The sequence below is a fragment of the Clostridium muellerianum genome (assembly GCF_012926525.1).
Lineage (GTDB): Bacteria > Bacillota > Clostridia > Clostridiales > Clostridiaceae > Clostridium_AM > Clostridium_AM muellerianum.
Genome location: NZ_JABBNI010000067.1, coordinates 1 through 115343, shown reverse-complemented (window position 1 = coordinate 115343; position 115343 = coordinate 1). Strand labels below are relative to the sequence as shown.

The 115343-nt window shown below is 31.1% G+C and carries 118 protein-coding genes, 2 pseudogenes and 2 other annotated features (1 of these 122 running past the window's edge); of the genes and pseudogenes, 32 read left to right on the top strand and 88 right to left on the bottom strand.

All coding sequences use genetic code 11. From position 1 onward, the window contains the following. The 4 genes from HBE96_RS25430 to HBE96_RS25415 form a co-directional block, all read right to left on the bottom strand. Window positions 1-1261, bottom strand: the 5' portion of a protein-coding gene (locus tag HBE96_RS25430) for an FtsX-like permease family protein (protein ID WP_169300508.1). Its footprint begins 722 nt before the window's first position; the window shows 1261 of its 1983 coding nt (coding positions 1-1261); its start codon is at window positions 1259-1261; the stop codon falls past the left edge of the window. 128 nt (window positions 1262-1389) lie between these two features. After that, window positions 1390-3354, bottom strand: coding sequence for an FtsX-like permease family protein (locus tag HBE96_RS25425; protein ID WP_169300507.1), 1965 nt, complete (start codon window positions 3352-3354; stop codon window positions 1390-1392). After that, window positions 3341-4108: an ABC transporter ATP-binding protein gene (locus HBE96_RS25420; protein WP_169300506.1), complete on the bottom strand. Its 768-nt coding sequence runs from the start codon at window positions 4106-4108 to the stop codon at window positions 3341-3343. The genes HBE96_RS25425 and HBE96_RS25420 overlap by 14 nt, the downstream gene beginning before the upstream one ends. Window positions 4109-4434: 326 nt before the next feature. Beyond that, window positions 4435-5163 carry a DUF554 family protein gene (locus tag HBE96_RS25415; protein ID WP_169300505.1) on the bottom strand — a complete coding sequence of 243 codons (729 nt, stop codon included), beginning with the start codon at window positions 5161-5163 and terminating at the stop codon, window positions 4435-4437. Between the two features lie 165 nt (window positions 5164-5328). On the opposite strand from HBE96_RS25415, the gene HBE96_RS25410 reads away from it, so the two are divergent. Beyond that, window positions 5329-6216 (top strand): LysR family transcriptional regulator, encoded by an 888-nt coding sequence (locus HBE96_RS25410; protein ID WP_342590231.1) that lies wholly within the window; start codon window positions 5329-5331, stop codon window positions 6214-6216. A gap of 138 nt (window positions 6217-6354) precedes the next feature. On the opposite strand, the gene HBE96_RS25405 is transcribed toward HBE96_RS25410, so the two are convergent. Further along, window positions 6355-7407, bottom strand: coding sequence for a uroporphyrinogen decarboxylase family protein (locus tag HBE96_RS25405; RefSeq protein ID WP_169300503.1), 1053 nt, complete (start codon window positions 7405-7407; stop codon window positions 6355-6357). 169 nt (window positions 7408-7576) lie between these two features. Continuing rightward, window positions 7577-9010, bottom strand: a complete 1434-nt coding sequence (locus tag HBE96_RS25400) for an esterase/lipase family protein (RefSeq protein ID WP_169300502.1) — start codon at window positions 9008-9010, stop codon at window positions 7577-7579. A 419-nt stretch (window positions 9011-9429) separates the two neighbouring features. Between HBE96_RS25400 and HBE96_RS25395 the strand changes: the two genes are divergently transcribed. Beyond that, window positions 9430-9711 carry a cupin domain-containing protein gene (locus tag HBE96_RS25395; RefSeq protein WP_169300501.1) on the top strand — a complete coding sequence of 94 codons (282 nt, stop codon included), beginning with the start codon at window positions 9430-9432 and terminating at the stop codon, window positions 9709-9711. An 88-nt stretch (window positions 9712-9799) separates the two neighbouring features. On the opposite strand, the gene HBE96_RS25390 is transcribed toward HBE96_RS25395, so the two are convergent. The 7 genes from HBE96_RS25390 to HBE96_RS25360 form a co-directional block, all read right to left on the bottom strand. Next, window positions 9800-10990 (bottom strand): anaerobic nitric oxide reductase flavorubredoxin, encoded by a 1191-nt coding sequence (locus tag HBE96_RS25390; protein WP_169300615.1) that lies wholly within the window; start codon window positions 10988-10990, stop codon window positions 9800-9802. Between the two features lie 106 nt (window positions 10991-11096). Continuing rightward, the gene (locus HBE96_RS25385) at window positions 11097-11258 is read right to left on the bottom strand and encodes a hypothetical protein (RefSeq protein WP_169300500.1); all 162 of its coding nucleotides are present in this window, start codon (window positions 11256-11258) and stop codon (window positions 11097-11099) included. Window positions 11259-11318: 60 nt separating this feature from the next. Further along, window positions 11319-13277 (bottom strand): BglG family transcription antiterminator, encoded by a 1959-nt coding sequence (locus HBE96_RS25380; protein WP_169300499.1) that lies wholly within the window; start codon window positions 13275-13277, stop codon window positions 11319-11321. A 51-nt stretch (window positions 13278-13328) separates the two neighbouring features. Then, a complete protein-coding gene (gene manA, locus HBE96_RS25375; protein ID WP_243187070.1) occupies window positions 13329-14318 on the bottom strand; it encodes a mannose-6-phosphate isomerase, class I in 990 nt (329 codons plus the stop codon). 116 nt (window positions 14319-14434) lie between these two features. After that, on the bottom strand, window positions 14435-14752 hold the full coding sequence (locus tag HBE96_RS25370) for a PTS fructose-like transporter subunit IIB (RefSeq protein WP_169300498.1): 318 nt from the start codon (window positions 14750-14752) through the stop codon (window positions 14435-14437). A 29-nt stretch (window positions 14753-14781) separates the two neighbouring features. Next, window positions 14782-15843 (bottom strand): PTS fructose transporter subunit IIC, encoded by a 1062-nt coding sequence (locus HBE96_RS25365; protein WP_169300497.1) that lies wholly within the window; start codon window positions 15841-15843, stop codon window positions 14782-14784. A gap of 21 nt (window positions 15844-15864) precedes the next feature. Then, complete coding sequence (locus tag HBE96_RS25360) at window positions 15865-16320, bottom strand: PTS sugar transporter subunit IIA (RefSeq protein ID WP_169300496.1); 456 nt, start codon at window positions 16318-16320, stop codon at window positions 15865-15867. 428 nt (window positions 16321-16748) lie between these two features. Between HBE96_RS25360 and HBE96_RS25355 the strand changes: the two genes are divergently transcribed. Continuing rightward, window positions 16749-17099 (top strand): hypothetical protein, encoded by a 351-nt coding sequence (locus HBE96_RS25355; protein ID WP_169300495.1) that lies wholly within the window; start codon window positions 16749-16751, stop codon window positions 17097-17099. 29 nt (window positions 17100-17128) lie between these two features. Here the strand turns inward: HBE96_RS25355 and HBE96_RS25350 are convergent, their stop codons facing one another. The 4 genes from HBE96_RS25350 to HBE96_RS25335 all read right to left on the bottom strand — a co-directional run bounded on the left by HBE96_RS25350 (window position 17129) and on the right by HBE96_RS25335 (window position 19472). Next, on the bottom strand, window positions 17129-17500 hold the full coding sequence (locus HBE96_RS25350) for a hypothetical protein (protein ID WP_169300494.1): 372 nt from the start codon (window positions 17498-17500) through the stop codon (window positions 17129-17131). Between the two features lie 147 nt (window positions 17501-17647). Continuing rightward, window positions 17648-18553 carry a hypothetical protein gene (locus HBE96_RS25345; protein ID WP_169300493.1) on the bottom strand — a complete coding sequence of 302 codons (906 nt, stop codon included), beginning with the start codon at window positions 18551-18553 and terminating at the stop codon, window positions 17648-17650. A gap of 57 nt (window positions 18554-18610) precedes the next feature. Next, entirely contained in the window at window positions 18611-19027 is a 417-nt protein-coding gene (locus HBE96_RS25340; RefSeq protein WP_169300492.1) for a pyridoxamine 5'-phosphate oxidase family protein, read from the bottom strand. A gap of 88 nt (window positions 19028-19115) precedes the next feature. Then, entirely contained in the window at window positions 19116-19472 is a 357-nt protein-coding gene (locus tag HBE96_RS25335; protein ID WP_169300491.1) for a winged helix-turn-helix transcriptional regulator, read from the bottom strand. A gap of 321 nt (window positions 19473-19793) precedes the next feature. Here HBE96_RS25335 and HBE96_RS25330 point away from each other — a divergent pair, with 321 nt between their 5' ends. After that, entirely contained in the window at window positions 19794-20516 is a 723-nt protein-coding gene (locus tag HBE96_RS25330) for an alpha/beta hydrolase (protein ID WP_169300490.1), read from the top strand. Between the two features lie 185 nt (window positions 20517-20701). Here HBE96_RS25330 and HBE96_RS25325 read toward each other — a convergent pair. The 9 genes and pseudogenes from HBE96_RS25325 to HBE96_RS25285 all read right to left on the bottom strand — a co-directional run. Continuing rightward, window positions 20702-21199, bottom strand: a pseudogene (locus HBE96_RS25325) (DUF6179 domain-containing protein); the annotation flags it as partial. A gap of 11 nt (window positions 21200-21210) precedes the next feature. Further along, on the bottom strand, window positions 21211-21963 hold the full coding sequence (locus HBE96_RS25320) for an MBL fold metallo-hydrolase (protein ID WP_169300488.1): 753 nt from the start codon (window positions 21961-21963) through the stop codon (window positions 21211-21213). Window positions 21964-22514: 551 nt separating this feature from the next. Then, window positions 22515-22688 carry an NAD(P)H-dependent oxidoreductase gene (locus tag HBE96_RS25315; RefSeq protein ID WP_169300487.1) on the bottom strand — a complete coding sequence of 58 codons (174 nt, stop codon included), beginning with the start codon at window positions 22686-22688 and terminating at the stop codon, window positions 22515-22517. Between the two features lie 27 nt (window positions 22689-22715). After that, window positions 22716-22925: pseudogene (locus HBE96_RS25310) on the bottom strand (cysteine hydrolase); the annotation flags it as partial. 152 nt (window positions 22926-23077) lie between these two features. Then, on the bottom strand, window positions 23078-23737 hold the full coding sequence (gene queC, locus HBE96_RS25305; RefSeq protein WP_169300486.1) for a 7-cyano-7-deazaguanine synthase QueC: 660 nt from the start codon (window positions 23735-23737) through the stop codon (window positions 23078-23080). An 11-nt stretch (window positions 23738-23748) separates the two neighbouring features. Continuing rightward, complete coding sequence (gene queE, locus HBE96_RS25300) at window positions 23749-24414, bottom strand: putative 7-carboxy-7-deazaguanine synthase QueE (RefSeq protein ID WP_169300485.1); 666 nt, start codon at window positions 24412-24414, stop codon at window positions 23749-23751. Between the two features lie 13 nt (window positions 24415-24427). Continuing rightward, window positions 24428-24844 (bottom strand): 6-carboxytetrahydropterin synthase QueD, encoded by a 417-nt coding sequence (gene queD, locus HBE96_RS25295; RefSeq protein WP_169300484.1) that lies wholly within the window; start codon window positions 24842-24844, stop codon window positions 24428-24430. Window positions 24845-24861: 17 nt separating this feature from the next. Next, window positions 24862-25623, bottom strand: coding sequence for an acyl-CoA dehydratase activase (locus HBE96_RS25290; RefSeq protein ID WP_169300483.1), 762 nt, complete (start codon window positions 25621-25623; stop codon window positions 24862-24864). Window positions 25624-25761: 138 nt separating this feature from the next. After that, a complete protein-coding gene (locus tag HBE96_RS25285; RefSeq protein ID WP_169300482.1) occupies window positions 25762-26781 on the bottom strand; it encodes a 2-hydroxyacyl-CoA dehydratase in 1020 nt (339 codons plus the stop codon). Between the two features lie 1108 nt (window positions 26782-27889). On the opposite strand from HBE96_RS25285, the gene HBE96_RS25280 reads away from it, so the two are divergent. Further along, window positions 27890-29284: an amino acid permease gene (locus HBE96_RS25280; protein ID WP_169300481.1), complete on the top strand. Its 1395-nt coding sequence runs from the start codon at window positions 27890-27892 to the stop codon at window positions 29282-29284. A 180-nt stretch (window positions 29285-29464) separates the two neighbouring features. Here HBE96_RS25280 and splB read toward each other — a convergent pair whose 3' ends face one another. The 6 genes from splB to HBE96_RS25250 form a co-directional block, all read right to left on the bottom strand. Next, window positions 29465-30487, bottom strand: a complete 1023-nt coding sequence (gene splB, locus HBE96_RS25275) for a spore photoproduct lyase (RefSeq protein ID WP_169300613.1) — start codon at window positions 30485-30487, stop codon at window positions 29465-29467. A gap of 377 nt (window positions 30488-30864) precedes the next feature. Next, window positions 30865-33360: an ABC transporter permease gene (locus HBE96_RS25270; protein ID WP_169300480.1), complete on the bottom strand. Its 2496-nt coding sequence runs from the start codon at window positions 33358-33360 to the stop codon at window positions 30865-30867. Next, entirely contained in the window at window positions 33357-34034 is a 678-nt protein-coding gene (locus tag HBE96_RS25265; RefSeq protein ID WP_169300612.1) for an ABC transporter ATP-binding protein, read from the bottom strand. Before HBE96_RS25265 ends, HBE96_RS25270 begins: the two co-directional genes overlap by 4 nt. A gap of 222 nt (window positions 34035-34256) precedes the next feature. Further along, window positions 34257-35168 (bottom strand): sensor histidine kinase, encoded by a 912-nt coding sequence (locus HBE96_RS25260; protein WP_169300479.1) that lies wholly within the window; start codon window positions 35166-35168, stop codon window positions 34257-34259. Further along, window positions 35168-35845: a response regulator gene (locus tag HBE96_RS25255; RefSeq protein ID WP_169300478.1), complete on the bottom strand. Its 678-nt coding sequence runs from the start codon at window positions 35843-35845 to the stop codon at window positions 35168-35170. Before HBE96_RS25255 ends, HBE96_RS25260 begins: the two co-directional genes overlap by 1 nt. A 45-nt stretch (window positions 35846-35890) precedes the next feature. After that, on the bottom strand, window positions 35891-36028 hold the full coding sequence (locus tag HBE96_RS25250) for a hypothetical protein (protein WP_169300477.1): 138 nt from the start codon (window positions 36026-36028) through the stop codon (window positions 35891-35893). Between the two features lie 484 nt (window positions 36029-36512). Here HBE96_RS25250 and HBE96_RS25245 point away from each other — a divergent pair, with 484 nt between their 5' ends. Beyond that, window positions 36513-37214 (top strand): hypothetical protein, encoded by a 702-nt coding sequence (locus HBE96_RS25245; RefSeq protein ID WP_169300476.1) that lies wholly within the window; start codon window positions 36513-36515, stop codon window positions 37212-37214. A gap of 364 nt (window positions 37215-37578) precedes the next feature. Here HBE96_RS25245 and HBE96_RS25240 read toward each other — a convergent pair whose 3' ends face one another. Both HBE96_RS25240 and HBE96_RS25235 read right to left on the bottom strand, forming a co-directional pair. Further along, the gene (locus HBE96_RS25240) at window positions 37579-38895 is read right to left on the bottom strand and encodes a sensor histidine kinase (protein WP_169300475.1); all 1317 of its coding nucleotides are present in this window, start codon (window positions 38893-38895) and stop codon (window positions 37579-37581) included. Continuing rightward, window positions 38888-39577: a response regulator transcription factor gene (locus HBE96_RS25235; protein WP_169300474.1), complete on the bottom strand. Its 690-nt coding sequence runs from the start codon at window positions 39575-39577 to the stop codon at window positions 38888-38890. Before HBE96_RS25235 ends, HBE96_RS25240 begins: the two co-directional genes overlap by 8 nt. A 161-nt stretch (window positions 39578-39738) precedes the next feature. Here HBE96_RS25235 and HBE96_RS25230 point away from each other — a divergent pair, with 161 nt between their 5' ends. Continuing rightward, on the top strand, window positions 39739-40449 hold the full coding sequence (locus tag HBE96_RS25230) for a TVP38/TMEM64 family protein (protein ID WP_169300473.1): 711 nt from the start codon (window positions 39739-39741) through the stop codon (window positions 40447-40449). Window positions 40450-40461: 12 nt separating this feature from the next. Next, window positions 40462-40983 carry a CDP-alcohol phosphatidyltransferase family protein gene (locus HBE96_RS25225; protein WP_169300472.1) on the top strand — a complete coding sequence of 174 codons (522 nt, stop codon included), beginning with the start codon at window positions 40462-40464 and terminating at the stop codon, window positions 40981-40983. Between the two features lie 237 nt (window positions 40984-41220). Here HBE96_RS25225 and HBE96_RS25220 read toward each other — a convergent pair whose 3' ends face one another. The 9 genes from HBE96_RS25220 to HBE96_RS25180 form a co-directional block, all read right to left on the bottom strand. Further along, window positions 41221-42345: a radical SAM protein gene (locus HBE96_RS25220; protein ID WP_169300471.1), complete on the bottom strand. Its 1125-nt coding sequence runs from the start codon at window positions 42343-42345 to the stop codon at window positions 41221-41223. 531 nt (window positions 42346-42876) lie between these two features. Next, window positions 42877-43485, bottom strand: a complete 609-nt coding sequence (locus HBE96_RS25215; RefSeq protein ID WP_169300470.1) for an Rpn family recombination-promoting nuclease/putative transposase — start codon at window positions 43483-43485, stop codon at window positions 42877-42879. An 824-nt stretch (window positions 43486-44309) separates the two neighbouring features. Next, window positions 44310-45626 (bottom strand): argininosuccinate lyase, encoded by a 1317-nt coding sequence (gene argH / locus HBE96_RS25210; protein ID WP_169300469.1) that lies wholly within the window; start codon window positions 45624-45626, stop codon window positions 44310-44312. 2 nt (window positions 45627-45628) lie between these two features. Next, window positions 45629-46834, bottom strand: coding sequence for an argininosuccinate synthase (locus HBE96_RS25205; protein WP_169300468.1), 1206 nt, complete (start codon window positions 46832-46834; stop codon window positions 45629-45631). Between the two features lie 220 nt (window positions 46835-47054). Further along, window positions 47055-47291 (bottom strand) — a binding site (T-box leader). A gap of 43 nt (window positions 47292-47334) precedes the next feature. Further along, window positions 47335-47579 (bottom strand) — a binding site (T-box leader). A 268-nt stretch (window positions 47580-47847) separates the two neighbouring features. Then, window positions 47848-48819: an alpha/beta fold hydrolase gene (locus HBE96_RS25200; protein ID WP_169300467.1), complete on the bottom strand. Its 972-nt coding sequence runs from the start codon at window positions 48817-48819 to the stop codon at window positions 47848-47850. Further along, complete coding sequence (locus HBE96_RS25195; protein ID WP_169300466.1) at window positions 48812-50719, bottom strand: ABC transporter permease; 1908 nt, start codon at window positions 50717-50719, stop codon at window positions 48812-48814. Before HBE96_RS25195 ends, HBE96_RS25200 begins: the two co-directional genes overlap by 8 nt. Next, on the bottom strand, window positions 50706-51470 hold the full coding sequence (locus HBE96_RS25190) for an ABC transporter ATP-binding protein (RefSeq protein ID WP_169300465.1): 765 nt from the start codon (window positions 51468-51470) through the stop codon (window positions 50706-50708). Before HBE96_RS25190 ends, HBE96_RS25195 begins: the two co-directional genes overlap by 14 nt. 74 nt (window positions 51471-51544) lie before the next feature. Then, on the bottom strand, window positions 51545-52552 hold the full coding sequence (locus tag HBE96_RS25185; protein WP_169300464.1) for a sensor histidine kinase: 1008 nt from the start codon (window positions 52550-52552) through the stop codon (window positions 51545-51547). Between the two features lie 215 nt (window positions 52553-52767). Beyond that, on the bottom strand, window positions 52768-53451 hold the full coding sequence (locus HBE96_RS25180; RefSeq protein ID WP_169300463.1) for a response regulator transcription factor: 684 nt from the start codon (window positions 53449-53451) through the stop codon (window positions 52768-52770). A 184-nt stretch (window positions 53452-53635) separates the two neighbouring features. Between HBE96_RS25180 and HBE96_RS25175 the strand changes: the two genes are divergently transcribed. The 7 genes from HBE96_RS25175 (at window position 53636) to HBE96_RS25145 (ending at window position 60503) form a co-directional block, all read left to right on the top strand. After that, complete coding sequence (locus tag HBE96_RS25175) at window positions 53636-53947, top strand: cupin domain-containing protein (protein ID WP_169300462.1); 312 nt, start codon at window positions 53636-53638, stop codon at window positions 53945-53947. Window positions 53948-54216: 269 nt separating this feature from the next. Further along, window positions 54217-54411, top strand: coding sequence for a DNA-binding protein (locus tag HBE96_RS25170; RefSeq protein ID WP_169300461.1), 195 nt, complete (start codon window positions 54217-54219; stop codon window positions 54409-54411). Beyond that, on the top strand, window positions 54408-55094 hold the full coding sequence (locus HBE96_RS25165; protein ID WP_169300460.1) for a response regulator transcription factor: 687 nt from the start codon (window positions 54408-54410) through the stop codon (window positions 55092-55094). Before HBE96_RS25170 ends, HBE96_RS25165 begins: the two co-directional genes overlap by 4 nt. Then, window positions 55081-56070: a sensor histidine kinase gene (locus HBE96_RS25160; protein WP_169300459.1), complete on the top strand. Its 990-nt coding sequence runs from the start codon at window positions 55081-55083 to the stop codon at window positions 56068-56070. The genes HBE96_RS25165 and HBE96_RS25160 overlap by 14 nt, the downstream gene beginning before the upstream one ends. Before the next feature lie 82 nt (window positions 56071-56152). Next, window positions 56153-56836, top strand: coding sequence for an ABC transporter ATP-binding protein (locus HBE96_RS25155; protein WP_169300458.1), 684 nt, complete (start codon window positions 56153-56155; stop codon window positions 56834-56836). Then, window positions 56833-59409, top strand: a complete 2577-nt coding sequence (locus HBE96_RS25150; RefSeq protein ID WP_169300457.1) for an ABC transporter permease — start codon at window positions 56833-56835, stop codon at window positions 59407-59409. The genes HBE96_RS25155 and HBE96_RS25150 overlap by 4 nt, the downstream gene beginning before the upstream one ends. A 110-nt stretch (window positions 59410-59519) precedes the next feature. Continuing rightward, a complete protein-coding gene (locus HBE96_RS25145) occupies window positions 59520-60503 on the top strand; it encodes a YdcF family protein (protein WP_169300456.1) in 984 nt (327 codons plus the stop codon). A gap of 286 nt (window positions 60504-60789) precedes the next feature. Here the strand turns inward: HBE96_RS25145 and HBE96_RS25140 are convergent, their stop codons facing one another. Then, window positions 60790-61401 carry a hypothetical protein gene (locus tag HBE96_RS25140; protein ID WP_169300455.1) on the bottom strand — a complete coding sequence of 204 codons (612 nt, stop codon included), beginning with the start codon at window positions 61399-61401 and terminating at the stop codon, window positions 60790-60792. A 392-nt stretch (window positions 61402-61793) separates the two neighbouring features. Between HBE96_RS25140 and HBE96_RS25135 the strand changes: the two genes are divergently transcribed. The 3 genes from HBE96_RS25135 to HBE96_RS25125 are packed head-to-tail and all read left to right on the top strand — an operon-like array spanning window position 61794 to window position 65645. Then, window positions 61794-62672, top strand: coding sequence for an ATP-binding cassette domain-containing protein (locus HBE96_RS25135; protein ID WP_169300454.1), 879 nt, complete (start codon window positions 61794-61796; stop codon window positions 62670-62672). Further along, window positions 62673-64904, top strand: coding sequence for a hypothetical protein (locus HBE96_RS25130; protein ID WP_169300453.1), 2232 nt, complete (start codon window positions 62673-62675; stop codon window positions 64902-64904). A gap of 6 nt (window positions 64905-64910) precedes the next feature. Continuing rightward, entirely contained in the window at window positions 64911-65645 is a 735-nt protein-coding gene (locus HBE96_RS25125) for a hypothetical protein (RefSeq protein WP_169300452.1), read from the top strand. Window positions 65646-65911: 266 nt separating this feature from the next. On the opposite strand, the gene HBE96_RS25120 is transcribed toward HBE96_RS25125, so the two are convergent. The 4 genes from HBE96_RS25120 to HBE96_RS26910 all read right to left on the bottom strand — a co-directional run bounded on the left by HBE96_RS25120 (window position 65912) and on the right by HBE96_RS26910 (window position 68223). Further along, window positions 65912-66196, bottom strand: coding sequence for a hypothetical protein (locus HBE96_RS25120; RefSeq protein ID WP_169300451.1), 285 nt, complete (start codon window positions 66194-66196; stop codon window positions 65912-65914). A 446-nt stretch (window positions 66197-66642) separates the two neighbouring features. Then, entirely contained in the window at window positions 66643-67299 is a 657-nt protein-coding gene (locus tag HBE96_RS25115) for a hypothetical protein (protein ID WP_169300450.1), read from the bottom strand. 165 nt (window positions 67300-67464) lie between these two features. Continuing rightward, a complete protein-coding gene (locus tag HBE96_RS26915; RefSeq protein WP_342590230.1) occupies window positions 67465-67890 on the bottom strand; it encodes a PD-(D/E)XK nuclease domain-containing protein in 426 nt (141 codons plus the stop codon). Between the two features lie 30 nt (window positions 67891-67920). Next, on the bottom strand, window positions 67921-68223 hold the full coding sequence (locus tag HBE96_RS26910; protein ID WP_342590229.1) for a hypothetical protein: 303 nt from the start codon (window positions 68221-68223) through the stop codon (window positions 67921-67923). A 31-nt stretch (window positions 68224-68254) separates the two neighbouring features. On the opposite strand from HBE96_RS26910, the gene HBE96_RS25105 reads away from it, so the two are divergent. The 3 genes from HBE96_RS25105 to HBE96_RS25095 all read left to right on the top strand — a co-directional run bounded on the left by HBE96_RS25105 (window position 68255) and on the right by HBE96_RS25095 (window position 70633). Then, window positions 68255-68689 (top strand): sigma-70 family RNA polymerase sigma factor, encoded by a 435-nt coding sequence (locus HBE96_RS25105; protein ID WP_169300611.1) that lies wholly within the window; start codon window positions 68255-68257, stop codon window positions 68687-68689. 163 nt (window positions 68690-68852) lie between these two features. After that, a complete protein-coding gene (locus tag HBE96_RS25100; RefSeq protein WP_342590233.1) occupies window positions 68853-69638 on the top strand; it encodes a UPF0236 family transposase-like protein in 786 nt (261 codons plus the stop codon). Window positions 69639-70333: 695 nt separating this feature from the next. Next, the gene (locus HBE96_RS25095; RefSeq protein WP_169300610.1) at window positions 70334-70633 is read left to right on the top strand and encodes an ISAs1 family transposase; all 300 of its coding nucleotides are present in this window, start codon (window positions 70334-70336) and stop codon (window positions 70631-70633) included. Window positions 70634-71028: 395 nt separating this feature from the next. Here the strand turns inward: HBE96_RS25095 and HBE96_RS25090 are convergent, their stop codons facing one another. The 21 genes from HBE96_RS25090 to HBE96_RS24990 form a co-directional block, all read right to left on the bottom strand. Then, window positions 71029-71439 (bottom strand): peptide deformylase, encoded by a 411-nt coding sequence (locus HBE96_RS25090; protein WP_169300449.1) that lies wholly within the window; start codon window positions 71437-71439, stop codon window positions 71029-71031. Between the two features lie 74 nt (window positions 71440-71513). After that, complete coding sequence (locus tag HBE96_RS25085) at window positions 71514-71831, bottom strand: hypothetical protein (protein ID WP_169300448.1); 318 nt, start codon at window positions 71829-71831, stop codon at window positions 71514-71516. A gap of 145 nt (window positions 71832-71976) precedes the next feature. Next, window positions 71977-72291, bottom strand: a complete 315-nt coding sequence (locus HBE96_RS25080; protein WP_169300447.1) for a hypothetical protein — start codon at window positions 72289-72291, stop codon at window positions 71977-71979. A 120-nt stretch (window positions 72292-72411) separates the two neighbouring features. Beyond that, a complete protein-coding gene (locus tag HBE96_RS25075; protein WP_169300446.1) occupies window positions 72412-72891 on the bottom strand; it encodes a DUF6557 family protein in 480 nt (159 codons plus the stop codon). Between the two features lie 94 nt (window positions 72892-72985). Continuing rightward, window positions 72986-73276, bottom strand: coding sequence for a DUF6881 domain-containing protein (locus HBE96_RS25070; RefSeq protein ID WP_342590228.1), 291 nt, complete (start codon window positions 73274-73276; stop codon window positions 72986-72988). Window positions 73277-73415: 139 nt separating this feature from the next. After that, window positions 73416-73961, bottom strand: coding sequence for a polymorphic toxin-type HINT domain-containing protein (locus HBE96_RS25065; protein ID WP_342590232.1), 546 nt, complete (start codon window positions 73959-73961; stop codon window positions 73416-73418). 545 nt (window positions 73962-74506) lie between these two features. Further along, window positions 74507-74959, bottom strand: a complete 453-nt coding sequence (locus HBE96_RS25060; RefSeq protein ID WP_169300445.1) for a hypothetical protein — start codon at window positions 74957-74959, stop codon at window positions 74507-74509. A 12-nt stretch (window positions 74960-74971) separates the two neighbouring features. Continuing rightward, the gene (locus HBE96_RS25055) at window positions 74972-77053 is read right to left on the bottom strand and encodes a pre-toxin TG domain-containing protein (protein ID WP_169300444.1); all 2082 of its coding nucleotides are present in this window, start codon (window positions 77051-77053) and stop codon (window positions 74972-74974) included. Then, window positions 77053-77367, bottom strand: coding sequence for a hypothetical protein (locus HBE96_RS25050; RefSeq protein WP_169300443.1), 315 nt, complete (start codon window positions 77365-77367; stop codon window positions 77053-77055). Before HBE96_RS25050 ends, HBE96_RS25055 begins: the two co-directional genes overlap by 1 nt. Then, window positions 77360-77998: a DUF5081 family protein gene (locus HBE96_RS25045; RefSeq protein WP_169300442.1), complete on the bottom strand. Its 639-nt coding sequence runs from the start codon at window positions 77996-77998 to the stop codon at window positions 77360-77362. Before HBE96_RS25045 ends, HBE96_RS25050 begins: the two co-directional genes overlap by 8 nt. Before the next feature lie 21 nt (window positions 77999-78019). Then, complete coding sequence (locus HBE96_RS25040) at window positions 78020-78514, bottom strand: hypothetical protein (protein WP_169300441.1); 495 nt, start codon at window positions 78512-78514, stop codon at window positions 78020-78022. 58 nt (window positions 78515-78572) lie between these two features. Further along, window positions 78573-78908, bottom strand: coding sequence for a hypothetical protein (locus tag HBE96_RS25035; RefSeq protein WP_169300440.1), 336 nt, complete (start codon window positions 78906-78908; stop codon window positions 78573-78575). 345 nt (window positions 78909-79253) lie between these two features. Continuing rightward, on the bottom strand, window positions 79254-79829 hold the full coding sequence (locus HBE96_RS25030) for a Uma2 family endonuclease (RefSeq protein ID WP_243187067.1): 576 nt from the start codon (window positions 79827-79829) through the stop codon (window positions 79254-79256). Between the two features lie 730 nt (window positions 79830-80559). Further along, window positions 80560-80751, bottom strand: coding sequence for a PspC domain-containing protein (locus HBE96_RS25025; RefSeq protein WP_169300438.1), 192 nt, complete (start codon window positions 80749-80751; stop codon window positions 80560-80562). 207 nt (window positions 80752-80958) lie between these two features. Then, window positions 80959-81693: an ABC transporter permease gene (locus HBE96_RS25020; protein ID WP_169300437.1), complete on the bottom strand. Its 735-nt coding sequence runs from the start codon at window positions 81691-81693 to the stop codon at window positions 80959-80961. Window positions 81694-81703: 10 nt separating this feature from the next. Beyond that, window positions 81704-82441: an ABC transporter permease gene (locus tag HBE96_RS25015; RefSeq protein ID WP_425350800.1), complete on the bottom strand. Its 738-nt coding sequence runs from the start codon at window positions 82439-82441 to the stop codon at window positions 81704-81706. After that, window positions 82428-83351 (bottom strand): ABC transporter ATP-binding protein, encoded by a 924-nt coding sequence (locus HBE96_RS25010; RefSeq protein WP_169300436.1) that lies wholly within the window; start codon window positions 83349-83351, stop codon window positions 82428-82430. The genes HBE96_RS25015 and HBE96_RS25010 overlap by 14 nt, the downstream gene beginning before the upstream one ends. Window positions 83352-83511: 160 nt before the next feature. After that, entirely contained in the window at window positions 83512-84429 is a 918-nt protein-coding gene (locus tag HBE96_RS25005) for a sensor histidine kinase (RefSeq protein WP_169300435.1), read from the bottom strand. Window positions 84430-84436: 7 nt separating this feature from the next. After that, complete coding sequence (locus HBE96_RS25000) at window positions 84437-85144, bottom strand: response regulator transcription factor (protein WP_169300434.1); 708 nt, start codon at window positions 85142-85144, stop codon at window positions 84437-84439. Further along, window positions 85137-85325, bottom strand: a complete 189-nt coding sequence (locus HBE96_RS24995; RefSeq protein ID WP_169300433.1) for a helix-turn-helix domain-containing protein — start codon at window positions 85323-85325, stop codon at window positions 85137-85139. Before HBE96_RS24995 ends, HBE96_RS25000 begins: the two co-directional genes overlap by 8 nt. 335 nt (window positions 85326-85660) lie before the next feature. Continuing rightward, entirely contained in the window at window positions 85661-86932 is a 1272-nt protein-coding gene (locus HBE96_RS24990) for a RidA family protein (protein WP_169300432.1), read from the bottom strand. 240 nt (window positions 86933-87172) lie between these two features. On the opposite strand from HBE96_RS24990, the gene HBE96_RS24985 reads away from it, so the two are divergent. Continuing rightward, on the top strand, window positions 87173-87994 hold the full coding sequence (locus HBE96_RS24985) for a MerR family transcriptional regulator (protein ID WP_169300431.1): 822 nt from the start codon (window positions 87173-87175) through the stop codon (window positions 87992-87994). Window positions 87995-88369: 375 nt separating this feature from the next. Here HBE96_RS24985 and HBE96_RS24980 read toward each other — a convergent pair whose 3' ends face one another. From HBE96_RS24980 to HBE96_RS24920, 13 genes are all read right to left on the bottom strand, one after another. Continuing rightward, a complete protein-coding gene (locus HBE96_RS24980) occupies window positions 88370-90229 on the bottom strand; it encodes an FtsX-like permease family protein (protein WP_169300430.1) in 1860 nt (619 codons plus the stop codon). Then, on the bottom strand, window positions 90229-90975 hold the full coding sequence (locus tag HBE96_RS24975; protein WP_169300429.1) for an ABC transporter ATP-binding protein: 747 nt from the start codon (window positions 90973-90975) through the stop codon (window positions 90229-90231). The genes HBE96_RS24980 and HBE96_RS24975 overlap by 1 nt, the downstream gene beginning before the upstream one ends. Window positions 90976-90990: 15 nt before the next feature. After that, a complete protein-coding gene (locus HBE96_RS24970) occupies window positions 90991-91842 on the bottom strand; it encodes an undecaprenyl-diphosphate phosphatase (RefSeq protein ID WP_169300428.1) in 852 nt (283 codons plus the stop codon). 162 nt (window positions 91843-92004) lie between these two features. Next, window positions 92005-92985, bottom strand: a complete 981-nt coding sequence (locus tag HBE96_RS24965; RefSeq protein WP_169300427.1) for a sensor histidine kinase — start codon at window positions 92983-92985, stop codon at window positions 92005-92007. Window positions 92986-92995: 10 nt separating this feature from the next. Further along, a complete protein-coding gene (locus tag HBE96_RS24960; protein WP_169300426.1) occupies window positions 92996-93688 on the bottom strand; it encodes a response regulator transcription factor in 693 nt (230 codons plus the stop codon). A 265-nt stretch (window positions 93689-93953) separates the two neighbouring features. Then, a complete protein-coding gene (locus HBE96_RS24955; RefSeq protein ID WP_243187066.1) occupies window positions 93954-95153 on the bottom strand; it encodes an alpha/beta hydrolase in 1200 nt (399 codons plus the stop codon). A gap of 184 nt (window positions 95154-95337) precedes the next feature. Further along, window positions 95338-95778: a DUF4345 domain-containing protein gene (locus HBE96_RS24950; RefSeq protein ID WP_243187065.1), complete on the bottom strand. Its 441-nt coding sequence runs from the start codon at window positions 95776-95778 to the stop codon at window positions 95338-95340. Window positions 95779-95903: 125 nt separating this feature from the next. After that, window positions 95904-96473, bottom strand: a complete 570-nt coding sequence (locus HBE96_RS24945) for a flavodoxin family protein (RefSeq protein WP_169300425.1) — start codon at window positions 96471-96473, stop codon at window positions 95904-95906. Next, window positions 96470-96988: a PadR family transcriptional regulator gene (locus HBE96_RS24940; protein WP_169300424.1), complete on the bottom strand. Its 519-nt coding sequence runs from the start codon at window positions 96986-96988 to the stop codon at window positions 96470-96472. The genes HBE96_RS24945 and HBE96_RS24940 overlap by 4 nt, the downstream gene beginning before the upstream one ends. Before the next feature lie 829 nt (window positions 96989-97817). Then, complete coding sequence (locus HBE96_RS24935; RefSeq protein WP_169300407.1) at window positions 97818-98015, bottom strand: hypothetical protein; 198 nt, start codon at window positions 98013-98015, stop codon at window positions 97818-97820. A gap of 416 nt (window positions 98016-98431) precedes the next feature. Further along, the gene (gene mutM, locus HBE96_RS24930) at window positions 98432-99265 is read right to left on the bottom strand and encodes a DNA-formamidopyrimidine glycosylase (RefSeq protein WP_169300423.1); all 834 of its coding nucleotides are present in this window, start codon (window positions 99263-99265) and stop codon (window positions 98432-98434) included. Window position 99266: 1 nt separating this feature from the next. Continuing rightward, window positions 99267-100163, bottom strand: a complete 897-nt coding sequence (locus tag HBE96_RS24925; protein ID WP_169300422.1) for a radical SAM mobile pair protein B — start codon at window positions 100161-100163, stop codon at window positions 99267-99269. Continuing rightward, window positions 100144-101118: a DUF1848 domain-containing protein gene (locus tag HBE96_RS24920; RefSeq protein ID WP_169300421.1), complete on the bottom strand. Its 975-nt coding sequence runs from the start codon at window positions 101116-101118 to the stop codon at window positions 100144-100146. Before HBE96_RS24920 ends, HBE96_RS24925 begins: the two co-directional genes overlap by 20 nt. A gap of 264 nt (window positions 101119-101382) precedes the next feature. Here HBE96_RS24920 and HBE96_RS24915 point away from each other — a divergent pair, with 264 nt between their 5' ends. From HBE96_RS24915 to HBE96_RS24905, 3 genes are all read left to right on the top strand, one after another. Next, window positions 101383-101721 (top strand): winged helix-turn-helix transcriptional regulator, encoded by a 339-nt coding sequence (locus tag HBE96_RS24915; RefSeq protein ID WP_169300420.1) that lies wholly within the window; start codon window positions 101383-101385, stop codon window positions 101719-101721. A gap of 4 nt (window positions 101722-101725) precedes the next feature. Then, window positions 101726-102268, top strand: a complete 543-nt coding sequence (locus HBE96_RS24910; protein WP_206155070.1) for a flavodoxin family protein — start codon at window positions 101726-101728, stop codon at window positions 102266-102268. Window positions 102269-102431: 163 nt separating this feature from the next. Then, window positions 102432-102581 carry a hypothetical protein gene (locus tag HBE96_RS24905; protein ID WP_169300419.1) on the top strand — a complete coding sequence of 50 codons (150 nt, stop codon included), beginning with the start codon at window positions 102432-102434 and terminating at the stop codon, window positions 102579-102581. A 201-nt stretch (window positions 102582-102782) separates the two neighbouring features. Here the strand turns inward: HBE96_RS24905 and HBE96_RS24900 are convergent, their stop codons facing one another. The 6 genes from HBE96_RS24900 to HBE96_RS24875 all read right to left on the bottom strand — a co-directional run bounded on the left by HBE96_RS24900 (window position 102783) and on the right by HBE96_RS24875 (window position 110806). Beyond that, window positions 102783-103730 carry an HNH endonuclease gene (locus tag HBE96_RS24900; protein ID WP_169300418.1) on the bottom strand — a complete coding sequence of 316 codons (948 nt, stop codon included), beginning with the start codon at window positions 103728-103730 and terminating at the stop codon, window positions 102783-102785. Between the two features lie 16 nt (window positions 103731-103746). Then, on the bottom strand, window positions 103747-104244 hold the full coding sequence (locus HBE96_RS24895; RefSeq protein ID WP_206155069.1) for an LM5578_1851 family response regulator: 498 nt from the start codon (window positions 104242-104244) through the stop codon (window positions 103747-103749). Further along, window positions 104241-106709: a sensor histidine kinase gene (locus HBE96_RS24890; protein WP_169300417.1), complete on the bottom strand. Its 2469-nt coding sequence runs from the start codon at window positions 106707-106709 to the stop codon at window positions 104241-104243. Before HBE96_RS24890 ends, HBE96_RS24895 begins: the two co-directional genes overlap by 4 nt. A gap of 10 nt (window positions 106710-106719) precedes the next feature. Beyond that, window positions 106720-108630 (bottom strand): Eco57I restriction-modification methylase domain-containing protein, encoded by a 1911-nt coding sequence (locus HBE96_RS24885; protein ID WP_169300416.1) that lies wholly within the window; start codon window positions 108628-108630, stop codon window positions 106720-106722. Window positions 108631-108674: 44 nt separating this feature from the next. Beyond that, window positions 108675-109262: a type IV toxin-antitoxin system AbiEi family antitoxin domain-containing protein gene (locus HBE96_RS24880; RefSeq protein WP_169300415.1), complete on the bottom strand. Its 588-nt coding sequence runs from the start codon at window positions 109260-109262 to the stop codon at window positions 108675-108677. A 971-nt stretch (window positions 109263-110233) separates the two neighbouring features. After that, window positions 110234-110806, bottom strand: a complete 573-nt coding sequence (locus HBE96_RS24875) for a flavodoxin family protein (protein ID WP_169300414.1) — start codon at window positions 110804-110806, stop codon at window positions 110234-110236. A gap of 143 nt (window positions 110807-110949) precedes the next feature. Between HBE96_RS24875 and HBE96_RS24870 the strand changes: the two genes are divergently transcribed. From HBE96_RS24870 to HBE96_RS24840, 7 genes are all read left to right on the top strand, one after another. Continuing rightward, a complete protein-coding gene (locus HBE96_RS24870) occupies window positions 110950-111462 on the top strand; it encodes a MarR family winged helix-turn-helix transcriptional regulator (protein ID WP_206155068.1) in 513 nt (170 codons plus the stop codon). Window positions 111463-111792: 330 nt separating this feature from the next. Next, a complete protein-coding gene (locus HBE96_RS24865) occupies window positions 111793-112017 on the top strand; it encodes a DUF1659 domain-containing protein (protein WP_169300413.1) in 225 nt (74 codons plus the stop codon). Between the two features lie 155 nt (window positions 112018-112172). Continuing rightward, window positions 112173-112391 carry a DUF2922 domain-containing protein gene (locus HBE96_RS24860; protein ID WP_169300412.1) on the top strand — a complete coding sequence of 73 codons (219 nt, stop codon included), beginning with the start codon at window positions 112173-112175 and terminating at the stop codon, window positions 112389-112391. A 144-nt stretch (window positions 112392-112535) separates the two neighbouring features. Then, window positions 112536-112709 (top strand): YvrJ family protein, encoded by a 174-nt coding sequence (locus HBE96_RS24855; protein ID WP_169300411.1) that lies wholly within the window; start codon window positions 112536-112538, stop codon window positions 112707-112709. A 454-nt stretch (window positions 112710-113163) separates the two neighbouring features. Further along, window positions 113164-113757 carry a sigma-70 family RNA polymerase sigma factor gene (locus HBE96_RS24850; RefSeq protein ID WP_169300410.1) on the top strand — a complete coding sequence of 198 codons (594 nt, stop codon included), beginning with the start codon at window positions 113164-113166 and terminating at the stop codon, window positions 113755-113757. A gap of 155 nt (window positions 113758-113912) precedes the next feature. After that, the gene (locus HBE96_RS24845; RefSeq protein ID WP_169300409.1) at window positions 113913-114905 is read left to right on the top strand and encodes a DnaD domain-containing protein; all 993 of its coding nucleotides are present in this window, start codon (window positions 113913-113915) and stop codon (window positions 114903-114905) included. Next, window positions 114859-115233 (top strand): hypothetical protein, encoded by a 375-nt coding sequence (locus tag HBE96_RS24840; RefSeq protein ID WP_206155067.1) that lies wholly within the window; start codon window positions 114859-114861, stop codon window positions 115231-115233. The genes HBE96_RS24845 and HBE96_RS24840 overlap by 47 nt, the downstream gene beginning before the upstream one ends. Window positions 115234-115343: the final 110 nt, after the last annotated feature.

Below are 115343 nucleotides of genomic sequence, written 5' to 3'. Positions count from 1 at the left end.
AAAAGCATTGATTTTCTTTATTAATTTTAATGTCCTTAGCTCTATCAACAACATCTGTACCATCATTAAAACCTGAATTATTTACAATATCCTTGTATTCAGAGGCTGATATTACAAACATATCAAAAGGAGCCTTTAAATCTTTTCCAAAGGGACCCTTATATTTTTGTGTAAGTCCACTTCCATTTATCATTACAATATCTGTTTTATAAGTTGTTTTAATCTCTTTATGATTATTAATAGCAGCTTCAACTTTTTTATTTAATTCCTCATTGCCACTTTGATACATTATTGAAAAAGGACATCCATTGGGTGCAATTTTATCAAGGGTCATATTAAGACTAAAGGTAAAACATAATGCTGTAATGGCAACACCAGAAATAACTGCTATGGTTGCCAGGAGATTAGAATTTCCTTTAATTCTATAGACTATTTGAGATACTCCTATTAGATTTTCTCCTTTATAATAAGCTTTTTTATTCTTCTCAAATAGCTTAAAGATATAAATTATTAGATTGTCAAACAATATATAAGTTCCTGCAACAACGAGCAGCGTTATAAGAAAACCCTTATACGTCATTTGGACTCCTCCAGACTCCAAATTCATTTTTAATACACCAATATATCCGCTAATCACCATTATTAATGATAATAATGCTAGAATCTTAGAAAATTTAGGCTTCTTCTCTCCTTCTTTAGCCGCGTGTATAAGCTCTATAAGCCTGAACTTATATATTATTCCATAAGCTTTTATGGAGTTTAACAAAAATATAATCATAAAAACAAGAATTGTCATTAGTATAGATCTAATATCAAAGGTATACTGTATAGGCTTGTTTGATTTCATACATACATTAAGCATTTTTAAGAAGAACCTGGAGGTAAATGCTCCTAAGGGTACACCAACAATTAAGGCTAATATCCCTAGAAAGATATTTTCAAAGAACATCAATGTGCCTATTTCCTTCTTCTTCATACCAAGCAGTGAGTATATAGCAACTTCTTTCTTTTTATTTTTTATAAAAAAGCTGTTGGCATACCATATAAAAATAGCTGAAAATATTATAACTACAAAAGCTGCAGCTTTAAAAATAGCTCCAACCTTAACCCTATCTGAACTAAATGAATGTATTTGTTTACTATAATACATAGAATAAAATATCATGAGAATGAAAATTGAAGTTAATGTACTTATAAAATAAGAAACATAATTTTTAAAATTGTGTTTAACATTGTTTATTCCAAGATTAAATAGTGTCACTTTCAGTACCTCCTATTATATTTAAAAATATGGTGTTTAGTTACCTTCTGCTTTTAAGCACTTTTTATCCGCCATCTACATTGATAACCACACCATTCTTTGTATGAAACTCCATATGAATCTAAGAATCACTTGATGATTTTCATATATGATTTAACCGAAATCATATAATAGCATAAATAAATTGCAATATAAACTAATACTATTCCACCAACACATTCTACGATAATTTTAGCTTCGCTGGCAAAGGCAATAAATATATATAAAGCTGCAATACTATGAAACAAACTCACTAAAACAGGCAATCCAAATATTAGTGCAAGTTGCTTAAGAACAGTATGTCTTTTTTCCTTCTTACTAACACCTATTTTCTTCAATATACCGTATCTTTCCTTATCCTCATATGCTTCCATAAGTTGTTTATAGTAAAGTATACTACCTGTTGAAAGTATAAATAAAATTCCAAGAAACGCACCAATAAACACATAACATCCATATACTCTATAAGAAATACTATAGGCATCATAAAATGAATCAAAGTATCTATCCTTAGTAATTACATGACTTAATTCAGAAACAAGCTTCTCAGAATTTAGAGAATTATCTAGCATATATCCTCTTATTTTAGTAGTATTATCTTTATTACTATTAAGTAATTTATTAAAAGTATCATCTGTAACAACAAGCATGGTTTTTGCAAAATTTTTTCCCACAACACCCTTACCATCAGAATCTATAATATTTAAATTAAATTTATTACTAGAGTCTTGAACACTGACCTTCTCTCCTTTGAGCCTTCCATGTTGACTTTCATTAGTAACCTCAATAAAAAAGCACTGATTATCATTTGTAAAGTTTAAGCCTTTAACTACCTGAAAGCCATCAACAGAGTTAGTCCTACTCATTTCCGAATTATTCATAATTTCGTTATATTCACTTTTAGACATTATATATGCATCAAAAGGTGCCTTTAAATCCACACCATAAGGTCCCTTATACTTTGATGTAAGTGCTTTCACATTAATCAGCTCTATATCTGACTTATGAGTAACCTTTACTTCACCATGCTTATTTATTATTTGTTCTACTTTATTGTTTAAATCTACATCTCCACCTTTATACATTAATGAAAAAGGCGATATATACGAAGGCATTTTTTGCAAAGCTACATAAAAACTAAATGTAAAACCTATTGCAGTAAGTGCAACCGCTGACACTATTGCTATAGTAGCAAGAGTATTGGAATTTGCTTTTATCCTATATAGTATTTGAGAAATGCTTATAAGATTTTCTCCTTTATAATACAATTTTTTATTTTTTTTAAGCTTATTAAGCATTACTATAATAAAATTATTAAACAAAATATAGGTTCCTGAAATTACCAATATCAATACAATAAGTGCAAAATACATCATTTTGCTTCCACCTTGAAGAATTTTAGTAGAAGCAATAAAATATCCAAGCAAAATCATAATGATAGATATTAGTGCCTTTACTTTTGAACCTTCAGGCACCTTTTCAGCTTCCTTATCTGCATGTAAAAGTTCAATAAGGCTAAATTTGTATATTACCCTATACGCCTTAATTGAATTAAATACGAATAAAGCCATAAATATTATAGTTGTAGCAATTACTGCCCTTATGTCTAAAGTAAAGTATGCAACAACACTAGCCTTCATCATATTTACAAGAAGCTGAAAAAGAAATTTTGAAGCTATAACACCTAATGGTACTCCTATAATTATTGCTAATACTCCAAGAAACATATTTTCACAAAATAATAGAACTCCTATTTCTCTTTTTTTCATGCCTACAATGGAATATATAGCTATTTCTTTTTTTCTGCTTTTTATAAAAAAACCGTTAGCATACCAAATAAAAAGAGCTGAAAAAATTATTACTATAATTGAAGCAACTTTAAACACAGTATATAACTTTAGTCTTCCACTACTATAACTTTCCATTTGCCTATTGAAATAAATAGAAAAAAATACAAAAAGTATGAAAACAGAAAATGCAGTACTAATAAAATAAGAAACATAACTTTTAAAATTGTGTTTAACATTGTTTATTCCAAGATTAAGCAAGCTCACTTTCAGTACCTCCTATAGTAGAAAGAGTGCTTAGTATTTTATTATAGAAATCTTTTCTACTGCCTGTTTTCTCAATCTCAGTATCGAGTATTCCATCCTTTATAAATATAATTCTGTCACAGTAGCTTGCTGCAAATGCATCATGAGTTACCATAACAATTGTTGCTTCATTATCCTTATTTAATAAAGAAAGATTGTTTAAAAGCTCTGTTGAAGATTTTGAATCCAGTGCTCCTGTAGGCTCATCTGCAAAGACTATTTCTGGATCAGTTATTATAGCTCTTGCAGCTGCAGCCCTTTGCTTTTGACCTCCTGAAACTTCATAAGGATATTTTCCTAGTATATCTTCAATATTCAAAATGCCGCTGATTTTTTTTAATTTTTCTTCCATAGCTACCACATCTACCTTAGATAAAGAAAGTGGCAAAATAATATTCTCTTTTAAGGTTAAAGTATCAAGAAGATTATAGTCTTGAAAAATAAATCCAAGCTGCTTCCTTCTAAACATTGATAGTTCATCTTCATTAAGATTTAAAAAACTTTTTCCTCCAAGTGTAATTGTTCCTGAGGTTGGACTATCAATGGTGGATATTACATTTAATAATGTGGACTTACCTGCTCCTGAAGGTCCCATAATTCCAAGAAATTCACCCTTCTGAACAGAAAAACTCACCCCATTTAATGCATTTGATTTACTTCCTCCATTTTTTGAACCATACTCTTTTTTTACATCTCTAACTTCCATTATATTCATAGAAATTTCCTCCTGTATTCCTCATATTGTACTAAAAGATTATCAATCCTCTAGTTCCTTGAATTTGACTTCTATTAGATTGTATATGTACGAGTTTAAGGTGGATTTAAAATGATCTTAATTTCATCTTAAGTTTATTTGACTTAAGTGGAAATTACTCAGCTTGAATTATTGTCATAAGAAAAAACTGAGTAATCATTTTATTTATAGTGAAAGCTTTATTAATGTAATAAAAAAATTCTTACATATTGATAAATGTAAGAATTTTTTATCTTTAATTAGATATTTTTAGAAAATTTATTCTCAATTTTAATTGTGCAATTTCCTCATTTAATAAGATTCAAAATTAATTCGTATACACCTGGAACTAAAAGCGCTGGCAGCATATTTCCTACATTAAATTTCTTTCCAAATGCAATATTTACACCAACACAAAAAATAAGTGCTGCTCCTACAAAAGACATATTTTCAATTAGTGTATTTCCTAAAAAAGGACCAATAAAAACAGTAAGAAGTGTAATACCTCCTTCATACACAAAAATTGCAGCAGCAGAAAACATAACACCAAGTCCATGAGTGGAAGCAAAAACCAAAACTATGACAAAATCTAAAATAGATTTTGCAAGCAGCATTGAATAATCGCCATTAAGTCCATCCTGTATGGAACCAACTATGGCCATAGCTCCTACACAAATAATAAGCGATGTATTAACAAAGCCTTCTACAAACTGATTGTCCTCTTTTGCTTTTGCAATAGTTTTAATTTTTTCACCTAAAGCATCCAGCCATTTTTCAATATCTAATACCTGTCCAATAAATCCTCCTATTACCAATGAAAAAATCAAAAGCATAGTTCCTTTTGTTTCTATCTTTCCGCCATGTATAGTAATCATACCCTGCAAAGTTCCTGCAATGCCGATAAAAATTACTGCTACACCACAAGCCTGCATCAAAATATTTTGCATTTTTTGTTTCATTCCATTTTTAAGAAACAAACCAATACCACTTCCAATGATTACAGCTATAGTATTTATAATTGTACCTAATCCTTTCACAATATCCTCCTTTTATCCTTCGTATATCAACAGCCTTCTATTAAGTTACTATTTAACTCTTGCCATCGGTATTGACTTTATTCATTTTAGATTATATCATTAATGCTATGATATGAAAATTTAATATATTTAATATTATCATTAAAAATTTTTTATGGATGGTGAATGATGGAATTAAGGGAGATCAATACATTTCTTGTGGCTGCTGAAAAAATGAACTTTTCCAAAGCAGCACAGCAACTAGGTTATACCCAAGCAGCCGTCACAATACAGATTAAGCACTTAGAAAAGGATTTAGGAGTTCTTTTATTTGATAGAATTGGAAAGAGCGTATATCTGACAGATAAGGGAAAAGAATTTCTTACATATGCCCGAAAAATTTTATTTTATACAGAAGAAGCAAAAGCAGGACTTAATAATGAAAAGTTATATTCAGGAGTTATTAAAATAGGTACTTCTGAATCTATTTTATCTACTTCATTTCCAAAGATAATTAAGAAGTTTCATCAGATACATCCTAACATGCATATTTGTATAAAAACAGGAACTCGAGACTTTATCTTTGATTCAATGATTCATAATGAATTAGATTTAGCTTATATTATTGATCAAAATGTGATTGACCATGAATGGATTGGAAAAAACATTCAGGAAGATAAAGTATATTTTGTTGCTTCTCCAAAAAACTATTTAACTCAAAAAAAAGAAGTCTCCATTGAGGAAATTTTAGAACAGGAACTTATTATGACAGAATGCAATGTTGGTTATAGTTACGAGCTTTCTAAGCAACTAGCTCAAAAAGGTCTTTACTTTCATCCTTATTTGGAAATTGGTAATACAGATCTCATACGCTCTTTTATAGTGGAAAACAGAGGAGTTTCATATTTGCCGCTTTTTATTATAAAAAAAGAGATAAAAAATGGCACTATTGCTCCAATAAGAATACCAGAATTTGAAGTTAGTGTTTACCGTCAGTTATTTTGGCATAAGGATAAATATATTACCAAGCCAATGAATGATTTACTTGAATTAATTAAAAATATAAAATCATAACTTTATATAAAGCTAAAGGTCCGAAACTTAAGTTATCTGGCAATATAAAAAGAGAAGGTATATTTTTACCTCCTCTTTAAAATTTAAAACATATTAAATTTTCTTTCATGGTATAACTAAAACATACCTAATCTTAATTTATAATTTCAAAGGATATTTTCCATAGGTTCTTCCAGCTTCCATAAACATTTCAACCTTTTCTATTGGGGTATTCATTGGAATTTGACAACCTGTGCTCAAAACATATCCTTTTTTAGAATCGTGTCCTTTTCTAATACATTCTTTAACTGAGTTAAAAATGTCTTCTTTTGTTCCTGCATATACAACATCCACTGGCGGAACATTTCCGGTAATAACCACTCTATCTCCCATAATTTCTTTAGCTTCTTCTAAATCCTCATAATTATCAATACTGAAATTAGAAATACCTGCACTTACAACATCTTCCCAAATGCCTTTGCTCTTACCACAGATATGTATTGCAGGAGAACTTCCTGTTTTTTCTTTTATTCTATTAATATTTTTCTTAAGAGCAGGTAATGAAAACTCTCTAAATTGTTTTGGGCTTATAAGGCTATTAGATGAAACTGGATCTGCAAATCCAATAGATACACCTAACTTAGACACTTCATCTATATATCTATTATTACATTCTGCTACTATATCCATTAAAGTATGAACCTTTTCAGGGCACTTAATCATCCATTTCAATAGGTTTTCTGTTCCTACTACAGAAGCCGCAACACTAAAAGGTCCTGACATAGCAGCACCAACATCTACTTCATCTATAAGTGCACTCTTAGTAAGTCTTATAGCTTCAATTAAAACTGGCAAGTTACCATCCTTTAGAGGATCAATAATTTTAAGAGACTCTATTTCCTCTACAGATTTGATTGCTGGTTCTATTAAATAAGAGATACCATAATCTGGATAACCCACTTTGGCTCCCATAGCCTCTGCAATTCCCCTAAGACTAGTGGATATACTTGCACCATCATGGCGAAGTGTTTTAAATAAAGCTATTTCTAAATCCGCCATAAGTTGTGCTGAATGATAGTATTCTCTAGCTGTAACTCCAATAAAAGGTACCATAGTAACTCCCATATCAGGAATACATATTATTCTATCAATTTCTTCTCCTTTAGAAAAAGCTTGTACTCTTTCTTTTGGTGTCATTTCTTCCTTAATCAATTAGATCAACTCCTTATCTTATATCCATATCTGAATTCTATCATTACAGCGATAAACTTTCTATAATCATATTAAATATTAATAGATTAAACCTTTTATATAAGATTTTAATATAATGATTATTGTTTAAGCCACCCTTTTTAGGGGTGGCTATAAGTATTTCATCTATTTATTTTGGTAATTTACTTAAAAGATTTGCATAATCAATATACCAATCTTTAACGTTACCAAATGTACCTACTATGTCCATATGGTCTGCATTTATAATTCTAGGCATTTCATTCCATTGCCCCATTTTAGCACTACCATTATATTTCTCAATAACGTCATTAGAACCTAATTTAGGTCCATTTTGACTAATACAGTTTACCACACCATCACTTGGAAACCATTTCTTATCAATTGTAGGAAGATCTTTTTCATTACGTGAATATCTACCCATTAAGTTTGCAGTTACATAAAATAAAGGATTCATTGGACCAATTTGAGCTAAGGAATGACCTGTAAGTATAGATTCTGTAGTTGCTTGTGTTGTCCAGGAAAAATAATATACATCTGGTTGAGCCTTTACCCATGTATTAAGTTCCTGTGCACCTTTTGTTGATAAATCATAAGTTGATATATCCTTTGTACTATTCCAAATATCGCTTTCTAAAACCTTTTCAATGTAATCATATTGAGATTCTCCCTGTTGCTTTTTTAATCCCCATTGGTCTAGTTTAAAGTCATATAATGAGCTGAACAAATCGTTTTTACCAGTTATTGTTCCTAATATACCAAATGTAGAACTTAATAAATCTTTTGCTGGCATTAAATCTGATAAGGTTGTACCATCATTAGGTGTGGAAATAGTAGTAACACTATGAACCCAATGCTTTTCACCTTTAAATAATGGTGAAATATTTTCTTGACCACAGTTCATTTCATCTTTACTACCCTCACTTAGCAATTGTGTAAGTGTACGTACAGTTTGTCCACCCATACTATGACCTATTAAATGTATTTTATTTCCATTGCTTATATTTTTATATATACCTGGATATGTTCTTCCATATCTATTATGCTTAAATTTTTTTGAATGAGCTTCTCCATAATCTACTGTTCCTCCTGCTATGTAGGCATAAAGTTCACAAGCTCTATCCCAATTACTAGCTACTGGACCTACTGTTGCTGTATAAGTGTTATGGCCTGAAGCATTTAACTTTTCTTGAAGATCAACTATTCCACCCCAATATTTATATCCTAATAATTCATCTCTTCCAAACCCCATAAAACCATGAACTAAGATAATTGGATAATTATTTCCCTGTAAAACATTTTTAGCAGTAATTTCCGGAAACTTTAATGGAGGCATTTTATCCACATCTTCTTCTTGTTTAACTTCTTTTTCCCCCAAGTCTATTGAATTGTTTATTTCTTCTGATGTGTGTAAACTTATTGTATCTTTTGTATCCTTTACTTCCCCTTTAACGGTAGCTATTTCTACACCATGTGTTTCTTGTCCCTTTGGTTCAGCTGCTCTTACAGTCATTGAAAAGTTTATTAGTGTCATAGAAAATGCTAACAAAATAACAGTTGATATTTTGGTTAAAATTTTTTTCATCCTACATTCCCCCTTAATTTAATTTTTAAGTAAATGTTAATAATGAACAAATCATTCTTTTCTCCGCCTCCTTTTATTTTATGAAACTGTTACCAAATATATGCAATTATATATTAATTTTGTAATTTAATCAATACTTTACTAACATTATTTTTAATTTTATTGACACTAAGTATGCAAAAAACATTTAAAATAAATTCTTGCTTACATTTTATTAAAGATACATTAGCTTTATTTAAATTCAAAGAATCAAGCAAGGAATCGTTAATTTCACTTACATTAAAAGCAATAAATCGTCAATATTATGCATTTTTTCTTGACAAATGTCGAAAAGTATGGCAAATTTAACTGTATATTAATTTTTCCAGATATAGATTTATTTAAAATTCACAATTGTATTTAAGAAAGGATTTGATTAAATGAACAAAATAGTAATGAAGGAAATGTCTATTCAGGAAGCAAAAAACATTGGAATAGATAACTGGGATATATGGGAATGTGAAGCTAGTGTTTTTGATTGGGAATTTGAAGAATTAGAAACATGTTATATTTTTGAGGGAGATGTAGTTGTAACTTCTGGAGATGAATCAGCTCATATCAAAGAAGGAATGTTAGTATCTTTCCCAGCTGGCATGAAATGCACATGGAATGTAAGTAAAAAAATTCGTAAAGCCTATACTTACAATTATAAAATAGACTAAGTTCAAATATCCATAAAATAAATAAAAAAAACCTCCTTTGATTAGATATACTTTGATAAAGAATTATCTAATCAAAGAAAGTTTTTTATTATTCTACTTTTTCTAAAATACTCCTTCCCAAATCTCTGCATCTATTTAATCCATCTTCATCTGGATTCCACAATTCTCTGATTCCTTCGTTTGCTATATCAAACCCAGCCTTACTTAATTCTTCAGTAATTATTTTTGTACATTCGCCACTCCATCCATAACTGCCAAAAGCCACTGCTTTCTTTCCCTTAAATTCAAGTCCTTTAATTATTTCTAATATGGCAGCTGTTGAAGATAATATTCCTTTATTTATTGTTGATGAGCCAATAAACACTATCTTTGATTTAAATACTTCCGTGATAATATCATTTTTATCATTTTTAGATGAATTAAAAATCTTTATTGTAATATCTTTATTTGAACTTTTTATACCTTCTGCTATGGCTTCAGCCATCCTTCTTGTGTCGTTCCACATTGTATCATAAATTATTGTGATTTGATTCTCCTTATAATCCTTTGCCCACTCCATATACTTATTTACTATTTGTAATGGGTTATCCCTCCATATTATACCGTGACTGGGACAAATCATATTAACCGATAAATTAAAGCTCAATACCTCTTCTATCTTCTTTACAACAAATTTGCTAAATGGAGTTAAAATATTAGCATAATATTTTATTGCCTCCTGAAATAACTCTGCCTGATCAACTTTGTCATTATACATAAGCTCTGAGGCATAATGCTGTCCAAAAGCATCATTACTAAATAGAATATTTTCACCAGATAAATATGTAAACATAGTATCAGGCCAATGAAGCATCTTTGCTTCTACAAATGTTAGTTTATTTTTACCTATATCTAATGTATCTCCAGTCTTTACCTCTACAAAGTTCCAATTCTTATGATAATGTCCCTTTAATATTTTAGCCCCACTTTTTGTGCAGTAAATTGGAGTATTAGGTATCTCCTTCATTAGTTCTATAAGTGCACCACTATGATCGCTTTCAGAGTGGTTCATGATTATATAATCAATTTTGTTTAGATCAACTTCCTTTTTTAGATTAGTTACAAATTCTTTAGAGAATGGCTGCCAAACAGTATCAATTAGTACTGTTTTTTTATCCTTAATTAAATATGAATTGTATGAAGAACCTTTGTGTGTAGAGTATTCTTCACCATGAAAAGTTCTTAGTTCCCAATCTATTTTTCCAACCCATGTAACTGTATCACTAATCTTAAATGGCACGAATATCATCCTTTCTATTATATATTTTTGAGCAAGTTCATTTATTTTATGTAATTCTCCTTTCAAATATGTATGGTGTGCGCCTACAATATATCTCTTTAAATCTTCAAAAGAATGCTAATTTAAAAATAGGTATACTATAAATGTTACCTTTTGAAATGATAAAAATACCTGCTAAATTCGTGTAATTTCTGTACCATACTAATCTGGTTTGTTTCTCTTTATCTATAAAATCCCCAATTTCTAAATCTTCTAATTCAACATTCAAAAAAATAAGCCTCCCGTATTGGAAGGCAATATAAAATAAGCTATAGAACTACAAACCTTTTTAAAGCTCCAGCTTATTTAAAATATTCACACCATTTTGTTTGTTACTTTTTAATGCTTGAAAAAAATTAGAATCATCCATATTCTCATATAACTTTTTTATTATGCCTTTCATTTTTCCTCTATCTTTTTCACTTATACAAAGCATAAAGATAAATTGTACATATTCTGTATGCCATTTCATAGGATACTCCAGTACTGTTAAAGCAATGCAGGATTCTTTTACATTTGCTATCTCTCCATGGGGGATTGCAATTCCTTTTCCAACTTCTGTTGACATCATATTTTCTCTTGATATTGCATCCTGTTCGAAGTGTTTATTTATATATTGTTTTTCACTTAAGATTTTACACATATCATGAATAATTTCTTCTCTTTTATTAAACTTTTTACTTCTATAAAAAATTTCTTTTTTTATAAATTTCTTTTCTTTTGTTTTTGCCTTATTAAAATTATTTTCAATATATTTTTCTATCTTTTTGGTATCTTCTCTTGTCATAAGTGGAGTTACAAGTAACACAGGTTTACTTATATCTATAGGTACTGTGGATATTATCATTTCTGCCTTGTCTAATAACTCCTTTTTTATATCCACATAGGATACAATACCTATAGTTTCTATCTCTTTAAAAGATCTTTCTAGTCTAGCTGAAACTAATTGTGACGTCCCTATACCACTATGACATATAACTAAAGTTTTTATTGTTTTTCTATTTCTTTCAGCTGCTGCACCTATATGGATGGCAATATATCCTATCTCTGACTCTGGAATTTTTAAATCCAGGTATTTTTCAAATATAGAACTACATATCCAGGCCACTCCAAAAACTTCTGGATAATTGCTCTTTATTTCTTCTAACATAGGATTTTTTAAATTCAATCCATACTTTAATCTATTGATAGTTGGTCTTAAATGTAATATTAATCCATTTAAAAAGGCTTTATCTTCTGAAAAATCTATACCTAAAGATTTACCTGATAATTCTATAATGTCTCTGGCTATTTGTTCTTCTAGCTTTAATTCATCAACTTTATTTAACGAAAAATATTCTAAATCCTTTTCCTGCATCTTACTTCCCAATATATGAAGAGTTATGTAACCTGTTTCAGATTCAGGAATCCTTATATTAAAATGAGACTCCAGTTCCCTGCTGAGCTCTTTCGCACACTTAAAAGCTTTTGTAGTATATATATTGTCAAAAATTTTTTGTGACAGGGTAATATCATTTCCTTCCTTAATTCTCTTAATGCATATAGCAATATGCATTAATAAGCTTATATAAGCTTCTTGAGAAAATGAAAATTCCATATCTATTTCTATTTTTGATATTAGTTCTTCTAATTTTTTATAATCTATATTAATTATTGATTTAAGCTGCTCTTTAGTTTTGTAATCTAATCTTCCTTCATAGTTTATATAATCTGCTTCCTGTAATCTTTCCATATTGTCAATTTGAAAAACTAACTCTGAAATAGCTCTTCTATAATTACTTTCTTCCCCTTCAATCTCAATACCCTGATTCCTTTTCTTAATGAGAAACAAATTAAAATTTTTAAGCCATTTTTGCACTTCTTCCAAATCCTTATGAATAGTGGTATTTGACACATATAATTCCTCTGATATTTCATTAACAACAACCTTTTTCTTACTCATAAATAGTCTTCTTAATATAGTAAATTTTCTTTCATCTGAATAATATGGCTCTATATAATTAGTCCTGTTTTTAATTGTTTGTAACAAATTGATCTTATTTTCCTCAAGTCCGTTAACACTTATTCCAACTCCTGCTTTTTTTAAAAGGGTTAAACCATTTTCCTCTAAAATTTCCTGCACTTTTTTCAAATCATTCCTAATAGTTTTATTTGATACATTAATCTTTTCTGCTATTTTATTAATGGTTATGTGTTCTTGGCTTTTTAATAATACCTTCACAATTTCCATAACCCTATCTCTATCCAATTAAGACTCCTCCTTTCTCTTAGATTATTAAAATAGTGCACTTTACTTTCATTATATACTAGAAACAATAAATGATACCTTTCCTTTGATTTGAAACTTACTGTATCCATAAGGTATTATAAAATTATCACCTTTTTTAATTTCTTCTCCATCCAATGTTCCTTTTCCTTCTACTACAGTAACTAGTGCAAATTTAGCCTTATTTTCTAAATTAGCACATTCATCTATATCAAACTTTTCAGTCTTAAAATATTTTGAATTTACATATTCTGTTTTTATATAGCCATCTCCTTTTTTCTTTACTGACATCATATTATTTTCATCGCTATAAGGTACTTTTATTACATCTACAGCTTTTTCTATATGGAGCTCTCTTTTTTCTCCTGTATTTTTATCTACCCTGTCGTAATCATAAACACGATATGTTACATCTGACGACTGCTGTATTTCATATATTAATGTATTTTTGCATATTGCATGTACTGTTCCAGAAGGAATGTAGAAAAAATCTCCTTCTTTTATATTTTTAAATTTTAATAACTCATTCCATCTTCCTTCATTAATATAATCTATCAATTCCTTCTTTGATTTTGCATTATGTCCATATTCCAACACTGCATCTTCATTACAGGCTATAATATACCATGCTTCTGTTTTTCCTAATTGGCCATTTTCCATTGAATCCGCATATTGATCATCTGGATGAACCTGTATTGATAAATCATTAGATGCATCTATTAGTTTAACTAACAAAGGAAATTCCTTATATTGTACATTACCAAAATATTCTCTATGATTTTCATACAACCATGATAATGTTTTTCCTTTAAACTCTTCATTTTTTATAAAACAATCTCCATTTTTATGTGCAGAAATAGCCCAAGCTTCACCTGTTTTATCTGTAGGTATATCATAATTAAAGTACTCTTTTAATTTTGTACCACCCCAAACTCTATATTTAAAAACAGGTTCTAATTTAATAATTTTATTCATAATTGTGTTCATTCCTTTCACTGAAGGCATAAAATGTGACGAAAGCATTTCTTTCAATCTCTGCCTCCTATAACTTAATATTAACTACTATAATATAATACTTTTCCTAAAAATGAAACTAACTTCCCAATATTTTAAGTTTGCAATTGGGAAGCTAGAATAATTTATTTGTTTTTCTTTAAGTGTTCTTCAATTTTATCAAGTAATGCTGATGTTTTTTTTATTAAATCTGTTATTGCAACGTTTACTGTTGGTATGCCTTGAAATCTTTCTTTATTTTTTATTGCTATATCTTTTGTCAATATAACCACATCTGCGCCTTTTAAATCTTCTTCAGTTATTTCATTTTCAATCCCTATTGAGCCTTGTGTTTCAACTTTTACTTCATATCCTCTAGCTTTTGCTTCCTTCTCTAAAGCTTCTGCTGACATATAAGTATGTGCTACTCCTGTTGGACAAGCTGTTACTCCTAATATTTTCATTTTATTTCTCTCCTCTTCATTACATTTATTTAAAATTCTATATCAAGTTCTTCTATATTATTGTCTTCATTTTTGTCCTTTTGTACTACATCTTTTTTTAATATATTTACTAATGTTGCTGATACTGCAACACCAACTACTATAGCTAAAATAAACATCAATTTATTATCTACTACTGGTAATACTATAGGCCCGCCATGTGGAGCATGGTCTGCTACTTTACCTATTGCTGCTATAGCCGATCCAACAGCTGAACCTGCTACTAGTGAAGGTATTACCTTAACTGGATCTGCTGCTGCAAAAGGTATAGCTCCTTCTGTTATTCCTATAAGTCCCATTGCTAAAGCTCCTTTACCAGCTTCTTTTTCTTCCATTGTGTATTTCTTTGGTTTTAACAAAGTAGCTACTCCCATAGCTATTGGTGGTATACATATTGCTACTGCTACTGGTCCCATAACTGTTGCTACACCTTCTGCTATCATTGAAGATCCAAACATAAATGCAACTTTATTTATTGGACCACCCATATCAAATGCTATCATAGATCCCATTATTACTGCAAGTAATACTGAATTAGCTGATCCCATGCCCTTTAGTCCAGCTGTCATAGCTTTCATAAGGTTACTTATAGGGGCTCCAACTATATACATAACTGTACCTACTACTAAAGCACTTAGAAGAGGAATTACAAATATAGGCATTATTGCTCTTATTTGTGATGGAACTTTCCATGATTTTATCCACTTTGCTGTATAACCTGCTACAAAACCTGCTACAATACCTCCTAAAAATCCTGCTCCTATTTCACTTGCAAGTGCTCCACCTACAAGACCTGGTGCAAGTCCCGGTCTGTCTGCTATACCAAAAGCAATATAACCAGCTAAAACAGGAACCATTAACCCAAAAGCCTTAACTCCAATATTCATCATTTTTACCAATATAGGATTTGTAACGTTTGCACCTGTTCCCGCTTTTACTCCACTTAGGGCAATAGATAAAGCTATCAACACTCCGCCTATTACAATAATTGGTATCATATAAGATACACCTGTCATCAAGTATCCTCTTAAATCACTTAATTTACTTTTCATGAGTACCCCTCCTAATTTTTATTAATTATTTAAAAGTTCATCTAGTAATTTTATAATTTGTTCCTTATCCTGAATTCTAGAAAGTTCTTCTCTAAATTCTTCACTCATAAGTTTTCTTGCTAAAGCTGCTAATATCCTTAAATGCTCATCCTTTGCAGCTTCTTCTGGTACTGCAATTAAAAATATTGATTCTACAGAATTTTCATCTAAGGACTGCCAGTCTAATTTTTCCGTACATCTTCCAAAACATAAGCTTGGTACCTTTACAGCATCCGTTTTTCCATGGGGAATAGCTACTCCAAAACCTATTCCTGTAGTAGATAGCTCTTCTCTTGCAAGAACACACTTTACATATTCTTCTTTATCATTTAGTCTATCAGCCTTCTCTAAATGTTCAGCCAAAGCTACTATAGCTTCATTCTTATTTTTAGCCTTAAGATTTAGATCTACCAAATCAATTTCAATTAATTTTTTCATAATAAAGTTCTCCCTCTTCATTTGATATTTTTTTATATCTTCTGTTCTGTAATGCTATACTATCATATTTTTCTCCAACTCATTTAAAGTATTAATGCCACAATAATGTGGCAAAGATTTTTTAACATAACTAACCAAAGAGGAAGAACTGTAGAAGTTCCTAATGGAGTAAACTTTAAGGAAATTACCCTTCACAATGTGCCATAGGAAAAGATAAAAATGACACCACATGGAAGTATGCATGCCCTAATACAACAGATCCCATATTAAAGGCAAAATTGCCCTATTCACCATAGGTTTTAAAGATGGATGATCATACTCATTTACCCACCAAATATAATAATGGTAAATACCTCGCTACAAAGACAGCTGGATTATAAGGAACTGAGACAGACGTTATTAGAGCAGTGCAGAACCAGAATGTGTTTATGCTTCATGTAATTGATGCTATAAATATAATAAATATTAGTCATAACAATTATGATGAAGTTTCTGCTAGAGTTCCAGAAGGCTGTATTTGGGCATCCTTAGATTGTGTAGCTCTAGATCTTTTCTGTGTTAGATACTGTTTCAAAACTATTCCAATATCTCAAGCACTGAAACTTAAGAAGAAAAATAACTGGACTACTAGATTCGTTCATCACGTACTTGTAACAAAAATTAATGAAAAAAATATATCCACAATAACTGGCTTTGATTCTCTCTTATTCAGATATGACTTGTATCGTTATGTTGAAGAAAGAAGTGTTGGACAACAAAAGCTCAAGTCTCAAATTTAGTGAGACTTGAGCTTTTAACAAATTATATCTTATTTAAAGTTTTCCCACTGTTTTCTGCAATAAATAAAGAATAATACAGGTATGATTAATGTAATGATGTAAAAAATAAAATAAAGTAATCCGACTCCTGTTAGGATACTGCTTCTAGATTCAAAGATACAGGATATGATAAATATGAAATGAGCTGCTACTACTCCGTAAACACCGATTTTTTTCCAACGGATAGCCAAAATCAAAAAGATAAGCAATAAAGTAATTACAACAATATTCTCAACAAGATCTATACTCATTGCATTTTTTAAACCAAATAAAATTGCGCTAAATCCTATTACTAAAGAAATTATAAAATATATCCCGATAATAATATTCAGCATTATGCTTCTTTTTGGTGATACAGGCATAATATACACTTCCTTTCTAACTCTAGATATTATATAAGTATTATAGATCTTTTCAAACCATACCACCACTTTAATAATTTAACTAAACTTATCATTATTCTAGTTTTATTCAATGGGACTAATTGGAATTTGCTGCTAAATTTAAATTTATATTGATGATTCTAATTTATCCATAACAGTTCCTTGCCAAGTGGCAATAATTATTTCTTTATTATTACCTACAAATTCTACATCTGATATATAATCCATCTCATATTCTTTTATTAACTCCTCTGTCTCACAATTGTATAATAAACCTTTATCTTTTAATTTAAATTCATCAATCTCATCAGAAACTTTTATGAACATATATTTTTCATTTTCAGATAACCTCATCATTTTTATTCCATCATATTTTTTCTTACTCTTCATCCTAAAATTCTTATCAAGTACAACCATATAGTAACCATCCTTAGGTATCACACCATATTGTAAATAACAAGTTGAACAAATAACTAACTCACATATCTGACTAAACTTAACCACAGAATCGACTTCCAGTTCTCTAAAAACAAGTTGTTCTGATAGATTGGCACTATATACCCTTTTGGTTAACAGCTCAGTTGCAATAACTTTCTTTTCATATTTATCAAAATACAAATCCACACGTCTTCCTTGATTGATAGGTTTATTTTCAAAATCATACAACACTTTATGTTCAAAAGTATCAGTATTTAACATCATTATCTTACCATTCCAATCAGTATCGAGGATATTTTTCCCATCCTCCATAAAGTAAATTTCCTCACCTTCTTCATATTCCATTTCACTTTCTCCTAAAAGTTCCCCCTTAGGAAAAGAAAACACTGCAATTTTTCCACTTGTATTTTTAACAGCGAAACGGTCTGCACATACATTTACAGCAACACTACTTATGTGGCTGATAGTTTTGTATTTATATAAAAATTTATAATTTTCCATATCAGTTACATAAACAGTATTTCTTGAGAAAGTAAAAATAAGCTTCTTCTCCTCATTTACAGTAATTTTATAACCACCCTTTAATTTTTTCACAATTAATCTCCTTTACAAATTACTACTTATAATACTCAACTTTAAATTGGAGTTTGTTCAGATATCAAAATCTTCAGACTTAAAATTGCTATAATAGCGTCCCTTTTTTGCTGTAAATTTTAACACACAATAATCCGAGTCAGTCACACCTTGTTTATAGTACATAGTATCACCATCCTGCCATAATTTTTCTTTTGCTTCTGGTGTTTCAAGGATTTCTATCATTCCAACAAGGCTTACCCCTCGAAAAAAACGTTTATTAACAAAGTATATACTTGCTTTAGGATTTTCTCGAAAATATTTCACTTTATTTGATGATGTGTTTGTTGAAAACCAAAATGTTTTAATTCCTTCACGCTGCCGTGGAGATAACATTGCCTTACTGATAGGGAATCCCTCATTATCTGTATAACTAATAATTGTCAGATTACTTTTATCAATCAGATTACCAATTGTTTGTTCTGGATTTCTCATTATTAAAAATACCTCCTGCTTATATTTTCTTTTATTTTAACAGGAACATATCCGGTTGTATATTACACACTTTTTTGTATGCATAGATTCAAAGTAATCCCTTTTCTTTCAAGAAATCTTTTTTGCCATCCTCTTTCATAAGCTCAATTCCAATTTTCTGCATAGCAATTACAACATCTAACATTTGTTTTCCTCTTTCAGTTAACGAATACTCTACTTTCAATGGATATCCATCAAATTGCTTCTTTTGAACCATGTCAAAATCCTGCAATTCACTCAAATGTTGAAGTAACATTTTTTGTCCAATTCCTTCTATGCTTTCTTGTAAATATACTAAAGAAGAAGTTCCTTTTCCGAGTTGCCATAATATAATCGGTTTCCATTTTCCACGAATAATATCATGGGTTAATTCTAAAGGACAAGTATACTCATTTCTTAATTTCATTATTATCTACCTCAACTGCAAATTAAATATTTATAGTACATCTACTACCAACTTTTATTTATAGACATTACCTACATCATATCCGTTGCTCTAAATATGCCCAATATTTAATTATATATATTTCTACAAAAAAACTAAATTTCCTTTAAATTATGGTTATGATGTATAAAATAACAAAACCCATCTACATAAAGTAAAAAACAATTTGCTAATTGCAGATATTGTACAGACATATACATTGCAATTAATAAAAATTTGTACTTCTCCATAATTTACTGTAAAGTAATAATTATCAATTTAAATATTCTAAGGAGTTAAGGTATGAACGGAACTATACAAAGTTTAAATATCAATGAGCATCATTGTTCACTATATCTTCCACCTAATTATAATATACTTAATGTTAATTATCCTGTTGTATATATGAATGGAGATAATAATATAGAAGAAATAATAGATTCTATAGAATCTCATTTTGATGCAGACTGTAGTGCTTTTATACTTATAAGTATCCAGTCAAAAAATTGGAATCATGATTTTTCTCCATGGCCTGCACCAGCTGTAGGAAAAAATAGTGAAGACTTTAGTGGATGTGCATATGAATATCTAAGTGTCCTTACTAAGGTTATCAAGCCTTTTATAGATGCACACTATAAAACAAAAACTGAACCTAAAAACACTGTACTAATTGGCTATTCTTTAGGTGGACTTGCAACTTTATACAGCCTTTACCAGTTTGGAATCTTTGGAAAAGTAGGAAGTTTATCTGGTTCATTATGGTATGATGACTGGATTGAATTCATAAGTTATAATTCTCCTATAAATACTGCTGTAAAGGTATATCTTTCTCTTGGCAAGAGTGAAGACCATAGTCGAAATCAACGTATGGCCAAAGTTTCAAATTGTACTCAAAAGACTTTTTCTATATTGTCAAAACAGCTTATGTCCTCAGAAAGTATAATACTAGAATGGAATAATGGAGGTCATTTCACTGAAGTTCCTCAAAGATTTAGTAAGGCACTGTTATGGCTTATGCATATATAAATACCATAAACTGGGCAAAATTAATTTTAATCTATTGATACGAATACTTTACTACTACTAAAAAAATAAGAAAGTGCAAATTACACTTTCTTTTTATTTTCTACCTTTTAGGATATATTTTAATAACTAGATGCTCTTTTCTCTGAATACTTATGCTTCATAATTACTATTACTCCTCTATAATTTTACTCTTGCGCAATTGAACTATCGTACAATGCTTCAACTGCTTTATCCATCCACAACTGTTTCTGGGCTGGAAGTGAAGCAACATAACTCTGTAAACAATCATATAGCATTTTCTCATTGTCTCTTGCTTCTGTAATGTCAATAGCATATTGAGATGTATACTTCTTTAAAGGTGCAGCATTTTCTATCAACACAGCAATCAAAGGCAAACTGTTTTTTATATATTCTTCCAAGTTATCTGATAATAAGATAGTTTGCTTTAGCTCGTCAGCTGCTTCTAGAAAGATGGCTAAAATTTCCTTTTTGTTTTTTCTTGCAAACAAACGATTAAAAAGTGATATTGTAGTAGGTGGTATTTCTAATCTTCCTATGTCTGTACCTGCAAGAACACATCCTATAGCCGCACACAGTACAATCTCATAAATATTAAAAAGTAAATTTTGATAATGTTCATCATATCCGCAAAGTAAATAGTGTATATCCTCTGCTTTAAAATTGGAACAAAAGTCTAAGAATCACTTGATAAGTTGTTTGCCAATTCTGATATACGTTTATTAACATCATCCTTATAGATACCGCCATGATAACAAATTACTGTTTCAATATCATATTGCATCAATTTTTCCATGGACTTCATATTTAATTCGTTATCATAATTAATATCTTGGTCTGCTCTAACAAGCGAACCTTCTTTGACGCTAAGGATATCTCCAGCAATTAGTATCTTCCACTTTTTAATGTATATGCAAATATGTCCTGGTGTATGACCTGGTGTGTGGATAACAGTTATTCCTCCAAAGTGCGGTAGTTCTTCCCCATCAATCAATGTTTTATCTACATTGACTCTACTGAGCTCAAAACCTGCTTTTAGCTTTTGGTATACTATTTTTATATTATCAGGTAAATACTCCAATCTTTCTTCAAGTTCAGCAAGTTTAACAGGCTTTTTCTCACCGTTTATATATGCTTTTTCTTCCTCATGAGCAAGAACCTTAACCCTACCAGGCAGTTCTTCCAAAATGCCAGAAATACTTCCAATATGATCAATATCCTGATGGGTTAGAATTACCATATTCAGTTTACTAAATGGTATCCCTTCTTTCTCAAATGCTTCACGAATCTGCTGTAACTGACCTGGACATCCTGTATCAATGAGAACCAGTGAATCCTTATCCCAAATAACTGTTAGATTAATGTCAATTGGCATTTCCATTATATTAGTCGGTATTTCAAGCATATAAATTCCATTTTCAATTTTCACTTATTGTTTCCCTCCCTCAAATTACAATAATAAATTGTACCTTATGTACTTTGAACTGTACAAAAATAATTTTTCACTTAAAATTATTTTTGTAATATCTATTGACACTTGCTTAATGTTGTGCTATAATTAAATTATATGTATTAATATATAATAAACTATTATTATGCACTAGTCAATAAGAATGTTAATATCAAGCGTATATCTATATAAATAGTTGTACGCTTTTAGTTATTCGTAGCAATTCATTTCCTCTCTAAAAGCTCTAATATATTACAATGCAAAAAGTTGGATTGCCTTTTCTACTTTCACTATGCACAGTACCCCACTTCTTTAATAATTCTTGGAATATTCCACCTATAAACTGAATTTCTTGATTTGTATGTATGATTAAGCCATAAATTTGGCATATAAAAAAAGTATCTAATCCCTTCAGGATTAAATACTTTTTTATACCAATTACATAATCTCATTTTGTTTTTTCTATTTCTTTATCATCCTCTAACTTTTCTATAAGTTCTAACCTACTATGTATTCTTTCATAAAAACATTCATTTCTTTTTTTCCTTTACAGGCAAAGCAACCTTTACATGGTTCAGTTTTCTAGAAAACTGAACCATTTCTGTTTCAATTCCTTCTTTTTCTAATTCCTCAAAAACAATCTTCATTATCAATGCTGTATTTCCATCTTTTCTTGAACTACCATTGATTCCTAAAACCTTCATATTTTCACCTCTCAAATTGGAGTTTAGCTATTTCATTCTTTTAATTGTTTCATCCAATGAAATACATTCTGCATATCTGCCATTCCACATAAATTCATTGTAATATTGATAGCTTTGTTCTGCTGACATAAATTTATTATTAACTGTTGTATTTGCATGCGCTGGAACTACAATATTAAATCCATGTTCAAATCCACATTTTATAGTAGCATCAATACAATAATCTGTTTGAAGTCCTGGTTTCTTTTGCTATTTATTTGGAAACATCTTATATTCCTCCAAATATATCAAAATATTAATAACAAATTCACTTCTTCACTTTGCCTATACTACTCCCTTAAAACAAGCAAATTTATGTTGTGAGAAATTTAAAAAAGCATCTAATCCTTTTACAGATTAAATGCTTTTTTAAATTCTAAATAACCATTTTTTCTTAACCTACAGGCTGGACATTCTCCACAGCCATTACCTTTAATTCCATTATAGCAAGTTAATGTTTCATTTTTCACTATATCAAGTACACCTAAATTATAAGCCATTTCCCATGTTTCAGCCTTATTAATCCACATTAACGGAGTATAAATATCAAACTGATAATCCATAGCCAAATTTAAAGTTACATTTAAAGATTTTATAAATACATCTCTGCAATCTGGATATCCACTAAAATCACTTTGAGAGACTCCTGTTATAATATTGTTTATATCTCTTTGTTTTGCAAATACAGCTACAAAGGTTAAAAACAACATATTTCTTCCATCTACAAATGAATTAGGAATTCCACCACTTGGAGCTTCTTTATCTACCTTTATATCCTGTCTAGTTAAAGAGTTTGGCGCTAATTGATTTAATAAATTTAAATCTAAAATATGATGCTCCACATTATATTTTTTACAAATACTTTTTGCACATTCCAATTCTAATTTATGCTTTTGATTATAATCAAAAGATACTGCTATAACATCTTTAAACTTCTTCTTAGCCCAAAATAAACAAGTTGTACTATCCTGTCCACCACTAAATACAACTACTGCTTTTTCTTTATTCATACAAATTCCTCCTAAACTCCTCTTTTATCTGGATCCCATATAATTTTATGAAGCTGCATTTGTAGATTGACTCCATTCATTTTATTATCCAGCATAAATTGAACAATTTTATCCATAGCGATTTTACCAAATACAGGACTAATATACACTTTAGTTTTTTCTACTAATTTATGAATATATATTATATTTTTAACTTTTTCTAAATCTTCAATACTTCCTGCTACAAACTTAACTGTATCACTCTTTGTTAAATATTTTAAATTATCCATATTCATATTACTTTCCATGTTACTTGATGGAAGCTTATAATCCATGGTTAAACTAGGTGGATTTTCCACTTTCAAAAATTTATCTACAGCTATACTACCATTAGTTTCTATTTCCACATATAAATTTTTATCTTCACAAAGTAATTTTAATAATTCCATAATATCTTGCTGCATTAAAGGCTCTCCACCAGTTAATGTTACATTTTTTATGCCTGTGCTTTTTATGTATTCATATATTTCTTTAGCATTAAATATTTCATAAGGTACGTCTTTTTCATTAGCCCAGAGAGTATCACAATAACTACATCTTAAATTACAACCTGCAAATCTTATAAAAACAGCCAATTGACCTGACATAGGTCCTTCTCCATTGATGCTTATAAATTTTTCAACTACTTTAAATCTCATGTTTTCACCTCATCTACTCATAAACCGCACAATTGCTAGGAGTCTCATATACTACTGCTCTTTTCATGTTGTATCCTTTTTCTTTCATAGTATCAAAAAAGAATCTAGCTAAATTTTCTGCTGTTGGTCTAAATTCTAGATGAATTATTTTAAATTCATCTTGAATCAAACACTTTAAAGTTTCTTCTCTCATAGTTCCCTTTTGTATAATTAATGCATGGTCATAAAAATCTAACATTTCTTTAAAATCACTTTTTAAATCTCCAAAGTCTACTACCATTCCATCCATTTGCCCACTATCTATCAAATTTTCCGACTGAACTTCAATCTCAACTCTCCATCTGTGTCCATGTATATTACTACACTTTCCTTTATATCCAGCAAGAAAATGTGCACTGTCAAAGCTTAGTTCCACTTTTAAAATATACAATTAAATTCCTCCAAACTTTATTTCAAAAATTCACTTCCATAATAACAGCATCCTATAGCTCCATTAAACTGAGGCTCCTTAGCGCATATTATTTCTTCATAATCATTTTTTAAATAATGCCTTATAGACTCATTATTGGCGACCCCACCAGTTAAAACTAATTTTTTACCCTTAAATTTAGCTAAAAGGGGTTGAAGTCTTTTATATAAAGAATAATTTACACCTGCACATAATCTGTCCATACTTATACCTTCTGCTATTTTTCCAATCAACTCTGATTCTGAAAATACTGCACAGGTTGCATTTAGCTCCACTGGATTTTTATAATATTTGCTCATATTATTAATAGGTATTTCCAGTACATTTGCCATATTTTCTAAGTATCTTCCACAAGAAGCAGCACATTTTTCATTAAGTTCTAAATCTGTAGTTATTCCCTTTTCAACTTTAACTACCTTAACATCCTGTCCACCTACATCCAGCAATATGAAATCCTTCAATGCTGTTTGATAAAATGCACCATAAACATGAGCTTTAATTTCATTTATTGGTGTAAATGTGTTAAGATTAATATTATTTCTACCATATCCTGTAGACACTGCTCTATCTACTTTTCCTATATTCAGCTTATTTAAATCTACTATAATTCTCCCATCATAGCTGCAATAATCCCTATAAAAGCACATAGTGCTTATTTTTTTGTTTTCTATTAATTTGCTTTCTTCCATTAATGTAATCTTTACTTCCCTACTTCCAAGATCTATTCCAAGAATTCTCACACTTTTTCCTCCTTTAGGCATCTGAAATAAAATAATTAGTCCAAATGTGACGGATATTTTGCGCAGACAAGGAGGCAGGTTCCGCAGATAGTTGAACCTATCTAAGGGTTCTGCCGACATCGCATGACACAAAATAGACTAGCAGGTAGACCTATTATTTTTTTGAAGATGACTTAAGTCTAACAGCATATCAAGAAAGGCTTCTATTCTAAGTTTAGTTCTAGCATCTAATTGATTTAATTTATCTCCTTCAACATTTAGTATTGGAATATTAAGCTCTTCCTTTAAAACTATGTGTTCAACAGCTCTATAACAAAAAGCTTGTGTATAATGAATTATTCCATCTAATTTTCTTTCTTTAATTTGCTTTTTTAATTCTAAAATTCTAAAGTTTACATCATAAGGATAAGTATAATCATAATACTGCTCATATATATCTAGCGCTTTATCTCCTCTTGGAAATGCAAATTCTCTTTGAACTTCGTTATATACAAAATGCGCATTAAATTTTTCTACAAATTCATATATATCTGTTGTCATAGGAGGAACCCCTATATATCCTAATCTAATTTTTTTATGGATGGGTTTTCTATCTTTTACATCTAAAATTACCTTCTTAAGTTCATTTTCAAACCCGTCAATATTAGAATTAAAATCACTACAGCTTACTTGATACAAGTGATTTTCAAACCCATTTATTTTATTATGCTTATATGTTAATTCATCTATAGTTCTTGCTAAACCTCTGACTTCGTTCAGCCTTTTTCTAACCTTCTCCACACTCTCTATATCAACCTGAAAAATATCCATAAATCTTTTTATTGCTTCTTTTACATCTTCTTTTTTATGACTGTGTGGAAAAGAAAAAGGATATACCTTAATACCTTTTGATTTTAATACTTCTATAAGTGCCTTTGTATTAGAACAGTCTCCTTCTAAAACCCCTACGATTTCTTTAATATTATTATGTAGACATGCTCCATATATTCCCTTAATCCATGTACATAAACTTCTTGGAAAACCATCTTTTTCTGCAATATCTATATATTTTGTATAGTCTTTTGAAATCACAAATATATTATTCAAGTCCACAGGGGTATATCCCGCAGCTAAAAGTACTTCTATTGGTACTGTAGTAGTTAAACCTATCTTTTTCACAATTAGCCTCTCCTTACTAATGATTTTTAAATTAATATTTAATTTGACCGTTGCTTAATATAAACCAATAATTTATAGATTACTTACCATCATTTAGCAAAAAAGGGTACTAAAAAAGGGCTTAACTGCCCCATAAACAAAAAACTACCTTACTCGGTAGCTTGGCCCTAGTTTTGTTTATAGACAGGATGGTACAAATGAACTGTCTTTGCTATTCTATTTAATTCTAGTCTATTTTAATATATTTGTATAAGTAAGTCAAATTAATATTTATTCCAATTAACTTTCTATTAAATTTTTAGCAAAACAAATTATTATCAATTTATTAATAACTTTCAGAGGTCTTGCAGACCTTTTTAACGATTCAACTGACTATAAGAATTAAATAATTTACTGAATTATTTCATTATTCAAGTTTGAATTTTGGGATGTTTCTAATCATTTTTGAAAACAATATTTTAATATCTATATATAAAAATAAATAAATAATTGTATAATGTAAAAACCTCTGTGCAAGATAAACAGTAGAAACATATTTGCTTATTTAATTAATTTGATTTCATTTTTTTATTTTATAGCATTAATCATAATATAAAAATCAACTTTTCCATAGTTAGCTATAAAATCCTAAAAATAATTCTCAATTAATTGTAATAAAATTTTAAATTAAATTAATTAAAATTAAGTAAAAAAAGTCTATATCGTGAAGAAAAACATGTGTATAGCAATAAAAACATATATATTTCGATATAGTTATATAGAAAATGATACTTTATTTGTTATTTATATGATTATTGACAACATTGAAATGATTATATAAAATAAAGAAAGAATATTATATAAATTGAATAATTGTAAACTAAAAAAGTAAAAAGTCAAATAATTAATTTCAATTTTAATATTCTGAAAAATTAAAGTTATTTATTTTAGCACAAATTAAATCCACTCATTAAGGATACTTCACAATATATATTTTTAAGTATGATAATTCATATTCAGTGGTAGGTGAAAGAAATCCTTTTTGATATATCCTAAAAACTCTACAATCCTAATGAGATTTAAGGTTTTACAAGTATCTAATTTTTCTTATAAGAAAGGGGTAAGTAAAATGAGTAATAAAGTTGAAACTCATACAGGCGAAAACCTAGAACGTGGTCTTGAAGAAAGACACATTAAAATGATGGCAATTGGTGGAGCTATTGGAGTTGGTTTGTTCCTAGGATCAGCAACAGCTATCAAGGCTGCAGGCCCCGCTATATTGGCTACTTATGCCGTTGCAGGAATAATTATATTTTTTATTATGCGTGCTCTTGGAGAAATGGCTGTTGAACATCCAGTTGCAGGTTCATTCAGTGCATATGCAAACGATTACGTAAGTCCTCTTGCAGGATACTTAACAGGTTGGACATACTGGATAATGTGGGTTGTAACCTGTATGGCAGAAGTTACTGCAGTTGGTATTTACATTAACTTTTGGTTTCCAAACGTACCACAGTGGGTATCAGCACTTGTTGCTGTTTGTGCACTTACTGCTGTAAACTTAACTGCAGCAAAAGCATTCGGAGAAATCGAATTCTGGTTTGCACTTATAAAAGTTGTTACAATAATTGTTATGATTGCAGTAGGTTTAGCTATGATAGTATTTGGACTTGGAAATAAAGGAGTACCTATTGGTATTTCAAATTTGACTGCCCATGGTGGTTTCTTCCCTAAAGGAATTATGGGACCTATATCAACCTTGACTATGGTTTCCTTTGCTTTCGTAGGAGTTGAACTTATTGGTGTTACAGCTGGAGAAGCAAAAAATCCTGAAAAAGTAATACCATCAGCTATAAACAGTGTTTTCTGGCGAGTAATGGTATTCTATATTGGTGCATTGTTTGTTATAATGTCACTTTATCCTTGGAATAGTATAGGAACAACAGGAAGTCCATTCGTTCTTACCTTCTCCAAACTAGGTATAGCTGCAGCAGCTGGTATAATAAACTTCGTTGTACTTACAGCAGCAGCATCATCATGTAACTCAGGTATATTCACAACTGGACGTATGGTATATAATTTGGCATTGCAAGGTCAGGCACCTAAGTCCCTTGGAAAGCTTAGTTCAACTAATGTTCCTAAAAACGGAATACTTGTTTCAGTAGCCTTTATGTTAGTGGGAGTTATTCTAAATTATATTGCTCCTGGTAAAGCATTTACTTATGTTACAAGTGTAGGAACATTTGCAGGTATATTTGCTTGGTTCATGATTGTTTATACTCAGATTAAATTCAGACAAAGCCTTACACCTGAACAAGTTGATAAGTTAAAATTTAAAACAATACTTTATCCAGCTTCAGGCATTATCACTATGATATTCTTAATTGGTGTATTTATTTCCATGTGTATGGGAGCAGACACAAGAATCCCAGCTATAGTTGGAGTTGTATGGATATTACTTTTAATTGCCGCTTGGTATGCAAGTGGATTAAATAAAAAGGAACCTACTAAACTTCTTAGCTAAGCTATTTAATTACCATTCAACTATATTGATTAATAATTAGTAATTATCAAATGACTATTTCAAAGCTAATTAATTAGATTTGAAATAGTCATTTTTAATTTATAAATTCTAATGTTTTATGCAGCAATTTTTTAAATGTATATGTCAATTATCTCAGTGAAGTCCTTGAAAGTAAAATACCTATATAATATACAAAACTTTTTTATTGTTAAATAATCCTTCTATCTCTTTCGTAAAAAATTCTTTTATTTCGCTTATACTTTCTTTTTCATATACATACTTACCATATCCAAATTGCCCATATTTGAACTTACGTTCTTCATCATTCATAGGCAATTCATTTTCAGGAAATATCTCAAGTATTCTATTTTTAGCTATTGTTGTATACCTATGGGATATTACTTCAAAAGTTACTGGGAATTTTAAATCATCAGGCAGCTTACTACTTAACTCTACTAATAAATCATGATAGTGTTCTTTCCAACTAGGATAAATAAATACTGGGGCAATTAGAAATCCAACAGGATACCCTGACTGAGCTACCTTTATAGCTGCTTCTATTCTTTTACCCTTGGAAGCTGTAAAATGTTCATATTTATTTATCACAAAAGAAGTATTAATACTAAATCTTACTTCTGTGTGACCATTGTGTTCTAAATTAAGTAATGATTCTATATCATTATATTTTGTTACAAATCTAAATCTAGCATTTGGGTTTTTTCCAAAAAAGTCTACAGATTTCTGTAATGAATGTGTACAATATTCTACAGGTATAGGGTCAGATGTAGCCGCTCCTTCAAATACAGTTATATTTGGTAATCTTTCATTAATATATTTCTGAGCTTGATTAAGAATATCATCTATATTAGCATGTACTTTTACAAAAGGCTTATCTCCTAATTGGGTATTTAAATAGCAGTATTCACATTGTCCCATACACCCTGATACCAAAGGAAGCTGATAGTGTGCCGATGGTTTACAAGATTGAAACTTTAAAGTCTTTTTAATTCCAACTACTAAAGTCCTCTTACCTTCTCTATATTGAGTGAATAAATCATTTCCTGGAATATGTTGTTTTAGTCTATTAGAGGTCATTTTTATTATCTCAACATTATCATTATCTTTAAACTTGGAAAAAATACTCTTGCCCATTTCATAATCTAACGAATCCTTTTCAAATATAATTCTTTTAGGTATAAATATATTATCATCTCCTTTCTCTGGTTTCATCTATCCCATCGCTACCATTGCTAATACCCCCATCTTCTTTAAGTGGTGGATAGCTACTTTACGCACCTGGATAAGTTCTTCTAAGACTCAGATGGGTAAAATGCCTAAATGGCATTTTACGAGCTTTTGCTCAGGTAAGAGGTATTCCTCACAAGCAAACTCCACCTGAGTCTAAGAATCACTTGATAATCCTTCCTAAACCATTTATGTTTTGTAAACTTATTTTTTCTTAAAGTTTATGTTTATATTCTAGAAGTACTAAAATATATTTGATAAATTTAGTTGAAAAATAGCCAGTTAAAATGACAAAATCACTTCAACTGGCTGTATTAAAATCCTTTATTCAATTTTTATAACCAATCAATCCTTAGACGTTCTACAACACTTTGTCTACCTGTAAAGCGATAAACAACATATGGAACCAAAGAACCTAGCAAAAATAATAGTGGGAAGATGATTATAAGTGGCCAAAAATTAAATTTGAAATTCAAAAACCAAATCTTACCACATATTGGGCGCACAATAAGAAGTGAACTTCCAAAACTTAACAAAACGGAAATTACCGCAGTAAATGCGCCATAATAGCATCCCTCCCGGCATAGCATTGCCAGAAGCTGCTTTCTAGTCATACCGATACTTTGCAATATGGCCAGTTCTCTTTGACGAATTGTGATACTGGTTAAAATGGTATTGATAAAATTCAAAATACCAATGATTCCAATAATGAATGCAATGGTACCGCCAATGGATACAACGGTATTCTTAATATCCATAACACCTGCTAAGGTAGTTAATTTTGATTTATAGCTCATTGCTGGCTCAACACTATTGGTATACTGTTTTAGAAAGTGCTCCATGTCATTTTCTTTGTTTTGCGCAGTATCAAAAACATAGCTCATGGCATAGGTATTGCCAGTAATTTTTTTATAAACATCCCCCGGAAGAAAGAAGCAGGAAGAAACCCAATCATAAGTATTTGCCTCATTTGCTATGACATGACCAAGTACAGTTACCTCATAGATATTACCGTTATAATTCAATTGGACTTTATCTCCAATACTATGATTCATACTGCTCATATCCATATGACCGCGGGAATCTACCCAGACACCCTCTAGAATGTACTTCTCTGTTGCAAGTTTCTTTGTATCCATTTTACCATCCACTAATTTCAGACGAGAAAATGGGAATTCATCCATACCATATATCTGTGTGGAAAATGAACCGTCCTGTTTTCGGTTGGATGTTTGCTTGGTGGTTTTGCTTGTGTATGTAGCTTTACAACCGTATTGGCGACCACCTGCTTTAAACCCATCCTGCTTTTTTACAGCGCTGATAAAACTCTCACTGAGCGCACTTTCTTTATTGACTTTGTACTGAAAAAATAGATCAGCATGACCGATACGAAAATCCGAAGCATTATCATTTTTTAGAGCATTCTCTGGATCAACACTCTGTGAAAAGTTGAAAACCGTATTGGTAAGCACTATGCTCAGCGAAAGGCTTAGAATCACCAGCACTGTACGTTTCTTATTTCGTCCAAAATTGTTCCATGCCATTCTTTTTTGTGGAGTTCCATTTTGAGCTTTTTTCTTTCTTTTCTTACTACTGCTCAAATTGGCATCGGTATAGCGAACTGCTTCAATAGGTGATACCTTTGCCGCCATTTTTGCTGGCTTTCGAGTACTGATAAACACAGTAATTAATGCAAATGCGGCAGCCACAACAAAGATAAAAGGATTAGGAGATACAATCACCGCATTCCCCTTAAAACTTGATCGCGCCATCAGCGTCGGCAGCAGTGCCATGCCCACAAAAAAGCCGCCACAAAGCCCTAATGGAATACCAATCACCGAAAGCATCAATGCCTGCCGCAGGATGATAGCATAAAGCTGCCGTCTTGTGGTACCGATAGTTTTTAAAAGTCCATAAAAGTGCATATCACGCAATACTGAAATCTGAAAGATGTTATAAATAATAAGATATCCTGTAAATACAAATAGCAGTAATGCACAGGACAGCGCAACTATAGTAGCAATCCCCATTGTTGTACTTTTTGACAAATATCGAGGATTAATTCCTGTATTTATATAGTTCTGTGCATTTAAATCCATAGAAAATCCGCTGTCTGTAACTACCTTCTTCAGGTCTTCTTCTATGTTTTTTGTGTCTGCAAATTTTATAATTCCAGTGATAGTTCCAGTTTTTTTCTGATCCTCACGATAGGTACTTTTCAATTCATTCAAATGAGCATTAACATAAGCCTTAGATGCAATAATCGTCCCAATCTGCACACCTGGGTAACTTTTCCACCAACCAGCAAGCACGAAATCACGTGTAACTTTTTTATTGTGGACCGTGAAGTCTAATTTTATATGAGTGCCCAGTTTTTGTGGAATACCAAGCATGTCTAGTGTCTTGGTATCAGTAATTATCTCGTTTTCTGCTTGTGGCTTATGACCACTTGTGGGCTCAACAAACGCATATTTCAAACCAAGATCATCATAATACCAAAACTCTGTATGCCACTTCATAAGGAGGGCATTATCCACGCTGTCAGCAAGTTTGCGACAATAGGCTATTTCCTTTATCAGAGAATGGCTGCTTATAGTACGATACTCTGATTCTGTCATACAATTTACGTTGGCTTGTCCGTCACCTCCAGATATAATCATATCAGCAAACTGCATACTTTTCATCATGCCAGATCCCATTGTAAATAGGCTGGTAAATAAAAGTGTGGTCAGTGCAATTGCAAACACAGCAATGATATTGCGTATTTTGGCATCATGAAAGTTCTTAACTGCCAATTTGCGGATTATCTTTCTATTTCTCACTCGAATCATATTGCATCACCACCTAATATTTTTCCATCCTCAATGCGAATAATACGGTCTGCAAGCTGTGCAAGTTCCTCATTATGAGTAATCATGACAATGGTCTGATTGAATTTTTTTCCTGTCACTTTTAAAAGCCCTATCACATCCTGACTGGTCCTGCTATCCAGATTACCCGTGGGCTCATCAGCCAGTACGATAGCCGGTTTTGTTGCTAATGCCCTGGCGATGGCAACTCGCTGCTGCTGTCCACCAGAAAGCTGGTTTGGAAGGTTTTGCAATTTGCTTTCAAGTCCCAGCGTCTGGATAATCTGGTTTACATAGCTTTTGTCCGGCTTATTACCATCTAACTCTATAGGCAGAACAATGTTTTCATAAACATTCAGCATAGGCACAAGGTTAAAACTCTGAAATACAAAACCAATTTTGCGGCGGCGAAAAATTGTCAGTTCTTCCTCTTTCAACTTGAAAATTTCCTTACTATCTACCATCACAGTTCCGCTAGTTGGACAATCAAGGCCGCCTAGCATATGAAGAAGCGTGGATTTTCCACTGCCCGATGTTCCGATTACTGCGACAAATTCCCCATTTTCTACTGAAAGGCTCACACCATCCAGTGCATGGACAGCCATTTCACCGCTGCCGTAATATTTTTTTAAGTTTGTTGTTTTTAATATGGTCATCATAGTGTCCTCCCAAAAATCTGTATCAAATTCTTTTGTTATGCAAACAGAATAACAAAACATTCTTTCCACATTCTTTCTGAAATCTATCAGTTTTGAAAGATTTATCCCATTTCTAAGCATCACATAGAGGTTAAATGCCTAAATACATTTAACAGACAATCATTGTCCAGTGATCACAGACAAACTCCATCTAATGTTAAGAACTCTATTTATCTTTTCTCAGTGGGAGAGGAAAATTGAAAAGGTGGAACCTTGTTCCTTTGCTTTAGAGACCTTGATATACCCTCCTCCGCTAGATATAATTTCCCGTGCCAGAAATAAACCAAGCCCCACGCCCTCATATCCACTGACCTTTACAGAACGATAAAAACGTGTGAATATTTTTTCCTGCTCATCCTCAGCTATACCAATACCTTGATCTGTGACATCAATCCTAAAAAACAAATCATAAGGTATAGCACAAATTTTGATGGTGCTTTGTCTAGGGGAATATTTAACTGCATTATCAAGAACATTATACACCGCTTCAACTGTCCATTTAGCATCGTAATAAGCTGATCCATCATTCAATTCAGTATCAATGGTAATCTCTTTTTCTTCTGCTTTGGGCCGAATTTGAGTAATAACAGCATGAAGCAACTCTCTCATATTCTTTCTTTGTGGATTGATAGCAATAATCCCGCTTTCCAAACGTGAAGCTTTCACAAGGGCCACCATTAAAAATTCCAGCTTTTCAGCCTGATCAGATAGTGCTTTTACACATACGGCACTGTCCCCCGTCAGTTTATGCTCTGAAAGAATCTGTGAATAAAGCAGAATGTTTGCAACAGGCGTTTTAGTTTGATGAGAGATGTCTGAGATTAGACGCTGGATACTTTCCTTTTCTGCAGCCAGATTTTTAGAAGACACGGCACAGGAGAATAAAAAACGAGCCATTTTTGCTTCTATAGCAGACAGAACAGATTCGTCAAAAGTGCTTTCCATAAAATCACCATCTATAGCACTATCTAACATAACAGTCAGAGAATCCATAATTCGTCGCATTCTTCTACGATATAGAAGGATGATGGAAATTACGGTGACAATTGAAATTACTAAGATAACTCCAATTATTAAAAACTGCTTGTCCATCACACCACCGCCCAAGTATATCCAATACCGTACACTGTTTTAATATATACAGGCGAAGAAGGGGTATCCTCCAATTTATCACGCAAACGCTTAACTGTAACTGAGAGGGCATTTTCGTCTACATATACGGCACCGTCCGTCCATATGCCATCCACCAATTGTGCTCTTGTCAGGGTATGCCCCCTATTTTCAAGCAAAATACGTAGCAACTTTTGTTCAGTTTTGCTTAATTCAATGGAAATGCCGTTTTTAAAAAACTCCATTTTTGCAAAGGAGAATTGAAATCCATTAATCAATATTGTATCCTCAACGCTAGGTGCAGCACTTCGAAGCCTTGCGCCCACTCTTGCCCTCAATATCATCAAGCTGAAGGGCTTTGTTATATAATCGTCTGCTCCTAGTTCAAGGCCTGTGACTACATCTGTTTCCAGATCATTGGCGGTAAGAATTATCACCGGAACAGCAGAGTGCCTGCGTAACTCTTTCAAAAAATCCAGTCCATTCCCATCTGGTAGATTGATGTCCAAAATGATAAGATCAAAGGTCGTGTTTTCGATCTCTTGCCATGCAAAATGAAGATCCTGTGCTTGTACAAAGGTAAATTCACTGTCCTTTAAGGCAAGCGCTATGCCATTAGCTAAGGATAAATCATCCTCAATAATCAATATTCGTTTCACTTACAATTATCCTCCCTTGGTTAATTATCTTCATATCATCTATCTTTAGGTTTTTCCACATCTTTGGAAATTAACCACAGAAAGCTCTTCAATAATTCTTTTTCCATCCTTTAAATATGGCTCTATATTCTCAAATAATATCCATTTATTTATGTATATATTTCTTACTTTTTGCCATTTCATAATTTTATATATTCACCTTTTTCATAGTAAGTTAACTTATGTACACCTTTTAATACATAGGTTAAATCATTTAAATATTGTGCAAAAGAATACTTTTTATAACTTTATTATATCTTATTCTCATAATATATTTAAAACATTTCTTATAAAAATCTATTTTTGTTAAAAGTTAAACACTCTACACTAAAAATACGCATCCCTTAATTGAAAATTCATAATATTGTGCATATCAAGATTAAAATTTTCCATCAAATTTTATCTCAAGAACACTAATAGCCCTCAGACAATTCTTCTTCACTTAAAAATTTGAGATTATTAAAATTCAGATTTATACAATATCGATGGATTATAGACTTATATATTCTATTTCCAAATAGTAAATATTTTTCTTTTTTGACAATTAAATAAATAAACGTTATATTATATGTAAATTATTAGTATAATTGCAAAATTTCAAAATATTATACAAGAGAGGATTGATGTTATGAAAAAAAATGTTAAAATATTATCTTCTGTTATATGTGGATTAGTATTATCTTCTAGTTTAGCTTTAACTAATGTACAAGCTAAATCGGTAGATAATATTACTGCATCAAAAACTTCTACAAAATCAATAATATTAAATCAAAAATTTAATTATTACACCTCTTTGAATGGGGCTATGTTAATTGGTCTAAGTCAATATTTTGTTGCCACAAATAATTGCCCTACAGTTGATGGTATACGAGATACTTTAGTTAAAAATGGTTTAAGTAGAAGCATTGCAAATAATATTTCCTTCAGTTTATATAGTTTGGCAACTGAATATAAGGAAAAAGCATTTCCTGAAGACAATTTCTACAGTGCTGCAATTTTACAAGCAGGAGATGGTATGTTTAATATGATAATTGCAGATACTGGTGATACTAGAAGCTATTCTCTTTATGGAATTTTAACTTATGATGATGCTGTAAAAATAAGAAATCATGTTCGTACTAAACCAAGTTCTGCACAGTATCCAGATTATACTGTTAACTTTTTACTAAGTACCGGGATAATTAACAATAAAGAAGATGCAGAACTTCTTAGTAGATGTATTTGGGATCTAGATAATAGATGGGAATACTTCCCAGGTCAAAATAAAAATTTATTACTTTTAAAAAGCGATGATGGTAAGTGTATAAAAATAGCTCGTTCTGCAAGATAAATATATACTTAAATTATTTTTAAAAAATAGAGTTTACTGATACTTACTACAGTAAACTCTATTCTTTATACTTATCTATAAATGCCGATAACACTAAAGATTTTAATTAATTCACTTCTTATTAATCTTTTATAATAAACCTAAAATGAATGTGTTAAATGCAGTAAATCCTTTAAGTAGTAAGTTAAACCAAGGCTTCACAATGACCTCCTGCAAGCATTAACAAACCATATCCTTTAAGGCAAGCGCTATGCCATTCGCTAAGGATAAATCATCCTCAATAATCAATATTCGTTTCATTTACAGTTGTCCTCCCCTTATTAATTATAAGTCAAGCTACAGCTGATAATGTCTGCTATCAACTTTACAGCTTTATAGGCAGCCTAATTTGCACAGAAAAGATATTATTTTGTTTTGTAGCAACAATTTGTCCGTTATGTCTTTCCATAATTTTTTTACATGTTTTTAAGCCTATTCCTGTGCTGCTTACTGCTTTTAAATTATTACTTACTTTGTTCTCAACACAAATGTTTACTATCTGATCTTGTATGTAATATTCAACTTTAATTGGCACCACTTTATCTGCATATTTAATAATATTAGAAAAAATATTATCAAAAACTCTGCGTATTGAAATCAAATTTACTTCTATACGGAAAGTTGTATTACATGAATCTATTTGAAAGTTAAATCCATTGTCTTCTAATATAAAAATTTGTTCCTCCATCAACTGTTCTAAAAGTTCATTTCCATCAAAGGTTTCTACTTCCAGATCATCACCATTAGTATTAAACACTATAAAATATTCAAATAATTTATCTGAAAGATATTTAATTTGATATGCTTTTTCCCTGCTATTGTGAATATACTGCTTTAAATTTTCATCTGTCTTATACTTTTTGTATTCTATTATATCTAAATATCCTACCAATGCGGTAAGAGGTGTTCTTAAATCATGTGACATTGCAGTAATCAACTCGCTATTAGCTAAATGAGCTTTATTTTCACTATCTAATCGTTCAATAAATGATTTTCTCATCTCATTAATGCCTTGAGCTAAAGAAGCAAGTTCATCTCTTCCACTAATGGTAATTTCATGACTTAAGTTACCACCTTCTAATATCTTTAATTCATTCTCAAGTGTTCCTATGTATGTAGTCTTTCTTTTTATTAGAACCAACATAATCACTATAAAGCATAAAAAAGCAATTACACCATCAAAGATACTTACAATGTAATAATATTTATATTGAAAAAAGCACTCCATATACATTTTTGCATCTGTGTCAGCAAATTTAACCTCATAAAGCGAACCACCAGACATAAATGGATTTTCCTCAGGTTTCCCATAGTAGATAGTTGCATCATTTATATCAGAATTGTAAACCAACTGCTTGTCCTTGTAGATATAAAGACTCACATATTTCTCTTTACGAACCCATTGAGTTATTTTATCATGATCGCTTATTTTTAAATTATTATCCGATACGTATTTTGAAAAATCGGATATAGCTTGATTTTTTTGGTTATTCATAAAAGAATTTTTACCGAAGTGACTGTCTAGCATACTTTCCCCTATAGTTTCTAATAAAATGAAGATTATACAAGCTATTGTAAACGAGAATATTATGCTTAAAATTAACTTAAATTCTAATTTTGTACATAAAAACTTCTTATTCAATCCTATACCCCTTTCCCCATACTGTTTTTATATATCTAGGGTTTTGTGGATCCTTTTCTAATTTTCTCCTTAGATTTCTTATATGTACCATAATCGTATTATTACAAGAATAAAAATATGGTTCTTTCCAAATGCTTTCATATAAATTTTGTGCTGAAAATACCTTTTTTCTATGCTGAGCCATAAGTAATAATATTTCATATTCAGTTTCAGTAAGTATAACTTCTTCATTATCTATTGATACTTCATTCGAGGTTGTATTTATAGTTAATCCTTCTATATTTATGCCTTCATTTGAGCTAACCTTTTCTTTTCCTTTATATACATAGTACCTTCTAAGTAATGCCTTAACTCTTGAAACAAGTTCTGTATAGGAAAATGGTTTAGATAGATAGTCATCACATCCTGAAGAAAATCCCATACATTTATCTGAATCTTGTGTTTTGGCAGTTAAAAGTAAAATGGGTGCACTTGTTTTTTCACGAATTTCTATACATGCTTTAAATCCAGATTTTACAGGCATCATTATATCAAGTATGATTAAGTCTATATTTTCGTTAACTTTAACTACAGCATCTTCGCCATCCACAGCTTCTATTATATTATAACCTTCACTTTCTAATAAAACACGAACTATCTCCCTTATTTCTTCATTATCATCTGCAACCAAAATATTCTTCATGCTATTTCCCCTCCATTTCATTATTAGTATATATTGCAATAGATTTAAAATCTATACTATTTAAACGACTTAAGAATTTTTAAGATTTATTATATCCAAATCTTAAGATGTTTCTAATAAAATGTTAAATAATACAATATACAGGAAAGGATAAAATGATTATGAATAAATCCAAAAAAAATTTAGTTTGTAAAACATTACTGGTTTTATTAGGTGTTTTTACAGCTATAATATTGGTAAAATATTTACCCACCATCCTTGAATTGACTATGTCACCTGATAAATTCAGAAGTTATATAGTTTCTTTAAAGAATTCAGGTTCTATTGTATTCATTGCATTTCAAGTACTTCAAACAGTGATTGCTCCAATTCCTGGAGAAATAATTCAAATTGCTGGTGGATATATTTATGGAGTACCCATAGGTCTAATCTATTCAATGGTGGGTATGCTGCTTGGAGCTATTATAGCCTTTTATTTTACTAGAATGTTAGGTGGGTCTTTTGTAGAAAAGCTATTGAATGAAAAGAACTCTCAATGGATAAAAGATATTATGGACAGCAAAAAATTCTCCATAATTTTATTCATTGTTTTCTTAGTCCCTGGATTGCCAAAAGATTTTTTGATATACGTTGCAGGGTTGACTCCTATAAAACCTCTAAAGTTTTTTGGAATCTTACTTGTTAGCAGATTTCCATGGCTTTTAGCATCTGTAAGCATTGGTGCCAACCTTCATTATAGAAACTATACATCAACGATAATAGTATCCTTGCTGGCTTTAATATCCTTTATTCTAGGTGTGCTATACAAGGATAAACTTATAAATAAACTTTCATATAATAAAGACTCTCAAGAGTCATACAAAGTTAACTAAAGGAGTGATTACATGTTAAAAATATCTATACCTAATTTACTTTCACTTACTAATTTATCATTAGGAGTTATGTCCATAATGCAGACTTTTAATCAAAATTACATTTTTGCTGCTGTTTTAATAATTATTTCAGCTTTCATAGACGTATATAATGTTAGAATTACTAAATTTTCATATCCAGCTACTAACTTTGAAAAAGAACTAGATTCTTTAGCAGATTTGGTTTCTTTTGGAGTTGCACCAGCTCTTCTAATATTTATAAAGTACTATTTTCTCAATCTTAAATATGTAGAAATATTAGGAACTTGCCTTTTATTAATGTATATTATGAAGGGCTGTTACAAATTAGCCAAGTATAATTTAAGCGAATTACCTGAAAAATTTACTGGAATTCCTATAACAGCTTCCGGCTCTGCTATTGCACTTTTTTCATTGGCTGCACCCAGTAATGATATTTTCATGTTTCTATCAATTATTTTAGTAGTACTTCTTTCTTATCTTATGAGTTCAAAGCTTAAGATTAAAAAAATATAATCTTCTGTTTATACTATATGTAGTGGCTAATAAACTTAAAACACCTATCAATATGCAAATTAAGAAGTCTTAATTGCATATTGATAGGTGTTTTAAGTTTAGCCTTTTACTATTGGCTCAGATGGGTTTTACAAAAGAAAGTTCTGTCAAAACTTACTATCAGCCCCCCAATGATCGTTAACATAAATTAATTTAATACTACAAAATGGGAATCCATATTTTAATTGTCAATACACTCTAAAAAATTAACTCTCCTGGTTTATAACCATCAGGCAATTCTTCTTCACTTAAAAATTTGAAATTGTCATCACGTAGTATTGGTAAAAATGCTTCATATGGTATCTTAGAAAACTCGCAAGCATAACTACTTGATCCGAACCACTTACCCTCTTTGCTACTTAAATTCAAATCTCTGGCAAACTTTGTGTGATTTGAGCAATCATGAACTACTAAATCCCAGTTTTCTTCAGCAGCTACCTTCATAAATTTAAAAGTTAATTCCCTGCTCCATATTGGAGATACATAGCCCTGTCTTGCAATATACATGTTTTCTCCATAATAATTGTCTATGTTATTCTCATTTAAATGTAATTCTGCGCAATTTATAAAATCAAGTTTTGTATCTAAAATTGCTTGTTTTTTCTTAAAAAACGCTTCAAAAAACTCAGGAGTCATTGGAGTTTCAATACCTACATTTTTAATATATTTTTTCGCTATTTTAATATTTTCAATAACCTTATCTGAACAATTAGATGCACCCAGGTTGAAACGTATTTCATCAAGCCCAGCTTCACCTAATGCTTTCAATGTTTCTTCCGTAGCTAAAGTACCATTTGTATATAAATGTTGATAAATTTCAGCATCACTAAATTTCTTTATAACCGAATAGTATTTTTCAATTTCCATGAATGGCTCTAAATAAACGTAGGAAATGCCAGTAGGCTTCTTATGTATAGAAAGAAGTAGATCAATATCCTTCTCATAAAATTTTGTACCTCCAATTTCCCACATACCTTCGCCAATTGGAGGAATACTTTCTAGTTCTCCATAATTATAACAGAACTTACACTCTATATTACATTTATTAGTTTTTCTTATTGCACTCAAACCAGTTCCTGTCAAACAAGAACGGCATCCTTTAGAGAATTTGCTTTCATTTCCAACAAAAAAAGTTCTATTCTCCAAGTTTTTTAAGTTTTTAATTTCTGACATTAACATATCATTTCTATGATCTATAGCTGCCTCAATTTGTGCAAAGGTAGCATAAATGATTTCTTGTTGCTTTATCATAATTTCCTCATCTTCTGGTAATATTGAAAAAAATTCAAACCATGCCAATGCATCTTTCTTTGAAATTTTCATAACGTGTCCTCCTCTAATTAATCCGTCAGTGCAAAGTTTTTACACTGTTTTTTAGATTTTTTCTTTATGTATTACAAATTTAATAATTTCTTATACAAAAACAGTAATCCCATTCTTGAATATAATTGAACTCACTTACAACACAAAACTATCCAAAAGGATAGTTTTGTTGCCGAAACCAATTATATCATTTTTATTCCTATATAATCAATATTTATTGAAACAGATAAATTTGCGGCTTTTAAAACTTTTGAGTGAAACCTCTATTAGAAAATTCAACCATAGCCCCACAACATCCCCAAGGAACTTATGGACATAGCGAATCTGCTATAACACAATTCCTTGCTTTTTTAAGATTCTATTGCTCTTGGTGAACATATAAAAAGCAGTAGAATTAACTACTGCTCTAAGGTAAATATCATCTTCAGCTTGATGGAATCTTTTATTTTAAGGTGTTTATATTTTACATTTCTTTATAAGCGCCTAATCCCTTTGTGATGTCAACAATAAAATTCCATCTGAACCTAAGAATCACTTGATTTCTTCTATTTCTTCATCTGAAAGTTTTGTATATTTTTTAATTTTTTCTATTGGTTCATTATCCTTTAGCATTTCTCTTGCCATTTCAATAGCTTTTTTCTTTTCCCCTTCCTTTATTCCTTCTTTTATTCCATTTTCCTGTGCATGTTTTTCCATCTCCGTAATTATAAAGGCATTGCTTGCTACCATACTCTCTACCTCCTCTTTACTGGAACTTAATATTTTTACTGCTTCTTTTGCAAGTCTATCTTCTACTGAATTTTCTATCCAATGTTTTAATACTTGAAGTTCTTTTTCATTTAAACTATCAAAAAATAGTGCTATGGTTTTTATTCTGTCCAAAAACTCTCTTGGTTCTACCTTTTGGTCAAGTAAAAAAATTGCAGATGTAATACTTTTGTTTTTTATTAATTCTTCCTTAGAATATTTATTATTTATATCAAATAAGTTATATTCAAAGTCTATTATATTATCACCAAATAATTCTCCATTTTCAACAATATCTCTAAATCTTGTTGACACATCCCATTCTGAGTTACCATTATACAAATCTTTATAGCTTTTATCATGCACATTATTTATATCTTTTTTCAAGTTCATATTTTTCCTCAATTTAACTTTATATTTTTATTTTGTTTATTATATTATATATCAAAAATATGTGTTTATAAATATTATATTTTTAAGCATATAATATAAATAAAATATAATATTAAGTAAAATTTGTTAAAATATTTTAATATTTCACTACACACTTGCACAATAAGTAGAGTATAACTAGCAATTCTGGAGGAATAGTGTTAAATGAATGAATTACTGATATTAAATATTTCTTGCTTTTTTATTATAATTTTCAATATTTGCGATTCATATAAAGTTATAATAAAAAAGCAATATAAGACAACTTACATTATTTTAGCCGTAAATTTATTATTAGTACTAATTATCATAATATTAATGCGCACCTCACCAATATATAGTTTATATAATTTAACTATTAAATTACTATGTCTATGGGGGGTATTACAGGCAACATCTGCATTTTTAAAATCAAATAGGTTTAAACGATAAAAATTTATTGCTCAATTTTCACAGTACAAAAATACTAACTTAATTATTAACCTAATAATGTAAAGCATCAATAAAACTTTCTACTATTAAATCAATACTGTTCTTTGAAAGAATAAGGTTTTCAAAAGTCAAAGCAAAATATAAAAAACATATATCAATACTTTAAAGCAGATATATGTTTTTTATATTAAAATTTTTGTAATAAGCTTATATTTAAATTTGTGGTTGCTCCTGAAAAATCTCTCTTTCCAAAAACAACAAAAGCTCTTGAGATCAAGAGCTTTCTATTGTATCAATATTATAGTTCTTATTTGGTGGATACGAATCATGGTAGGTGAAATCCACAAAATTAATTATTTCAATTCTTTTTTTATTCCCCTACTTAAAGTATTTTCATAATCTATAAACTCATAAACATCTTTTTCAAATATCTCCGTAAAAGTTTTTAATTCTTCCAAAGAAATATCTTCTATAGGTTTATCTTTTTCCTCGCAGTAAAGTACTATTTCTCCTATTATTTTATGAGCATCTCTAAAAGCCATACCCTTGTTTACAAGATAATCTGCTGCTTCTGTAGCATTTAAAAAGCCTTTTTTTACTGCCTTTAGAGTATTTTCTTTTTTAATTTTTAATGAGGAGAGCATTCCACTCATTATTTTCAAACAACTTAATACTGTATCTAAAGAGTTAAAAAACTGTTCTTTATCTTCTTGCATATCCTTATTATAAGCAAGAGGAATACCCTTCATAGTGGTAAGCAGTGCCATAAGCGATCCGTAAACTCTTCCTGTTTTACCTCTTATAAGTTCTGCAGCATCTGGGTTTTTCTTTTGAGGCATTATACTGCTTCCTGTTGAAAACTCATCATCTATCAAAATAAAGTCAAACTCTTTGCTACTCCATAAAATTAGTTCTTCACTTAAACGACTTAAGTGCATCATCATTATAGAAAAACAGGATAAAAGTTCTATAACATAGTCCCTATCACTTACTCCATCTAAGAAATTATCCACTGGCTTTTTAAAACCTAGTTCTTTAGCTGTAAAGCTTCTATCTATATTATATGTAGTTCCAGCTAAAGCACAGCATCCAAGAGGACTTTCATCCATAATTTCTATAGCATTTTGAACCCTCTTTTTATCTCTAGATAACATGTTATAGTAAGCCATAATATGATGTTTAAAGGTTATTACCTGGGCTCTTTGAAGATGTGTATAACCTGGCATTAAGCAAACATTTTCTTCTCCAAGCTTTACTATTACAATCCTAAGAGCATCTATGTTTTCTATAACCTCAAAAGCCTTTTTCTTTGCATAAAGTCTTAAATCCACAGCCACTTGATCATTTCTGCTTCTTGAAGTATGAAGCTTTTTGCCCACTTGACCTATTCTTTCTATTAAATTTGTCTCTACAAAACTGTGAATATCTTCATAATCGCCTTCTATTTGAAGTACATCATTTTCTATATCTGAAAGTATGGAATCTAATCCTTTTTTTATGCTTTCACATTCTTCCTCTGTTAAAATGCCACACTTAGTGAGCATTTTAACATGTGCTTTACTTCCTTGAATATCTTCATAATAAAGTGTTCTATCAAAACTTAGTGAACTATTAAAGTCTTCCATTAGTTTATTTTCAGCTTTTTTAAATCTTCCACCCCAAAGCTTCATAATTAATTTTCCTTCTTCTTGTTAGTCATAGATTGTATTTTGCTTGGAAGTCCAAATAAGTTTATAAAACCTTCTGCATCCTTATGACTATATAATTCACTTGCACCAAAGGAAGATATACTTTCATCATAAAGTGCATATGGTGCATCTACCCCTGCTACCATCATATTGCCTTTATATAACTTTAATTTCACTAAGCCAGTTACATTTTTCTGTGTTACATCTACAAAAGCATCTAAAGCCTGTTTTAAAGGAGTAAACCATAATCCATCATATACTAATTCACCATACTTTTGTGAAACTAGTTGCTTGTAATGGAATGTATTTTTATCAAGAGTTAGTCTTTCAAGTTCTTTATGTGCTGAATAAAGAATTGTTCCGCCTGGAGTTTCGTATATTCCTCTTGATTTCATTCCTACTAATCGATTCTCTACTATATCAACTATTCCTATTCCATTTTCCCCACCTATTTTGTTTAATGTTTCTAATAATTCAACTGGAGCTACATCTTTTCCATTTAATTTCTTAGCTATTCCCTGTTCAAAATATAATTCTATATAAGTAACTTCATCTTTTGCCTTTTCTGGTGGAATTGTCATAAGATACATTTCTTGATTATGCTCATTTTTAGGATCTTCTAATTCTCCACCTTCATGACTTAAATGCCATAGGTTTTTGTCTCTTGAATATATTTTTTCCTTAGTTACTGGCACTTCTACATCTTTAGAATTAGCATAATCTATTGCATCTTCTCTTGATTTTATATCCCATATTCTCCATGGTGCTATTACTTTTATTGTAGGATCAAAAGCTGCTATACCAATTTCAAAACGAACCTGATCATTTCCTTTTCCTGTACATCCGTGTGCTATATATTTTGCTTCTTCAGCATGTGCTATTTCGACTAATTTTTTTGCCATTAAAGGTCTTGCAAAAGAAGTTCCAAGCATATATTTTTCTTCATATAAAGCTCCTGCTTTTATACCCTTAAATAAATAATCAGTTACAAATTCTTCTATTGCATCTACAATATATACCTTTGAAGCTCCAGTTCTTATAGCCTTTGCTTCAACTTCCTTCATATCATCACCCTGACCAACGTTTATGCATGCTGCAATAACATCCAAATCATAGTTTTCCTTAAGCCATGGAATTATTATCGATGTGTCTAGTCCTCCAGAATATGCTAATACTACTTTATTTTTCATAATTAATTTCCTCCTAATTTCTTACTTTTAATTTATACAAATTTACTACTAGAGCTAAAGTTAAATTTTACAATTAAATACAATATTTTACATCAGTAACTATAGTGGTATTTCCATAAAATCTTCTATAACATTTAATACTATAGACACATTCTTTTATTTAAATATTTTTTTGTAACCCAAATACCTTATTTTAATTACAAAAAACCCGTCTCTAATATATAGAGACGGGATTATATCCGCGGTACCACTCTTGTTGACAGGGCATTATGCCAAGTCCACTCAAAACTTTAACGCAGTTAACGTCTTGCTTCTGATATAGTAATTATATCTTTTTCGCAAACTTCTCCAAGACTCTCTTCCTTTTTAACTCCCTCACAGGCTTCCACCTACCCTGCTCGCTTAAATATGAATATTGAGGCCTATTAAAAAGTACTCTTCTTTTCAGTGAATTTACTTTATGTATCTTACCTATTTAATTATAAAAATCCCGTCTCTAATATAGAGACGGGAATATATCCGTGGTACCACTCTGATTGACAAGGCATTATGCCAAGTCCACTCAAAACTTTAACGCAGTTAACGTTTTGCTTATGATACAATAATTACAACATTATATCTTTTTCACAAACTTCTCCAAGACTCTCTTCCTTTTTAACTTTCTCACAGGCTTCCACCAACCCTGCTCGCTTAAACATCAAAATTGAGACTTATTAAAAAGTACTTTTCTCTTCAGCGAATTTACTTTGTAACTTGTAAATCATTATATTACGTATTCTAGTTTTTTGTCAACACTTTTTTTTAATGTTTTTATATAGCAATAATTATTTCACTATTTTTAACTTTATGAATTATTTATTTCACAAACATACTCATCATATTAGCAAGTTCAATCTAAGCTTCACGACTTCCCCAAGGTGTTATTAATAAATTGTTAACAACCCTTTTGAGGCGTTGCAAAAACTTGGTTTAGCTTTCTAAAAATCCACTCCTCCAACTAAAAGCAACATCATTTAATTGGAATGTTTACTTAAAAACTCTCTAGTTTTTTTCCCAATATCCTTTGATTTTGTATAGTAAATGTAATGTCCTCCTTCTAAAGCACAATAACTAAAATTAGAATACTCCTTAAACTCATCTATATTTTTATTTATTATATTCTTATATTTATCATTATTTATATCCTTCATAGACTTAATTGAAATAAACTTAAGTATTGGCAAATCCTTTGGCATTTTAGTTTTATTCACAGCTTCACAATTCTTTAATACCATACTAAATTCATTCTCCATAGTTTTGTTAAAGGGATTTTGAACCCCCATTTTAACTAAATCCTTTTTATCACTTTCAGAAAAACATTTTTCATCTTTATAAATGCTTTTGTAGTATAGCCTATCAATACCTAAAAAGTTTTCTACAGCTGTTAAAATAAATTGCTTTTTTCCAACAGATAAATCAACTTTATTTGATTCTTCCAAGCTTGCTTTAACTAATGTTGTATCTAACATAACTATTGCTTCCACTTCTTTTGGATAAGCTGCTGCATAATACTCAGCATATATTCCTGATATAGAGTGAGGCATAAGTATGTATGGTCCCTCAATGTTTGCTTTCTTCAAGGCCGTCCTAGTTTCAAAAGCAATATTTTCTGCACTTCTTTCTTTGGAAGTTTCATCGCTAAAACCATAACCAAAAGGCTCCACAACAACTACTTTAAAATCTTTTTTTAATTCATTAATTAAAGGCTTAAAATCAATTGAAGGCGCAGTACTTCCTAAACCAGGCATTAAAACAATGGTTTTCTTTCCCTGTCCCTCAGAATATACATGCATCCTTTTACCATTAACCGCAACCACTGTGCCTAAAGGTTTAACATCACCCTTTTCTGTATACTTTCGCACCTGACCTACTATGCACATAACTATTAACAATGTTAATAGGACAGCAAGAACTCCTCTTAATATCTTTCTTATTTTCCTAAACATTATTTTCACCTTCCTCATATACCATATTTACATAACTGTTACTTATGAAAATGTAGAATAAAATCATTGCTCCAAAATATATCCCTAAAGAAATAATTAATTGAAGATTAAAAGAAAAATTCATTATTTGTTCTAACATCTTCATGGCAACTATGCTGTGTAATATGGCTATACTTCCTGGCAAAACAAAGGATATTGCCATCTGCACATACACAGATTTCTTTACATTCTTTTTACTCATACCTATTTTCTTCAAAGTTATGTACTGCTCCCTATCCATAAATGCATCCTTTAATATTTTAAAATATATTGCACTAAAGGTTGACAGTATAAATATTATAGACATTACCGCTCCAAGAAAATGAAATATTTCCATTGCATAATAATCCCATGTATGCTCATTAGTATTAGGATATATCTTTCCTTGAGACAATGCTTGTCTTATATTAAATATTAATTGATTTGAATTATTCTCCTTACTTATTTGAACACAATTTAATGTTCTCTCCTTAAAACCTTCCTTTATCTTTTCATATTCACTATCTTCTAATACATATATATTTTTATATGCTAATCGATCTACAATTCCAATAAAAGGAATATCCTTTTGCACTTTTATAAAATAATCCTTATTATTTATTTCTACTTCTTTTTTTACAAGGTTAAAGGGAGATGCTAAAGTTGTTGCACTTGATATAAAAATAGCTTCTTTTCCATAAGGTTCAATATTATCTTTTACTTTATAATTTAAAAATTCTAAGTTCTTTTTTAAGGTTGAACAGTTTATTATTATGGCTTCATGATTGTAATCTATTTTTTTAGGATAATTTTTATAAGTAACTTTTCCTAAAATAAACTTATTTTCATTTATTTTAGCTCCTTTAACTATTTCTGCTGCTTTCTTCTTTGACTTTTCATCATAAGTTTCATAACAAAAATTGTATGGTGCTTCCTTTATAGCCTCTCTTTGTGCAACTTCCTTGAAGGATAGACTTAACCCAAAGGCTGTTATTGCTGCTGCACATAAAATTGCTGTCATTGCCAGATTTCTATAATTATCCTTAAGTCTAAAATACACATTAGAAATACTTATTAATCTAGCATTTTTATATACTAATTTTTTATTTTTGATTACCTTGTCAAAAACAACAGACATAAAACTTCCAAATAAAAAGTAAGTTCCAACTGAAACACATAACAAAGCTGCCATAGAGGAAAGCATTAAATCTATCTCCCATTTTTTAATCATTATGGCAGCTACATATCCAGCTAAAATTAATATTACCCCTAAAATCCCTTTAAAATATCTTAATTTTGGGATCTCCTCTTTTACCTTTACAGCATTGATCATATCTATTAGCTTACTTTTTTTAATTATTCTATATTTTTTATAAGCTACTGCGCCAAAAATACAGGAAAATACTAAGATTACTGTAAAGATAGAATTTAATGATATTTCCAATGGTATTTCTACATTTAAATGAATTGATTTTGTTAAAAGCATAAAAAATAATTTAGATAATATTATTCCAAATGCAAGACCGCTGGATATCGATAAGCCTCCAATAAACAAGCTTTCTATAGCAAATACTTTACTGATTTTTGATTGAGTAATTCCCATTGACATATACAATGCAGTTTCTTTCTGCCTATTTAACATAAAAAACTTGTCTGCATTAAATATAAAATATATTACTGTACATACTAAAATAAATCCACAGGAAATACTGGCTGTGCTTGCTGCCTGAAATCTTTCACTTATTGACATAAATGCCTCATTATTTTTTATTGCTAAAAAGTTATAAAAAGCTGCAACTGATATGATAGTAATAAGCAAATAAAGCTTGTATATCTTTATATTATCTTTAAAAAGTTTATAGGAAAGTTTAAAGCAGTTCATCACTTTCCCCTCCCATTATTGCTGTCATATTAAGAATTCTTCTAAACATATCACTTCTTTTCCCACTACTTTGTAACTCACCACTTATGCTCCCATCCTTCAAAAACACTACTCTATCTGCATAACTTGCAGCTCTAGCATCATGAGTTACCATTATAATTGTAGTATTATAAATTTTATTTATATTTGCAAAGCACTCAAGAACCTCTACAGATGCTTTAGAATCTAAAGCTCCCGTTGGCTCATCTGCAAAAACCACCTTTGGAGATGTAATTAATGCTCTGCAAATTGCTGCCCTCTGCTTTTGCCCTCCTGAAAGCTCATAAGGATATTTATCTAAATGTTTTTCTATACCTAAAAGCTTTGTAAGTTTATCAGTTCTTTCTAGTATTATCTCTAACCTTTCGTTATTTAGTGTAAGTGGCAGTGCTATATTATCTCTTATTGTCATACTATCTAACAAATTAAAATCTTGAAAAACAAAACCAATTATATCTCTTCTAAATTCAGCTAATTCCTCTTCTTTTAAATTGTTTATATCCCTACCATCAATTATAACTTTTCCCGAAGTTCCCTTATCTATGGTAGACATAATATTTAAAAAAGTAGTCTTTCCCGATCCTGAGGGTCCCATTATACTAATAAATTCTCCTTCATTAATTTCTATATCTATTTCTTTTAATACCTTATGTTTATTGGTTAATCTTCCATAATTCTTAGTTAACCCTGATACCTCTATAATTTTTTTCATCTGTTATCACCTCATATTTATAGTATAATTTGTACTGAAGCCTTCTTCCATCTATTTAGGTTACAAATTAGTTTCTATTGTGACATGGATGTAACATTGAAGTAATCTGCCAGCTTATAAAAACTTAAAATAAACTCAGCATATTGCCCCTCTTCGCTTTCTACCTTTAAATCTATATTTAAATTATTACACATCTTTTTTGCATAATATAATCCAATACCAGTAGATTTAGTTGTAATCCTTCCATTCTTTCCAGTAAAACCTTTATTAAAAATTCTATTTATATCTTCTTTAGGAATCCCAATGCCATTATCTTTAATGTGTAGATAATAAGCTTTGCTGTCCTCTTTACTAAAGATATGTAATTGTCCATTTTCATTAGTGTACTTGCTGCTGTTATTAATAATTTGAGAAATAATATATTGAATCCATTTTCTATCACTTATTATTTTAAATTCTTCAACCTCCACTGTTATTTCAATATTTTTATTCATAAAAAACTCTGCATTTTCCCTTATTGCCTTTCTAATTTCATCCTTTACAACTGTTTGTTCACTTTTTATGTCCAAATTATAATTATTTGCCCTTGTGACATACAACACTTGATTTACACTAAACTCCATTTGTTTCATTTCAGATATTATCTTTTTTGATTCATGTTCAGCCAAGTTTTCTAATAATAGATAAACAACAGCGATGTTTATTTTAATATCATGAACCCATTTTGTAATGTAATCTTCAAAATCATTTATATTATTTTTTAAGCTTTCTTCCGTCTTTAAATGTTCCAGTTTTTGTTTTTCCAACATATTTGAAAATACATTTAAATGAAAATCTTTTATTTTATTATCTAATTTCTCATTGTGCTTTAGAATATTACTATATTTCTTTCTCTCTATTATAAAACCATAAACAAAAGCTATAACTATTGTTAATATAATAAGTATGTCCATGTATATAATATCCTTGAAGCTACTATTTATAGTAGTACTGCTGTATAATATACAATTAATTATTATAAAAATTATTGAGTAGCTTATTAGCCATATTTTATTGATCTTAATATAATCCACCATCTTCATCTATGCTTTTCTCTCCTTTAAGAAAAAGCCAACTATCTAGAATTTCTATCCCATGACTATCCTCTCTAATATTCCCATTTTTCCAAATGAGAGTAAAGAGCGGCTACGTCCCTGGATAACGATTTCTAAGCATCAAACGGAGGTTAAATGTCATTTATACATTTAACCTCCATCTGATGCCAAGAACTCTGTTTATCTAAATAGCTGGCTTAGTATCACAATATTATATATCCAATGCCTTTTTGTGTTAATATTAAATCTTTTATTCCAACCTGCTCCAACCTATTTCTTAGTCTATTAATGTTAACAGTAAGAGTATTTTCATTAACATATATATCGTCATCCCAAAGCTTTTTCATAAGCTTACTCCTAGAAACCCCTTTCCCCTTATTCTCCATAAGAGTTTTTAAAAGCAGCATTTCATTTTTAGTAAGCTCTAAGGAATTTCCATTGTATATAAGAGTTGAGTTATCTAAATTTAATAATAAGTCATTACATTTCAGCACTTTTGTTTCTTCATTTTTATACTCATAGGCCCTTCTTATAACAGCTTGCAATTTAGCAATTAACACTTCTGAGTTAAAAGGTTTTTGTATAAAATCATCTCCACCATTATTAATTGCCATTACTATATCCATATCGCTGTCCCTTGAAGACACAAATATAATTGGCGTTTTAGATATTTGTCTTATCTTTTTACACCAATAAAATCCATCACATACTGGAAGATTGATATCCATAAGAACAACATCAGGTTTGTATTCTAAAAAATTCTCTATTACTTTTTCAAAATCTTTACATACAGTTACTTCAAATTCCCATTTGTTTAGAAGATTACTTAACGCTTCACACATATCTTTATCATCTTCAATTATAAACAATTTATATGTATTATTCATTTCAATGTCCTAACCTATATTAATTTATTACTTTCTATGTTCTATTTTTAAAACAATGTTATTATATCATTCTTGATATGTTTGGTAAACTAATCTTAAACTTTAGTATGTATTGTATAAATATATACTTTTAATAAAATAATATTGTTAGAAATTCATTTTAAATGTGAAAGGAGTTACCATTATGCAATTAGCTAAAATATCAGACTACCAAATATACTCTGACGATAGATTTGTAAAAAAAGATATGATAAATGAAGAAAAGGCTCTTTTGTTTATGTTAAATCTTAAACCTGGGCAAAAAATTCCTCCTCATACTCATGGGGAAAGTGGACTTACAATTCACGTGATTTCTGGAAGTGGAATTGTAAATATAAATAGTAAAGCAGAAAAGATAACAGTTGGAAATATAATATATTGTTCAGGCACTGAACTTTTTGGCATGGAAAACACATCAGAAGAAAACCTTTCTTGCTTTGCCTCTTTAACTAAATAAACATCAGCAATATCAAAAAAGTACTATGAAACTATTCTCTTAGTACTTTTTTGATAATAATTAGAATCAGATAGCAAAACAAATTCTTAACAACCCTTTAGAGCCTTACGAACACCTGGCTGAGCCTGTTACTGATCTTTAACGCTGTCTAACATCTTTAGTCTATGCTAAAGCGTGAACTCCTTACCACGCTCCCGTTTTTTTGTTTCATTCCCCAACTTGTATATTTCCGTCAAAAGAAATACAATAGAGCTATGGAGGTGTTATGCGTGGATTACATAACGACAAAAGAAACAGCGAAAAATTGGGGAATCACAGACAGAATGGTAGTGTACCATTGCTCTAGCGGTCGAATTAAGGGAGCTGAAAAAATTGGAAATACATGGCTTGTTCCTATTGACGCTAAAAAACCATCTGACGGACGATATAAAAGCAGTAAAATAAAGGATGGTGAAAATAAATGAAACGTATATTTTTAGTTGAAGACGATAAGGCAATTGCTAAAAACCTTATACTTTTGCTCCGCTCGGAAGGATTTACAGTTACCCACGCCCCTACGCGAAGTGAAGCCCTTGCCGCACTTGCCCAAAATAAATTTGACTTGGCGCTTATAGATATTTCTTTGCCTGACGGAAATGGCTTTACGGTTTGCACAGAAATCAAAGAAACGCAAGATGTTCCCGTTATCTTTCTAACGGCTTCCGGCGATGAATCCAGTGTTGTTACCGGACTTAACATGGGCGCAGACGACTATGTCACCAAGCCTTTTCGTCCCCGTGAACTTATCGCACGAATCAGAACCTCCTTAAGAAAAAGTGGATGTTCTCCATCGGCTTCTGAAATCTGTGGACTTCATGTGGATATGGCAAGTGGTGTTGTGAAAAAAGACGGTAGCGAGATTTTTCTTTCAGCCTTAGAATACCGCTTGTTGTTGGTGTTTATTAACAACCCCAAAAGTATTATCACCAGGGCTAGGCTGCTTGACGAATTGTGGGACGCTGCAGGTGAGTTTGTCAATGACAATACATTAACCGTGTACATTAAACGCCTGAGGGAGAAGATAGAAAATAACCCAGCAAGCCCACAAATCATTCTAACCGTTCGTGGTACAGGCTATAGATTGGGGGATGAGTATGCTTCGGAATAAAGAGTTTTGTAAGTTTGCAATTTTGTTCTCCTTAATAGCTGCTATCACTATAATACTGGGATTTGCAATCAATATGTCTGCTGGAATCCTTGCCACTATTTCTGCTGCAGCCTTTGGAATAGCGTTTTTTATTTTTACTAAAACCCGATATAACAGCATTGCGCAGATTTCAGATCAAATTGATGTTGTACTTCATAATGCTGACCATCTGTATATTGCTGAATCGGACGAGGGCGAACTTTCCATTCTGCAAAGCGAAATAACAAAAATGACCCTGCGTATTCGAGAGCAAAACGACGCATTAAAAAAAGAAAAAGAGCATCTTGCTGATTCCATGGCTGACATAGCACACCAACTCCGCACCCCTCTCACATCCGTTAACCTTATTCTGTCATTGTTAGAAAATAACCCTGACGAAAATGAACGGAAATCATTGATATGGGAAACAAAGGAATTGTTTGTACAGATGGATTGGCTGCTTACTTCTCTCTTGAAATTATCTCGAATAGACGCAGGCATTGTGGTATTTAAAACCGAGCAGACAGATGTAAATAACTTGATATGCTCAGCGCTTCGACGGTTTTTGATACCAATGGAACTGCACAATATTACTTTTCAAACAAATGTGCCAAAAGAAGTAATTATTCAAGGGGATTCAGGTTGGCTTTCGGAAGCAATTCAAAATATCATAAAAAATTGCATGGAAAGCGCAGGCGATAACGGAAAGATTGACATTGTCTGCAGGTCCACCCCACTGTTTACCGAAATTACTATTCACGACAGCGGCGCAGGCTTTGAAAAAGAAGATTTACCCTGCCTGTTTGACAGGTTCTATCGTGGAAAAAACTCAGGTGCTACAGGATACGGCATTGGATTGGCTCTCTGCAAAATGATTATAACACGTCAAGGAGGGATGATTACTGCCAAAAATCATCCCCAAGGAGGCGCCATATTTTCAATGCGTTTTCCAAAGTGACGAATCTCTCACTTAAAAGTCACACAGATGTAAGTTTAAGGTTCTATTATATAGGTAAACCACAAGAAAGGAGATTCACATAATGGAATTTTTAAAAGTTGAAAATTTATGTAAGGTCTATGGCAAGGGCGAAAACCAAGTTACTGCCCTTGACCATGTTTCGCTTACAATCGAAAAGGGGGAATTTACCGCAATCATTGGTTCCTCCGGCTCTGGCAAATCCACATTACTTCACAGCATAGGTGGAGTGGACGTACCTACAGGCGGAAAGGTATATTTGGACGGGCAGGATGTATATGCCCAAAGCAATGAAAAACTCGCCATCTTTCGCAGGAGGCAGGTAGGACTAATTTACCAGTTTCACAACATCATTCCCACGCTGAATGTAGTGGAAAACATCACCTTGCCTATACTTATGGACAAGCGTAAAGTCAATAAGACGAGGCTGAATGAATTGCTAGAACTGCTTGGCTTACAACACCGAAAAACCCATTTACCAAATCAGCTTTCAGGCGGTCAGCAACAGCGTGTTTCCATAGGACGTGCTTTGATGAATGCCCCAGCAGTAATGCTTGCGGACGAACCTACAGGCAGTTTGGACAGCCGAAATGGACATGAAATTATCAATTTGCTGAAATTAAGCAATCAAAAATATAGACAGACACTTATCGTGGTCACCCATGACGAAAATATCGCCCTACAAGCGGACCGCATTATCGGTATATCAGACGGTAAAGTAGTGCGAGACGAAAGGGTGAGACCATGAACATTTTCAACAAAGTTACATTACAAAGCATGAAAAAAAGCCGCACACGAACACTTGTAACAATTATCGGAGTTGTTCTGTCTGCTGCCATGATTACGGCAGTGGCTACCTTTGGTACTTCCCTATTAAATTTTCTGGTAAAGGGTTCTATTGTGAAACACGGCGATTGGCACGTGGAGTTTTTGGATGTTAATTCCTCCTTCGCACAGAAACGAACCCAGGACAAAGACGTTAAAAACACAGCAGCATTTGAAAATATCGGCTACGCAAAACTTGAAGGTGGGAAAAGTCCCGAAAAACCTTATCTTTTTATAGCCGGATTTAGCAAGGACGCCTTTGATACCTTACCCTTAACTCTGGTTTCAGGCAGATTGCCTAAAAACAGTGAGGAAGTTCTTATCCCAAGCCACGTGGCCATAAAGGGCGGCGTTAGATTCAAGGTGGGAGACACGCTTTCACTTGATGTTGGAAACCGCATGAACAACAATAAAAATCTCGGTCAACACACCCCTTACATTTCTGGAAAAGAAACTCTTGTGCCAAAAGCAGAGAGAACCTACAGGGTTGTGGGTATCTGTGAAAGACCCGGTTTTGAGGAACATTCCGCACCAGGATACACCTTGATAACCAAAGCAGATTCTCAAAATAAAGCAGACAGCTTAAGTATATTTGTAACACTTAAAAATCCGCATAAAGTTAAGTCTTACGCAAGCAGCACATCGGTGAGCCAAGCTTACGTTTTTAACGATAGCGTGTTGCAATTCATGGGACTTTCCGACAATAAACTGTTCAACGTGCTTCTGTACACAGTTGGCGGTATTTTACTTGCTATAATAATGATAGGCTCCATTTTTCTGATTTATAATTCATTCAACATATCGCTTAATGAGCGCACACATCAGTTTGGAATTCTCTCGTCAGTGGGTGCCACAGCAAAGCAACTGCGAAATTCGGTGCTGTTTGAAGGACTTTGCATTGGTACAATGGGCATACCCATTGGCATTATTGTTGGCATAGGCAGTATGGGACTTATAATTCCTATTGTTGCTAGGAAGTTTGAAAACATTATCTCAAGCAACGTACCTTTAACCTTGTCGGTGTCTGTCCCTGCAATTGTTGCAGCAGCAGCGGTGAGTTTGGTTACCATTTTGATTTCAGCTTATATCCCAGCTAGGAAAGCCGCAAACACTCCTGTAATGGAGAGTATTCGCCAAACGGGCGAGGTCAAAACCGAATCGAAAGCCGTGAAAACATCAAAACTGGCACAGCGTATTTACGGTTTAGAAGGAACTCTTGCGCTAAAGAATTTTAAGAGAAACAAAAAACGCTATCGCAGCATTGTTCTATCTCTTGTTTTAAGTGTGGTGCTGTTTGTATCAGGAAATGCTTTTGGAACAACTCTGAAACGACTTGCACAACGATCCATAATGGACTTTGATTATGACATCGTTTTTACCACTGAGGGCATGAACGACAGCGAAATGTTCCCTCTTTACAACAAACTAAAAACCGCAGAGGGAGTTTACAAAAGCTCGTACCAAACGATTTTATCCTATTCATGTACTACCAAAGCAAGCGATTTTTCAGACCGTTATCGAAAATCCGCAGGTTATGCTGCACCGGACCAAACGGTTAATCTTCCAATGGACATCCAGTTTATTGAAGACAGTGAATATCTAAGTTTCATCAAAAAATTAGGCTTGTCCCGAGAAGAATATACTGGTAATGATGGAAAAATGATTGCCGTTGCCAAAAAACCGGTTGAGAAGAAAAACGGTCCCCCTGAACTGTTTGATATGTTTGGCAGTCGTTCAATGACTTTCAGTGTGGCTCCCAAAATAAATGATAAGCCTAAACTGGAACAGAGTCAAAGCATAAACATTACCTTTGTGGATACATACCCGGTGGACCCTCTTAAGACAACAACGCAATCTTCCAATAAGAATGCATATGTTTTTATGGTGGTGGCTCCCTATTCTCTCAAAGAGAAATTTGAAACACCGGATATCCATACAGATATAGGACTGAGCTTTCTGTCAAAAAATCCTTCGCAATCGGTATCTAAAATGGAAACCATGATTCATGACGCAGGAATTACCTCTGCGTATAACCTGCAAAATGTGTACACTGTTGTTGAACAATATCGCAGTATAACATTTGTTATTGATGTTTTCACCTATGTTTTTGTCATCATGATTTCGCTGATTGCGGTTGCCAATGTGTTCAACACCATTTCCACCAATATCATGCTGCGCAAGCGAGAACTTGCTATGCTCCGCTCAGTGGGAATGTCTGAACGTGATTTCCAAAAGATGATGAATTTCGAGTGTGTCTTTTATGGCATGAGGACGTTACTATTTGGAATTCCAATATCTGCAATATGTTCTTGGCTGATTTACAAAGGGTTTGTGTCCGCAGAAAAGATGGATAACTTCCCTTTTATATTCCCTTGGGGCAGTATGGCAATTAGTGTGTTCAGTGTACTCTTTATCGTGTTCATTACAATGCTGTATGCTACTCGTAAAATAAAAAAAGAAAATATCATTGACGCGCTTAGGGATGACATGACTTAATTCAAAACTAATATTAACTTAAGGCATATTCAAAAAAATCAAAAACATCTGCGTTCAAATCCTCTTAAGGGCGATTTGGACACAGATGATATTGAGAAGAGGTGGTCTGAATGTCTTTAATGATGCCTGGCTGTATTTTAATGCTCATCCTTATTATCAGTATGCTATATGAACCAAGAAGCTTCTGGAATGCACTACTGCTTATGATGACAATTGGCATTTTTCTTCTTGGATTTGGCGCTGCACCGGGAATACGCGGAATGATTCTTGGGATTTTGACGCTGCTTTTAATACCATTAACTTTTCTTGTTACTGCCATCTTCCTAATTGTAAATGGTTTGGAGATGATGAAAAAAGAGGGACGGCATTTGCAAAATGTTCTATCCTTATTGACGGGAATAGCAATGATCATGGGAAGTATATTAACCATTGCTGGAATATATTTTTTTCAGGATTCTTCAGTAATGAGGACACTATTCTCACTGGTGTTGATTCTGGAGTTTTATATCGCCTTTACCTTTTCTGCACTGTTGATCTATTCGCTCATTTATACCTGTTTACCGAAACGACTGAATTGTGATTATATTATCGTTCATGGATGTGGTCTGATAGGCGGAGAAAGAGTATCTCCGCTGCTGAAAGGCAGAGTTGATAAAGCAGTCCATATTTACCATAAATGCAAGAAGCATACGAAGATTGTGGTATCAGGCGGCAAGGGCGATGATGAAAAGATATCGGAAGCAGCAGCAATGAAAAATTATCTTGTAGAAACTGGATTTCCGGAAAATGATATCATTCTTGAGGAACAGTCTAAGACTACCTTTGAAAATCTGAAAAATGTCAGAGATATGCTGGATGTGAATGGTGTGAAACATCGTTATATATTTGTGACGAATAATTATCATGTTTTTAGAACAAGTCTCTATGCAAAAAAGCTGAAGATGAAGGCCAGTGGAGTTGGATGTGGAACAGCAGCTTATTACTGGCCAAGTGCCTTTATCCGTGAATATATAGCTATTATGTTCAAATATAAATGGATATTTGCAGCGATTGTACTGTTGTGGGGAATAGTAGTTACAAAAATTTATTCTTAATGTGCTTTGTGATGACATAATTTGATTTAAAATACAGAATCCATTATACACAAGTAATGTAAATTACAAAGAAATGCTACCCTGAGGTTAATAAAAAAGCTGTAGTTATAGCAGATAATGTTTTGAGGCGCAAATGTGGCCCTGCGGCGGTTTTGAAATAACAATCAAAACCGTCGTTTTCTTTTTCAAAATTGGGATGGTGTATTAGCGAAACAAATTGTTAACAACCACCAAGGGTCGTTACGAGGATTGGTCTGAGCTTGATACCAATTACATCTATCATTTACTACTGTGCTAAGTTCTTCTTTATATCTGAATAGTTTCCACTTAAATCCTTTAAAATTTCATCATTAACCATTTCATTTGGAATTAATTTTTTATTTTCATCTTTATTTTGAGTATTATTCATACTTTCAATATTGTTAGTAGACGATTTTGATGGATTAGTAATTGTTGTTATATCATAAGTTCCTTGGCTCCCCCCTAACGGTATATAGGTATTTTCCATATTAAGACTTTTCCTTAAGAACATCAGTAATTTTTCACCATTTTGCGGAGGCTTTTCAGTACTTAATCCTTCAGTTTGTATTATACTAAATTCTTTTAATTGTTTATCACCTTTAATAACTTCTTGAACTTTAACAGTAGTTACTCTAAATTTAATCCCTTTATCATCTATTATTTTGTATTTATTAGTTCCTTCAACTTCTGCTATTAAATTTGATTTTGATTTAAGTTCTTTTACCCCATGTATTTTCTTATATGAAGCATCTTGAGAAATTTGATTGGATTGATTAGCCTGCACATTTTTTACATTAAATTTTGAAGTCAAACTTAAACAACCTATTCCGGCAGCCAATAAAAGTGTAGTAATAACTATAACTTTTTTTTTGCTCATTTTAAACCCTCCTTACGTGAATAAATTACTTCATATAAATTTAGATTTTACTTTTTTGTACATCCTTCCCTAATATAACACTACATATAATTATAACTATTTTTTGTTTAAATTACAATATTATACAATCAAATCTTTGTTAACCCCTCAGGAGGCGTTGCAATATTTTTCATTCGTTTCTCAAAGTGACGAATCTCTCACCTGAAAGTCACAGAGATGTAAGTTGAAGGTTCTATTATATAGGTAAACCATAAGAAAGGAGACTCACATAATGGAATTTTTAAAATATGAATTGATTCAAAATCGATATTGACTTGGTATATTGAATAATTATATAAAAGTCTAAGTTTACAATTAGTAAAAATATACTAAAAAAGGAGTGTAACGCATTTATGAAGATCAATATTAAAAACGTGAGTATGACATACAAAACAGGAAAAAAGGCACTAAGCAATTTGAATTTAGAAGTTAATAGCCCGAATTTTATAGGGCTTTTGGGTCCTAATGGTGCTGGAAAAAGTACCTTTATGAAACTATTGGTATCCAAGATAATACCAACAGAAGGCGAAATAACTGTTGATGGTAAACCAATCCAAAAACATGAAAAAGAACTGAGAAGGCAGCTTGGGTATTTGCCTCAAAGCTTTGGTTTATATGACGAATTAACAGTTTATGAATTTTTAGACTACATGTGTGCATTAAAAGAAATTAAAAGCAACGTCAAAGGGATTATAAGACAAGCTATTGAACAGACCAATTTACAAGAAAAAAGAAATTTCAAAATTAAAACTCTTTCAGGTGGTCAGAGGCAGCGTGTTGGTATAGCACAAGTATTACTTGGAAATCCTGAGCTTATCATTTTAGATGAACCTACAGTTGGACTTGATCCAGAAGAAAGAATTAAATTCAGGAATGTATTTTCGCAGACTGCAAATGATAAAATAGTGTTACTTTCCACTCACATCATCGATGATATACAAGCCATTTGTAATAGAATTATAATCATTAATAACGGTACGATTTTATTTGATGGAACTTCACCGGATTTAATAAAAGCTGTACACGGACGTGTTGGTTTTATTGAGGAAAAAGATAACGAGACTTTAGAAAAAAGAATTGGAGATAAGTACATAATAACATCTAAATTGTTTACGGGTAATGGTATCTCTTGTCGTGTTATTGGTAAAGAAATAGAAAGCTCTATTCCACTTATAGAGCCTACCCTTGAAGATGCGTACACATACGTCATACACAATGGGGGTGTTCATTAAATGAGAAATACATTTTTTGCCTATGAAGCAAAGCGAATTCTGAAGTCAAGATTTACTCAAATAATAATCTTGCTTACGTCAGTTTTTCCTTTGATTGCTGCACTACTTTCAACCTGCATTACCCAAAGCATTAGCTCATTATTGGGAGTAAAGAGCTTTACTCTTTTATCTCAAACCATACTTTTTCCGGCAAAGACAGGGTCAGTAATTGTAGCTTTTGCGTTTACTGCACTAACAGTTTTTGAATTTGACAAAATACTTAGGTTTAGAGTCAATTATATAATTGAACCAATATCAAGTTCTATAAAGATAATTTTAACCAAAATTATAGGTTTAATGTGTGCTGGTGTTATTTCAACAGTGGGTTCCATGATAATTATGATTCCTCACTATATATTTAATGTGGGTAGTTTAAGCAATTTTAGTTATTTCTTGCTCAGTTACTCCATAATAATTTTTGGTTCCATTGTACTAACAATTCTTATGACCGCAGGATTTTATCTTATATTTAGGAACGTTAATATAACCTGCATTATTATGCTTTTAGCGGTGCTTTTTAGTTTTTTAACAGGAAATATCAACTATCAATATATGTGGGTTCAGACAGGTGCTAGTGGACTTTCTGAAAATTTCGGAAGCGGAAATATCGTTTTGGGAATGCTCTGGAATAGGTTGTTTGGATTATCAGTAGCTATGTCTATATTTTTGTTCGGAATGTTGTGCAATAGATGTTATGAAAAAGAACTATTTAAATCTATCTTTAAAAACTGCAGAAAATATAAATTGTTACCTATTTGCTTTTTAGTTTCTCTTTTTGGAGCATTTTTTGTTTTTCAAAATGAACCAATTTTCAAATCATTTTCACTTACGGATCTGGCCACAGTGTTGATTAATGGTAAAAAAGAAACGCCTGTAAACAATAGTGTCATAGGAACTTCAAATATACTTGTAGATCTTAAGATAGAAAAAGACAAAAAGTGTGCGGCTGGAGCTTATATTGAGGAACTGCAAAATAGAACTGATAAGCCTCAAAATATATATTTTGAATTAGCAGATGGTTATCACATTAATGAGATCAAGTTAGACAATGTAAACATAAACTACACAAAGGTTTCGCCCAAGGTTTTGAGCAGCGCAAAACGTGGAAATGTTTTTGAAACAAGCATTCCTAAAAACACTAAAGCTAAACTAAGTATAAGGTATTCAGGTACACCGAAAGTCTTAAATGTAACTAATGACTTTTCTGAAGGAATTAACAAAGATTATGTAAGTTTAGGGCATGCTAATTACGTTGCTCCTGTTGTTTGTGTTGAACAAAAGGATAGGATTATTGAAGGGACAATAAAAATAGACTCAAAGTTTACAGTCATAACGGAAGGCGATAAAAATCGTAAAATTTCTGAGAAGGATGGTCTTACTACTTGGAGTTTTTCTTGCCATAAACTAGATGATTTATCTTTGAAAGCTGGAGCATATGGAATATTTGAAAGAAAAGCACAGGGTACAAATGTGGAATTCTTCTATCCATTATCTGCGAGAAAAGAATTTGAAGCTAGGGGAAGTGATACACTTGATATATTCTCGTTCTTTTCAGAAAAATTTGGGCCCCTAGGTAAAGATAGTCTTAAAGTAGTTGTAACATCAGGAGTACATGGTTCAACTGGAGTTCAAGAGGGAAATGTTTCTTGGATTTCCGAAGATTGTTTAAATAAAAAATCCAACAAGGATTTATCGCAAGCTTCTTCTTCTGATACTTTTGCTTTGATGACCCATGAAATTGCTCATCAATGGTGGGGTGGTGGAATAGATGCATCTAACGCAAATAGCAATAATGAAATAGATAAAAATCACGGTGAATGGTCAAATGAAGCTTTTGCGGATTTTAGCACTTATTTATTCTTGAAAAACAAATTTGGAAAAGATTATGCAGAAAATTTATTGGTGAAAGAGTGGAAAAAAGGAGCAAATGAATTGAATCGAAACTTTTATCAAAGAAATCCTGAATACATGAACAAACTATCAATACTTCCAAAGTATTTCGTTACATTAAATTTAAAGGATGATAAAATGTATCATTTGGCACCACTTGAAATCTACAAGATTTATAATAACATTGGTGAAGACAATTATTTTAATTCCATGAAAGTTATTTACCAAGAGTATTATGGTAAAAAAGATAAAAAACTATCGTTTTCTGAGTTTTTAAATATTACTGGTGCTAAAAGGAGGTAGTGGTTAATGGATACAAAAATTCTTAAATACGAATTAAAGAGAATAATTTTTTCAAAAATATTTGTGATAACTTTTATAATTGCACTTTTCTTTTCAGTGATTGACCTGTATACAGAAATAATACAAGGTGTTTCTGGTACAGCACCTTTTTCCAAGTGGAGTTATTGCAAGTTTTTGTGTGACATAAATACGATTATGTTGTTAATTTTAATGCTTTCGTGCACAGGACTTTTTTCTAGAAATGAACAAAGAGTAAGAGAAATTACTTCATGTACGTCTTTACCACAGAAAAAGTATTTGGCTACAAAAAGTTTAGCTCTGTCTATTTCTTACTTAATTATTGCCATATGCTGCATTTTGATAAGTTTTGTGTTTTATAAGACAACTTTTAATTTTACAGATTTTCAAAAATTCTTATTACCTATGTTAATAATATTACTTCCAACTTTTGTGTTTGTTTTTGGAACCAGTATGTTTTTAGGCAGCAACAGTCAAACTTTGCTTTATGCTTGGATTCCAATTGTTTTGATTTTGTCACTTGTAAGTTTTAATAGCACACCTTTTATTGATGTTTTCGCCAAGGGGTATGTGACTTATATGCCTACAGTTATATCTGTTGATAGTCTCGGAGAACCTATTTTTAGTTTGCCTTTGAATTTTATAATGAGTAGGCTGCTATTTACTCTAGTAGGAATGGTTTTATATGTGGCTTCATTTAAGAAGCTTTCTAGAAAACATTAAAAATTTAGTATAAGTCTATTAAGGCAAAAGCTAATTTTTGTGCGGTATTAAAATTTGTAAATGACACTAAGCTCTGCCACACAGCAGAAAGTAGAAAATGGCAAAACAAGTTGTTAGCAATTTGTTAACCTCCCCTGAAGGTTGCGAAGACTTGGCTTCGCTTGCTTTTTCTCTTTTAACTATCACAGAATTATATATAATATTCAATTCTTTATCTATTATATTAGGACTTAACTTTGTAAAACTTTTTTTAAAATAAAAAATTACTATACATCCAAATGAGTTATTTTAACAATTTCTCGGCTTTCCATTTGTTCATTATTGGATTTATACCTAAGTTTGGAGTGTTGAAAATTTTGAGAGCTATATGAATTGTCTCTAGTTGCCAGCACATGTACTAATTTCGACCATTCTGATTGAGAACTTATAACATTGACCACTGTAAAACTTTCTCCAGCACTCCAATCAAATATAGTAGATATCGAACCATTCTGTGGAACTATCGATGGCGCATGATCTAATGTAAGTAAATAATTGTGATGATTTTGCACAAAAACTACCACCTTTCATATATGTTAAGATATATTAGATGCTTTTAAACAAAAAATTAGTATTACAAATTTTATTTTTAGGTTAGTTAGGCTGGAAGTCAAGATATGTGAAGAAAGTAGCAACTTAATAAATATCTTTACCAAATGGTATCTTTCTTAAAGCCTATTTATTTGACATATTCAAAAATAATTATTCTTTTTATTTAGAACAATAAGAAATTGACTTTCTGAAATATTGAAAACTTAATATATAGTTTTTCAATACTTTTTATAAAAAGTAACAATTAGAATACAACTTTGAAATTTTATTCCACTAAGTTACGTCTTTTTACATCTATCTCAGCCTCCACCTATATACCAACTAAATTGAATTTGTTTTTCTTATGTTTGAATTTTATTGAAATATTACTATAAAGCTCATGTTTATCTTCTTTCTGTTAGTGCCTTTATATAATCTTCCATTTACCACCTTCATACAATATAGACGCAGCACTGGAATTAGTAAGATTAACTTCTTGTGATTTAGATTTAGCATTGCTAAACATTGTACTAGTTTCTACATTTTGTTCAAACCAAACCAAAACAAATTCCTTGGGAGTTAATTCGTCTGTCCCTTGCACAATTGGGTTTGCAGCTACATAAATAGGCGTAGAATGTATTATACCTGATGAATCCTTTGCCATTTGATTGATTCCAGGATGAATAGGAACTGGATATTCATTTTTGAAAGTTATTGCAGTTTCCGGACCGCCAGTAGTAGGATTGTTCAACAGACCATTCTCATCAAGTACAACAGTTTCACCTAATGTAACATCAATTACTTTTGTATTTGTTTCAACTTTCACTCCAGATTCAAATGTGTTAGTACCAAATACTTGATATTGTGGGGTCCATGAGAATATGTTTTTAGTTAAATACTTATCATAAGCTTCCCACACTACAGTATATACATCGTTCACTTTTTTTGCAAAACATAATTTATAATTGGATCTTTTTAATATAGCAAGATCAGCATCTGCAATTTGTACAGTTACTTGTTTTGTTACATCTTTTAGTAATTGATTGAATTCAGTTTCTTTATTTAGCATCAATGTAGCACTCATTTTATCACTACTCCTCATATTTTATATTTTAAACTTCGTAATTAGTATAACAAATCATGATAGTTTTATACATTAATTAAGAATTCATCCCTTAAATCTTCAACTAGCAAAACCAATTGTTAACAACCCAGCAAGTAGACTAGAGAATCACTTTCCTAGTCCCTCTTAGAACCGTACGTACGGATTTTCTTCTAATTTAACATAACAGTCTTTCTCACAAAAGCTTATTCCATATCTTATAATATTCTTGTAGCCCCCACTTCTAAGCTCCATATCATAGCCCTTATCTTGAATCTGTTTTAGTGCATCATCTGCTCTTTTTTCCAAATCATCAAAGTTTTTAGCAATTTTAAATTTTATAACTATTGCTACCCCTCGTTTTGATATAGATTTTATAAATAAGTAGCATCGATCGCTTCCACCTTCTCGATTAGATTTTATGATATAATCGTGCATATTTGTGAGTGTTCCCACTACAAATCCATGATAGAAATTTTCATAAGCATCATTAAAGCTTATGGTTTCCATTAAAAGTCTTCCAAGCTCAGTTTCAAAGGTTTTAGGATCTCCATTTATTATTGCAGTGTACAAATCACTTAAATCCTTTATCTTAACTTTATCTTAAAAACACCTTAATATTTTATTTCTGAAGATGTACTTAACTTCTTCATTGGGAATTTCTAATATCAAATATTTCTGATTAGTTTCACTAATTCTTTCACTTACCTTTTTAAAATATCCTGTAAATAACATGAATTCCCACAAATTATCCATGGTATCATAAATCGCATCATATGTTATATCTTCATGAACTGGTTTCTCTATACTCTTTCCTTCAATTAAAAGCTCTATTTCCTTTTTAGTCTTGACATCAGCTTTTTCAATTAGACTTCTAACAATGCTATTTGAGCTTGTATTTGCCAATATGATGTAGGCAGTACATTGGGATTTTTATATAAATCCTTATAATCTTTCACAGTATCATGAAGAATGTATTAATGATGTGTATCTTGGAATTTGGAATAATATAGCTAGCTTTAATAAAGAAAAAAATATTTTAAAGAATTGGATAGCTGCGATAGCAAAGTACACGGCTATTGATTATAAGAGAAAGTATTTAAAAACGCTTGAATATATTGGTATATCTGAGATAGATATAGAAAGTGATTTTACTATAGAAAAAGAAGTTTTAAAAAATGAATTAGAGTATGAAACAGAGGAGATTCTTAAAAACCTCAATCCAATGGATAAACAGTTTTTTATTAAGCTTTTTGTAAAAGAAGAATCTATAAAGGAAATTAGTGAAGAGTTTAATATTAAACCATCTCTAATATATAATAGAATTTCTAGAGCAAAGAGCAAGATAAGAAGATTATTTTCTAGGTCATAAGGAGGGATATAATCTATGAAGGATGAGTATAGTTTATTAAATAATGTAGATGTAGATTTTTCACAGTATACAATAGAAGAAGTTAATGAATTTGAAAAGAAGAGAATAAGGAAAGGACAACCCTAAGAAAGGTAAATCTAAAAAGAAAGAACTTAAACTTGGAATAACTTATGAAGGATGGAAGAAGAGAAATGGCAGTAAAGATGCTTATGTGGTTGAGAATAAAATAGCATGTGCTAGTTTTAGTAGTAGTAAAAAATTTAAAGAACTTAGTGAGGCTACTATTGCAGAAATATATAATACAGATGAAATAGAAGTAAGAATCTTAAATGGAGATGGAGCATCATGGATAAAACAAAGTATAAGAGAAGAAGGGGTGTATTTTCAATTAGATCCATTTCATAAGAGCCAAGCTGTATTAAGAAGTATACAGGACAAAAAAGAAGCTCATAAACTAATAAAAATGTTAAATGCTGGACAAGTAGATGAAAGTTTTGAATACCTAACAAATCTAATGGTTAAATATACAGAGGATGAAAATAAGTTTAAGAAGTTAGAAAAATTATATACATATCTTTTTGATAACAAAATAGGATTAAGGCCATATCACTTAAGAGAAGAAATAAAAATGCCAAAGTCTCCAGATGGTTTAGAGTACAGAAATTTAGGTACAATGGAGCATAATATCTGTGATATACTAGCTCAAAGAATGAAAGGGAGAAAAATGAGTTGGTCTATTAGTGGTGCTAATAATTTAGCTAAGATATTAGCTGAAAAAGCAAACAAAAGAATATATAAGGTAATAAATGAAGTGTGCTCAGGAATTATTTCAGAGGATAAATTAGAAAAAGTAACAGAGATGATTACATTAACAGCAGCTGATGTAAATAGAAAAGTAAGTACTATCCTGTACAACAGGCAAGGATACCATTTGCAGGCTGCGCCATGACTAATGGTAGAAAGGCAATACAAAGCTTTTTTAAGCAGAGAAATTTTAGTGAACTTATTTATAGATAATTTAAAAATTGAAAATAAAAAATCAATGGGAAAAGTGCGCCCTTTCGGGCTGAGGGCGAAGCCCTTTAGGAATAAAATTTTTAACTGAATTTATAATGGAAAAAATAAAAAATGAAATTGCCCACTTTAACTTGACACAAACATAGTATTATGGCAGATATCTCTGGAACTACAGAAAAGCTTACTAATATTGCAAATGAATTACATGAATTAATTTCTAAATTTAAAATATAAATGTAACTGTAAAAGAATTAATGGCTTTCTATAAAAAGTTAATTTTGCTAAGATTACAGATATAAAGAATAATGGAGGAAATCTGTAATGGAATTGTAGTATTCACTCTTTAATGCGACAATCGCCTTGCGGAGTTCCTTCATAAACTTTATTGAAGGGATAACTAAGTCAAAAATGGTAAAACGACCTTTATAGCAAAATTAATAACATAAAAGTTGATAGATTACTATCTATAGGTGTTGTTGGAGGTATTGTAAGTAATTTATTTATTATTGTTGATAAACAAGTTAGAATCACTAGGTTCCTATAATGATTTAATTTTATTTGACAGAGGATATCCTTCGAAAGATTTTATTAATTTTATAGAAAGTAAGAATATAAGGTAAAAAAAAGATTGAAAAAAGATACTTTATTTCTTCTTTAAAGAACTCGATAGAGGAGTTTGGAAGTGCTGTGAGAAAACATTGGGGAATAGAAAGCACACATTGGTTTCTTGATGTTGTATTTAAAGAAGATGCTCGTAGAGTAAGAAAAGATAATGGTTCTCAAAATTTAGCATTACTAAAACGAATGGCTCTAAATATTTTAAGAAAAGATACTACAGAACCAAAGTATAGCTTGAAATCTAAGAGATTTGCTTCTTCTATGGATAATGATTACCTTGAACAGGTACTTATCAAAAACTTTATATAGTAAAATAAAAGATGTATTGTATACCAATTACTTGCATATTCTGAAAAAGGACTGCTTTGTTTTTTATACAAAAATCCTAGTGGAGCTAATAAAGTCCCCGAAATATTTTGATTTTACCCAAATAAATAATATCAGGGCTCTCATTATTAAATATTTTCCTACCACATAATAAGCCATTATGGCATTCTAAATCCACCTTTGGGGGATTTAGGAGAAGAAAAATATTCATACGTTTGCCCTGAGCTTTGATAGATCTATTGTTGAAAAATAAGTTTTTTTCTACACTGCAAATATATACAAAGTTATTTAAAAATAAATATCTAAAAAAGGAGTGGATTACACCATATATTGTTTTATAATCCACTCTTTGTTTTGCTACTGTTTTAATTATTCAATTAGATTATTATACCTTCAAAATGATCCATTTCATGTTGAATTATTTGTGCTGTAAATCCAGTAAACACTTGCTTTTGATTCTTAAAATTTCTATCAAGATACTCCACCTCTATCATTTCATATCTTTTTGTTTTTCTAACACCAATTAAAGATAAACAACTCTCTTCTGTTTCATAAGGCTTTTCCTTCTTTAATATAACTGGATTTATCATAGGCACAATAAAATTTGCTACAGCAAATACCAATATACGCTTTTTTACTCCAATCATATTACCAGCCAATCCAACACAATTCTGTAAGTTTGCTCTTAATGTATCCATTAAATCATCAACTACTACCATATCATTTTTAGTTGCCTCTTCTGATTTTTGTCCTAAAAACAATACATCTTTTACAATTTGTTTTATCATAATTCACACCTCAACTATGTATTTTCTATATTTTATTTTTATGTTCAATTATTCCCTTAATATCAGCTTTCTTCTTAGTTAAAAAACTTTTCACCAAGAATTTTAACACATTTTTTTATTTCATTTTCATCCCAATAATCTGATAGTTTTGACCACATTTCAATATATATAGGCTTGTACCCTTTACTGTTAACTGGAGCATTATGTTTCACTTGATGGCTAATATCCTCTTCATCTCGTGGATAAATATATGTATAATGAATTTTGGTGTCACTATTCAAGAATTCTATTATTTCTCTATAAAATTCTGGCTGTGCAGCTTCTAAATTATCTTCTTCATTATTTATAAGATACTCAAGACTACAATGTGTAGTAATTTCAAAATAGCCCAAAAATTTTGTTTTATTTTTATCCTGATAGATTGTAATTTCATCATTACAACTATTTTTACAAAATCCATAATTCCCATACCAAAATAACCAATGTCTATGTCCATTCCAAAAGTTTTCATCAATCTGAAAAATTATAAATAAAAATTTACCATAAAAAAAATGGACCTGGCATTAATGGCCATAATTCTATATAACGTGATATTAAAGGAATCATATATTCTAACAATATAAATTCTCTTAAATATTCATATATTTCTATCCTATTAAGTTCTCCCAGCTTTTTGTTTAGTGAAACAAAATATGTTGAGCGATATTCCAACAAATGCTCTATTATTTTTTTATCGCTAATTAGGTCACGCACAGTAGTCTCTAAAATCTTTTTTGTCAAAGTTTCTAAACCTATACCAATATCAGTTCTTGATTCAATGTTCTTAAAAAGTTCCTTGTAACCTACATCCATATTAAAATGTCCTTTCTTTAATGGTTCCCTTTATCACAACATTTTGCCACTACTACACAAAATAAGAATTGAACAAATTAACTTTTTAAAAATAAGACTGTGGCCTAACATAGCTTAGATTTAGTTCTCTAAATTTCCATCAATATTATTTACCCAATTAATAACTTCATTTTCCGATAGCCCATGCCAAGTCATTTCATATAAACATAATGCAACAATTTGTTCAGCGCTTAAAATTTTAGTGACCTTATCATGTATGTAGTATCCAAGCCAACTACCCCAATCTCCAGCGGATATATCCCAATAACCACTCCATTCTTTAGAGTTGTTCTTTCCATGCACACGATATCCTATATCCTCGATTTCCTTGTCAACTAATTCTAATCGACAATCTTCTTCATCATCAAATTCTTCATAATCTTGTCTATCAATATGAATAATCATCTCTTCCATATTTTCTTTAGGTTCTTTATACAAAAGGTAATTAAACATCTGTAAGTATTTTCCTCTTAAATTTACTGTATCAGGGTAAAAAACAATATATTCTTTCCATACCAAGTCAAAGTCTACTTTATCTATTAGATTTTTTAAAGTAATCATAAAAATTATACTCCTATACAAAATTCCATTCTCTATGGCTTATTTGATGCAGTCTGCACTTCCATTTTTTGAATCGAGTTCTAATTATATCATCCTACTTATCCTGAATCCTATTCCATACCTTTTCAAAATCCTCTTTTGTAATCTCTATTGCCTTAAATTTAGGGTTCTCATTAATTTCATTCAGATCTTCTGGAAATGGTATTTCTCCTAATCCAGTTTTGCCAATCTCAATATTCTCATATGCATATCCATATATGCCATCTTTAAATAACTCGACCTTTCTAATCTCATATCTTTCATTATCTATTTCTGAGTAAATTTTAACTGGTTCATCACTAAAATCATGAAACCATTCAACACATACATACTTCAATTTTCTCACCTCAGCTGTTTAGTAGACTTACCATAATTGATTATTCTATTAGCTATGTCTAATGGTCCTTCATTTGGAATCAAATATACACCGTATCTGCCATCCTTGGGATTCAAAGCTTTTATTGAAGGATTTAATTTTCCAGATTCTAATATACCATTAAATCCTTTATTTCTTTTAAATATTTCCCTCTTATATTTGGCATTTTTCTATGAAGATTATCTAAAATATCCATCTTATTTGATATATTATGTTTCTCTATAAATTCTTTTAACTTACTTGTAGTATCCTTTAGATTTTCTCCATCTTTTAAAAGATTAGATATTTCTTGTATTTTTTTCTTAGTACACATCCAGTTATGAACCAAAACTTCTTCTTTTGATACAAAATAAGTATGATACTCATCAACACTTAAATTATATATCCCCTCTGGCTCTTTTGCCAAGTACTCTTCTACAGATATTACTTTCTTTTCCTCTCCATTAGCTGCTGTTAAGATATCTCCTGGTTTTAGATTTTCTGCTAATTCCCACTGACCATTTGTGTAGAATAAATGGGATGGGGTCACTTGTATTTCTTCATTTTCTACTTTAACTTTTACAAATTCACAGGTATTTCTTTTTTGAAGCTGTAATACTTCTTTAAAGCCTTTTTCTCCTGTTCTTACATCTTGTGAATATACATAATCACCTATTTTTATCCGATGACTACCAGCTCTAATACTCCCGCTTTTTCAAGCGTACGTTTCGAGCAGCTACGTCCCTGGATAACGATTTCTAAGCATCAGGTGGAGGTTAAATACCTAAATGGTATTTAACCTCCACCTGATGCTAAGAACTCTGTTTATATCTTTTATCTTGACTTGTCCTTCTTTTGATAATACCAAAGTATCTCCTGTAAAACATCCTATTATACAGAAATTAAGTGCTTCCTCTGATATTTTTTCCTTTAAAAGATCTGCTTTTTTATTAGCACTTTGGTAGTACCATCAAGTATTGAACTTGCTACAGCAAAATACCCAATAGATACTACGTCAGCATCTATTGGGCATCTTATTGGTTTACTTTTCTTCTAGTGGACAATGCTAACTACTTAATTATTATTATGCACTTAGACTTATTATACTGAATTCTCTGCAAGTGTTACATTTATAGCATTTATTAATTCTGTTAGTTTATGCATCTGGATACTTCTTAGTTTTGCAGTAGAAAGCTATTTGCAAAATAGAACTTTTCTTTCTTAAATATTAGAATAATATTGCTTTAAATTATTTATGCCATTAATAAAATTTATAATAGAGTTTTCATCTGCCATTAAATTACTTAAATAAAGTAAAAAATCAAATTCATCTTCATCATCTCCGAAGGTTAAAACGAATGGACTTATATATGGTTTATATATAATATTGCAGACAAGAACTTCCTTTATTTTTACTCTGAAGTTACGCTTACCATCATCTAGTATTTCATTTGTGCAATTTATTTCATCTGGTTTAGTTTCATAACTTTTATTATTATATTGGAAATATAATTTGTCATCATCAATATATAAACCTAATAGCTCACCATCTTCACTAAATCCGCCTTCTCCATTTTCTATATCATTTATACTATTTGCATCAACTATTGAATATCCTTGTGATGTTATGCTAATATATGTGTTCTTTTTAGAATAATTATCTAAAAATATCATAATAAACTCCTCCTAATGAATTATCCCTAATAGTGTATTTATTACATCATCTTTTTTCATGGATTTTTTAATAACACTACTCCAAATCTCATCATCATTTATATATGTGCCTTCTTTAATTAATTTTTTCTTAGTTTTATTAAATAACCATTGTGAATCTGGACCTATTAGATTGCCATATATCTCTATATTTCTTTCTTCTAATCCTGCTCTTTCTTCTACTGTCATCTTTGCTCTAGCTGTAACTTTCTGTTGATTACGTGCATCAACAACATGTTTTGCTATATCTTTTTTAGAAAATCCTTCTGAAGTCATTCTTTCAATATCAATTGATAATTGTTTAGATGCTTCAAGGTAGTCCTTTCTAACGTTTTGCATGTCTTTCGCCCAATCAACATTAGTAAAATCATATTTTGGTCTATGATATGCAGTGCCTTCATTTGGTAAATACCCATATGCTCCATTATCATCGGGGTGTATCTGTCTAAGTACATCTGGCTTTACTTCTTCTAAAGGTATTCCTTCACCAGTTTTGCCTACTCCAGCTTTACTACCCCCCTTATCTACTTCCTTAATCACAGTATCCACTTCAGATGCTATCTTAGCTTCATTTTTCACATTATCAAGCTCTTTTGTATCTTTGGATATTGTATCTAATTTTGATTCACCAGATAATCCATCTTTAGCTATTCCTGTACTTTCATCTTTTATACTTTTTATATTATCTTTTGCATATTTAGATACTGTATCTAACTTTGATTCTGCAGATACTCCATCTTTAGCCATTCCTGTAGCTTCATCTTTTATATTTTTTATATCATCAGCATCTTTAGCTACTGTTTCCATTGTTGATGACTTTGAGGCTGTATTTATATCATCTAATATTTTACCATTTGATGCATCTTTTGCAATATCCTTTACTTCACTTTCAATATTACTTAAATTTTTACCTGCTGTGCCTTCTACTTCTATATCTTTAATTATTGAATTTAAAGAATCACCTTTCATTTCTTTTGATACATCTTTAATATAATTCTGGACTTTGGTGTGTAATTTTCCTCCACCTATTACAATTCCCGCCATTATTCCAAGCTCTGCTTTTGGGTCTAAGCCTAGATTTTTTCCTAACTTTGACAATCCCTCAAAAGTTTCAACCATTACTAAGTTCTTAGCTGTTTCTTTTACTGTGCATTTTACCCCTTCTTTTAATAACTCTTTTCCTCCTAGTTTGAGAGCAACCTTTCCTACCTTTCCCACTTGGCTAAATCCTATTATTGTTGCACCTAACATTATGGCTCTCTCTGTGTCTGAGAATCTTCTCCCTGATACTAGATCCTTTCCAATTGCCACTTCTGCTATTCCTTTTATATCTCCTACTATTGGAATACAATCTAGTACCATAGACGTTATTCTCTCACCTTTAGTTTCATAATCAAGTTCCCCTGAAGTAATTAATTTTTTTATGGAATCATCATAGGATTCTTGATCTTCTTTTGCCTCTTTCAATTGTTTTACATAGGCTCTTATTTTTTCCATTCTTTCATCTGTCATGCCTTGTGGCCATTTTTCTTTTGGCAGTTCAGCTAATTCTTTTAGCTTTTTTATTGCTAGTTGCTGCTGTTGAAATTCTTCTTTAAGTGCCTTATCTACATCACCACATTCAAGTAAATCCTTTATATTTATTTTAGATTTTACAAACCCTTGTCCTTCTAATCCGGGGTAATGGCTTGTATACATCTGTTTTATTCCTAAATTATTATCTAATTCAATTTCTTCTAATCTCACATCTCTTAAATATTTCATTGCCTCTTCTTGAGCTTTAAAAAATATTGAATCAACATTTTCATTATATTCATTTGTAAATCTTTTAAAATCTTTATAATCTCTACTATAATCACTTATCTTAGTACAATCTGAAGATAACGAATTATATTGCACATAAGCTAAATCCTCATGTCTATTTATTTCAGCATATGCATCTTCCATTAAGCTGTCTGCTTTTTTTAAGTGTTCTAATATTTTATCTGTAACTTCATATCCTGTCTGCCCTTTGTCATTTATGGTATTTTCATCTAACTTAAAAGTTTTAACCATTATTTCTTTCCTCCAACTATGGATTGTCGATTTTTTATCATTTGAGCTAATTCTCCATCTGTGAAATTCATTTGGTTATATGCATATGTTATATAAGTAGATGCTTTTCCATAAAGATCTGACAATTTTTTAATCTGCATTCCTTCTGAATTACAAAATTGCTTTATGTTGTCCAAAGCTGCTCCTTTATATTGTCCTTCAAATTCTGTCATTACATTTATATATAATCCAAGGGCTTCATCAACTAGCTTCTGGCAATTATCAATTTTCTCTGCAATATCAATTAACTCTTCTCCAACTTTTATATTAGCCAATTTTTTCACCCCAATTCATATCAAATAATTTTACTAATTCAATTCTTATATCTTTTGGGTTTACTTTCTTAAGTGATTTATAAATCACATCATATTTAAAAATATCATCTTTTTCCTTATAATATATGTTATATGCCTCTTGTCTGCTTGGATTTTCTATTTTTATGTATAATATATCCTCATCATTTTTTCCATTAAGTATATTTGATATAAACTCCTTAACTGAAACGTACTTTCCCTTACTTTCAACTACTTTGTTTCCCCATAAAAAGGAATTTTCTTTAATTATGCTATATAACATTATTGCTTTAGTAATTTCTTTTAATACAATTTTGCCTTCTTCTTCTTTTTCTAAATGTATTACAAAATTTGTGTCATCTAATGCTACTATTCTACTATTCACCCATAAATACTTTTTGGCCTTTTTATATTTTTCTAAGCCTTCAATTAACAAATAAGATGCTTCATTTATTTTTCCTTCCTTTGTTAATATGTTCTTCTCTATTAAACTTTCTCTGGCCGTTTTTCCACTGCCTAAAGTATTAATCATATTTTCCATAGGATCTACTCCATAAATCTCCATTCCATCTAAGGCTCTATTTAAATAATATAGTTCATTGGAATTAATCATTTAATATTAGCACCACCAATTCTATAGTATATTTGAAACAAATTGTCCAACTTCATTAGCAGTTTCTGATATGCTTTCACCTGCTTCATTTGCTTTTTCTGATACATATTCTTCTGCTTCACAAGCCTCTTTGTATACATAATCTGAAGCTTGGTTTAGACTTGCTACTACCTTCTCTTTAAATGACTTGCTTGGACTATCACTCCTCCATAGCACCGGAATTGCTCCACTACTCATATAACTAGTAGCCTTATCATCTAGTACCTTCATTGCACTAAGATTCATTTCACTAGCCTCTATAAGCTTAGCATGATATGTATGAAATATTGACAATAAATCTAAGGCTGTTTTCTTACTTTGTCCTTGCCATACATCGCTTTGCAATATCCTTATTATATCTGTAACTCCACTTAGTGAAGTTCTTAATTTTTGATTAACTTGCTCTAAAGCATAAATTTCATTTGATAAGTTACTATTAACTTCATATAATAAATTACTATTAGCTCCATATTGCATATATCATGAACTCCTTTCCGTATCTAGCATGCTAGATTCCTGCTTTATCTCACATTTCTTAATCATCATCTAATGACGCCTCGTACAGCTGCATATAATATAAATATCTTGCATGTGCTAATACTTGTTTTTGACTAATTACATCTCTACTAGACTTAGCCTTATTAAGTATATTTTCCAATTCCTTACCGAACTTTTTAGATTTGCTATTAAAATTTTCTATAACTTGCCCCTCTAAATTAATATTGTTCATATGTACTCTTGGAAAATTAGAGAAACTATCATCACATTGTCTAAGATTACTATTTATACTTTCTAATTTATCTAGCAGTATTCTTTCTGCATTACTATATTCAATCATTTTCATATAATAATAAACGCTTCTTCCGCTCATAATTTCTCCTTATCATAAATAAATTTACATATTTTCTATTTACTAGCCATACCAATATTAACACAAAAATTCATTTCCAAGCAATATTTCAATATAATTAAATTTTATCCTTTTATTTCCTTATTGGTTACTTTTTCTACTTCTGATGCTGCCATTCATGTTTTTACACCCTTATAGATATCTCCAAGTTTCACAATGAAAGTCTGAAGCAGTTACCATTTTATTAATAAATGCATCATCTACCTATTAATATTTTAATATTGAATAATTACAGCTTATAGCTAATTTTTATAACTAAATGTATTTCTACTAAAAAAAGCAGTAGAATTAACTACTGCTCTAAGGTTAAATATCATCTTCATCATCTTCAAATAATTCAATATCTTTTATGTCCACTACTAAGTCATCAAACCTACTGGACTTTATTTCTTCCTCTAGAAATTTATATTCACCTTTTAATTCATAGTGTTCATTTTCTAAACCATATGCAAAAACCTTTTTAGTCATCGGGTCTGCTATCCAGTATTCAGGTACTCCATATTTTTGATATGTTTCTTTTTTAATTTCTGTATCATCTGTAGCGTTACTAGGACTTAATATCTCCACAATTAACTGAGGTATACCTAACAATCCTCTCTTAAATATCTGCTCTTTATCACAATATACAGCTATGTCTGGAACAATTTCAGCTTTTTTTGAACTTATCAACTCTTTTAACTTTGCAAAGTCTTTCTTTAATTCTACTGGATTATCTTTTGTCAGAAATAAAGAACTCTCTATAGCAACTTTACATTTGCCATTAAAATACTTCTCTAGCTGCATATAAATTTTACCTTCAATTTGCATATGGTTATACTGTGGCCTAGGTGACATCATCACAATACCATTAATCCATTCTTCTTTAATTAAATTGTTCTCCATCTCATCCACTCCCATCGAAAATACTCTATACTCTATATTATATCTTATTATGATATTTTACTGTAGCTTTTTAGAGGTTTTCAGAAGCATTCTTAGATGCATTACCCATATCTTTGCTCCTCTCTAAATAAACATCTAATTTGAATATAATTTTTTTATATTTTGCAGTTTTTCGAGCTTATGGTAGTGAAGGATGCTAAGCTATTTCCCTAAACGATAATAGCTTGATAGAATATTTTATTTTAAGGTGTTTATATCTTACATTTCCTTACAAGTGCCTGACCCCTTTGTGAGGACAGATTTGCTGGACTCACTTGCTCCTTTCGCACTAAGTCCCGACACGAAAGGGCTGCCAGTTGCATTACGGGCAAAAAAATTTTTAAAAAATGCAAAAAAGTCCGACTGCATAGAGCAACCAAGCATAAGGGAATTATTAACAATTACATAATGATGTGTGTATTCATGTTGATAGCCGGAATATCCTAATGATGGACATAAACTTTTTTTGACGAAAAATGATTAAGGGGTCTGTTGCAAATAAAAATAAACATGGCGATACCTCCTTGATACCGCCGTATCCGTGTAAGTTGTCATAAATTTTTGAAAACGCAAAGAAACGGCGGCTCTGAAAATTAAATCCGCCGTTTCTTTGGCGCATGAAGATATGTCTGCTGTACGACGGCTTTTTTTCTTTTGCCATTGTTCAACCGATTTTAAAAGTTATTTCATTCTAATTTTTTGACTCTTTCGGTACAAAAATCGAAAACAGAATATAGGTCACAAGTCCGCTTCCGTATGCTGCAAAAAATACCATCCAAAGTAACCGTAACACTTTTGGGTTTACATCAAAGTATTTGGCAATACCGCCACAAACACCAGCAATCATTTTTCCTTCTCTAATTCTATATAATCTTTTTTTCATAAACAGTTACCTTTCTGTCATTGTTCATCAGCCCTACACTTTTGTGTCTGGCTCTTTGATTAATAACCAATCTTGCCAACCCACTTATCTATCTGTTCTATTACCCCTTTAAGAGGGTCATTGTTGAATTTCCATTCAGTGTAACAGTGTAACATACCAAAGAGCAGTAGAAATATAATCAGTTTCTTCATTTTGAGATGATCTACTTTAACTTTTTTCACTATGCTGTAGGCCCTTCAATATAAGGACAGAAAGGCAGCCGCAAAGCAGTAAGCTAATGCAACTAAGTATTATTTGCCATGTCGATGCGTCATAGTAGCCAGAAATGGCAAATACAGCCGTAATAGGATACAAAGCTTTTAGGGTATTTGACATACTCGTAAATAGTCCAACAAAAGAATAAATTTCAGCAAATAACAGTGCAAGCCAATATTCCTTTTTCATACGCGATACAAAAGCAATAATGGGTGAGATAGCAAAGAATATACCTAAGCCGTCCAGAAAATATGCTTTCAGAAAATTTAGAACCATTCCTATTGATAAATCAGAAAAATGTAAGATAGCCTCAACCGAAAATGTTATAGCAAAGAGTAACAAGTAAAGGAGTATGCTGAACGCAAAAGTAACAATCATTTTTGCAGCGGTTAAGTTCGCTTCATTTACGGGAATAAGCCGTAGAGATTTTATTGTATCCTCCTGTTCTTCACGACAAATCATATAACTACCTAAAAGAGCAATGACCGCTGGAAGAACAAAAATTGTTGCCAGTGGTTGAGCTACAGTTATATACCAGCCTACCTTGTCTATATTCTGAGATGCATCATACACATCCTGCCCTCCTAAAAAGACAATAACCGCTATCATAACTGTAGCAAAAACTGTAATCCAAACAATCTTTGAACGGCGAAGTTTTTGACATTCCACCCAAAGTAATTTTTTCATGATTCACACCTCACCTTCTTCTTCCCAATGCAATATTTGCAAATAATACTGAAACAATATCCCAAACAAAAATACAAAGAAATGCTAAAGGAATGTTGATTGGTTGTGGAACTGCAATACTGGGAATATCTCCAAGGACAATAACTGACATACTTGATAATGGGTGTAGATACATATTTATCGACATTAAAGTAAAGCCAAGAAAGGCATAAACCAATGATATAGAAGCTGGGAGGATGTATCCTTTTTGCGACGCAGCTATTGCAAATATCGGCAGCATTGCAAAAGCAGTAATAACACCAATCTCTAAACATTTTTTCAGCAAGAATAAAACGCTTCCCCATTGAAATGCCACATATCCGGAAAGTATGCTGAACATAACAGAAGCAACACCTGTAATCAGCATGAAACAAATAGAGTAAATTAAAACAACAAAAAATTTACTAAAAAAGTATCCCATTTTGCTGATAGGCACAATCCAAAGTTGTTTGAGCATATCATACTGATTTTCTTCATACATAAGCATGGTGCAAAGTACTCCCAAAACGAAGGGCAGGATAATAAACATCGTATAACCAAACGCTGACCATCTATAAAATTGTAAAGGATCAACACCTGTTTTTTTTGCATATTTGAATAATAAGAATGCTAGAAATGGCATTATGAAAGCTGACAACATCATAATCCACACAAATTTTCTACGTCTTAGTTTAAGAAATTCTATTTGAATAAGTCTAAGCAATGCCATCTCCTCCTGTAATTTTTTTAAAATAGTCCTCTAAAGTATCATTACAAATCCCCGAACTGATAACCGATACCTCACCAAGCATAAGTGTCTTATTGACAGATGCCATATCTAGTGAGGTGTCATAGAGCTTCAACGTATGATCATCTTGCACAGAATATTCTTTCAAGCCGAATTTACGTTCCAAAATTAAGGTTGCTTTAGAAACATCAGAAACTTGCAGTAGAATATACTTACCGTTTTTTCGTTTAAGTTCCTCCATGCTACTTTCTTTAAGCAGAACACCGTGGTCGATAATTCCAATATCATCCGCAAGCAATGAGATTTCCGAGAGAATATGGCTGGAAATAAGAATTGTCTTTCCACGCTCAACGCTCAAATTCTTAATAAAATCTCTTACTTCTGCAATGCCGATAGGGTCAAGACCGTTTGTAGGCTCGTCCAAAATAAGCAGTTCTGGGTCATGCAAAATAGCGTTCGCAATACCAAGACGCTGCTTCATTCCAAGGGAATACTTACTAAACAACTTTTTATTTTTATAAGGTAATCCTACTACTTTCAATGCGTTTTCAACTGCATGTGGGGCGGCTGTACCTCGTAGCTTCGCAAAAATCTCCAAGTTTTCTGTTCCTGTCAAATTTGGATAAAATCCTGGTGTTTCGATAATAGCACCGATACGGGGATATACCCGTTTTTCTTGACCTTTGATATTTCGTCCTAACACATCTACCTCACCAGATGTGATTGGAGTTAACCCTAAAATCATTTTCATAATAGTGGTTTTCCCGGCTCCGTTGCGCCCTAACAGACCATAAATCCGACCTTTTTTTACATGGAGATTCACTGAGCTAACTACTGTCTGCTCTCCGTAAATTTTTGTCAGTTGTTTCGTTTCAATCACAAAATCATTCATATAAAAATTCCTCACTTTCTATAACTGTGCTTTACCAATGTGATATCCTCGATATAAAGGCAGAAACAATCACAATTAAAAGTATACAACATTAACATTGCCAAAACCTTGCCGTAACCTTGTTTTTATCTTGTTTTAGCAGTAAAAAAGCCCTGTGCTGTCACAGGGCTTTTGGCAATAAAATGGTGAATGTAGTTCCAGAGCCGAGAATGCTTGATGCTGTAATCGTCCCTTTATGAGCGCTGACAAGCTCTTTGGAAATAGAAAGTCCGAGCCCATTTCCTTTGGCAGCTCGTGAATGGTCGCATTGGTACATTCTTTCAAAAATAAGTGAGAGATTATCAGAAGATATACCTTTTCCGTTGTCTGTTATTACAATCTTAGCCTGCTGTTCATTCTCAAAGATACTCAGTGCCATATTATCACCCTCACTGTGAGTGATAATATTTTGTAATAGATTATTGAGAATACGGTTATACGCAGTTGCGTCTATACACATGAAATACTCTGTTTCAGGTATATCAAATTCATATTCAAAATGGCTGTTTTCTAAAACAGGAATCCAATCAGCTATAATATTACGGGATAACTCATTCAAATCAAAAATCTCAAAATGAAAAATTTGTTCCCCGGAATCTAATTTAACCCATTCAAACAGATTTTCTACAAAATGTTTTAAGTGCTGGGCTTTATCATAGGCAACATGGATATATTCGTCCTTTTCTTCTCCTACAACAATTTTACTTTCGATTGCTTCCAAATAACCAACCAATGAAGCAAGTGGTGTTTTTACATCATGGGAAAGACTTGCCATTAACCGTTTGTATGCCTGTTCTGATTGTTTTTGCTTAATAAGCCGTGATTGGCTGCTTAGTGCAATTTCGTTAATACCATAACAAATTTGCCTTGTCATATCGCTCTCCATTGCTAAAACACGTCGATTAAGGTTTCCATTTTTTATATCTTCTAAAGCGTCTTTCATAAGTGCAAGTTGTGTTTGGACACGCCATAAGATAGAAACAAGGTACGCTATAATAATCAGGGCAAGAACCAATGCAAAAATCAGATAAACATTCATATTTACGTCAAGCCCCCTTATTAAAACGATAGCCTACACCTCGGACTGTTAAAATATAAAATGGACGGTCAGGGTCTGGTTCAATCTTTTTGCGCAATTTACTGATAAAAGACATAATGTTACCATCGTCAAAAGCATATTCTTCTTCCCACACTTGCGTATAAATCTGTTTTTTGGTAAACACCCGTCCTTTATTAGAAGATAGAAACGAAAGCAAATCAAACTCTTTGCTTGTAAGCTCAACCGGAATATCATTGACAGAAACAATGCGGTTTGCTTTATCAATGACCATTCCTTTCAGCATCATGCACTCCGTACCTATTTCCATCGCAGGGTTTAAGGTGGTATAGCGGCGAATAAGAGAATTGACACGAGCCATCAGTTCGTTAATGCTGAAGGGTTTTGTTAGGTAATCGTCAGCACCTAGCCGCAGCCCGGAAACCTTATCGTCCTCGTCACTTTTAGCAGTGAGCATAAGCACCGGGATATTACTTGTTTCTCTAATTTTTTTCAGAACTTGAAAACCGTCTATATCCGGCATCATTACGTCCAGAATCACAAGAGAAAGAGAGCAGCTATTTTTATTTTCGTTAGCCAGACGCAGCCCCTCCGCACCGCCATGTGCAATAATAGCAGATAAATTCTCTTGCTCTACGCATTTTTTCATAAGAACGCAAAGCTCTTTGTCATCATCTATAATCAAAACATTATTCATGTTGTAGATCCTTTCTCCTCTTTATTCTGCCGTCAATCGGCTTTTCCGCGTCTTTTGGTATCAGCCACATATAACCGAGTTTTGAAACGCCCGGTATGCGGTTTTCCTCGCAAAGTTTTTGTACGCGCCGTTCTGAAATGCCCCATTTTTTCGCGGCTTCGGGAGCTGAAATATATTCCATAACTTCACCGTCCTTTCGTTTGTAAACAATATCACCCTATATTATATACGGACAGCCGAATAATATCAATATGAAGACAAAATAAATATGAATTCTTCATCAAATTGTGATATTTGCATTGCCTTTGTTTGATTAGCAAAACAACTTGTAATAATTTATTAACACCCCCAAGCATTGCAAAGACTTGGCTGAGCTTGCTATTATTTTGGGGTAAGTTAAAGTGCTAGATGAATAAACATCTAGCACTATTTCCAATAACATAATTTCCATTTTTTACACCCCAGGGGTCTTAAGAGATGATTAAGAATCATCTCCTTGCTATAAACAAATGCCTGTTATGATCTTGGAGGTGTTCCTTCAGCGTTTGCTACAACTACATCGATTTGGACTAAAGCATCGTTAAGTAAAGTTGATACGCCAACTGTTCTTCGTGCAGGAACACCACTTGGGAAGAACGCTTTGTAAACTTCGTCTACAACATCAATATCTGCGATATTTTTAAGGAAGATATTTACTTTAACCACATCTTCCATAACATGGTCTACACTTTCTATAATTGCCTTAATATTCTTCAAGCACTGTTCAGCCTGCTCTTTTACACCACCAGCTACCATTTTACCAGTTTTTGCATCTAAAGGTAATTGAGCTGAAATATGATTGTAATGAGAAAAAGCTACAGTTTGTGTAGATAGAGAACTTTTTGGTGCATTTTCTGTATTTTTTGCCCATATGATAAGTCCATGTCTGTCTTCAACAGCTTGTGGAGGTGTACCATCTCCGTGTGACGCCACTGCTTCAATTTGTACCAAAGCATCCATAGGTAAAGCTGAAGCTGCAACTGTTGTCCTTGCAGGTACATAGGCTACGGCTCTAGCGATAGCCGAGTCTGGGAAAAATGTTGTATAAACTTCGTTTACGGCTTCAATATCCGAAAGGTTTTTAAGGAAGATATTAATTTTAACAATATCGTCAAAAGGAACGTCGATACTTTCTAAAATTGCCTTGATATTTTTTAAGCACTGTCTAGTCTGCTCTTTTACACCGCCAGTTACCAATCTACCAGTCTTGGGATCAATAGGTAATTGAGCTGAAAGGTTATTATAATGAGAGAAAGCTACAGTTTGTGTAGATAAAACACTTGTTGGTGCATTTACTGTATTATTTGTAAGTTTTATAAGATCACCTGCTTGTGGTGCATTTGGAATTGTACCTTCACCATTTGAAACAAGTGCTTCAATTTGCACTAAAGCATCCATAGGCAAAGCTGCAACTGCGACTACTGTCCTTGAAGGAACATAAGTTGGGAAGAATGTTTTATAAACTTCGTCTACAACGTCAATATCTTTGATATTCTTAACAAATATAGTTATTCTAACAACATCGCTCATGACATGGTCGATGCTTTCTACAATTGCCTTAATATTTTTAAAACATTGTTCAGCCTGCTCTTTTACACCACCAGTTACCAATTTTCCTGATTTTGGATCAATAGGTAATTGAGCTGAAAGATTATTGTAATGGGAGAAAGCTACAGTTTGTGAATATGGACCGATACCTTTTGGAGCATTCTCCGTATTTCTTGCTAATACTATATTATAGTTGTTCATGATAGTGTTCCCCTTTCATACTGGTATTATCATTTGTTTTGTTGATTGAATTTAAAATTCATCTAGATAAATCATAAACCTTTGACTAGCTCTAAGGTCAATAGGTATTATTAAAATTTTTTTAAAAGTGAGAAAAAATCCAATAAAGAAAACACCTTAAATATTGCAAATAAAGGATTCTTGCTGTATAATAGCCTTTAATTCACCTAGTATTTTAAAAATAAATGAAGGAAGATTTTTATGAAAGATAAATTTTTAATTGGAGAACTGTCAAAGATATTTAATATTAGTACAGACACCCTAAGACATTATGACAAAATTGATCTAATAAAACCCGAATACGACAAGAAGAATGCCTATCGCTACTATAACATAAGAAATTTCTTCAAGTTAAGTAGAGTTCTTTTTTTTAAAAATCTTGATATTTCCTTGTCTGATATTAAAAAATATATGAGCAAAAAGAACACAAGCAATTTACTTAATTTACTAAAAAATAAGGAAGAGGAAATTGATATAAAAATAAATAAACTACTCAATCTGAAAAAGAAAATTCAAACAAAACGTGATCTTTTGGAAAACATAGAAGGACAGCTAGATCAAATAATTATTAAGAGGCTCCCCCAAAGAATAGGAGCTTTTTTAGATATGAATGATGTTGAAAACGATTATGAGATTAAACAGGCTTTTAAAAATAACGAAAAATATTTAAAAATAAGTTCCTGGCTTATTGAAGGCCAGATCTATACTTCCCTATCAAAAGAAAATATGGACAAGGGTATTCTAAATAAATTTAGATATTTTATTGAAATTGTGCCTATAGACTCGGAGTTATGTAATCAATTGAAGGTAATTCCTGAGCATGAATATGTTTGTATTGCGTTTTTAGGACCCTACAGAGATATGGGTAAGCATTATCAAATACTTATAAAGTGGATTGATGAAAATGGATATGAAATTTCTGGAGACTCAATTGAAAAAAATATAGTGGATTATGATTTTTCAGATTCAGAAAATGAGTATATTTCAGAAATTCAAATTCCTATTATAAAAAAGCAACAATAAGCTCAGTAAATGGGTTTTATATTAACATTAATAGTGATTCTTATAGAAAAAATCTCAAAAATAGTAGCCCCTCATGCAATTTGGAAAGCTACTAATTTTTTAACTAAAATTCTTAGTGATAACAGTTGTATAAGCAACTAAAATTATATTTTTTACACCCCAGGAGTCTTAGGAGATGATTAATAGTCATCTCCTTGCTAATTCTTGATTTATAAGTTCATTTTATATCATAGTGACACAATATTTCACTTACACTCATTGTAAGGTTTGTTCAAAGAAGTAATTGAACAAGCCAACAACGACATGTTAAATACTTTCGGGTGTGTCATTGCAAAGGCTTTGTTGGACTCACTTACTACTAAAGCACCACCTTCTTCATATCAAGCTCTTTTTAATCTCTAATAAATAGTTCTTTCTTATTATGAGGAAATACATAATTTGAACAATTAGCATAATCCCTATTACCTGAAATGCCGGTACAGTTATTTTGATTTGAAAAGCATTTAATGCATTAATAGCAAAAATAAAATGTATCACAGCAACTGCATATGGTAATAAAAATAGTACTCCTATCTCAATATTTAATACCTTTTTTATTTCCTTATAGGTTAAACCTATTTTATTTAACTGTTTATACTTACTCTTATCCTCTATAATATCCATATAGCACTTGTTATACAAAAAACTAGCTGTTGTTACAAAGAAAATAAGTCCTATAAATATTGCACTAAACAAAATTACACTATAGGCTATTTTAGTCGTTTCTAATATATTAGCTTTCAGAAAACTTTTACAAATTTTATCCATATTGTCTTCACTAAATTTATTTTTATATCCATTACATATATTCAAGGTATCCTTATAATTCTTTACATTAAATGTACTAAAGTAAACTTTACTACCATTTATCCTTTCATATACATTATCTTTAACTACATACACATCTCCATAAAATGCTGGCATTATTCGATTATTAACCTTTTTTGCAACTTGTATTTCTGTATTGTCTAAAACAACGCTTTTTTCTTCGTGCGCTGTGGAATCGGTTATCATTATTGCCTCATTTTTATTAAACCTAACAATACTTAAATCTAGTGTTGATGCCAATTCTTTATAAGTGTCTTCTTTAATTACAGCTACCTTATCCTCTGCTCCATAGATAATAAGCTTCAGTTCACTATTAGCTTTATTATATTCTATATCTTTATTTTTAAGAGAAGTTTCTATGAAATTGCCCTTTAAATCAATCTTATTTTTATTGCTATAAATGTCCGATAAGAAAAATGCCTGTGGAAAATCCTTATTTATCTGGTGCTCTTTATCTCTCCAATAAGCATACACCGACCCTACTGCTGAAAGAGCAACCGTTGTGGTTATTGTAATTAAGAAAAACATCCTTGTATTATCTTTTATTCTATATAATAAGTTTGATACCCATAATACTGTAGTTTTTTTCATATATAACCTTCTATTCTTTTTCAGAAGCTTTATTATAAAGGTACTTAGCTCTGCAAATAGAAGATAAGTTGCTATAATAACTATTACTGTTACGGGAATTATTCTATAAGCTATATTCTTTTCACTGCTTGTAATTGACATATAATATCCTACTATGAGTAATACTACACATAAAATTACAAGAATAATAGATGTTCTAGGTTCAGCCTTTGGCTTTTTAGTTCCTTTAAGCAATTTTAAAACCATATCTTCTTTTATTATAAAAGAACAGAATATTGAAATCATTATTCCAATGATTATGAATCCAATAAAAGTAATAATCATAGCCTTAAAGGGAATGTAAAAGCCAAGTGCATTAACTCCTAATAACTTTCCACTAACTGCTAAAAGTATCTTTGAAAAAACTATTCCAAGTATTATACCAACTACTCCTGATAATGAAGTAATAATTATATTTTCAATACTTATCATCCTCTGTATTTGTCTTCTTGATGCTCCTATAATGTAAAGTATTCCAAATTCTTTATATCTGCTTTTTAAAAAAGTACTTACAGAATAAAATACGAAGAAACACAAAAACAAGTATGCAATAATTGTTGTAATATGAAGTGCATTTCTCATATGCCCAGGTAATTTAAGCACCACGAACTTTGGATGAAATATAATCATTGTAAAAGAAAACAACAGTGCTGCTGATATGCTGCTGCTCAAGAAATATGCAAAATATGCTTTTACATTTCTATATACATTTTTAGTGGCAAACTCTTTAAAATTCATTAGTTTCCACCCCCAAGCAGAGCAAGCACATCAATAATTTCTTGATAAAACTTGGTTCTACTGTCTCCCTTATAAATTTCATTATATATAGTGCCATCTTTTATAAATAGAATTCTGCTGCAGTAACTTGCAGATAGTGGATCATGAGTTACCATCATTGTAGTTACCTTTTCTTCTTTATTTATTTTTTCAAATAGCTCCATTACGACTTTAGCCGCCTTTGAATCCAAATTGCCTGTTGGCTCATCTGCCAATAATAATGTAGGTTTATGTATTAATGCTCTTGCAATAGCCGTTCTTTGTGCCTGCCCACCTGATATTTCAAAGCTTCTCTTATTAACTATACTTTCTATTTCCAATATTTTTGATATTCTATTAAGTTCACTATCCTGCTCTTTAACATCTACTCCATCTAATGTAAGGGGCAGTACTATATTTTCTCCTACAGTTAAAGTATCTAACAAATTAAAATCTTGAAATACAAAACCTAATTCCCTTCTTCTAAATAAAGCTAAAGCATCTCCCTTAAGCTTCAATGGATTTTTATCTTTTATTCTTATTTCACCTGAAGTTGGTTTATCTACTGTTGAAACCATATTTAGAAGAGTAGTTTTTCCACTTCCTGAAGGTCCCATTATACCTACAAATTCCCCTTCTTCTATATTAAAACTTATATTATCTAAAGCATTAAATGTCACCTTTTTGCCGTATATCTTGCTTAAATTCATAACCTCTAAAACTTTCATCTTCTATCACCCCTTTTATACTGTTAAAACAATAACCTTAGTTAATACTAATACTCCAAGCAAAACACCTGCTGCAATTCTATAAACTGCAAAAACTTTCATTGGTTTCTTTTTTAAGTAGTCAACAAACTTCTTCATAACAACTAAAGCTACAATAAATGCCACAATAAATCCAATTACTAGTGAAACCCATAAAGTTGGTGTCATTATAGCATAATTAAATTCAAATAAGTCCTTTCCTGTTGCCCCTATCATAGCTGGAATGGCCATAAAAAATGAGAATTCTGCTGCTATTGAGGTTGTTAACCCTGCAATCCATCCACCCATTATTGTAGATGCACTTCTTGACATTCCAGGCCACATAGAAAGAAGCTGAAATAAACCAACCGTAAAAGCCTGCACATATGTTATTTTATCTATATTTTCTATTTTATGCTTTTTATTTCTGAATCTGTTTTCAATTACTAAAAGCAATATTCCTCCAACTATAAATCCAACTATTACAGCCTCTGGTATAAACTTTGATTTTATTTTACTGTAAAACAGCACCCCTGCAATACCCATTGGAATAGATGATACAATGACATTTATCCCAAATCTAAAGCCTGTCTTTCCTTCTCTTCCCTTAGTAAATATAAATTTAAAAAATTCTATTATACTATCCTTAATCTTTTTAAAGTACAAAACAACCACTGCCATTATTGCTCCAAGTTGAATTACAACTTCAAACATCCTTGCAAATTCTCCTTGAAAATGAATTGCCCATCCAATTAATATCATATGCCCTGTGGAGGATACTGGTATAAATTCAGTTATTCCCTCCACTATTGCTATTACAATTGCTTTCAATATAAATATTATATCCATGTCTTAACACTCCTTACAAATTACTTATTACTTATTACTTGTATATAGTTTATAATAACAATTTGTAATCTGCTATCTTCAAAGCTTACAGGAATGTGACAGCCATGTAAGATTTCATAATTCAAATAAAAATAGCAAACAAATAGTTAACCTATCCATTTGCTACCTATTAAAACTTATTGTAACCTTTGTTTCCTCATTAATTTTAGACTCTATTTCTATTTCATGTCCTAAATTTTTGCATACTTCTTTGGCTATATATAATCCCATACCTGTAGACTCTCCAAATTTTCGTCCATTTTCTCCTGTAAAGAAGGGATCAAATACTCTCTTAATATCTTTATTTGGTATTCCGATTCCGCCATCAATAACACTTAACTTAATTTCTTTTTCTTCTTCATAGGCCTTTATAATTAGTTCTTTGCCCTTACCTTTTGAATACTTTACACCATTAACAATAAGCTGACCTAATACAAACTTTAGCCACTTATTATCACTATATACTTTTATATTCTCATCAATTTCTACTTTAGGTATTATTCTATTTCTTATAAAAGTCTTCTTTTCTTCATTTACCACATCAAAAACTAATTTCTTTAAAGCAACCTGCTGAGCTAAAAAATCCTTTTTAAAAGAATCTATCCTGGCATAATGCATTGCCATATTCAAGCCTTTATTTAACTTGCTAATCTCCTCTTCCATGCTCAAAGCCTTTTCTTCTCCTTGATATTCTTGAAGCTGAAGCTGCATTACCGAAAGAGGCGTCTTCATCTGATGTACCCATTGATTTATAAAAGTCAAATGCTCATTATGAAACTTGTTACATTTTTGTATTTCAACTTCATATAAATTATGCTGTTCCTTTAATAGATTAGAAATATCCCGGCTCAAATCTGAGCTTCCAAAGTCAAGAAAGGCATCATTTAGTGAGGTTACTCCATTCTTTAAAACTCTGTATAACTGCCTGTTTTGATAATATCTAAAAGCTAAAAAGCACATTAAAATAAATGTATTAAAGATTATTATATAAATACTTTCATAAGCTTCTATAAACCTCATAACATTAGAATATATAATTGTAAGCGCTAAACTCAATAAATATATAAAAATATAGCCTTTATTATACTTTAAAAATAATTTCATCTAATTCACACTACCAGGTTTTATTTAGCCTGTAACCTGCTCCTCTTATAGTTTCTATACCTTTGTCTATACCTAAACTTTGCAGTCTTTTTCTTATCCTGCTGATGTTTACACTTAAAGTATTTTCCTCCACAAACTCAATATCATCCCATATCTGTTCTAAGAGAAAATCCCTGCTTACTACCTTAGGATACTTTTTCATAAGAAATTCTAGAAGTATACCTTCCCTTTTGGTGATAATTAATCTTTCATCCTTAAATTCAACTTCCAGCCTTTCTGGATAGAACTTAAGACCATCAACTTCAACTATTTTTTCCTCAAGCTTAGGTGCATAATCACCATAGGCTCTTCTTATATGACTTTTTATTTTTGCAATAACAACATCATAGTAAAAAGGCTTAATTATATAATCATCAGCTCCACTATCTAATGCCATAACCTGATCCATTCCGCTGTCTCTTGCAGATATAAATATTATAGGAATTTTGGATTGCTGTCTTATCTTTTTGCACCAATAAAATCCATCATATTTTGGTAAATTAACATCCAGAAGTACTAAATCTGGACTATATTCATTAAATTCCTTCATTATATTCTCAAAATTTTCTGCCGCTGTTACTTCAAAACCATACTTGTCTATGTATTCTTTTAATAAAGTACTTATTGATGTATCATCTTCTATAATATATATTTTGTATTTCATATTAGTTTCTCCCTACCCTAGCTTTATTTTCATTTTAACACAATTCTTTTCTTTTTTTAAGATTCTATTGCTCTTTAGAAACATATAAAAAAAGCAGTAGAATTAACTACTGCTCTGCGATCAAATATCATTTTCAGCTTGATAGAATCTTTTATTTTAAGGTGTTTATATCTTACATTTCTTTACAAGTGCCTGACCCCTTTGTGAGGACAAGTGCATTGATTCCCCCCGCCAAACTCTAGTTTTTTTATAGATTCCTAAAAAACTATGCTTCTCTATTTTTAATTATTTTTATCCATGAAATGATAGTATCAAGAACTAATTTAGGATTTCCAGTATTACAATGACTTGCTGCATTCTCTTTCTCAGTAAACATTCTGTATGTTAATGATTTTACATTTTTAAGACTATCAATAGCATCTTTATATTTTTCTATACGTATTAAATGATCTTTTTCAGCACCTAGTAACATAAAATCCTGTGTGATCTTATCCGCAACATCCCTATATTCATATTTATTTGCTGCAAGCATATAATCGTAAGGGTTATTTACCCCCATATTATAAAAGCCATGATGCATTGACCAATCTATTAAAGGTTCCTTCTCCATCTGTTTATACATTATATTATTTATAGTATCTTTATCATTTTGTCTTAGCAATTTTGTTAAAGTCTCTTTTTCTTTTGTAGGAACAGCGTCAAGAAGTAATTCAAGCATGTTAACACATACACTCCAAGCTACAACTCTTTTTATTCGGTTTTCAAACGCCGCCGCCCTTGGTGCCAGAATAGCCCCCATGGATATGCCTATTATTGTCACATCACTTAAATTGTAATAATCTAGTAAAGCTTTTACAGGTCTTTCCCATTTAATTGAAAATTTAATTTCCTGTTTCCTTAAAAGATTTCCCTGACCTGGACCTTCAAATAGATATACCTCAAATCCATTTTCTCTAAGATACAATAATGAAGGAAAGAATTCTTCCATATAGGAATCAAATCCGCCATGTATTAGAATTGTGTCTATACACTCCCCTTCAGGTACAGCATGTATTACTGGAAGATACCCTTGATCATATGGAACATGGTCAAACTTTAATATTCCAGATTGAAACAATTCATCATGATATCTATAAAACAATTCTATTGACTTATCATATGTTTTTATTTTATCTGGATTACCGTCATACATAAAAAATTCTGTCATTCTGAAATATGCAATAGCATCTTTTATTCTGTCTTCCTTTAAAGCTTTTTTAGCAAGAGCCATCATTTCTTTTTCCCATGCTTTAATATCAGTTATTTTTTTAGCCAGTTCTAAAATTTCATCAAGATTCCCATTACTTACGTTGTAGGTTCGGTTTAATTGATAATTGAAATTAGGATTAGCATGTAATTGATATTCACCTAAATTGAAATCAACATTATTTTTCATATTAACCATCATTCCTTTCGTTGTACTCAAAGTACAAAAAATATACTCTATATTAAAAAGAGGTATTATTTTTCACGGTATCCCTTAATATTTAATTTTATTCTATTTTGTCTTCATGCCATATATTCTTCAGAAACATTGATATAGTTTTCTTCGTGGCAACGCAAACTTCTACACGTCCCATAATACTCATATTCGTACCCTAAATTATACATCATTTCAAGATACTTTTTTGCCACAACGTAAGAAGCGGAAAGCTAAATTCAAATAGCACGAAAAACACGTACATATATGAAGGCAATCCACACATTAATATGGATATCAATCGACCAACTCCACCAAGAAAAAAGAAGATCGCAATAACACGAAGCGTGCTCTTATCCTTATCAACCCGCGGGATCATCCACAACATTGTAATTCCAACACCCAACCATAATCCACTGTAAAAACGCATGTTGCTATCTAGCATAAGAAGCCCTTTTGAATACCCCTGCTCAGCTGAAAATCCATAATACCAATTAACCGCACCATAAGCAAATCCTAGATAAGCTGTGTATATGGCTAAAATCGCTATTAGAGCAAATATCAACTGCATGATACGTTTCGACACAACCTTACTCCTGATGTTCTTATTTATCATATCTACTTTACTCAAGCTAATTCACACTTCCTCTCTTATAAATTACAAAATAAAATCTATTATAATCCAACTATTTATCTCTTTTCTCAATTTAAGATAAATAAATTTCCTCGTATCAAAATCAATACTTTTTACAAAGGTTATTTTTGTATTATATCTTTTGTCAACTTATTAGCTACTTCCTTAGCTCTATCATTAAAATCAGGTGCTTCGCTTAATGGAATAGTATATTTTCCAATTAAATTGCATTTTAGCACATTTCTCATTGACCTATCGAAAATCTCCTTTGCAAGATCTGCATTTCCTTCTTCACTACCCATACATGTAATTAAAAGAGCAACCTTCTTTCCTTCAATTGATGATGTGTTGCTTGGAGAACCAAAATTTATTGTAAGACAATAATGCCTGTCAATAAAAGTCTTTAACTGTGAGGTGAAATCATAACAGTAAATAGGAGAAGCATATACAACAGCATCTGCCGATATCATTCGTTTAAATATCGATACCGCATCATCTTTCAAAATACATCCAGGTCCATCGTTATTTGCCATGCAAGCATAACATCCGATGCATCCTTTAATAATATGGTCACTAAGTTGCACCCTTTCTACCTCGTGTCCCTGTGAAATAAGATTTTCTTCGAGCATATCAAGAGCTTTCGCAGTTTTGCCGTTTCTTTTCGGACTTCCTAAAATAGTTATTATCTTCATAAAATTTCTCCTTTCAATTCCTTTAACAAATTATTGCTCCATTCTATTACGTAATTATAATAGCCCACTCCAAAAATCAATGTAGAAAATTCAAAAGTATCATATTTTCCCTTTACCTTGCTCTCAGCTTCATTAAATTTTTTATATACAGGCTCTACTTCATTAATAAAAGCTTTCAGCTTTTCTATTGCCCTTTCTTTCGGCAAAAACTTGAAGAAAAATATCTTTATAAGGTGATCTGGCTTTGTCCTTGAAAATTCCACTGGCAGTTCAAGCCAATTCAAAAACTCTGATTTTCCTAACTCAGTTATAGCATATAATTTTTTATACTTTCCTCCTTCAACAATCTCCCGTAAACTTATAACACACTTAGCTTCCATTCTCTTCAAAGCAGGATATATGCTTCCATAACCTGCATCAAAAAAGTTTGATGTACTTTCAGTCATTTTTTGCTTTAAATCATATCCACTCATTTCACCGCTCATTAAAAAACCAAGAATAATATACTCTAACATTTTTCACCTCCATATATACTTATAATATATATCATTTCGATATATATATTATAGATATATATTAATTCGTTATACTAATATTGTCAACATTATTGATTTATTTAATTGAAAATGAATTAATAACAACTAAATTTGCGTTGTATGCGAATCACTCCCTTTCTAATTTTTTCACAAAAAATTAGACGCTCATCTATGAACGTCTAATTCTGAAAAATGGATACCATTTTTAACAGTATCACTTAATTTCTAATTTTATTCTGTTGTGTTCCCACACTCCATATCGATAACTACAGAAACGTTAATATATTTTTTTAACTGTTTATTGCGGATTTTATCACCCTCATTTGTAAAAACAAAATGGTTGAAGAAGTGCCTAAAATTAAGGATTTCTATATAGTTTTTCGTTGTAGCAACATGCTTGTCTCCACATAGGCAGTATATGGAAACATAAATAATTCTAGTTTAACTCCTTGTTTTTTACATAGAACCAATATAAAATTAAGATAATATTATCAAAAAAGCGTATATTATGGATTTCAAAGAAGAAAACAAGGAATGCAGCAACGATGTGTTAACTATTAGCATGTGTGTCATTGCGAAAACTTGACTGAGCTTGATTCCCATTTTTTACACTCCAGTGCTTTTAGGAGATGATTGGAAATCATCTCCTTATTGCTAAAAAGCAGTAGAATTAACTACTGCTCTGAGGTTAAATATCATCTTCAGCTTGATATAATCTTTTATTTTAAGTCATTTATATCTTACATTTCCTTACAAGTGCCTGACATCTTTGTGGTGCCAACGATGAAATTCCATCTTAACCTAAGAATCATTTGATTTTTTCTATTTCTTCATCTGAAAGTTTTGTATATTTTTTAATTTTTTCTATTGGTTCATTATCCTTTAGCATTTCTCTTGCCATTTCAATAGCTTTTTTCTTTTCCCCTTCTTTTATTCCTTCTTTTATTCCATTTTCCTGTGCATGTTTTTCCATCTCCGTAATTATAAAGGCATTGCTTGCTACCATACTCTCTACCTCCTCTTTACTGGAACTTAATATCTTTACTGCTTCTTTTGCAAGTCTATCTTCTACTGAATTTTCTATCCAATGTTTTAATACTTGAAGTTCTTTTTCATTTAAACTATCAAAAAATAGTGCTATGGTTTTTATTCTGTTTATTATACATCAAAAGTATATGTTTATAAATATTATATTTTTTTAATTTTGACCTTCTAAATCAAGTTTTTTAAAATACGCTCCTTGTTTATATCTTACATTTTTTTAAGTGCCTGACCCCTTTGTGAAGGCAGTCTTTGCTGGACTCACTTGCTAATTTCCACTTTTTACACTCCAGGGGTCTTAGGATATGATTGAGAATCATCTCTTTGCTATTGGTGTATGCATCGTTAATGAATGATAGATTACTTCCCTAAGTACTATCATTATGGCGTTTCTCTCTGACAATTGGGACAGAACACGCTACTTCTGCCTGCAAGTATGATTTTTTTTAAATCATGTCCACACACAAGGCATTTCTCTTTTTCATGACCATAAACTTTAAGATACGGTGTGTTTCTGTAATCCTTACCTTTTCCGGCAAGATAGTCCTCTGGAGATATGGCATTCTTTTCGATGAAATATGCTAATGTTACTGATATCTGCTTTGCAAGTCTGTGGTATTCCTCCCATGTAAGGCTATTTGCAGGACGGCTGGGACATAAGCCTGCTGCAAACAGGATTTCATCTCCATAGATATTTCCTATTCCAGCCACCATACTCTGTTCAAGCAAACATTCTTTAATAGGCTTTTTCCTCTTTAACAAACAGTTATGAAGGTATTCCCCAGTCAGATTCTTGTCAAAGGGCTCCAGCCCCAGTTTATCAATACCCGTAAAGGTATCCTCCTCATCCTTTTTCAAAAACCAAAAACGGCCAAACCTCCTAGTATCAATATACCGGAGTTCATTTCCGTTTTTGAGAGAGAATACAGCATGGGTATGCTTCGCTTTTTCATATTCAGATGGAGTGATAAGTAGACACCCTGTCATCCTCAAATGCAAAACCATTCGGTCACCGCTTTCAAACAAAATGTTCAAAAATTTTCCTCTACGTCTAATACCTACAATGGTTTGACCTATTACATTATCACAGAAAGCCTCTGCATCCGGATAAGCTATAACTTGCTTATTACTAATATCGACATACTTTATCTTTTGTCCCTTAATTTGCGGTTCAAGCACACGTTTTACCGTTTCCACCTCTGGCAATTCAGGCATTTTATAGTTCCTCCTTATTCTTTTTCTTTGCCGATTGCTTTATTTCTTCATGATAAAAATAATTAACAATAATCGGTGGTTCATTAAATTGGCATCTAACAGAATCATCATCCCTTAGATATAGTAATCCATTTTCTTTAGCCAACTGACGCATTTCCATATCAAGCAGCTCCCAATAGTTTCGATTTCCATATTGGTATATTTCTCGATACAATGGCATGAGCTCAGGTCTCGTCTGTTGAATGTAATCAAGAATGACTGTTTTATAACTTCCACGAAGATTAAAGTTTTCAAGCCATATTAAGTTACACTTGTCTTTCACTTTATTAACAATTGCTGAAACATCAGTAATCCCTGGGAAAATGGGTGAAATAAAGCAGGTGGTGCAAATTCCAGCATCATGGAATTGCTTCATGGCATCAAGCCGCCGTTCAATGCTCACAGCGCAGTCCATGTCGGAGCGAAAGGTCTCATCCAGGGTATTGATGGACCAGCTGACACGTGCATCTGTAAAGGTCCTGATTAAGTCTAAATCCCGCAATACCAAATCAGATTTCGTTGCAATAGATAGCCTGATCCCACTGTCTTGTAGTTGTTTCAATAGAGAGCGAGTTCGCTGATACTTCGCCTCCTGCGGATTATAAGGATCGGTAACTGAACCGAAGAACAGTTCTTTTCCGGCATATTTCTCTGGCTTCCTGATGTCTGGCCAATATTTCACATCTAAAAATTCTCCCCATGGCTCCAGGTGATTAGTGAAACGTTTCATGAAAGACGCATAGCAATATTTGCAGGCATGTGTGCAGCCTACATAGGTATTGACTGAGTAATCACTGACAGGTAAATTAGATTTCGTTAGTACACTCTTCACTGATATTTCATTGATAATCGGTTTCATTCTTTTCCTCCATCTCAAATTCCAGCTGTCCACACACAACATCTTTCACTAAAAAACTTTTCTGCAAGCCGCTTTTCACCATATCAGTATCCTTCAAATGCCCTAGCAATAAAGGTGACTCCGAGTCATGATATTGGAAATTTTCAAAAGCCTTTTCCGGACGTTTATTAGCATAGCAATATTTGCAACCATTCATACAGGTATCATAAGCACCAATATCCCGACTTTCGATACAATGGCATCCTTGACGCATTCCTTTATGCTTCAATTCCCTGAATACAATGCTGTTGGCCTCTCCCAAAATCTTCAATGTCATACAGCCAGATGGATGGATACCGTATTGCTGAAAATCTCCATTTGTACCACATGTCTGAATATACAAACCATACTTTGCTGCAATTTTTCCTAACCCCTTCGCCAGTTGTTGCTTGTCTATATCGGTCAGCGAAACCAGCTCCAGCATATTGTATTCCAGCTTTTTATACATCTCCACAAAGCTGAAAATGCACCGTTCAACATATGGAGACAATCTCTTTGCCATGTTTTCAAAGGTTTCAAGATGGGTTTGAATGGTATATTTTTCTGTAAGCAGTATCGGATCATATCGCCAAGCCACCTTTTGTTTTCCCACAAGCTGTGACAGTTCAATTAACGTATTCATACTCTCTTCAATTGAAGGAACTCCAGGTTCCACATCCTTCCCATAAGCTGTAATAGTATAATAAAAATACGTATGGAACCCATCATTTATATGCCTAATATAAGAAAGAATAGGCTTATAATTTTTGGAACAGAACACTACACAGTCCACTTTATCCGATGTCAATTCATATCTCGTTACTTTACTTGGAAACAACGGATTGCGGGAATATACGTATCCTTCTTCAAAACGCTTTAGTAACCATTTTGTATAGTATTGTACAATATCTGTTCGTCCTCCAGTATTAATAATCATGAAGTTCCTCCTTTCACGCATTTTCTTACAGCGAGTATAACACATGAAAAAAGTATCAGCAATACTTACCTTTTCTTCAGTATATGAAGAAAAAGTGCGTACTTGCTTAAGCTTCCAATCTTTGCTAAACTAAAGGCACAAAGTAATTGGAATAGCTTGCAACACATATCTTATGCTAAAGAGCTTCCTACAGTTTTCAAGTTGCTCTTTGTCATATTTTTTTATAGAACATAATTGAGACATTGGAAGGAAAGGAGAATAAATATGAATCGTGCCGAACAAATACGACGAGAACTGGAAGATACAGATTTTAGCTATACCTTATCTCGCATAAACGGTAAGTTCAAAATTATTGTCCTTTACTGCCTTGCAGAATATGGAACTGTTCGTTTTAATGAAATGAAGAAATATATCCCCTATATTTCTTTTAAGATGCTGAGTACAACACTGAAAGAACTGGAAACTGACCATCTAGTGTTTCGCAAAGAATATCCACAGATTCCACCCAAGGTAGAATATAGCCTCACTGAGCGTGGAAATTCGCTTTTGCCAATTCTTGACAGTCTTTGCAAATGGGGAGAAGTTAATCGTAAGGAGGAGTAACATCATGAAAAAAATTGTAGTAATAACAGGTAGTCCACGTAAAGCAGGAAACAGTATGCTGATGGCTGAGGCATTTATTGATACTGCAAAGAAAAAAGGTCATAAGGTACAGCGTTTTGATGCTGCTTTTCTTCAGATTGGCCACTGCAATGCCTGTGAAACCTGTTTTCAGACGGGAAAAGCCTGCAGCTATAATGATGATTTTAATACAATTGCACCAGCAATACTTGAAGCAGATGTTGTTGTTATTTCCACTCCGGTATATTGGTATGCCGTTCCTGCACCTCTTAAGGCTATTCTTGATAAACTTTATAGCTTTGTGGTATCTGATCGTAAGGTTGCAGGCAAGGAATGTATTTTACTTGGATGTTGTGAAGAAGATGATATGTCTGTACTAGATGGTATTCGTGTTCCCATTGAACGAAGTGCAGCATATCTGAAATGGAAAATGATTGGAGAAGTTTTAGTTCCCGGTGTATGGCTGGCCGGAGATATTCACAAAACAGATGGATGTAAGCGAGCAACTGCTCTGGCAGAAAAGTTGTAAAACTATAATAATTTTCCTTAAAATTAACGATTTTAAAGTTTTTTAGTAGATACTCATTGTTTATATCTTACATTTCCTTACAAGTGCCTGTCTCTTTTGTGAGGGCAGGCTTTGCTAGACTCACTTTTTAATTTCCACTTTTTACACCCAGGGGCCTTAGGATATGATTGAAAATTATCTCCTTGCTAATATAGCTACTATACTAGTTGCACATACTGAACTTGCAATGATAAAGGCACAGATATTAAATAATAGAGGATATAAATTAAATGTTCTTTATGTACCACAGGCTAATTTTTTAGAGAAGGTATGAACAAAGCCACCGACATTACTAAATCGGTGGTTATAATTAAAAGTGACAAGATATTTTTACACGAGAAACTGTCCCTTATCTCAGGCATATATAATGTCCGAGATTGCTTTAATTCTATCTATACACTTGTACAATTTTAAACCATGGTAATCTTTTCTTAAACATATTTTACACCTAGTAAATTCATTAATTTTTCTACAATTAAATTAATAACTCACTAGTTAACTTAATTTGCTTTTTAGTTCCAAATTTACTTAAATCATCCTTACTTATATTATTTGATATTGGATAGAAATATAGTTTGTCCAACTTAGGATAATAATACAATATACCAAATTTATAGCTTAGCCTTTTATACCACGTTTCTAATCTTTCTTTATCTATAAATTTTAATTTTTCTTCTTTATCATTTTGTGAATCATCAATACATAACTCACAATAACAACTGTATTCTCCCACTTTAATTTTAATATCCATATTATATTCTTCAAAAACAATACTACTTTTAATATTATGCTTTAAAAGATGTTCTTCAACTAACTCGAAATTCTCATTTTCAGACAACTTAGAAAGTTCTCTTTTCTTATCCAAACGTAAATTATCTAGTTGTTTAATTAATTCATGTAGATTCCCTGTATCTTTTTTATTAGAAAACTTCTGCAAAATTTCATCAACTAACTTATCTATAATTCTAATATTATTATTTCTATCAACTCTACGTTTTCTGATTCTAATATGATGTCTAGAATTAAGTTTAAACGTATTAATATAAAATTCGCCTCGATCATTTGCTCCCTTATATTTATAAAGAAATTCTGGATTGTATCCACCTAATATTGGTGGATTTGATCCAGAAAATATTTCATCCTGACATGGATCCAATAGCATTTTACTCCATGTATCACTTTTTTCGCTGTTACATTTCTCGCAAGAATAATATAGATTATTATATAAATGTGGATTGAATTTTGGATCATCATCTGATTGTGGTCTAAAATGGTCTATTTCAAAGTATGCCGAATCAACTAATCCTACTTCTTTTTCTTGTATTTTACAATAAGCACATTCATGTGAAAAATCGTTTCTTAAATACTCCTTACATTTAATAGTTCCATAATTTGCCCACCTATTTTTCCTATGATACTCCATGCATATTTCCCTCCAATCATTCTTTAGTATCTAGTTTTGAACTAATTTCTCTCAATAATTTTATTGTATCCGATTCTTCTGATTGCTGCCCATCAATTGACTTATAAATTAAATTCTCCTTTCGTAGTTCGCATGCTCTCTTTATTTTCTCGGCTACATCTTTATATCTCTCCACAATTGTATCTTTTTTTAATTCATAATCATAATCACCAAATTGGTCAGCAAAATCCTCTAACTGATAATTTGTAAGTAATACAGCATATATAGTGCTATCTGATTTTCGTATTTCTCGTAATACATCTATTCCCTTATATGTAACTTGTTTATCTAGATGATAATCAATTATTAAAAAATCAACATTCTTTTCTAATACAATATCATAAAACCTTTCCAAGTTTTCAGGAAGTTTGTCAAGACATTCTAGTTCTAAACCTTCTAAAGCAAATAATTCGGTATATATTTTAATATTCGCAACCTCATCTTCTATAAAAAGACCTTTTAACTTTTTAATCATTCATCACTACCTCCTTTAGGAAATAAAACTATAAATTTTGCTCCCAACAGAGCTTCTGATCTTTCAACTTTTATTTCTCCATTATAGTTTTCAACAATGTCTTTTACAATATTCAAACCCAATCCAATTCCTTCTTCTTTTGTTGTTTCAAAAGGTCTAAATATATCATTTTCTTTTCCTTTTGGTACTCCATTACCAGAATCCTCAAAGTTCAAAATAATATGTGAAATACTTTGTTTAATTTCAATCTGAATTATACGTTTTGTTCTTCCCTTTACTTGCTCAAAGGCATTTGTTATCATATTTATAATAATAGATTCTAAATCTATTTGTTTCATAAAAAAGGTAATTCCTTCTTGGCAATGATACTTTAATTCAACATCAAATGATGCTACAATATTACTATAGAATCCACATACTTCTTTTAATACAGTATCTAATTCTACATCTACCCTAGATTCTCGTTTTCTTTTTCTTAAGAAATTAACTATAAGGTTGCTATAAGAATATATTCTTTTAAAATCATCGTTAACAATTTCAATAATATCTTTAATTTTTTCTTTTTCACTATTTATATCTAAGTAAATATTGGCGAGGTGAATACTTGTTTGAATCCTACTAACAATATCACTTGTCTCATGTCCAAAAGACCCTGTTAACATTCCAAGTGAAGCTAAATTTTTATAAAGATTCAATTCACTTTCTTGAAAATTAATTTTTTCTTGATACATTTTTTTAGTATCATTATAATGTTTGTCATAATCTAGCTGTAATTTTTGAATATCAGATTTTTTTCTTTCTGAATCTTCAATATAAGCCTTTACTAAAATTTCCAACTTTTTAGGAATATCTTCTTTATTAACTACTTTTGTAACTTCTTCAATTTGCTTAACAAAGGAATTACTCTGATATTGTTGCTTTACATTATTAAATTGATCATCTATTTTAGATTTCTGTTCTTCTAATATTCTTTCTCTTTCTTGCTTTTCCAAATAAGCCTTTCTTCTGACATCACTAATTAAATTAGTACAACGGGTTATAAAATGTTTTAATTGTTCGTAAGCTTCATTTTCAATTATTCCTTCCCTATTTGTAGCATCTACTAGTAATGGATTTGTGATATCACTAATCTTAATTACTCCAATAACCTGATTGTTACCAACTAAATAGCCATGTGTATCTTTTACTTTCTTTTGATCAAGGAATAGCCAATCATTTCCAATATCACCATAAGGTTTTACTCTAAAGCTATCACGATAAATTTTAATTCCACAATAAGTATCCAACATTTTTTGTGCAAATCTAAAATTGTATCCTGCACCTGCATTTGTAAGATTATTAGAGTCACGTAAAAAGAAATATATTTCAGCATCTATATCTCCGCAAAGATAAGGTTCCTCTGAAACCTCTTCAATTAAATCACTTTTACCATCCCTATCATTATAACATATATGTACTTTTTTTCCATTATTATATATTTTTGCTTCAACTTTAGCATACTTCAAATCTAATATTTCATTTACTAAAATAATATCATCAATTTGAAACTCTGGTGCAACTAATTCTATTTTAAATGGATCTTTTTCAATCAAATCTGGCGCAACTAATAACCTTAACTCTTTTTGCAGTTTATCAATATCCTTTTGCTTCCATTGATCTCTTAACCCTTTCATTACTAAAATCATGCCCGTTTGTGGTGTATTTAAATTATATTTTTGATAAATATCATTAAGTAAGTTATAAACAATTACATCTTCTTTAGGATCAATAATCTCTAATGAACTTTCTACTTCTTCAACTAACTGTTCAATATCTTCATATTTTTTAAGTATAGGCACAATATCATTTTTTAAAATATCAAGGAACTCTTGATTATAAAACATAGAATACTTAAGTTCTTTTTTCTTTAGCAAAGCAGCTACTAAATCTTTATCCTCTTTATCAACCTTGTTTGTGAGAAAAAAGTATTCTATTTGACTGCAAATAAACTTTGCAGCTGATGGATCTTCATGATCTTTTAAAATATTAATTCTTTGGATTAATGATGAAATATTTATATCTTCAAAGCTATTCCAGTTAATATTTACTTTAAAAGGTTCTTCATTACTAGTAAAAGAATATATACTTACTTTTTCTGCAATTCTTTCTACTGAAAATCGTCCAATACCCTTTTTGCCAGCTTTTTTTCTTCCTTTTATAGAAAAAGGCTCTGTGACCTTATTATTAGTTCCTATTACCATCCATTTATTTTCAAAATCTTCTTGAGTCATACCAGAACCAGTATCAATAAGAATTATTTTGCTATCTGGTGTATTAGGTTTATCTAAAATTATCTTTACTCCATAAGCATCAGCATCATAAGAATTTTTTATAAGTTCAACAAGAGCTGTCACAAAATCTGTCACAAGTTCTCGTCCCAACTGACTAATATGCCTTGAATTTGTTCTAAACTTTAATTTTTTCATCTATTTCACCTCAATACTTAATAATAAAATCAGTTTCGTTTTCAGATAACATATATGACCTGCAAACTAATAAATCTAATTCCTTTTGATATTCCTTTAAATTTTTCATATATTTTCTCACAAACTGTGCAATCTCACTTATATCTGTTATTGGGAAGGGAAGCGAATTTAGCTCATTTGCCGATACTTGTGTATTTCCACTCTTACTAATAAAGATATAATTTACTAATTTTGAATTAAGCATTCCTAAATAATAATAAAGCACTTCTTTTTCTAATAAATAGCTCTTTCCATCATTGTGGCATAGAAAATTAACATGATTTTCTAAAAAATATGTTTTATAAATTTCTAAAAAACTATCAGGAATTATACATGCCTTCAATCGAATATCCTTTTCAAAGTTAGTAGTTCTTTGGACTAAAAGACGTCTTCCACTAAGTGCAAACGTTTTTGTCTTATCATTAATTTTTGCAAATTGTTTTCGTTCCTTGTTAGAGGAGCATTGATTAAAATTGAATTCTAAAGGTTGTACATTGCCACCATATATGATAGGAACTGCTTGCTCCTCATAATCCACAATATCTTCCTTGTGTTGATTCCAAACAAAGAGTCCATTACTAAATTTAAGATTTCTATTATCACTATCCATTGATAAACTATTTGCATATACTTTATCTAAAATATCATACATCTCTACTTTTCTATTAATTATGAAAATATTATTATATGATTGATTCATCATTAATTTTGATCTAGAGATTTTAAACTCAGCATTTATTGAACCATTACCATCATAAAACTGAATTTTGGTTTTAGTGTTTGCTACTGGTTTATTTTCCAAACATATAATAAGTACTGCTTGTTCTGCTCTATCAAATATATTCTGTCTAGAATCTATATGTATGATAGATTTAATCCTTAAACTAGACATTTTAGCTCGCAATTTTTTAAAATATAGACCAGATCTTATAGACTGAGGAACAATAAAGCACATGATACCATCTTTACTTAAATGTTCTATTCCCCAATGCATAAAAAATGAATATATATTAGGTTGTCCATATAATATATCATCATAATCAGAAATTTCTTTAATGGATTTCTTGTTAAGTTTAAAATAGGGTGGATTTCCTAAAATTATTGTATATTTGTTAGAATCATTTTCAATTATAGTATTTTTCCATTGAACATTTCTAAACACTGTATTTGATTGTAAAATAAATTCAACTACATTTTCAAGTTTTGATCCTGCTTGCACACACATTTCATACATGAGATTTATCTTTGTTGCAAGTATTGCAAACGGATTCACATCAAATCCATAAACATTTTCATTCACATAGTGAATTAACTCAACTATGTGAAACTTACTTTTTAGCATTTTCAAAGTTTCAATTAAAAAAACCCCTGTGCCACATGCTGGATCAATCACTGAATCTCCCATTTGAAGATTTTTCAAACTACTCTTCATTTCCATAATTATTCTTTTAACAATATCAACTGGAGTATAAAACTGCCCTAATTTCTTTTTAATATCTTTATTAATTAATTTATCATGTTGATTTATCAAAGAATAAACATCCAAACTATTATCTATCTCTAGTTTCTCTAGGTATTTCTTTAAAAATTTTTCTTCTGGTTTATACCATGAAAAAAACTTATCTTTATCTAACTTTATTAAAAATAAAAGATAGTTCTGTTCTTTGCAATTTAATATTTTTATAATAACAAATAAAATAACATGGATAAAAGCTATCTCAAAGCTTATAGTTTCATGCAATAAATCTTTTTTCAATTCAACAACAATATTCTCTTTAGAAAAAGACATTTTTTCATAATACCTAGCTTCAAATTCTTTTGGAAGTTTACCTTTAATATCTTTAGCTAAAAGATTTATTATATAGTTTAATTTTGATTCCATATTAACTTAGCCCCTTAATCTAAAATTTTTATACCTTAAAACTATTATAGAAACTCTAAATAACCATTCAGTATTCTTAAAACATTTAACTTTTTTGCATATTCCATGAGTTTAGATAAATCTTTTTCGGGACTATCATTATATATTTTCAATGATTTTACTATAATTTCATTATTCACCTTGCTCCTGCTGCGAATTATATCGCAAATGCTACGCTCAATATCATATGATCTTACAATTCGGCCATAATTCGTTATAATTTCTGTAGTACCTAATAAATATAATTCCATCTTTATCGAATAGACTTTCGCTCCACTCCTAATAAGACTTTTAGTATTCATTCCAGTTTTAACAGTAACATTTTTTTGTTCTGGAGGATCTTTTAAGTATTGATGCAGATACAATGCTGATTCATGCGAAAAAATTGATTGATCAAATCTCATTTGAAAACAATACATATCATCTATACTATTCGTAGATATATAGATACCTCTTTCAAAACGTTGTAAAATTCCCTTTTTCACAAAATCAGAAAGATATATACGAGGGATTCCATGTTCTGAAGCCATTTTAGTAGAAACAATGCCACCATTTTCTCGTATTAATTGTCTAAGCATTTTTGAATAGTCCATATCTTATTCTCCTTTACAAACTAGCTAATATTATATACTTCTTTAGCAATCTTGTAAATACCCCTCCTTTTTGTTCGTGCTTATAAATAAAAGTATTAAAAAAAATCTATTTATAAAATAGTTTTAATAAAAAATCTAAGATAAAAACTAAACAGTAAATTACAATGACATTACTTACACATTTTTATTAAAAATATAGTCATTTAAAATCTAATAGAATAAACTATTATTTACATTAAATAATGGTATACATATAAATTAATATACATAATAGCAATTCTAAATACTATATAAAATTAGATTAAACTCAATTATGAACAACGCCATCCTTTTATTTCATTGTTGATAAAATATTCAAATTGTATATTTTAAAATTAAATTAATCTATAAATAATTTCAATCTACTCTCATAAATTCAACACTATTTTTGCATGACTACAAACTTTATGTAATTTAAAAATAATTATCTAATATTATAAAAACCCTCAAGTAAATTCTTTACACTCAAAAGCTTAAGAAAATATATTTTCTAACTAGATATTAAGAAACTCATAGAAATTTTTATTCAAATCCCTATAAGTACCTCTATATAAGTTTTTCTTTTTGAATTTAGCTAGTATAAAAACTATGAGACGTTATGCCATTAATTATAACCAATACTCAAAACCTAAACCTCAATGCAAATATCTTTATTTCTGCGTAGTTGCACACTCCCTAAAACAAAAATTCCTTCAAACCTAAGTCTGATGGAACATAACACACATCAATATTCACTTAAAATCCTTTAAATCCTTTGACATCTGCCTATTTTTTTACTAGTTTAACTCCTTGTTCTTTACATAAAACGAATATAAAATTAAGATAATATTATCAGAGGAGCGTATATTATGGATTTCGAAGAAGAAAACAGGATATAGGGTATAATGCTTTTCAAATTATTAAAGCAATATACTATTTTACCTCCCTAAAAATTATTTACTTCTAATAGCACAGTTAAAGTCGTTGAACATTTTTTCTGCAACTACTGATGCTCTTTTTTCAAAGTCAGGCTTTATACTCCATTCCCCAACATATGTACCGACAACTGTGGTTTTAAATTTATCTCCTTTATTTATATCAAAACCACGTCTAAACATTGTTTGAATAAGGTCTGCATTATTAGCTTCTTCACCTCCGCAGGTAACTAGCATTGCTGAAAGTTTTCCTTTTATCAGATCCTTATCCATTATGCTAAAGTGTCTGTCCGTAAGTGGTTTAAGTTGAGCGCTCATACCATAGCAAAAAAGTGGTGTTGCATATATTAAAGCATCTGCAGCAAGCATTTTTTTAAATACCATGTCCCAATCATCCTTTTGAGGACATCCATGTTCTGAGCTTTTACCTGTGCAGGCGTAACATTCTTTACAGCCATTAATGTTTATATCTATGACATTAATTCTCTCGATTTCATGTCCAGCTTTTCTCATCTTGTCTTCGAATAGTGATAGTACAAAATCAGTTTTTCCGTTTTTCTTTGGACTTCCCATAAAAGTTAAAAATTTCATTTTTATTCTCCTTAAAATTCTTTTTTTAATATTAGTCAACGCATTGTCTAAATGTAATATATACCCTTAAAAATAATTTGTCAACCCGTTGTCTATATGTGATATAATATTTTTATTGACTATATCAGTTAGGAGGATTGAATTTGGATAACAAAAATTTTAACGAACTAGAATATATAATGGATCAGACATGTGCTAGTCTCATGACGACTTCAAACAAGCTTCAGACTGCAGGTGATAATTACTCCGGAGATCTAACACTTAAGCAGATGTTAACACTCTTAGCAATACTTCATATACCTGAAGGTGATGCTACAATCATAAATATAGCAGGTAAATTGGGCACCACTAAGCAGAATGCAACAAGGATTATCAAAAGCCTTGAGAAGAAAAAATATATTTCAGTAATGCCATCAGAAAAGGATAAAAGAGCTGTTAATGTAGTATTGACAGAAGCTGGCATCTATTCTGTTTCGAAAAATTCAAAGGATGCTAAGAAAAATTTTATGAACGATATATTTAAAGATTTCAGCAAAGAAGAATTGGAAACATTATGGAGGCTCTTAAAAAAACTATATAGTTATGATGGTGTTCCAATGGATGGGTTTGAAGAAAAATTTAAAATTCCGATTATTTCTGCTGAGTTGTTAGAATAATTAAGAAAAAGCAAGTATCCTAACTATGGATGATTTTATTAAATTGCTTGATAATAATTTAGAATATTAAATACCACTCTGAATATTACTTCAGCGTGGTATTTATAAACCATTATTTTATTTATATATTTCCATATGTATCAATATTATAATTCTTATTTGTGTAAAATGCTCTACTATTGTATAGTACTACTACCTATCAAAAAAATTTCTGATATATTCTTCTAACAGTAATTGCCTGATTTTCTTTAATCCTAAAACATTCTCTAAAAATCTCTGTCCCCTTTTAAAAACTTCTCCCTATATATTAAGTGAAAGGAGATGGTAATCATGGCTGCAAAAGCAACAAAACTTGAAACTGTAATGATTCTTAAATACCCAGACGGGGTGGATAAAAACGGGAAGGAGGTAATCAAGAAACAGAGTTTTTCAAAAATCAAAACTTCAGCAGCGGATCAAGATCTTTTTGATGTAGCAAAGGAATTTGAAAAACTGCTTGGAAGAACTTTAGATGAACTTATAAGAGAAGACCAAAGTGGAATAACTAATGCTTAAAAATAATACGAAGTACTATTTTTAGAGGACAGTTGACAGAAGACAATGGACAGTGAAGGTTGATTTTTTGCTAACTCTAAAAAATGCTTTGCATTATGATTAAACTACAAAAATTAAACATTTAACTATTTTAAAATGAAAAAGGAGGTTTTAGTATGGCAAAATCGTTATCTATGACTTTTTTAAATGAAGATGGAAAAAAATCTTCTATAACCTTAAACAACGTTAAGAATGATATTACTGAAGCTGAAGTTAAAGCAGCTATGGATGTAATATTGGCTAAAAATATATTTACATGTGGTGGTTTAGACTTAAAAACAAAGGATTCAGCTCACTTAATAGAAAGAAGCAGTTCAAGCTTAGCAGTAAAGTAAATTTTTAAACTCATAATATTTATTACGGGCTGTTACACTAATTAGTGTGTCAGCCCTTTTAACACCTATACATGTTTTTTAACTGTTTATAATTGATAGTGGAAAGTTGAAAGTTATGTATGATTATCCTTGGAGGTTTAAACTATGGAAATAAATCTTGTAAATTTAATAGGCAATTTAGGTTTTCCTATTGCAGTATCCGTTTATCTTTTAGTAAGAATCGAAAGCAAAATGGAAAACTTAACCTGCAGCATAAATAATTTATCCAATGCTATAAACCAAATGTTACTGGATGAAAAAAAGTCAAATGATCCCTGATACAAAATAATCAACTTTAAAAAATTCTGATTGTTAGTAAGCCAATCAGAATTTTTTTTGAATTATTTTTCCCATAAAACTTATCTATATAGAAAAAATTCAGCACTAAAAGTAGTTATGTTTCTTCCTTAATTTTAAACAATCAGCATATAACACTAACTTTTTCACGTATTGTAGAAAAAAGCTGTATAAATAAGTAAAACGATTTATGCAACATTTCATTCATAAATTGGAAATAAGCTATTGAAGAGTAAAAAAAGAAAGAGGGGTAATAATATGCTTACTTACGAAACTAATTTTCAAAATTTTCCAAAAAAGTTAAGGTCCAAAGATAATGAGTCCTTTAAGGAACTATTCAAATACTGCAAAGGATTCATTATAAAAAACTATAACGAGATCAAATCCTTGTTGAAACTTTGAGGTGGTTTCTTATTCTTATTAATTGTATTGCTGGGTGGTGATTATTATAGAAGAACTTGAAGATTTAGTAAAAAAAGCTCAAGAAGGAGATAAAATATCTCTTAAGCAGATACTGAAAAGATTTCAAGGCTTTATTTATAAAACTGCTAATTCTATTTATATAAATGGATATGAAACAGAAGATCTTATTCAAATAGAAAACTTTGCTTTATTTAAGGCTGTATTTAAATATAACTGTAACTTAAAAAATGCCTTTACAACCTATGCTAATACTGTTATTAAGAATGCTGCAAATAATGAACTGAGAAGTGCTCTAAATAAAAGAAATGGAGAAAAATTTGAATCTAGTCTAAACAATACTACAAAAGAAGGTACTGAGTTCATGGACATGCTTTTAAGCCCTGAAGATATTGAAGAAAATTTTCTATTAAGGGAAGATAGTAAACTTTTAAGAAAAGCTTTACAACTTCTTCCCTGTGACTTTAGAGAAATTATATACTGGTACTATTTTAAAGAAAAAACCTTAAAGGAATATGCAAAACTCAAAAATATAAAATATGAAGCTGTAAAAAAGAGAAAAGAAAGAGCACTGGAGAAGCTAAAACAAATTATTATATCCAAAACTTAATTAAAGATTTTTCGTAGTGTAATGGAGAAAAATCCTTCTTCACTGTCAATTTTCCTCTGTCCTATGTCCTCTGAAAAAGTTGCTTCGGTTACTTGCAGTTGTGTTGTATAATGCTTAAAGTTTAAAAATATATAAGTAAAGGAATGGTGTACATTATGAAAAAAGTACTTTTAGAAAATGAAATTACTATGGTTTTTCAGCCTAAGCTTGCAGAAATTTTTGGAGTTACGGAAAGTATAATACTTCAGCAGATGCATTACTGGCTTTTAAAAAGCAAACACATAATAGATGGTACTCCTTGGATTTACAATAGCTATGAAGCCTGGCACAGTCAAATAAACTTTTTATGTAAAAGAACCATAATAAGAGCTATAAAAAAACTTGAAGATGCTGGAGTAGTTTTAAGTTCTAATTTTAATAAATCAAAAATGGACAAAACCAAATGGTACACCATAAATTATGAAAAACTTGAAAGCTTATATGATGCTTTTGTGGATAATGAAAATTCAAAAGCTCAACATGATTATGATTCTAAAAATAAAACTTATGAAAATTTAAATGAATCAAATATCTCCGCAGAAAAAGAATGTAGATCTTCGAAACATGTTGATAAAGCAAATAAGTTAATTAATAGGTACAACTTAGCTTCTTCCGTAATGCCAAAAAGTCAAATGGATAACGCCAATTTTAATAAAGCAATACCAGAGATTACTACAGAGACTAGCTTTAAAGAAGAAGAAAAAAAGAGAGAGTTCAGCGATGTTGTAAATTTTTACAGAAAAAATATAAGCTGTGCTAGTCCTTATGAAATTCAGCAGTTAAAAGTTTTTATGGATGATTTTGATTCCAAAGATTTAATTATACTTGGAATGAAGCAGGCCTTAAAAAGTAATGCTAAAAATTTAAGATATATTGAAAAAGTTCTGTACAGCTGGAAACATAAAGGGTTAAAGCAGGAAGAAGAAGTTATAGACTTTTTAAAGAATTATAAAAAACATAAAGGAGGAAAAAAAGTTGGAAAATCAGAGAGAGACTATGGAAAGAGTCCTTACTTTAATTCAAAAATTGAGAAAAGAGAATATGGAAACCATAAAACAAAGGATGAAAAAAACATATGGCATCAAAGAGACCTGGAAGGGCTCATCTGAAACTGAAGCTAAAGAATTGTGTCCTATTTGTGGTGGAAAAGGCTATATTATAAAACACTCTCCTGATGCTCAAGATACCATTATATTCTGTAAGTGCAGAGAAATGGACAAGGTTAAAAGAATGTGGAGTTTTTCAGGCATAGAAACTCAAAAAAATAAGCTGACTTTTAAAAATTATAAAATTTATAATGAAGCCACAGAAAAGGCAATGGATACTGCTCTAAAATACTTTAAAAGCTTTAAGCTCATAAAAAACACTAGAAAAAATAGTATAGCTTTTTTAGGACAAGTTGGCAGTGGAAAATCACACCGTATGAATTGTTTCTAGACAATCTGCATAGAAATATGCAATAAAACTAGAAGACTGATGTTCAGTCTAACTTCATATCTGAATTATTAGGTGAAATTCCTATGATGTCTTAATGTTGGAAGGCATGC

Coding starts and splice junctions, on each gene's coding strand:
- HBE96_RS24905 (WP_169300419.1), top strand. CDS start 102,432: ATGATTGAAAATTATCTCCTTGCTAATATAGCTACTATACTAGTTGCA.
- HBE96_RS25280 (WP_169300481.1), top strand. CDS start 27,890: ATGAGTAATAAAGTTGAAACTCATACAGGCGAAAACCTAGAACGTGGT.
- HBE96_RS24865 (WP_169300413.1), top strand. CDS start 111,793: ATGGCTGCAAAAGCAACAAAACTTGAAACTGTAATGATTCTTAAATAC.
- HBE96_RS24880 (WP_169300415.1), bottom strand. CDS start 109,262: ATGGACTATTCAAAAATGCTTAGACAATTAATACGAGAAAATGGTGGC.
- HBE96_RS25030 (WP_243187067.1), bottom strand. CDS start 79,829: ATGGAGAACAATTTAATTAAAGAAGAATGGATTAATGGTATTGTGATG.
- HBE96_RS25205 (WP_169300468.1), bottom strand. CDS start 46,834: ATGAAAAATAAAGTAGTATTAGCATATTCTGGAGGACTAGACACATCG.
- HBE96_RS25355 (WP_169300495.1), top strand. CDS start 16,749: ATGCTTCATGTAATTGATGCTATAAATATAATAAATATTAGTCATAAC.
- HBE96_RS24995 (WP_169300433.1), bottom strand. CDS start 85,325: ATGGAATATATTTCAGCTCCCGAAGCCGCGAAAAAATGGGGCATTTCA.
- HBE96_RS25230 (WP_169300473.1), top strand. CDS start 39,739: ATGAATAAATCCAAAAAAAATTTAGTTTGTAAAACATTACTGGTTTTA.
- HBE96_RS25370 (WP_169300498.1), bottom strand. CDS start 14,752: ATGAAAATATTAGGAGTAACAGCTTGTCCAACAGGAGTAGCACATACT.
- HBE96_RS25270 (WP_169300480.1), bottom strand. CDS start 33,360: ATGATTCGAGTGAGAAATAGAAAGATAATCCGCAAATTGGCAGTTAAG.
- HBE96_RS25150 (WP_169300457.1), top strand. CDS start 56,833: ATGAACATTTTCAACAAAGTTACATTACAAAGCATGAAAAAAAGCCGC.
- HBE96_RS24975 (WP_169300429.1), bottom strand. CDS start 90,975: ATGAAAGTTTTAGAGGTTATGAATTTAAGCAAGATATACGGCAAAAAG.
- HBE96_RS24920 (WP_169300421.1), bottom strand. CDS start 101,118: ATGATTATTAATACTGGAGGACGAACAGATATTGTACAATACTATACA.
- HBE96_RS25260 (WP_169300479.1), bottom strand. CDS start 35,168: ATGGACAAGCAGTTTTTAATAATTGGAGTTATCTTAGTAATTTCAATT.
- HBE96_RS25145 (WP_169300456.1), top strand. CDS start 59,520: ATGTCTTTAATGATGCCTGGCTGTATTTTAATGCTCATCCTTATTATC.
- HBE96_RS25130 (WP_169300453.1), top strand. CDS start 62,673: ATGAGAAATACATTTTTTGCCTATGAAGCAAAGCGAATTCTGAAGTCA.
- HBE96_RS25225 (WP_169300472.1), top strand. CDS start 40,462: ATGTTAAAAATATCTATACCTAATTTACTTTCACTTACTAATTTATCA.
- HBE96_RS24895 (WP_206155069.1), bottom strand. CDS start 104,244: ATGATTAAAAAGTTAAAAGGTCTTTTTATAGAAGATGAGGTTGCGAAT.
- HBE96_RS25420 (WP_169300506.1), bottom strand. CDS start 4,108: ATGAATATAATGGAAGTTAGAGATGTAAAAAAAGAGTATGGTTCAAAA.
- HBE96_RS24935 (WP_169300407.1), bottom strand. CDS start 98,015: ATGGTAGCAAGCAATGCCTTTATAATTACGGAGATGGAAAAACATGCA.
- HBE96_RS25400 (WP_169300502.1), bottom strand. CDS start 9,010: ATGAAAAAAATTTTAACCAAAATATCAACTGTTATTTTGTTAGCATTT.
- queE (WP_169300485.1), bottom strand. CDS start 24,414: ATGAGATTTAAAGTAGTTGAAAAATTTATAAGCATCAATGGAGAAGGA.
- HBE96_RS25245 (WP_169300476.1), top strand. CDS start 36,513: ATGAAAAAAAATGTTAAAATATTATCTTCTGTTATATGTGGATTAGTA.
- HBE96_RS24980 (WP_169300430.1), bottom strand. CDS start 90,229: ATGAATTTTAAAGAGTTTGCCACTAAAAATGTATATAGAAATGTAAAA.
- HBE96_RS25235 (WP_169300474.1), bottom strand. CDS start 39,577: ATGAAGAATATTTTGGTTGCAGATGATAATGAAGAAATAAGGGAGATA.
- HBE96_RS25350 (WP_169300494.1), bottom strand. CDS start 17,500: ATGCCTGTATCACCAAAAAGAAGCATAATGCTGAATATTATTATCGGG.
- HBE96_RS25040 (WP_169300441.1), bottom strand. CDS start 78,514: ATGCAATATGGAGCTAATAGTAATTTATTATATGAAGTTAATAGTAAC.
- HBE96_RS25015 (WP_425350800.1), bottom strand. CDS start 82,441: ATGGCATTGCTTAGACTTATTCAAATAGAATTTCTTAAACTAAGACGT.
- HBE96_RS24890 (WP_169300417.1), bottom strand. CDS start 106,709: ATGAAAAAATTAAAGTTTAGAACAAATTCAAGGCATATTAGTCAGTTG.
- HBE96_RS25340 (WP_169300492.1), bottom strand. CDS start 19,027: ATGAGAAATCCAGAACAAACAATTGGTAATCTGATTGATAAAAGTAAT.
- HBE96_RS25155 (WP_169300458.1), top strand. CDS start 56,153: ATGGAATTTTTAAAAGTTGAAAATTTATGTAAGGTCTATGGCAAGGGC.
- HBE96_RS25335 (WP_169300491.1), bottom strand. CDS start 19,472: ATGAAATTAAGAAATGAGTATACTTGTCCTTTAGAATTAACCCATGAT.
- HBE96_RS25365 (WP_169300497.1), bottom strand. CDS start 15,843: ATGAAAAGTAAATTAAGTGATTTAAGAGGATACTTGATGACAGGTGTA.
- HBE96_RS24900 (WP_169300418.1), bottom strand. CDS start 103,730: ATGGAGTATCATAGGAAAAATAGGTGGGCAAATTATGGAACTATTAAA.
- HBE96_RS24970 (WP_169300428.1), bottom strand. CDS start 91,842: ATGGATATAATATTTATATTGAAAGCAATTGTAATAGCAATAGTGGAG.
- HBE96_RS25195 (WP_169300466.1), bottom strand. CDS start 50,719: ATGAACTGCTTTAAACTTTCCTATAAACTTTTTAAAGATAATATAAAG.
- HBE96_RS25000 (WP_169300434.1), bottom strand. CDS start 85,144: ATGAATAATGTTTTGATTATAGATGATGACAAAGAGCTTTGCGTTCTT.
- HBE96_RS24925 (WP_169300422.1), bottom strand. CDS start 100,163: ATGAAACCGATTATCAATGAAATATCAGTGAAGAGTGTACTAACGAAA.
- HBE96_RS25190 (WP_169300465.1), bottom strand. CDS start 51,470: ATGAAAAAAATTATAGAGGTATCAGGGTTAACTAAGAATTATGGAAGA.
- HBE96_RS25165 (WP_169300460.1), top strand. CDS start 54,408: ATGAAACGTATATTTTTAGTTGAAGACGATAAGGCAATTGCTAAAAAC.
- HBE96_RS25220 (WP_169300471.1), bottom strand. CDS start 42,345: ATGAAAATTTCAAAGAAAGATGCATTGGCATGGTTTGAATTTTTTTCA.
- HBE96_RS25360 (WP_169300496.1), bottom strand. CDS start 16,320: ATGAAAAAATTAATTGAAATTGATTTGGTAGATCTAAATCTTAAGGCT.
- HBE96_RS25090 (WP_169300449.1), bottom strand. CDS start 71,439: ATGATAAAACAAATTGTAAAAGATGTATTGTTTTTAGGACAAAAATCA.
- HBE96_RS25185 (WP_169300464.1), bottom strand. CDS start 52,552: ATGAAGATGGTGGATTATATTAAGATCAATAAAATATGGCTAATAAGC.
- HBE96_RS25135 (WP_169300454.1), top strand. CDS start 61,794: ATGAAGATCAATATTAAAAACGTGAGTATGACATACAAAACAGGAAAA.
- HBE96_RS25315 (WP_169300487.1), bottom strand. CDS start 22,688: ATGAAGGTTTTAGGAATCAATGGTAGTTCAAGAAAAGATGGAAATACA.
- HBE96_RS24990 (WP_169300432.1), bottom strand. CDS start 86,932: ATGAACAACTATAATATAGTATTAGCAAGAAATACGGAGAATGCTCCA.
- HBE96_RS25075 (WP_169300446.1), bottom strand. CDS start 72,891: ATGATTACTTTAAAAAATCTAATAGATAAAGTAGACTTTGACTTGGTA.
- HBE96_RS25250 (WP_169300477.1), bottom strand. CDS start 36,028: ATGAAATGGCAAAAAGTAAGAAATATATACATAAATAAATGGATATTA.
- HBE96_RS24910 (WP_206155070.1), top strand. CDS start 101,726: ATGAAAAAAATTGTAGTAATAACAGGTAGTCCACGTAAAGCAGGAAAC.
- HBE96_RS25175 (WP_169300462.1), top strand. CDS start 53,636: ATGCAATTAGCTAAAATATCAGACTACCAAATATACTCTGACGATAGA.
- HBE96_RS25020 (WP_169300437.1), bottom strand. CDS start 81,693: ATGAAAAAATTACTTTGGGTGGAATGTCAAAAACTTCGCCGTTCAAAG.
- HBE96_RS25055 (WP_169300444.1), bottom strand. CDS start 77,053: ATGGTTAAAACTTTTAAGTTAGATGAAAATACCATAAATGACAAAGGG.
- HBE96_RS25160 (WP_169300459.1), top strand. CDS start 55,081: ATGCTTCGGAATAAAGAGTTTTGTAAGTTTGCAATTTTGTTCTCCTTA.
- HBE96_RS24965 (WP_169300427.1), bottom strand. CDS start 92,985: ATGAAATTATTTTTAAAGTATAATAAAGGCTATATTTTTATATATTTA.
- HBE96_RS25010 (WP_169300436.1), bottom strand. CDS start 83,351: ATGAATGATTTTGTGATTGAAACGAAACAACTGACAAAAATTTACGGA.
- HBE96_RS25125 (WP_169300452.1), top strand. CDS start 64,911: ATGGATACAAAAATTCTTAAATACGAATTAAAGAGAATAATTTTTTCA.
- HBE96_RS24985 (WP_169300431.1), top strand. CDS start 87,173: ATGAAAGATAAATTTTTAATTGGAGAACTGTCAAAGATATTTAATATT.
- HBE96_RS25140 (WP_169300455.1), bottom strand. CDS start 61,401: ATGAGCAAAAAAAAAGTTATAGTTATTACTACACTTTTATTGGCTGCC.
- HBE96_RS25005 (WP_169300435.1), bottom strand. CDS start 84,429: ATGAATGTTTATCTGATTTTTGCATTGGTTCTTGCCCTGATTATTATA.
- HBE96_RS25410 (WP_342590231.1), top strand. CDS start 5,329: ATGATGGAATTAAGGGAGATCAATACATTTCTTGTGGCTGCTGAAAAA.
- HBE96_RS25035 (WP_169300440.1), bottom strand. CDS start 78,908: ATGAGCGGAAGAAGCGTTTATTATTATATGAAAATGATTGAATATAGT.
- HBE96_RS25215 (WP_169300470.1), bottom strand. CDS start 43,485: ATGAACTTGAAAAAAGATATAAATAATGTGCATGATAAAAGCTATAAA.
- manA (WP_243187070.1), bottom strand. CDS start 14,318: ATGCTTTCGTCACATTTTATGCCTTCAGTGAAAGGAATGAACACAATT.
- HBE96_RS25265 (WP_169300612.1), bottom strand. CDS start 34,034: ATGACCATATTAAAAACAACAAACTTAAAAAAATATTACGGCAGCGGT.
- HBE96_RS24945 (WP_169300425.1), bottom strand. CDS start 96,473: ATGAAGATAATAACTATTTTAGGAAGTCCGAAAAGAAACGGCAAAACT.
- HBE96_RS24915 (WP_169300420.1), top strand. CDS start 101,383: ATGAATCGTGCCGAACAAATACGACGAGAACTGGAAGATACAGATTTT.
- HBE96_RS25045 (WP_169300442.1), bottom strand. CDS start 77,998: ATGATTAATTCCAATGAACTATATTATTTAAATAGAGCCTTAGATGGA.
- HBE96_RS25330 (WP_169300490.1), top strand. CDS start 19,794: ATGAACGGAACTATACAAAGTTTAAATATCAATGAGCATCATTGTTCA.
- mutM (WP_169300423.1), bottom strand. CDS start 99,265: ATGCCTGAATTGCCAGAGGTGGAAACGGTAAAACGTGTGCTTGAACCG.
- HBE96_RS24960 (WP_169300426.1), bottom strand. CDS start 93,688: ATGAAATACAAAATATATATTATAGAAGATGATACATCAATAAGTACT.
- HBE96_RS25080 (WP_169300447.1), bottom strand. CDS start 72,291: ATGGATGTAGGTTACAAGGAACTTTTTAAGAACATTGAATCAAGAACT.
- HBE96_RS24845 (WP_169300409.1), top strand. CDS start 113,913: ATGAAAAAAGTACTTTTAGAAAATGAAATTACTATGGTTTTTCAGCCT.
- HBE96_RS25025 (WP_169300438.1), bottom strand. CDS start 80,751: ATGAAAAAAAGATTATATAGAATTAGAGAAGGAAAAATGATTGCTGGT.
- HBE96_RS24840 (WP_206155067.1), top strand. CDS start 114,859: ATGAAAAAAACATATGGCATCAAAGAGACCTGGAAGGGCTCATCTGAA.
- HBE96_RS25060 (WP_169300445.1), bottom strand. CDS start 74,959: ATGATATTTTTAGATAATTATTCTAAAAAGAACACATATATTAGCATA.
- HBE96_RS24855 (WP_169300411.1), top strand. CDS start 112,536: ATGGAAATAAATCTTGTAAATTTAATAGGCAATTTAGGTTTTCCTATT.
- argH (WP_169300469.1), bottom strand. CDS start 45,626: ATGAAGCTTTGGGGTGGAAGATTTAAAAAAGCTGAAAATAAACTAATG.
- HBE96_RS24940 (WP_169300424.1), bottom strand. CDS start 96,988: ATGTTAGAGTATATTATTCTTGGTTTTTTAATGAGCGGTGAAATGAGT.
- HBE96_RS25395 (WP_169300501.1), top strand. CDS start 9,430: ATGAACAAAATAGTAATGAAGGAAATGTCTATTCAGGAAGCAAAAAAC.
- queC (WP_169300486.1), bottom strand. CDS start 23,737: ATGAATAAAGAAAAAGCAGTAGTTGTATTTAGTGGTGGACAGGATAGT.
- HBE96_RS24875 (WP_169300414.1), bottom strand. CDS start 110,806: ATGAAATTTTTAACTTTTATGGGAAGTCCAAAGAAAAACGGAAAAACT.
- HBE96_RS25200 (WP_169300467.1), bottom strand. CDS start 48,819: ATGTTTAGGAAAATAAGAAAGATATTAAGAGGAGTTCTTGCTGTCCTA.
- HBE96_RS25115 (WP_169300450.1), bottom strand. CDS start 67,299: ATGAGTGCTACATTGATGCTAAATAAAGAAACTGAATTCAATCAATTA.
- HBE96_RS25180 (WP_169300463.1), bottom strand. CDS start 53,451: ATGAATAATACATATAAATTGTTTATAATTGAAGATGATAAAGATATG.
- HBE96_RS24885 (WP_169300416.1), bottom strand. CDS start 108,630: ATGGAATCAAAATTAAACTATATAATAAATCTTTTAGCTAAAGATATT.
- HBE96_RS24860 (WP_169300412.1), top strand. CDS start 112,173: ATGGCAAAATCGTTATCTATGACTTTTTTAAATGAAGATGGAAAAAAA.